General features: G+C 68.1%; 103 protein-coding genes and 3 tRNA genes (2 of these 106 only partly in view). 60 read left to right on the top strand and 46 right to left on the bottom strand.

Features of this window, described 5'->3' with window-relative positions:
* The 4 genes from IFU19_RS02855 to IFU19_RS02840 form a co-directional block, all read right to left on the bottom strand.
* Window positions 1-1,401: the 5' portion of a Na+/H+ antiporter subunit D gene (locus IFU19_RS02855; RefSeq protein ID WP_055832246.1), read on the bottom strand. The gene continues 156 nt to the left of window position 1, outside the view; 1,401 of the gene's 1,557 nt are visible here — the first part of the coding sequence; the start codon lies at window positions 1,399-1,401; its stop codon lies beyond the left edge, outside the window.
* On the bottom strand, window positions 1,398-1,979 hold the full coding sequence (locus IFU19_RS02850) for a Na(+)/H(+) antiporter subunit C (protein ID WP_055935239.1): 582 nt from the start codon (window positions 1,977-1,979) through the stop codon (window positions 1,398-1,400). The genes IFU19_RS02855 and IFU19_RS02850 overlap by 4 nt, the downstream gene beginning before the upstream one ends.
* Window positions 1,976-4,903, bottom strand: a complete 2,928-nt coding sequence (locus tag IFU19_RS02845; RefSeq protein WP_055832257.1) for a Na+/H+ antiporter subunit A — start codon at window positions 4,901-4,903, stop codon at window positions 1,976-1,978. The genes IFU19_RS02850 and IFU19_RS02845 overlap by 4 nt, the downstream gene beginning before the upstream one ends.
* 98 nt (window positions 4,904-5,001) lie before the next feature.
* On the bottom strand, window positions 5,002-6,051 hold the full coding sequence (locus tag IFU19_RS02840; protein ID WP_055935236.1) for a LacI family DNA-binding transcriptional regulator: 1,050 nt from the start codon (window positions 6,049-6,051) through the stop codon (window positions 5,002-5,004).
* Window positions 6,052-6,128: 77 nt separating this feature from the next.
* Here IFU19_RS02840 and IFU19_RS02835 point away from each other — a divergent pair, with 77 nt between their 5' ends.
* The 6 genes from IFU19_RS02835 (at window position 6,129) to IFU19_RS02810 (ending at window position 13,207) form a co-directional block, all read left to right on the top strand.
* Window positions 6,129-7,364: an MFS transporter gene (locus tag IFU19_RS02835; RefSeq protein ID WP_192012871.1), complete on the top strand. Its 1,236-nt coding sequence runs from the start codon at window positions 6,129-6,131 to the stop codon at window positions 7,362-7,364.
* Between the two features lie 161 nt (window positions 7,365-7,525).
* On the top strand, window positions 7,526-8,446 hold the full coding sequence (locus IFU19_RS02830) for a hypothetical protein (protein WP_191916527.1): 921 nt from the start codon (window positions 7,526-7,528) through the stop codon (window positions 8,444-8,446).
* A gap of 9 nt (window positions 8,447-8,455) precedes the next feature.
* The gene (gene nucS, locus IFU19_RS02825; RefSeq protein WP_055832263.1) at window positions 8,456-9,151 is read left to right on the top strand and encodes an endonuclease NucS; all 696 of its coding nucleotides are present in this window, start codon (window positions 8,456-8,458) and stop codon (window positions 9,149-9,151) included.
* Between the two features lie 56 nt (window positions 9,152-9,207).
* Window positions 9,208-9,900, top strand: a complete 693-nt coding sequence (locus IFU19_RS02820) for an HAD hydrolase-like protein (RefSeq protein WP_055832266.1) — start codon at window positions 9,208-9,210, stop codon at window positions 9,898-9,900.
* A complete protein-coding gene (locus tag IFU19_RS02815; RefSeq protein WP_192012870.1) occupies window positions 9,893-11,104 on the top strand; it encodes a hypothetical protein in 1,212 nt (403 codons plus the stop codon). The genes IFU19_RS02820 and IFU19_RS02815 overlap by 8 nt, the downstream gene beginning before the upstream one ends.
* Before the next feature lie 39 nt (window positions 11,105-11,143).
* On the top strand, window positions 11,144-13,207 hold the full coding sequence (locus tag IFU19_RS02810; protein WP_192012869.1) for a bifunctional lysylphosphatidylglycerol flippase/synthetase MprF: 2,064 nt from the start codon (window positions 11,144-11,146) through the stop codon (window positions 13,205-13,207).
* A 72-nt stretch (window positions 13,208-13,279) separates the two neighbouring features.
* On the opposite strand, the gene IFU19_RS02805 is transcribed toward IFU19_RS02810, so the two are convergent.
* Window positions 13,280-13,486 carry a cold-shock protein gene (locus IFU19_RS02805; protein WP_055833134.1) on the bottom strand — a complete coding sequence of 69 codons (207 nt, stop codon included), beginning with the start codon at window positions 13,484-13,486 and terminating at the stop codon, window positions 13,280-13,282.
* 384 nt (window positions 13,487-13,870) lie between these two features.
* On the opposite strand from IFU19_RS02805, the gene IFU19_RS02800 reads away from it, so the two are divergent.
* The 3 genes from IFU19_RS02800 to IFU19_RS02790 are packed head-to-tail and all read left to right on the top strand — an operon-like array spanning window position 13,871 to window position 15,411.
* Window positions 13,871-14,479, top strand: coding sequence for a GntR family transcriptional regulator (locus tag IFU19_RS02800; protein ID WP_249405305.1), 609 nt, complete (start codon window positions 13,871-13,873; stop codon window positions 14,477-14,479).
* Window positions 14,480-14,527: 48 nt separating this feature from the next.
* Window positions 14,528-14,956 carry a GNAT family N-acetyltransferase gene (locus IFU19_RS02795; protein ID WP_192012867.1) on the top strand — a complete coding sequence of 143 codons (429 nt, stop codon included), beginning with the start codon at window positions 14,528-14,530 and terminating at the stop codon, window positions 14,954-14,956.
* 44 nt (window positions 14,957-15,000) lie between these two features.
* Window positions 15,001-15,411 (top strand): hypothetical protein, encoded by a 411-nt coding sequence (locus IFU19_RS02790; RefSeq protein ID WP_192012866.1) that lies wholly within the window; start codon window positions 15,001-15,003, stop codon window positions 15,409-15,411.
* Here IFU19_RS02790 and IFU19_RS02785 read toward each other — a convergent pair.
* The 8 genes from IFU19_RS02785 to IFU19_RS02755 form a co-directional block, all read right to left on the bottom strand.
* Window positions 15,408-15,545: a hypothetical protein gene (locus IFU19_RS02785; RefSeq protein ID WP_181015909.1), complete on the bottom strand. Its 138-nt coding sequence runs from the start codon at window positions 15,543-15,545 to the stop codon at window positions 15,408-15,410. The genes IFU19_RS02790 and IFU19_RS02785 overlap by 4 nt on opposite strands.
* 66 nt (window positions 15,546-15,611) lie before the next feature.
* Complete coding sequence (locus IFU19_RS02780; RefSeq protein WP_192012865.1) at window positions 15,612-16,610, bottom strand: endonuclease/exonuclease/phosphatase family protein; 999 nt, start codon at window positions 16,608-16,610, stop codon at window positions 15,612-15,614.
* Window positions 16,611-16,688: 78 nt separating this feature from the next.
* Window positions 16,689-16,955 (bottom strand): GlsB/YeaQ/YmgE family stress response membrane protein, encoded by a 267-nt coding sequence (locus IFU19_RS02775; protein WP_055832279.1) that lies wholly within the window; start codon window positions 16,953-16,955, stop codon window positions 16,689-16,691.
* A 502-nt stretch (window positions 16,956-17,457) separates the two neighbouring features.
* Window positions 17,458-17,580, bottom strand: a complete 123-nt coding sequence (locus tag IFU19_RS16795; protein ID WP_268772704.1) for a hypothetical protein — start codon at window positions 17,578-17,580, stop codon at window positions 17,458-17,460.
* A gap of 5 nt (window positions 17,581-17,585) precedes the next feature.
* Entirely contained in the window at window positions 17,586-20,108 is a 2,523-nt protein-coding gene (lanKC, locus tag IFU19_RS02770; RefSeq protein ID WP_192012864.1) for a class III lanthionine synthetase LanKC, read from the bottom strand.
* A gap of 202 nt (window positions 20,109-20,310) precedes the next feature.
* Entirely contained in the window at window positions 20,311-21,000 is a 690-nt protein-coding gene (locus IFU19_RS16965) for a response regulator (protein ID WP_192012863.1), read from the bottom strand.
* Window positions 20,993-22,273 (bottom strand): sensor histidine kinase, encoded by a 1,281-nt coding sequence (locus IFU19_RS02760; RefSeq protein WP_156458670.1) that lies wholly within the window; start codon window positions 22,271-22,273, stop codon window positions 20,993-20,995. The genes IFU19_RS16965 and IFU19_RS02760 overlap by 8 nt, the downstream gene beginning before the upstream one ends.
* Window positions 22,274-22,406: 133 nt before the next feature.
* Window positions 22,407-22,490, bottom strand: a tRNA-Leu gene (locus tag IFU19_RS02755).
* 154 nt (window positions 22,491-22,644) lie between these two features.
* Between IFU19_RS02755 and IFU19_RS02750 the strand changes: the two genes are divergently transcribed.
* The 7 genes from IFU19_RS02750 to pknB are packed head-to-tail and all read left to right on the top strand — an operon-like array spanning window position 22,645 to window position 31,588.
* Entirely contained in the window at window positions 22,645-23,382 is a 738-nt protein-coding gene (locus IFU19_RS02750) for an FhaA domain-containing protein (protein WP_055832287.1), read from the top strand.
* Complete coding sequence (locus tag IFU19_RS02745; RefSeq protein ID WP_055935212.1) at window positions 23,379-23,918, top strand: FHA domain-containing protein FhaB/FipA; 540 nt, start codon at window positions 23,379-23,381, stop codon at window positions 23,916-23,918. The genes IFU19_RS02750 and IFU19_RS02745 overlap by 4 nt, the downstream gene beginning before the upstream one ends.
* Before the next feature lie 9 nt (window positions 23,919-23,927).
* Entirely contained in the window at window positions 23,928-25,166 is a 1,239-nt protein-coding gene (locus IFU19_RS02740) for a PP2C family protein-serine/threonine phosphatase (RefSeq protein ID WP_055832291.1), read from the top strand.
* Entirely contained in the window at window positions 25,163-26,563 is a 1,401-nt protein-coding gene (locus IFU19_RS02735; protein WP_192012862.1) for an FtsW/RodA/SpoVE family cell cycle protein, read from the top strand. Before IFU19_RS02740 ends, IFU19_RS02735 begins: the two co-directional genes overlap by 4 nt.
* A 49-nt stretch (window positions 26,564-26,612) precedes the next feature.
* Window positions 26,613-28,067 (top strand): peptidoglycan D,D-transpeptidase FtsI family protein, encoded by a 1,455-nt coding sequence (locus IFU19_RS02730; protein WP_070408901.1) that lies wholly within the window; start codon window positions 26,613-26,615, stop codon window positions 28,065-28,067.
* Window positions 28,064-29,854, top strand: a complete 1,791-nt coding sequence (locus tag IFU19_RS02725; RefSeq protein ID WP_192012861.1) for a serine/threonine protein kinase — start codon at window positions 28,064-28,066, stop codon at window positions 29,852-29,854. The genes IFU19_RS02730 and IFU19_RS02725 overlap by 4 nt, the downstream gene beginning before the upstream one ends.
* A gap of 33 nt (window positions 29,855-29,887) precedes the next feature.
* Complete coding sequence (gene pknB, locus IFU19_RS02720; RefSeq protein WP_055832300.1) at window positions 29,888-31,588, top strand: Stk1 family PASTA domain-containing Ser/Thr kinase; 1,701 nt, start codon at window positions 29,888-29,890, stop codon at window positions 31,586-31,588.
* Here pknB and IFU19_RS02715 read toward each other — a convergent pair.
* The 3 genes from IFU19_RS02715 to IFU19_RS02705 are packed head-to-tail and all read right to left on the bottom strand — an operon-like array spanning window position 31,566 to window position 33,156.
* The gene (locus IFU19_RS02715) at window positions 31,566-32,213 is read right to left on the bottom strand and encodes a glutamine amidotransferase-related protein (protein ID WP_192012860.1); all 648 of its coding nucleotides are present in this window, start codon (window positions 32,211-32,213) and stop codon (window positions 31,566-31,568) included. The two genes, pknB and IFU19_RS02715, sit on opposite strands and share 23 nt — an antisense overlap.
* Window positions 32,210-32,365, bottom strand: coding sequence for a DUF4175 domain-containing protein (locus tag IFU19_RS02710; protein ID WP_162239381.1), 156 nt, complete (start codon window positions 32,363-32,365; stop codon window positions 32,210-32,212). The genes IFU19_RS02715 and IFU19_RS02710 overlap by 4 nt, the downstream gene beginning before the upstream one ends.
* A complete protein-coding gene (locus tag IFU19_RS02705; protein ID WP_055832304.1) occupies window positions 32,365-33,156 on the bottom strand; it encodes a class E sortase in 792 nt (263 codons plus the stop codon). The genes IFU19_RS02710 and IFU19_RS02705 overlap by 1 nt, the downstream gene beginning before the upstream one ends.
* Window positions 33,157-33,209: 53 nt before the next feature.
* On the opposite strand from IFU19_RS02705, the gene IFU19_RS02700 reads away from it, so the two are divergent.
* On the top strand, window positions 33,210-33,449 hold the full coding sequence (locus IFU19_RS02700) for a cell division protein CrgA (protein WP_055832306.1): 240 nt from the start codon (window positions 33,210-33,212) through the stop codon (window positions 33,447-33,449).
* A 63-nt stretch (window positions 33,450-33,512) separates the two neighbouring features.
* Here IFU19_RS02700 and IFU19_RS02695 read toward each other — a convergent pair whose 3' ends face one another.
* Together IFU19_RS02695 and IFU19_RS02690 are read right to left on the bottom strand one after the other, a co-directional pair.
* A complete protein-coding gene (locus IFU19_RS02695) occupies window positions 33,513-34,286 on the bottom strand; it encodes a rhomboid family intramembrane serine protease (RefSeq protein WP_235560498.1) in 774 nt (257 codons plus the stop codon).
* A gap of 171 nt (window positions 34,287-34,457) precedes the next feature.
* Window positions 34,458-35,015 carry a peptidylprolyl isomerase gene (locus IFU19_RS02690; RefSeq protein WP_192012859.1) on the bottom strand — a complete coding sequence of 186 codons (558 nt, stop codon included), beginning with the start codon at window positions 35,013-35,015 and terminating at the stop codon, window positions 34,458-34,460.
* A 101-nt stretch (window positions 35,016-35,116) separates the two neighbouring features.
* Between IFU19_RS02690 and IFU19_RS02685 the strand changes: the two genes are divergently transcribed.
* Together IFU19_RS02685 and IFU19_RS02680 are read left to right on the top strand one after the other, a co-directional pair.
* A complete protein-coding gene (locus IFU19_RS02685) occupies window positions 35,117-35,689 on the top strand; it encodes a hypothetical protein (RefSeq protein WP_055832313.1) in 573 nt (190 codons plus the stop codon).
* A complete protein-coding gene (locus IFU19_RS02680) occupies window positions 35,686-36,159 on the top strand; it encodes a YbaK/EbsC family protein (protein WP_192012858.1) in 474 nt (157 codons plus the stop codon). Before IFU19_RS02685 ends, IFU19_RS02680 begins: the two co-directional genes overlap by 4 nt.
* 6 nt (window positions 36,160-36,165) lie before the next feature.
* Here the strand turns inward: IFU19_RS02680 and IFU19_RS02675 are convergent, their stop codons facing one another.
* From IFU19_RS02675 to dnaA, 10 genes are all read right to left on the bottom strand, one after another.
* Complete coding sequence (locus tag IFU19_RS02675) at window positions 36,166-36,597, bottom strand: NUDIX hydrolase (protein ID WP_192012857.1); 432 nt, start codon at window positions 36,595-36,597, stop codon at window positions 36,166-36,168.
* A gap of 102 nt (window positions 36,598-36,699) precedes the next feature.
* A tRNA-Ala gene (locus IFU19_RS02670) sits at window positions 36,700-36,772 on the bottom strand.
* A gap of 14 nt (window positions 36,773-36,786) precedes the next feature.
* Window positions 36,787-36,860 (bottom strand) — tRNA-Ile (locus IFU19_RS02665).
* Window positions 36,861-36,928: 68 nt separating this feature from the next.
* Window positions 36,929-37,333, bottom strand: coding sequence for a DUF3566 domain-containing protein (locus IFU19_RS02660; protein WP_055832316.1), 405 nt, complete (start codon window positions 37,331-37,333; stop codon window positions 36,929-36,931).
* Window positions 37,330-39,960 (bottom strand): DNA gyrase subunit A, encoded by a 2,631-nt coding sequence (gyrA, locus tag IFU19_RS02655; protein WP_192012856.1) that lies wholly within the window; start codon window positions 39,958-39,960, stop codon window positions 37,330-37,332. Before gyrA ends, IFU19_RS02660 begins: the two co-directional genes overlap by 4 nt.
* A 53-nt stretch (window positions 39,961-40,013) precedes the next feature.
* On the bottom strand, window positions 40,014-42,047 hold the full coding sequence (gyrB, locus tag IFU19_RS02650; RefSeq protein ID WP_055832321.1) for a DNA topoisomerase (ATP-hydrolyzing) subunit B: 2,034 nt from the start codon (window positions 42,045-42,047) through the stop codon (window positions 40,014-40,016).
* Between the two features lie 119 nt (window positions 42,048-42,166).
* On the bottom strand, window positions 42,167-42,655 hold the full coding sequence (locus tag IFU19_RS02645; RefSeq protein WP_055832323.1) for a DUF721 domain-containing protein: 489 nt from the start codon (window positions 42,653-42,655) through the stop codon (window positions 42,167-42,169).
* On the bottom strand, window positions 42,648-43,802 hold the full coding sequence (recF, locus tag IFU19_RS02640) for a DNA replication/repair protein RecF (RefSeq protein ID WP_192012855.1): 1,155 nt from the start codon (window positions 43,800-43,802) through the stop codon (window positions 42,648-42,650). The genes IFU19_RS02645 and recF overlap by 8 nt, the downstream gene beginning before the upstream one ends.
* A 47-nt stretch (window positions 43,803-43,849) precedes the next feature.
* Window positions 43,850-45,001: a DNA polymerase III subunit beta gene (gene dnaN / locus IFU19_RS02635; protein ID WP_055832327.1), complete on the bottom strand. Its 1,152-nt coding sequence runs from the start codon at window positions 44,999-45,001 to the stop codon at window positions 43,850-43,852.
* Window positions 45,002-45,450: 449 nt separating this feature from the next.
* Window positions 45,451-46,755, bottom strand: a complete 1,305-nt coding sequence (gene dnaA, locus IFU19_RS02630; RefSeq protein WP_432734282.1) for a chromosomal replication initiator protein DnaA — start codon at window positions 46,753-46,755, stop codon at window positions 45,451-45,453.
* Between the two features lie 417 nt (window positions 46,756-47,172).
* On the opposite strand from dnaA, the gene rpmH reads away from it, so the two are divergent.
* The 9 genes from rpmH (at window position 47,173) to IFU19_RS02585 (ending at window position 57,341) form a co-directional block, all read left to right on the top strand.
* Window positions 47,173-47,310 (top strand): 50S ribosomal protein L34, encoded by a 138-nt coding sequence (rpmH, locus tag IFU19_RS02625; RefSeq protein WP_013584598.1) that lies wholly within the window; start codon window positions 47,173-47,175, stop codon window positions 47,308-47,310.
* Between the two features lie 8 nt (window positions 47,311-47,318).
* Window positions 47,319-47,657, top strand: coding sequence for a ribonuclease P protein component (gene rnpA, locus IFU19_RS02620; RefSeq protein WP_055935199.1), 339 nt, complete (start codon window positions 47,319-47,321; stop codon window positions 47,655-47,657).
* Window positions 47,654-48,010, top strand: coding sequence for a membrane protein insertion efficiency factor YidD (gene yidD / locus IFU19_RS02615; protein WP_055832332.1), 357 nt, complete (start codon window positions 47,654-47,656; stop codon window positions 48,008-48,010). Before rnpA ends, yidD begins: the two co-directional genes overlap by 4 nt.
* Before the next feature lie 2 nt (window positions 48,011-48,012).
* Complete coding sequence (yidC, locus tag IFU19_RS02610; protein WP_156458668.1) at window positions 48,013-49,086, top strand: membrane protein insertase YidC; 1,074 nt, start codon at window positions 48,013-48,015, stop codon at window positions 49,084-49,086.
* Between the two features lie 17 nt (window positions 49,087-49,103).
* The gene (locus tag IFU19_RS02605; protein WP_055832334.1) at window positions 49,104-49,607 is read left to right on the top strand and encodes a Jag family protein; all 504 of its coding nucleotides are present in this window, start codon (window positions 49,104-49,106) and stop codon (window positions 49,605-49,607) included.
* Window positions 49,608-49,612: 5 nt separating this feature from the next.
* Complete coding sequence (rsmG, locus tag IFU19_RS02600; protein WP_055832337.1) at window positions 49,613-50,242, top strand: 16S rRNA (guanine(527)-N(7))-methyltransferase RsmG; 630 nt, start codon at window positions 49,613-49,615, stop codon at window positions 50,240-50,242.
* A 4,770-nt stretch (window positions 50,243-55,012) separates the two neighbouring features.
* Complete coding sequence (locus tag IFU19_RS02595; protein WP_374754284.1) at window positions 55,013-55,939, top strand: ParA family protein; 927 nt, start codon at window positions 55,013-55,015, stop codon at window positions 55,937-55,939.
* Window positions 55,939-56,910 (top strand): ParB/RepB/Spo0J family partition protein, encoded by a 972-nt coding sequence (locus IFU19_RS02590; RefSeq protein ID WP_070408912.1) that lies wholly within the window; start codon window positions 55,939-55,941, stop codon window positions 56,908-56,910. The genes IFU19_RS02595 and IFU19_RS02590 overlap by 1 nt, the downstream gene beginning before the upstream one ends.
* A gap of 83 nt (window positions 56,911-56,993) precedes the next feature.
* A complete protein-coding gene (locus tag IFU19_RS02585; RefSeq protein ID WP_192012854.1) occupies window positions 56,994-57,341 on the top strand; it encodes a tryptophan synthase subunit alpha in 348 nt (115 codons plus the stop codon).
* Window positions 57,342-57,527: 186 nt separating this feature from the next.
* Here IFU19_RS02585 and trxA read toward each other — a convergent pair whose 3' ends face one another.
* The 4 genes from trxA to IFU19_RS16545 form a co-directional block, all read right to left on the bottom strand.
* The gene (gene trxA / locus IFU19_RS02580) at window positions 57,528-57,851 is read right to left on the bottom strand and encodes a thioredoxin (protein WP_055832344.1); all 324 of its coding nucleotides are present in this window, start codon (window positions 57,849-57,851) and stop codon (window positions 57,528-57,530) included.
* A gap of 62 nt (window positions 57,852-57,913) precedes the next feature.
* Window positions 57,914-58,900, bottom strand: a complete 987-nt coding sequence (gene trxB / locus IFU19_RS02575; protein WP_055832346.1) for a thioredoxin-disulfide reductase — start codon at window positions 58,898-58,900, stop codon at window positions 57,914-57,916.
* A gap of 73 nt (window positions 58,901-58,973) precedes the next feature.
* Window positions 58,974-60,572 (bottom strand): murein biosynthesis integral membrane protein MurJ, encoded by a 1,599-nt coding sequence (gene murJ, locus IFU19_RS02570; protein WP_192012853.1) that lies wholly within the window; start codon window positions 60,570-60,572, stop codon window positions 58,974-58,976.
* Window positions 60,569-62,818: a DUF6049 family protein gene (locus IFU19_RS16545; RefSeq protein WP_192012852.1), complete on the bottom strand. Its 2,250-nt coding sequence runs from the start codon at window positions 62,816-62,818 to the stop codon at window positions 60,569-60,571. Before IFU19_RS16545 ends, murJ begins: the two co-directional genes overlap by 4 nt.
* A 106-nt stretch (window positions 62,819-62,924) precedes the next feature.
* Here IFU19_RS16545 and IFU19_RS02560 point away from each other — a divergent pair, with 106 nt between their 5' ends.
* From IFU19_RS02560 to IFU19_RS02550, 3 genes are all read left to right on the top strand, one after another.
* Window positions 62,925-64,439 (top strand): DUF7059 domain-containing protein, encoded by a 1,515-nt coding sequence (locus IFU19_RS02560; protein WP_192012851.1) that lies wholly within the window; start codon window positions 62,925-62,927, stop codon window positions 64,437-64,439.
* 98 nt (window positions 64,440-64,537) lie between these two features.
* Window positions 64,538-65,965: a CCA tRNA nucleotidyltransferase gene (locus tag IFU19_RS02555; protein WP_192012850.1), complete on the top strand. Its 1,428-nt coding sequence runs from the start codon at window positions 64,538-64,540 to the stop codon at window positions 65,963-65,965.
* 251 nt (window positions 65,966-66,216) lie between these two features.
* Window positions 66,217-66,741, top strand: a complete 525-nt coding sequence (locus IFU19_RS02550) for a hypothetical protein (protein ID WP_192012849.1) — start codon at window positions 66,217-66,219, stop codon at window positions 66,739-66,741.
* Window positions 66,742-66,939: 198 nt separating this feature from the next.
* On the opposite strand, the gene IFU19_RS02545 is transcribed toward IFU19_RS02550, so the two are convergent.
* From IFU19_RS02545 to IFU19_RS02535, 3 genes are read right to left on the bottom strand one after another with little or no spacing between them, the layout of a single operon-like run.
* Entirely contained in the window at window positions 66,940-67,701 is a 762-nt protein-coding gene (locus tag IFU19_RS02545) for a hypothetical protein (RefSeq protein ID WP_192012848.1), read from the bottom strand.
* A complete protein-coding gene (locus IFU19_RS02540) occupies window positions 67,698-68,033 on the bottom strand; it encodes a hypothetical protein (RefSeq protein WP_192012847.1) in 336 nt (111 codons plus the stop codon). The genes IFU19_RS02545 and IFU19_RS02540 overlap by 4 nt, the downstream gene beginning before the upstream one ends.
* Window positions 68,030-68,422: a YbaB/EbfC family nucleoid-associated protein gene (locus IFU19_RS02535; protein WP_191916545.1), complete on the bottom strand. Its 393-nt coding sequence runs from the start codon at window positions 68,420-68,422 to the stop codon at window positions 68,030-68,032. The genes IFU19_RS02540 and IFU19_RS02535 overlap by 4 nt, the downstream gene beginning before the upstream one ends.
* Before the next feature lie 97 nt (window positions 68,423-68,519).
* On the opposite strand from IFU19_RS02535, the gene IFU19_RS02530 reads away from it, so the two are divergent.
* Together IFU19_RS02530 and IFU19_RS02525 are read left to right on the top strand one after the other, a co-directional pair.
* Complete coding sequence (locus IFU19_RS02530; RefSeq protein WP_192012846.1) at window positions 68,520-69,368, top strand: hypothetical protein; 849 nt, start codon at window positions 68,520-68,522, stop codon at window positions 69,366-69,368.
* Between the two features lie 317 nt (window positions 69,369-69,685).
* Window positions 69,686-69,958, top strand: coding sequence for a hypothetical protein (locus IFU19_RS02525; protein ID WP_191916547.1), 273 nt, complete (start codon window positions 69,686-69,688; stop codon window positions 69,956-69,958).
* Between the two features lie 83 nt (window positions 69,959-70,041).
* Here the strand turns inward: IFU19_RS02525 and IFU19_RS02520 are convergent, their stop codons facing one another.
* From IFU19_RS02520 to IFU19_RS02505, 4 genes are read right to left on the bottom strand one after another with little or no spacing between them, the layout of a single operon-like run.
* Window positions 70,042-70,647 carry a response regulator transcription factor gene (locus IFU19_RS02520; RefSeq protein ID WP_082509391.1) on the bottom strand — a complete coding sequence of 202 codons (606 nt, stop codon included), beginning with the start codon at window positions 70,645-70,647 and terminating at the stop codon, window positions 70,042-70,044.
* 7 nt (window positions 70,648-70,654) lie between these two features.
* Window positions 70,655-71,773, bottom strand: a complete 1,119-nt coding sequence (locus IFU19_RS02515; protein WP_244645169.1) for a sensor histidine kinase — start codon at window positions 71,771-71,773, stop codon at window positions 70,655-70,657.
* Between the two features lie 28 nt (window positions 71,774-71,801).
* Complete coding sequence (locus IFU19_RS02510) at window positions 71,802-72,599, bottom strand: ABC transporter permease (RefSeq protein ID WP_192012845.1); 798 nt, start codon at window positions 72,597-72,599, stop codon at window positions 71,802-71,804.
* Window positions 72,596-73,525, bottom strand: coding sequence for an ABC transporter ATP-binding protein (locus tag IFU19_RS02505; protein ID WP_192012844.1), 930 nt, complete (start codon window positions 73,523-73,525; stop codon window positions 72,596-72,598). Before IFU19_RS02505 ends, IFU19_RS02510 begins: the two co-directional genes overlap by 4 nt.
* Before the next feature lie 171 nt (window positions 73,526-73,696).
* Here IFU19_RS02505 and IFU19_RS02500 point away from each other — a divergent pair, with 171 nt between their 5' ends.
* The 7 genes from IFU19_RS02500 (at window position 73,697) to IFU19_RS02470 (ending at window position 79,916) form a co-directional block, all read left to right on the top strand.
* Complete coding sequence (locus tag IFU19_RS02500) at window positions 73,697-74,578, top strand: hypothetical protein (RefSeq protein WP_192012843.1); 882 nt, start codon at window positions 73,697-73,699, stop codon at window positions 74,576-74,578.
* On the top strand, window positions 74,566-74,859 hold the full coding sequence (locus IFU19_RS02495; RefSeq protein WP_192012842.1) for a hypothetical protein: 294 nt from the start codon (window positions 74,566-74,568) through the stop codon (window positions 74,857-74,859). The genes IFU19_RS02500 and IFU19_RS02495 overlap by 13 nt, the downstream gene beginning before the upstream one ends.
* Window positions 74,860-74,999: 140 nt before the next feature.
* Window positions 75,000-75,290, top strand: a complete 291-nt coding sequence (locus IFU19_RS02490) for a hypothetical protein (RefSeq protein ID WP_192012841.1) — start codon at window positions 75,000-75,002, stop codon at window positions 75,288-75,290.
* Window positions 75,287-77,050, top strand: a complete 1,764-nt coding sequence (locus IFU19_RS02485) for an alpha/beta hydrolase (protein ID WP_192012840.1) — start codon at window positions 75,287-75,289, stop codon at window positions 77,048-77,050. The genes IFU19_RS02490 and IFU19_RS02485 overlap by 4 nt, the downstream gene beginning before the upstream one ends.
* An 86-nt stretch (window positions 77,051-77,136) precedes the next feature.
* Window positions 77,137-77,592 carry a hypothetical protein gene (locus IFU19_RS02480; RefSeq protein ID WP_192012839.1) on the top strand — a complete coding sequence of 152 codons (456 nt, stop codon included), beginning with the start codon at window positions 77,137-77,139 and terminating at the stop codon, window positions 77,590-77,592.
* A gap of 79 nt (window positions 77,593-77,671) precedes the next feature.
* Window positions 77,672-78,613: an ATP-grasp domain-containing protein gene (locus IFU19_RS02475; RefSeq protein WP_192012838.1), complete on the top strand. Its 942-nt coding sequence runs from the start codon at window positions 77,672-77,674 to the stop codon at window positions 78,611-78,613.
* Window positions 78,600-79,916, top strand: a complete 1,317-nt coding sequence (locus tag IFU19_RS02470) for an O-acetylhomoserine aminocarboxypropyltransferase/cysteine synthase family protein (RefSeq protein WP_441004764.1) — start codon at window positions 78,600-78,602, stop codon at window positions 79,914-79,916. Before IFU19_RS02475 ends, IFU19_RS02470 begins: the two co-directional genes overlap by 14 nt.
* A 355-nt stretch (window positions 79,917-80,271) precedes the next feature.
* Here IFU19_RS02470 and IFU19_RS02465 read toward each other — a convergent pair whose 3' ends face one another.
* Window positions 80,272-81,333 carry an LLM class flavin-dependent oxidoreductase gene (locus IFU19_RS02465; RefSeq protein WP_199858529.1) on the bottom strand — a complete coding sequence of 354 codons (1,062 nt, stop codon included), beginning with the start codon at window positions 81,331-81,333 and terminating at the stop codon, window positions 80,272-80,274.
* 123 nt (window positions 81,334-81,456) lie between these two features.
* On the opposite strand from IFU19_RS02465, the gene sfnG reads away from it, so the two are divergent.
* Both sfnG and IFU19_RS02455 read left to right on the top strand, forming a co-directional pair.
* Window positions 81,457-82,590: a dimethylsulfone monooxygenase SfnG gene (sfnG, locus tag IFU19_RS02460; protein WP_192012836.1), complete on the top strand. Its 1,134-nt coding sequence runs from the start codon at window positions 81,457-81,459 to the stop codon at window positions 82,588-82,590.
* Between the two features lie 26 nt (window positions 82,591-82,616).
* Window positions 82,617-83,687, top strand: a complete 1,071-nt coding sequence (locus IFU19_RS02455; protein ID WP_192012835.1) for a putative FMN-dependent luciferase-like monooxygenase — start codon at window positions 82,617-82,619, stop codon at window positions 83,685-83,687.
* A gap of 48 nt (window positions 83,688-83,735) precedes the next feature.
* Here the strand turns inward: IFU19_RS02455 and IFU19_RS02450 are convergent, their stop codons facing one another.
* Together IFU19_RS02450 and IFU19_RS02445 are read right to left on the bottom strand one after the other, a co-directional pair.
* On the bottom strand, window positions 83,736-84,854 hold the full coding sequence (locus IFU19_RS02450) for a hypothetical protein (RefSeq protein ID WP_192012834.1): 1,119 nt from the start codon (window positions 84,852-84,854) through the stop codon (window positions 83,736-83,738).
* Window positions 84,855-84,882: 28 nt separating this feature from the next.
* Window positions 84,883-86,046, bottom strand: coding sequence for a hypothetical protein (locus IFU19_RS02445; protein WP_191916686.1), 1,164 nt, complete (start codon window positions 86,044-86,046; stop codon window positions 84,883-84,885).
* Window positions 86,047-86,232: 186 nt separating this feature from the next.
* Here IFU19_RS02445 and rpsF point away from each other — a divergent pair, with 186 nt between their 5' ends.
* From rpsF to dnaB, 11 genes are all read left to right on the top strand, one after another.
* Window positions 86,233-86,625, top strand: a complete 393-nt coding sequence (gene rpsF / locus IFU19_RS02440; protein WP_055832381.1) for a 30S ribosomal protein S6 — start codon at window positions 86,233-86,235, stop codon at window positions 86,623-86,625.
* A 5-nt stretch (window positions 86,626-86,630) separates the two neighbouring features.
* Window positions 86,631-87,158, top strand: coding sequence for a single-stranded DNA-binding protein (locus IFU19_RS02435; RefSeq protein WP_055832383.1), 528 nt, complete (start codon window positions 86,631-86,633; stop codon window positions 87,156-87,158).
* 101 nt (window positions 87,159-87,259) lie between these two features.
* Complete coding sequence (gene rpsR, locus IFU19_RS02430; RefSeq protein WP_055832386.1) at window positions 87,260-87,514, top strand: 30S ribosomal protein S18; 255 nt, start codon at window positions 87,260-87,262, stop codon at window positions 87,512-87,514.
* A gap of 10 nt (window positions 87,515-87,524) precedes the next feature.
* Window positions 87,525-87,977 (top strand): 50S ribosomal protein L9, encoded by a 453-nt coding sequence (gene rplI, locus IFU19_RS02425; protein WP_055832388.1) that lies wholly within the window; start codon window positions 87,525-87,527, stop codon window positions 87,975-87,977.
* 188 nt (window positions 87,978-88,165) lie between these two features.
* Window positions 88,166-89,536 carry an adenosylhomocysteinase gene (locus tag IFU19_RS16540; RefSeq protein ID WP_191916687.1) on the top strand — a complete coding sequence of 457 codons (1,371 nt, stop codon included), beginning with the start codon at window positions 88,166-88,168 and terminating at the stop codon, window positions 89,534-89,536.
* Window positions 89,533-90,828, top strand: coding sequence for an amidohydrolase family protein (locus IFU19_RS02415; protein ID WP_191916688.1), 1,296 nt, complete (start codon window positions 89,533-89,535; stop codon window positions 90,826-90,828). Before IFU19_RS16540 ends, IFU19_RS02415 begins: the two co-directional genes overlap by 4 nt.
* Window positions 90,825-91,253, top strand: coding sequence for a cupin domain-containing protein (locus IFU19_RS02410; protein ID WP_191916689.1), 429 nt, complete (start codon window positions 90,825-90,827; stop codon window positions 91,251-91,253). Before IFU19_RS02415 ends, IFU19_RS02410 begins: the two co-directional genes overlap by 4 nt.
* A gap of 61 nt (window positions 91,254-91,314) precedes the next feature.
* Window positions 91,315-92,181, top strand: coding sequence for an ABC transporter substrate-binding protein (locus tag IFU19_RS02405; RefSeq protein ID WP_235560495.1), 867 nt, complete (start codon window positions 91,315-91,317; stop codon window positions 92,179-92,181).
* A gap of 5 nt (window positions 92,182-92,186) precedes the next feature.
* Entirely contained in the window at window positions 92,187-93,053 is an 867-nt protein-coding gene (locus IFU19_RS02400; protein WP_055832397.1) for an amino acid ABC transporter permease, read from the top strand.
* A complete protein-coding gene (locus IFU19_RS02395; RefSeq protein WP_192012833.1) occupies window positions 93,050-93,793 on the top strand; it encodes an amino acid ABC transporter ATP-binding protein in 744 nt (247 codons plus the stop codon). Before IFU19_RS02400 ends, IFU19_RS02395 begins: the two co-directional genes overlap by 4 nt.
* 586 nt (window positions 93,794-94,379) lie before the next feature.
* The gene (gene dnaB / locus IFU19_RS02390) at window positions 94,380-95,747 is read left to right on the top strand and encodes a replicative DNA helicase (protein ID WP_055832400.1); all 1,368 of its coding nucleotides are present in this window, start codon (window positions 94,380-94,382) and stop codon (window positions 95,745-95,747) included.
* A 121-nt stretch (window positions 95,748-95,868) separates the two neighbouring features.
* Here dnaB and IFU19_RS02385 read toward each other — a convergent pair whose 3' ends face one another.
* Together IFU19_RS02385 and IFU19_RS02380 are read right to left on the bottom strand one after the other, a co-directional pair.
* Complete coding sequence (locus IFU19_RS02385; protein ID WP_192012832.1) at window positions 95,869-96,843, bottom strand: bile acid:sodium symporter; 975 nt, start codon at window positions 96,841-96,843, stop codon at window positions 95,869-95,871.
* Entirely contained in the window at window positions 96,840-97,541 is a 702-nt protein-coding gene (locus tag IFU19_RS02380; RefSeq protein WP_192012831.1) for a MerR family DNA-binding transcriptional regulator, read from the bottom strand. Before IFU19_RS02380 ends, IFU19_RS02385 begins: the two co-directional genes overlap by 4 nt.
* Before the next feature lie 433 nt (window positions 97,542-97,974).
* On the opposite strand from IFU19_RS02380, the gene IFU19_RS02375 reads away from it, so the two are divergent.
* Together IFU19_RS02375 and IFU19_RS02370 are read left to right on the top strand one after the other, a co-directional pair.
* Window positions 97,975-98,565: a Chromate resistance protein ChrB gene (locus IFU19_RS02375; RefSeq protein WP_192012830.1), complete on the top strand. Its 591-nt coding sequence runs from the start codon at window positions 97,975-97,977 to the stop codon at window positions 98,563-98,565.
* Between the two features lie 52 nt (window positions 98,566-98,617).
* Window positions 98,618-98,992 carry a YkvA family protein gene (locus tag IFU19_RS02370; protein ID WP_342343364.1) on the top strand — a complete coding sequence of 125 codons (375 nt, stop codon included), beginning with the start codon at window positions 98,618-98,620 and terminating at the stop codon, window positions 98,990-98,992.
* Window positions 98,993-99,124: 132 nt separating this feature from the next.
* Here the strand turns inward: IFU19_RS02370 and IFU19_RS02365 are convergent, their stop codons facing one another.
* Window positions 99,125-99,262: a hypothetical protein gene (locus IFU19_RS02365; RefSeq protein WP_192012828.1), complete on the bottom strand. Its 138-nt coding sequence runs from the start codon at window positions 99,260-99,262 to the stop codon at window positions 99,125-99,127.
* Between the two features lie 82 nt (window positions 99,263-99,344).
* Here IFU19_RS02365 and IFU19_RS02360 point away from each other — a divergent pair, with 82 nt between their 5' ends.
* The 4 genes from IFU19_RS02360 (at window position 99,345) to IFU19_RS02345 (ending at window position 112,223) form a co-directional block, all read left to right on the top strand.
* A complete protein-coding gene (locus tag IFU19_RS02360; protein WP_192012827.1) occupies window positions 99,345-100,280 on the top strand; it encodes a LysR family transcriptional regulator in 936 nt (311 codons plus the stop codon).
* Between the two features lie 208 nt (window positions 100,281-100,488).
* A complete protein-coding gene (locus IFU19_RS02355) occupies window positions 100,489-106,986 on the top strand; it encodes a DUF3320 domain-containing protein (RefSeq protein ID WP_192012826.1) in 6,498 nt (2,165 codons plus the stop codon).
* 33 nt (window positions 106,987-107,019) lie between these two features.
* Complete coding sequence (locus tag IFU19_RS02350) at window positions 107,020-108,267, top strand: exonuclease domain-containing protein (protein ID WP_192012825.1); 1,248 nt, start codon at window positions 107,020-107,022, stop codon at window positions 108,265-108,267.
* Between the two features lie 62 nt (window positions 108,268-108,329).
* Window positions 108,330-112,223, top strand: a complete 3,894-nt coding sequence (locus IFU19_RS02345; RefSeq protein WP_192012824.1) for a type ISP restriction/modification enzyme — start codon at window positions 108,330-108,332, stop codon at window positions 112,221-112,223.
* A gap of 356 nt (window positions 112,224-112,579) precedes the next feature.
* On the opposite strand, the gene IFU19_RS02340 is transcribed toward IFU19_RS02345, so the two are convergent.
* Window positions 112,580-114,043 (bottom strand): hypothetical protein, encoded by a 1,464-nt coding sequence (locus tag IFU19_RS02340; RefSeq protein WP_192012823.1) that lies wholly within the window; start codon window positions 114,041-114,043, stop codon window positions 112,580-112,582.
* A 749-nt stretch (window positions 114,044-114,792) separates the two neighbouring features.
* On the opposite strand from IFU19_RS02340, the gene IFU19_RS02335 reads away from it, so the two are divergent.
* On the top strand, window positions 114,793-115,343 hold the 5' portion of the coding sequence (locus tag IFU19_RS02335; protein ID WP_192012822.1) for a dihydrofolate reductase family protein. Its footprint extends 13 nt past the window's final position; the window shows 551 of its 564 coding nt (coding positions 1-551); its start codon is at window positions 114,793-114,795; its stop codon lies beyond the right edge, outside the window.

Here is a 115,343-nt window from a genome sequence, read left to right as displayed (position 1 = left end):
CGGGATCGCGCGACGCTCGGTCGAGATCGTCGCGGCGGGGGCGTTGCCGAGGTAGGCGACGCGCTCCATCGTCTCGGGCGAATCCTCGTTCTCGCGCCAGAACGACAGGTTCCACGCGCGCATCAGGGCGTAGAGCGTCAGGATCGATGTCGCGATCCCGCCCACGATCAGCACCATCATCACCGGCGTCCCCACCTGGGCCGCCGCGTCGAAGAGCGCGTACTTGCCGATGAAGCCCGAGAAGGGCGGCAGACCGCCGAGGTTGATGGCCGGGATGAAGTACAGCACCGCCAGAAGGGGCGCGGCCCGCATGAGGCCCTTCACCTTGAGGATCGAGGTGCTGCCCGCGCGGCGCTCGATGAGGCCCACCGCGAGGAACAGCGTGGTCTGCACGATGATGTGGTGGACGATGTAGTAGATCGTCGCCCCCACCGCCAGCGGCGTGTTGATGGCCAGACCGAAGATCATGTAGCCGATGTGGCTCACCAGCGTGAACGACAGGATGCGTTTGAGCTCGGCCTGCGCGACGGCGCCCAGGATGCCGACGATCATCGTCGACAGCGCCACCATCATCAGCAGGAAGTTGAGGTCGTTGTCGACGAACAGCTGGGTCTCGGTGCGGATGATCGCGTAGACGCCCACCTTGGTCAGCAACCCGGCGAACACCGCGGTCACCGGCGCCGGAGCCGTGGGGTACGAGTCGGGCAGCCAGAACGACAGCGGGAACACGGCCGCCTTGATGGCGAACGCGAGAAGCAGCATGAGATGCAGGATCGTCTGGGTGTCCTGCGGCAGCAGTGCCATGCGCTCGCTGATCTGCACCATGTTGACCGTGCCGAGCGCGCCGTAGACCATCGCGATCGCGGCGAGGAACAGGATCGACGACACCAGCGAGACGACGATGTAGACGACCCCCGTGCGGATGCGCGACTCGGTACCGCCGAGGGTGATGAGCACGTACGAGGCGACCAGCAGGATCTCGAAGCCCACGTAGAGGTTGAACAGGTCGCCCGCGATGAAGGCGTTGAAGATGCCCGCGCCGAGGATGAGGTAGGCCGGGTAGAAGATCGAGACCGGGGTGTCCTCGTCGTTGTCGGCGGCTCCCTGACCGATCGAGAACAGCAGCACGGCGAGCAGCACGATGCTGGTGACCACCACCAGGAGCGCGGCGAGCACGTCGACGTACAGCACGATGCCGAACGGGATGTCCCACGCGGCGATGGCCACGGCGAGGGGGCCGTTCGTGTCCACCTCGACGAGCAGCACGGCGCCGAGCACGAGCACGGCCGTGAGAGACGCCACCGACACGACGATCTGCGTCTTCTTGCGACGGCCGAACACGAGGTTGATCGCGGCGCCGATGAGCGGGATGCCGACGAGCAGGGGAACGAGGGCGCTCACGGGCGATCACCATCCTGGGGGTCGCGGGAGTCGGGGGTGGGGGCGTCGTCGTCGTCGCGCTGCACGGCGACGCGGTCGACCGGTGCGTCGTCGACGAGCTGCGACAGGTCGCCCTGGTGCAGCACCCGGATGGGCGAGGCCACGTCGCCCACGAAGTCGGTGGTGACGTCGTCGTCGTCGGAACGCGACTCTTCGTCCATGGCGTCTTCGGGCTCGGTCGCCGTGCGCGTGCGAAGAGCCACATCGTCGGCGTCGTCGATGACCGTGTCGGCCTGACCCAGCTGCCAGGAGCGGTAGATCAACGCGAGCAGGAACGCCGAGATGCCGAACGTGATGACGATGGCCGTCAGGGTCAGCGCCTGCGGCAGCGCGTCGGACATGTCGGCGGGGTCGGTCTGCCCGTCGTAGAACGGCGCCCTACCCGGGGCGCCCATGACGATGAGCAGCAGCAGATTGGCGGCGTTGCCCAGCAGCAGGAAGCCGATGAGCACGCGGGTCAGGCTGCGCTCGAGCATGGCGTATACGCCGCACGCGAAGAGCACGGCCATCACGATGACGAGGACGAGAGAGATGGTCACGGGCCCACCACCTCCGCGTCTTCGGGATGCAGGGACTGCCGGTCGACCTCGGCGCCGAGGCTGCGCAGCACATCGAGCACCAGGCCGATGACGACGAGGTAGACGCCCACGTCGAAGATCGTGCTGGTGACGAACTCCCAGTGACCGATGAGCGGCAGCTCGCCCTCGAACGTGAAGCTCTGCAGAGGCGCGAACCCGAAGGCCATCGGCACCAGCGCGCACAGCACGGCGATCGCCATGCCCGCGCCCAGCAGCCGGCCGGCGTCGGTGGGGGCGGCGGCGCCGAGCTCCCATCGCCCCCCGGCGATGTAGCGCATGACCAGGCCCATGCCGGCGACCAGACCGCCGGCGAAGCCGCCGCCGGGGAGGTTGTGCCCGGCGAACAGCAGGTACAGCGACACGATCATGATCGAGTGGAAGAGCACCCGGATGATGATCTCGAGCAGGATCGACCGGTTCTCGGGCTGCACCTTCGAGCCCGAGATGAGCCAGGCCCGCGGAGCATCGGTCTCGCCCACGCGCTGGGCCCGCACTCCGCTGTCGGTCTCGACGAGCGGGCGACGGCGACCGAGACCCGTGCGACTGCGGGCCGTGCCCGAGCGCCGCGACAGGTTGTCGCTGCGGTCGGTGATGAAGACGAGCGATGCCACGCCCGTGGCCGCGAGCACGAGCACCGAGAGCTCGCCCATGGTGTCCCACCCGCGCAGGTCGACCAGCGCGACGTTGACGACGTTGCGCCCGTGGCCGATCTCGTACGCCAGCGCCGGCCACTCGAGCGAGATGGGGAGGTCTTGCCGCGCGCCGGTCGCGACGACGGCGACCAGGGCCATGGTGAGACCCACCCCGGCGCCGAGCACGGCGCGCGCAAGGGGGGCGACCGATTCGTTCTGCTCGCCCATGCGGGCCGGCAGACGCCGCAGCACGAGCGCGAACACGACCAGGGTCACCGTCTCGATGAGCACCTGCGTGAGGGCGAGGTCGGGGGCGCCGCTGGTGGCGAAGAGTACGACCATGCCGAGGCCGGTGACCGACACGAGCGCGACGCCGGTGTAGCGCTTGCGCGCCCGCACGGCGAGGATGCCCGCGGCGATCATGATGGGCGCCGAGATCAGCTGCGCCGGCGACTGCCACGCGTCGAGCTGCGCGCGCCACTCGCTCGATGCGAGCAACGCGGTGCCCTCGGCCACCACGAGAACGACGAAGATCGTGCCCACGTAGAACGGCAGCGAGCCGCGCTGGAAGCGCGCGGTGACCCACTCCGACGTGTGGTCGATGCCGCGCAGGGTGGCGTTGTAGACGTCGTTCGCCGTGAACGGCAGCACGCGGCGGCGCTTGTGCAGCTGCGTCTTGCGCACGACCCAGAACACCCCGGCGCCGAGCGCGAGCGTGCCCAGCGAGATGAACAGCGCCGGCTCCAGACCGTGCCAGAGCGCGAGGTGGTACGGGTACTCGGGAGCGGGAACGCCGGCCGTCGCCTCGGGCAGCTCGTCGGCGTAGGGCGCGAGCCAGTGGTCGACGATCGGAGCGAGGAAACCGAGCGCGAGCGAGGCCGCCGACAGCAGCACCGGGGCCGAGAGGAAGCCGATGGGCGGGTCGGGCCACTCGGTCTTCTCGACGTCGCGCTTGGTCCAGTACGCACCCCAGAGGAACCGGATGCCGTACGCCGCCGTCAGAGCGGAACCCAGCACGATGCCGATCAGGGCGACGAGACCCCATCCGGCGCCGCCCTCGGCCTCGTGCAGCAGGGCGGTGAGAGCCGTCTCTTTCGCGACGAAGCCCAACGTGGGGATGACGCCGGCCATCGACGCGATCGCGATGAACGAGGCCGTGGCCATGACCGGGGCCTGGCGTCCGACACCCGAGAGCTCGCCGATGTCACGCGTGGAGAGCTGACGGTCGATGACGCCGACCACGAGGAACAGGCACGACTTGAACAGAGCGTGGCTGAGCAGCAGGGCGACGCCCGCGAGGGCGGCATCGCGCGTTCCGTAGCCCAGCATGACGGTGAGGAAGCCGAGCTGGCTGACCGTACCGAAGGCCAGGATGCGCTTCAGGTCGCGTTCGCGCAGCGCCTGGAAACCGCCCAGCAGCATGGTGAAGACACCGAGGGTGATCAGCGTCGGGCGCCAGAACGGGGTGTCGGCGAAGCCGGGGGCGAGCCGCGCGATGAGGTAGATGCCGGCCTTCACCATGGCGGCGGCGTGGAGGTAGGCGCTCACCGGGGTGGGAGCGGCCATGGCGCCGGGGAGCCAGAAGTGGAAGGGGAAGATGGCCGATTTGCTCAGCGCGCCCACGAGCAGCAGCAGCACGGCGATGTCGACGACCGTCCCCACGGGGGGATCGGCGAGGATCGCCGACAGGCTCGAGGTGCCCGCCTGCACCACCAGCAGCACCACGCCGATCAGCATGACCAAACCGCCGAGGGTCGTCACGAGCAGCGCCTGGAGAGCGGCACGGCGACTCGCCGCACGACCGTGGTAGTAGCCGATGAGCAGGTACGACAGCACGCTCGTGGCTTCCCACAGCATGACGAGCACGACGATGTCGTCGGTGAGCACGAGGCCGTACATCGCGCCGGCGAAGGCCAGCAGCACGGCCGAGAACTGCCCGACGCCCTGCGTCTTGCCGCGGAAGTACCAGCGGCAGTAGAGCATGACGAGCGCGCCGACGCCCGTGACGACGAGGGTGAGCAGCCAGCCCAGCACGTCCATGCGCATCGAGAGCGAGACGCCCAGCGCGGGAATCCACTGGTATTCCTCGAACGGAATGTCTCCGCCGAAGACCGACGCGGCCTGCACGATGGCGAAGGCGAAGGCGAGTGCCGGAAGCACCGCCGCGACGTAGAACGCCCGAGCTCCGATGCGTGAGACGAGCCACGGGAGCAGGAGCGGGAGAGCCGCGAAGGCGCCGAGGAATATCAGCATGGTCGGGCCTCCTCGGGTGTCGACGGGCGGAGTGCCCGGGCTCTCGGGGTGTCGTGACTATTCTATGCGGAGCATGAGACTCGTCGCTGCCCGCGACCTCATGTGGTACGCGGCGGCGCGGTCGTCGTGCCCTCGCGGAACGTGCACGACAACCGCAGACCCGAGGGCACGGCATCCTCGAGCATCGCGGCGACGGCCTCGCCGGCCGCGCGGCCCTTGGCGGTGGCCGGCTGCACCAGCGTCGTGAGGACGTGCGGCGCCAGGCCGTCGACGACGACGCCGTCGAACCCCGTCACGCTGACGTCGTCGGGAACCCGGAGGCCCGCCTCTTCGGCGGCGCGGATGACCCCGGCCGCCAGCAGGTCGCTCTGCGCGATCACCGCGGTGGGGCGCTTGGCGGGGTCGGCGAAAAGCGTGCGTCCGGCGATCGCGCCCTCGTCGATCGAGCTGGTGGCCGCGGCCAGCGCGGGCGCGTCGGGGAACACACGACGGGCCCCGGCCAGTCGATCGGCGGTGACGTCGACGCGCACGACCTCGTCGGACGCGATCCAGCCCCGCCGCCGCGACGTGTCGATCGGCAGGGTGACGAGAACGACGTCGCGGTGCCCGAGGCCGGCCAGGTGTTCGGCGGCGGCGGACTGCGCCTCGGTGTTGTCGAGCAGCACGCGCGGGATCCCCTCGCCGGCGTCGCCCTCGACGACGACGACCGGGATGCCGCGTCCGCGGACGATCTCGAGCGAGTCGCGCATGCGGGGGCTGCACCCGATCAGCACGGCGGCGTCGATGGGCGCGGTGTGGAGCGACGGCTCACTCACCGTCTCACCGTCGTCGCGCAGCAGCAGCAACGCCGCACCCAGGCGCGAGACCCCGTCGGCGAGGCCGTCCATCATGTGCGTCGTCACCGGGTCGAGGAAGGCGGTTCCGAGGTGCTGGTCGAAGACGACGCCGACGATGCCCGACCGTCCGCGCCGCAAAGAGGCCGCGCGCGGGTCGGGCCCGGTGTAGCCGAGACTCTGCGCCGCGGCGAGCACGCGTGCCCGGGTGGCCTCCGAGGTGGGGGTCTTGCCACTGAAGACCACCGAGGCGGTCGACGGCGAGACGCCCGCCTCGCGGGCGACGTCGCTGATGGTGGCGCGTCGGGTGCTCACTGGCCGATCGTAACCCGCGACACGCGCGCTTCCGAATCGATTCGATCGACGTCGAATCGATTCGGTACAGTGGCGCCATGCATTCCACGCTGACCCGGTCCCAACTCGTGCGTTGGCACGTCGCGATCTGCGCCATCTTCCTCGCGAGCGGACTCAGCATCTCGACCTGGGCCTCCCGCGTGCCGGCGATCCGCGAGTCGCTCGGCATCGAGAACTCCGGCGTCGGGCTCCTGCTGCTCGGCATGGGCGTGGCATCCATCATCGGACTCTCCATCGCCCCCGCCGTCATGGCCCGCATCGGCGCCCGCACGGGAATGCTCGTCGCGCTGGTGCTCGTGGGCGTGGGCCTGGCCATCATCGGCTTCGGCACCGACTCCCTGCAGCTCTTCGCCGTCGCGCTCGTGGGCCTCGCCCTGTTCGGGTTCGGCAACGGCGCCGTCGACGTGATGATGAACGTCGAGGGCGCCGCCCTCGAAAAGGCCACGGGCCGCACGATCATGCCCCTGCTGCACGCCTTCTTCAGCTTCGGAACGGTGATCGGCGCCGCCCTCGGCTTCGTCGCCGTGCGCTTCGACATCCCGGTCGTCGCGCACTGCGTGGCCATGGGCGTGGTCATCGTCGTGGTGGCGTTCGTCTCGGTCGCCAACGTCCCCCGCGCCGAGGTCGCGATGGACGCCCCCGTCGCCGAGGAGCGCGCTCACTGGCGCGAGCGCCTCGCGGTCTCGCTGCAGGCCTGGCGCGAGCCGCGCACGTACACGCTCGGCGTCATCATGCTGGGCATGGCGTTCGCCGAGGGCAGCGCGAACGACTGGCTCCCCTCGGCCGTCGTCTACGGTCACGGAGCACCCGAAGAGGCCGGCCCCGCCGTGCTCGCGGTCTTCTCGGTCGCGATGACCGTCGGACGCATCGCCGGCGGACCGGTGGTCGATCGTCTCGGTCGCGTGCTGGTGCTGCGGGTGCTGGCGGCCACCGCGGCCGCGGGCCTGCTGCTGTTCATCCTCGCGCCGTTCGGCCCGTGGGTGTTCGTGGGCGCGGCACTGTGGGGTCTCGGTGCCTCCCTCGGCTTCCCGATCGGCATGTCGGCCGCCGCCGACGACCCCGCCAAGGCCGCCTCGCGCGTGGCCGCCGCGGCGACCATCGGGTACGTCGCGTTCCTCTGCGGTCCCCCGATCCTCGGATGGATCGGCGACCACATCGGGCTGCTCAACACGCTGCTCATCGTGGTGGCGCTGATCGTGGCATCCGGTCTCTTCTCGGGGGCGGCCAAGCCCCTCGTCGTCGCGAAGGCCGAAGCAGAAGAAGCGCGCCGCTGACGGGCTCCGGCAGACGTGCTCCACCCCGGGCGGGAGGAATCGGGAGGGACAACGGCGGCGGCGTCGAGACCGATCCGCGCATCCGAATAGTCTGAGCGCCGGAGCGTCGGGCGACCTCGGAACCACCGGGACGCGTTGACGTGGGGAAGGAACGGCAACCGATGGAGTTCTTCTCGTTCGATCTCGGCGGCATCTTCGTCGCCGTGGTTCTGGCGCCCATCGCGTGGTCGATCAAGAACTGGGTGCAACGGGCATCGCAGCAGCGACAGGCCGAATTCGAGCAGTCCCAGCGCGACAGCGAGGCCCGCCGCCTCGAGACGCAGGAACGCCTGACCCTGGCCAATGAGAGACAGCGCGAAGTACTGGAGCTCCAAGAGGCCTTCGATATCCACGAATCCCTCACGACGCGGGAGGTGTTCGAGGCGATGAGCCGCGCTGAGCGAGAACCCGCCTCGCGCGAGTATCTGACGCAACTGCATCGTCGCGCCTCGCATCGATACGAGCAGTTCGACGAGCGCTGGCCGCTCCCGCCCGACGTGCAGGAACTCGTGCGCGCCGCCGTCGCCGACATCGCCCGTCGCATCCCCGCGGAGGCCGCCGAGGCACAAGCGCTCTTCGAGCAGAAAGTCGAGCGCAAGACGCTGGCGGGCGACCGCAGTACGTTCCGCGTCGACGGGCATGTCCTTAGCAAGCACCACACGCTGCATGCCATCGCCGTCCGGTTCGCCCGGGAGCACGGCATCCACACCGTCGACGACTTCACCCGGGAGTGGGGCGCCGTCGTCACCCGCGTGATCGGCACGTCTCTCACGCCCAGCGTGTTCACCGGCCGAAAGCTCCTGACGGATCCGCGCGTCGGCAGCGAGTCCTATCTGCGACGCTACGCACCCCGGGACCGCAAGACATTGGCCGACCTGGGCGGGCTCGAATTGGACGGCACCTCGTACTTGTTGGCGTGGGAGAGCGGTGTGACTCCGGCGCCCGCCGACATCGGCAGGGTTGTGCACCTGCCCTTGATCGAGGAGTTCGCCTCGAACCCGAAATGGCACGTCACCGAGGGTCCGCGCCACGAGCGCGATTAGGCTCGACGGGTGCGTCTCGTCATCGCCCGTTGCTCCGTCGATTACACCGGCCGACTCAACGCGCATCTCCCCCTCGCCACCCGCCTGCTCGTGCACAAGGGCGACGGCAGCCTGCTCGTGCACTCCGACGGCGGCTCGTACAAGCCGCTCAACTGGATGAGCCCGCCGTGCAGTCTCACGCTCGAGCAGCCCGATGAGGCCGACGTCGAAGACGGCGTGATCGAGCGGTGGCGTGTCACCCACGCCAAGACGGGCGATGCGCTGCTGGTGCGCATCCACGAGGTCGTCCACGATTCCTCGCACGAGCTCGGCGTCGACCCCGGCCTCATCAAGGACGGCGTCGAAGCCGACCTGCAACGTCTGCTGGCCGAGCAGGTCTCGGTCGTCGGCGAGGGCCTGCGACTCGTGCGTCGCGAGTACCCCACGGCGATCGGTCCGGTCGACCTGCTGCTGCGCGACGACGCCGGCGGCACCGTCGCGATCGAGGTCAAGCGCCGCGGCGACATCGACGGTGTCGAACAGCTCACGCGCTACCTCGAGCTGCTCAACCGCGACCCCCTGCTCGCTCCGGTCACCGGCATCTTCGCGGCCCAAGAGATCAAGCCCCAGGCCCGCGTGCTCGCCACCGACCGCGGCATCCGCTGCCTCACCCTCGACTACGACGAGATGAAGGGCGTGCAGTCGGGGGCGCCGCGCCTGTTCTGACGCACTCCACGCGTGGGCAGCGAGCCGGGCCGATGCCGCGCCGGTAGCGTGGGAGCATGCCCGTACGCTCCCCCTTCTCGTGTGTCCTGTGGGACGTCGACGGCACTCTCGTCGACGCGTCCGAGGGGATCCTCCGTCGCCTGACGATCACCCTCGAGCATTTCGGACGCACTCCGCCGACGCGGGGAGAACTGTCGCACTGGATCGGGCCGCCCATGTTCGAGTCCTTCCAGGTGAACGTCGGGATGACGCCCGAGCAGGCCACCGAGGCCGTCACGTTCTATCGCGGCCTCAATCGCAGCGAGGGCTACACCGTCAGCGCGCGGCTGTATCCCGGCGTCGGTGAGATCGTGCACGACCTGCACGCCGCCGGTGTGCCGCAGTCGACGGCCAGCTCGAAGCCCGAGGTGCAGGTCGTGGCCCTGATGGACCACTTCGGTCTCGCCCCCGACCTCGAGGCCGTGGTCGGGGCGTCGCTCGACGAACGCACCCTGAGCACGAAGTCCGACATCGTCCGCGAGGCCCTGCGGCGACTGGAGGCGCAGGGTGTCGACGTCTCGCGCCCCGTGCTGATCGGCGATCGTCACCACGACGTCGAGGGCGGTCGGGATGCCGAGGTGCCCGTGATCTTCGTGCGCTGGGGGTTCAGCTGGCCGCACGAGTCCGAGGGCGCGCAGGCCGCCGTCGACGACGTCGACCAGTTGCGGGCCCTGCTGCTCGTCGACGACGCCCCCGCCGACCGTGACTGACGTCGCCTGGGCGATCCCCGCGGCGATCGCGCTCACCGGCGGTCTGCTCGTCGCGGCGATCGTCGTGCTGGTCGTTCGGGTGCGTCACCGCTCGCCACGCGCGCAGGCCGCGGCGGCCGAGGCCGTCACCGCCGCCGAGGCCGCCCTGCTCGACCTCGATGATGCGGTCAACTCCCTCGACATCGCGTTCGAAGCGGCCGACGCCCTGCCCGCGAGCGATGCCCCGGCAGATCTGCGTCGGGCGTACACCGCCGCCCAACGCGCTCGCGACCGCGGGTTCTCCGACGTCTCGTCGCTGCGACGGGGTGCCGTCGTCCCCGCGCGACGACGTGTCGAGGCCGAGCGGCTGCGCGCCGGGCTCGTGTCGCAGCTCGCCCGCGTCGAGGCGACGCGCACGCAGCTCGCCGCCTGGTCGACGGCGCAGCGCACCCCGGCCGCGCTCGTCGCAGCCGCACGTCGGCGCCGCGACGAGGCCGTGACCTCGGCGGGCGATCCGGCCCCGCTGCTCGCGGCACTGGGCGACCGCTTCGACTCCGACGATTGGCGCGACGCCGCCCTCTCGGCGCGGGCCGGCCATGCCGCACTGATCGAGGCCGATACCGAGATCGACCGCGCTGCGGCACGCGACGCCGATGTCGCAACCGTGATGATGCACCTGCACCGCTCGACCGACGCCACCCGCCGGGCCGGACGCCACCTGCGTGCCGTGGAGGATTCCCACCGCATCGCCCTGCAGGCCGCCGACAACGTCACCGCCGAGCTGGCCGCGGCCCGCGCCGAACTGGGCGCGGCGATCGAGCTCGCGACCGCCCGCGCCGACGCGTGCGCGCCCGGCGCGCAGGCGCGTCTGCTCTCCGCGGTCCGCGACCTCGACGACGCGGCCGCCCACGCTCCCCGTCGCCCGCGCACCGCCGTCGAAACCGTGGCGCGGGTGCGCGAGGTGCGCGACGACGCCCTCGGCGAGGCACCGAGCACCCGGCATCGGCTCGAGGTCGCCCGCACGGCCCTGCCCGGCACTCTCGCGTGCGCGCGTGCCGCCCTCGCCGCGGCCGACGCGCGCGAGGGCGTTCTGGCCATCGACGCCCGACTGCGCCTCGAGACCGCGCGTCGCGAGTTGGCAGCGGCCCGGGCGGCCACCGACGCGGTCGTCGCCCTGGCCAACGCGCGCGCCGCCTGGCACGCCGTCTCCTCGGCCGAGCTCTGAGCGAGAGGCCGAGAGCGGCCGTGCCCTATCTTTAGCGGCATGAGGGAGAACACCACGACCCGCCGCGTGAGCGCGGTCGCGCGCCGCATCCCGGCCACGCTCGCACTCGTCGGCATCCTGATCCTCGTCGGCGTCGCGGTGGGTGCACTGTGGCAGCCGTTCACGGCGTCTCCCCTGTTCCCGAGCGTGGCCTACGGCCTCCCGGCGCTCGAGGCGGGCCGCTGGTGGACGCCGCTCACCGGCTCGTTCTTCGTCGGCGCCCCCTGGGTCTACGCGCTCGTCGTTCCGGGTCTGGCCGGCATGGCGCTGCTGGAGTTCCGTCGGGGCAGTCGCGTGGCACTGGCCTACTTCGGAGCCGGGCAGCTCTTCTCCGTTCTCGCCGCGGCCGCGTTCCTGTGGGGCGCCGCCCTGCTCCCGTGGGCGTGGGCCCAGGAGCAGGCGATGGCCCTCGGCGTGGGACCCTCCGGCGGCATCGTCGCCTGCCTCGCGGCCGCCGTCGGGGTCCTGCCCTCACCCTGGCGCCTGCGGGCCGGCACGACGCTGATCGCCGTCCTGTCGGTGACATTCCTGTACTGGGGAACGTTGTCCGACCTGCAGCACGTGTTCGCCGCCACGCTGGTGCTGGGCGTCGACCGCTCCCTGCGCCCGCAACGCGTGAGTGTGCGCGAGCAGCGACTGATCGCGTTCGCTCTGGTGTGCACCCTCGGGGCGATGGAGATCATCGGCTACGTCGCTCCCATGACGGGCCCGTTCGGCTCGTCGGGCCCCGCCGACGGCTCGTGGCTCGACGTCGCCGTCAACACCGTGCTCGTGCTCGTCGTCGCCCTGGCGCTCCACCGCGGTCGGCGCTGGGCGTGGATCGTGCTCCTGACCTACAGCGCCCTGAACCTCGTGCTCGTTCTGCTCACGCTGCTCCTCGCCCTGCTCGTGGGCGTGACCGAGCTCGAAGCCGACCTGGATGCCGACCTCACCAGCATCCTCGCCTCGTCGACGCTGTGGATCCTGGCGGCGGCGTACTTCGTGCTCGTCCGCGCGGCTTTCCGCGCCCGCCCGCGCGCGGCCCTCGGCGACGCGCCCACCCCCGGGGTCGAAGACGTCAAGACCGAACTGCGGGCCTCGGGCGGCGGGACCCTGTCGTGGATGACCACGTGGGAGGGGATGTCGTACGCGCGATTCGGCCGGGGGATCGTCGCGTACCAGCGTCGCTCGGGCGTGGCGCTCGCCCTGGCCGATCCGCTCGGTCCGGTCGAGACGCGGGCCGCCACCGCGCGGGCGTTCATCGAGAGCGCCGAAGCCGCCGGGCTCGCGCCCTGCTTCTTCAGCGCCGACGACGCGACGCGTGCGGCGGTGCCCTCGGACTGGCGCAGCATCGTGGTGGCCGACGACACCGTCGTCGACCTGCCGGGTCTGGCCTTCACCGGCAAGGCCTGGGGCGACGTGCGTACGTCGCTCAACCGCGCACAGCGCGAGGGGATGACGTTCCGTCTCTCGCGCCTCGCCGACGAGACCTGGGGCGTGCGTCAACAGCTGCGCGCCATCTCCGAGAGCTGGGTCGACGAGAAGGACCTGCCCGAGATGGGGTTCACGCTCGGCACCCTGCACGAGGCGGCCGACCCCGAGGTCCGCATCGCCCTCGCCGTCTCGCCGCACGGCGACGTCGACGGCTTCCTGTCGTGGCTGCCGATCTACGGCGATGGGGCGGTGCGCGGGTGGACGCTCGATCTCATGCGCCGACGCGACGGCGGGTTCGGGCCGGTGATGGAGTACCTGATCGGCTCGTCGGCGCAGCAGTTCTCCACGGAGGGGGCGGCCGTGATGTCGCTGTCCGGCGCGCCGCTGGCGCACGAGTACCCCGCCGACGCCGGGGCCATCGTCGACCTGCAGACGCGCATGGCGAGCATGCTGGAGCCCGTGTACGGGTTCGCCTCGCTGCACCGCTTCAAGCAGAAGTTCCACCCGCGGTACGAGACGCTCTCGCTCCTCTACCGCGACGAGGCCGACCTCGCGCGCATCGGTGCCGCTCTGACGCGGGCGTTCCTGCCGCACGCCACGATCCGGCAGTTCGCCTCCGCGGGCGTCGATCTGGTGCGCCACGAACAGTGAAGACCCCGGCCGCGCACGATCGTCGAGGGACGCGAGCGCGGCCGGGGCCGATCCGGGACGTACCCGAGAAGATCAGATGACGCGGATGTCCTCGGCCTGAAGGCCCTTGGGACCCTGGGCGACCTCGAACTCGACGCGCTGGTTCTCTTCGAGCGAGCGGTAGCCGCCCGACTGGATCGCGCTGTAGTGCGCGAAGACGTCCTGACCGCCGTCATCGGGGGCGATGAAGCCAAAGCCCTTTTCCGAGTTGAACCACTTGACCGTGCCCTGCGTGCTCATCGTCATGCCGTTTTCCGCTTGAGCCGGCACCGTGCGCGCCGGACTGTGCCCCCACGGTAACGGGCCGGATCACTCGGCGCACAGGGCTGTGACACAAACGTTGCGTCGATCGCCGGGGTGGTGTCCCTCTGTGGTTCGTCCGCCGGCCCGGCGCGCGCTGGCGGCGCGACGGGCGGTGCGCGGGAGGAATCGCTCCGGAGCCCATACGACGCCCGGGCTGAGCAGTGCTCAAAGCCCGGGCGTCGACGGATCCCCCCGGATATGCCACGCGAGGCGTGACGTGATGACATTACCGGTCGCGCGAGCCTCTGCGCGACAAGAAAACGAAGAATCAGGGAGTTATGGCGATGTTCTGTGATAACCGGGAGTCGTATGATCCGCGTGATGGACACCCGGAGACGCGCTTCTGCGCTCGTCGAGGAGGCGTACTCCGCCCTCGGCGAGGCGATCGTCGACGGGCGCCTGCAGCCCGGTGATCGTTTGCGCGACGTCGAGTTGGCGGAACTCATGGGCATCTCCCGCACCCCCGTGCGCGAGGCCCTGCAGAAACTCGAGCGCATCGGCCTCGTGGACGTCGCCGCCAACCGGTACACCCGCGTCTCGCAGCTGACCGACCGCGCGCGGACCGACATGCGGGAGTACGCCGCGCACACCATCGCGGGGGCGATGCGGGTGGGCCTCCCCCGCCTCACCGCCACCGACATGGACACCGCCGTGCGGCACGTCGACGCCATGCGCGACGCGGAATCGTCGGCGTCGTATGTGAGGGCCGTGCTCGCTCTGTATGCCGTCGTGGTGGCCGGTTCGCGCAATATCGTCTTCGCGAAGGCCCTCGCGCAGACCGAGCTGGTGCTGCGCCGCAATCTCGACGGCTGGACGAGCATCGACGGGGACACCCGCGGCGCCCTGTTCCGACACCTGCGCGGGCAGGTCTCGGCGCGTGACGCGAACGGCGCCACCTGGACGTTCCTCGCCCTGCACGGCTTCGCCTGACGGCGCAAGGCCGGCGGGGCGCAGACAACCCTTCGCTAGCGTGGCGCCATGCCCCACATCGAGCTGCGCGACCTTCGTGACGAGGATCGGGATGCCGCCTTCGCGGCGCTCCGCGACAGTACCTCGACGTGGCCACGGGTGTCGATCGACGACCGCGCCTCGTTCGACCGGTGGGTCGACGGCGAGGGCACGAGCGTGCACGCCATCGTCGAAGACGCCGCGGTCGTGGGCGTCGCCGCCGCACTCGACGTCGACGACGACCGCGAGATCCTGCTCGCGGTGTCGCCGCACACGGGCGACGACGCCGCCACCGAGGCGCTGCGTCTGCTCACCGTGCGCGAACCGGAGCGCCCGCTGTACGCCTGCGTGTCCGCCGACGACGATCCTTCGCACGCCGTTCTCGCCCGCCTCGGTTTCGTCGAGCACGAGCGCGACGGCGCCGACATCGTCTACGTCCTGCCGCCGACCCTGGAGTAGGCCGGGACGTTGACCTCCCGTGGCATCCGTGTTCGGCTGGAGTCATGGTGAGCGAATGGTGGTGGGCCGCCTTCGCGGTCGTCGGAGCCGCGCTGTGGTGGTGGTCGATCCACCTGACCCTGGGTGCGTACCCGCGGGAGCGTGTGTCGTACTGGGCGAACCCGCGAAAGGCGCCCCGTCGAGCCGTCGCGTCGCGCGCCGTGGGAATCGGGCTGACGGTCTTCGGGGTCGGCATGATGCCTCGGCTCGTCGAGACCGAGCCGTGGGCCGCGGCCCTCGTCGCCGGCGGCGCGATCATCGTCCTCATCTGGGTGCCCTACGTGGTCGCCATCGCCGCGCACAATCGCCGGATCACCGCGATCGGCGCACCCGACTCCCCCGCCCCGGAGCGCGCACCCGCCTCCCGCGGCCAGAACCCGCCGTCGCCCGCCGCGGACGTTCGCCGCGCCCCCTAGTTCGGCTCTTCCGACTCCTCGAGCGACTCGTCGACCTCGATCGACGAGTCGTCGGTGGCGCTGGCCTGTTCGGCTCGCTCCGCCTGCTGCTCGGCCCGGGCGTAGGCCTCTTCGACGCGGCGCTTCTCCGACATGAACGTCCCCTCCGTGATCGATCGTCCGACCAACCTAGGGTCGACGATCCCGCGGCGGAAGATCCCTCACCGACGCGACACCGACGCCACGACCGGGCGGTGGTCGCTCCCGGCGTCGTCGAAGCCGGTGACGACCGCGAATCCGCGTGCCTCCCAGTCGCCACCGGTGAGCACGTGGTCGATCGGTGCGGCGAGCGCGGCTGGCAACCGCACGGGCCAGGTGCCCACGGCCGCGGCACCCCGATCGGCGGCGGCGTCGCGGCATCCGCCGATCACCCCTCCGTCGCGACCCAGCCCCGAGAAGTGGTCCAGCGTCGCGTTCAGGTCCCCCGCCACGATGACGTCGGGATCCGCGCATCGCGCGGCGACCCACTGCAGCCCGTCGACCCACTCGGTCATGATCCGCGGCAACGGGGGCAGGGGGTGAGCGGCCACCAGCACGGGGCCGTCGCCATCGCTCGGCCGCCACACGCCGCTCGGTACGCCGGGAGTCGATCCCGCCGACGCGTCGCGCTCGTACGGGCCGAGCGAGGTCGCGATCAGGATCGAGGTCGGCACGGGATCATCGCCCGGCTCCGACACGACGGTGTCGTGCGTCATCTCGATGCCGTCCCGAGCCAGGATGCCGACCACCGCAGCCGCCGCGATCGCATCGGTCTCGGGCAGGCTCACCACGTCGGCCCCCGTCTCGCGCACCAGCCGCGCGATGCTCTCGGGCGACGCGCCGCCGCCGTAGGTGTTCCACGCGACGACGGTCAGATCACCCTCGGCGATCGCACTGCCTCCGCCCCGCGCGAGCAGGACGGTGCCGTGACCGACGGTCGCCGCGGCGAGCGCGATCGCGAGGGCCGCTGCCACGCTCCATCGTCGCCGCAGCACCGCCACCACGGTGGCCACGAGCGCAAGAGCACCGAGAGCGAGGGCCAGGATGCCGCGGAACGGGATCGCATTCGACACGAGGGGGAGCCGGTGCAGGCCGACGGCCTGCGGCCACACGCAGATCACCGCCAGCACCACCCCGATCACCAGCGCGATGACGAAGGGGCTGCGTCGGGTGTTCGGCATCCGGACAGTAAAGCGGATCTAAGCGCACGCAGAAGGGCCCGGGGCGCGGTTCCACCGCCCCGGGCCCTTCGTTTCACCTCAGCGCGCGGAGCGGCGGCTGGTGATGAAGCCGTAGATGAGCAGCACGATGATCGAGCCGCCGATGGCCAGCAGCCAGGTCTGAATCGAGAAGAAGTCCTGCAGGGGCGCGTTGAAGATCAGGCCACCCAGGAAACCGCCGAGCAGTGCGCCCACGACGCCGAGGAGCAGCGTGATGAGCCAGCCGCCGCCCTGCTTGCCGGGGAGGATGAGCTTGGCGATGGCGCCGGCCAGCAGGCCGAGAAGAAGAAATCCGAAGAATCCCATGATGTGTCCCTTTCGCGAGTGTGAACCGAAGACCGCTCTCGCGGGTCCCTCGATTCATCCAGCTTGCTCCCAGGTTCGATTCTTGGGGGGTGGGTTGCGTTCGAGCCGAACATGGTGTTCGGGGTCGATGAAATCGGTCGGACGGGGCGGTCCCGGGGAGCCGTCGTCTTTTCAGACGAGAAAACACGGCGACTTCGTCGAGGCCCCGCGGCACTTATCCGCTTGTTCACGGCGGCCGACGAGGTATGGCGCGAGAAAGCACGCCGTCGGCGCGGAATCTGCGGCGACGGGGGCGATTAGCGTCGGCAGGAGCGAGACGTTCGCGCTCGCGTGGGGCTCGCGCTCCCCGTCTCGCTCTCGGTGTCAGTTCGGGTCTGCACCGATGCTGGGCGGACGCCGCAATTGGGGGCGGCTTCCGCCCAGCCTCCCCACGGGAGCGGACGGCGGTGCGGGCAGGAGCCCCCGCCCCCTGGTCCCACCCGCACCGGTCGAGTGCCACCGCCTAGCGGCAGAGGCCGGTCGACGTGCTGCTGTAGCAGATCGACGTGCTCCAGGAGCTGGCGAAGACCTCGCTGCGCTCGGTCTCACCGCGCTCGAGCGTCTGCAGAGAAAGCAGGTATCCCATTGATGTCACCTCCCCCCGGGGCTCGGCGCCCGGTGTCGGGCGGAGTCGACCGGGGGGAGGTCGAGGAACGGCAGCGCCAACCGCTGACCGTCACGAAGACTCGCGAGCATCCACAGCACGCCGGCCGAGCCGGTGGCCAGGTCGCACGACAGGCGCAGCAGGGCGCGGCCCGGATACCCCACGCCGTGGGGGCGGGGGATCTCGTGCAGACGCAGCAGCCGCCGATGGCGCTGCAGCGCGCGGCTCTTCTCGGGTGTCGGTGTTCGAGCCAGCAGGATCATGAGACCCGCGCGCCCCTGGAACAGGCCCGACTCCAGCACGAACTCGGGCAGACTCGCGCGCTCGAGGGCCGCGAGGGTGGCGGTGAGCGGGTGCGCGGGTGCTCGCTCCACGAGCGCGGCGAGGGCGAGGGCGACGCCGGCCGATCCCGAGCCGAGGTACGGCAGGAGCCGCCATCCCTCGTTCATCTGCAGGGAGCCGTCGCCGGCCTGGGTGCACCGTGCGAGGTCGGCGCGGATCGCCGCATCGGCCAGCTGCAGCAGCGCCGGGTCGCCGTCGCGATCGAAGAGGGCCATCGCCAGCAGGGCGATCCCGCTGGGGCCGCGCAGCAGACCGCCCGCCCCCGTGGCGACCGGGTCGGTCGAACGCTCGCTCCACCCGTTCGCGCGATCGGCGATCTCGTCCAGGATGCCGCGCGCTCGGCCGACCAGCTCGGGGTGCCGGTCTGCCAGCCGGAGCAGTCCGAGCGCGGTTCCCGCCGGTCCCCCGTAGATCCCCGGGGCATCCCACCGCAGCGGAGCGTCGAGGCATCGCTCCACGGCGCGGTCGGCCGCGTCGATCCGCCCGAGTGCCTGCCACGCCGCGGCGGCGCCCGCCAACCCGTCGAACAGTCCTGAGCGGGCGGGGGCCGCCTCGACCGCGCGCTCGCACCACTCCACGAGCGGGGGCGGCACCCGACCCCCGGCCGCGTGCAGCGCGATCAGCGGGCCGAGCGCTCCGTGCGCGAGGGCGTACGGGGGCTCGTCGAACTGCGCCGGGTCGCCCGGCCAGAGACGATCGGTGCGTTCGGGCGTGGCATCCGCGATCAGCTGGCGGGCGACGACTGCGAGGGGATCCGCGAGGTCGTCGGGCTCCGGGGGTGAGACGCGGGCGAACCCGAACGCGCGTTCGTCTTCTTCTCTCAGGTCGAACCTCTCGCTCACCCAGGCGCGCACCTCGGCCTCTTTCCCCGCGTGCAGGTCGAAGATGGGCGTCATCGGCGCGAACAAGAAGAGCTGCACGCGCCGCAGCGCGAAGACGTCCGCCGCCACCCCACCGCGACCGTCGGGCGCGACGAAGCCCGGCGCCCCGATCACCGGGGGCACGTCGTCGGCCGCGGGGCGCGCCATCTCGAAATCGATCAGGGTGACCTCGCCGTCGTCGTCGACGAGGAAGTTGCCCGGATGCACGTCGCCGTGCGCGAGACCCGCCGCGTGCACCGCGGTCAGCGCCCGCTCGATACGGCGCGCGACCTCCAGGGCCCAGGTCCGGTAGGTGTCGACGGCGTCGGCGTCGACCTCGGCCGACACGAGCGGATGCCGGGCCACGACCGCCTGGTGCAGCGGCAGGCCGCGTGCGCGTTCCAGAACGAGGTAGCGATGCTCGAGAACGGTGAACTCGCGCAGCAGGGTCGCGGTGCCGGTTCCCTGGAGTCGCCGCAGCGTTCGGGCTTCGCGATCCGCGCGTTGCACCGCGCTGAGACCGTCGGGGGTCACCCCGGCGTGGGGGCGCGCCTCTTTCACGATCACCTCACGCCCGGCATCGCGCGCGGTGTACACGCCGCCGGCATTCGAGAACTGCACGACCCCGGTGATCTCGGGAAAGCCCGGGGGCGGCTGCCGGTCCCGCAGCTCATCGATCAACTCCCGCAGGAACGGCGGAACGGGTGCCCAGGCCGGCGGGTCGAACCCCGGCCGCCGCACGTCGGCCACGAGGTACCCCGACGGATGCCGGATCGCCGGCACCGCGGTTCCCTCGATGTCCACGAAGATCCGGTGGAAGCCCCCGTACCGCACGAAGACCGGCCCCTCCCGCCATCGCAGGTCCGAGAGCACGTGCGGTCCCGCGAGGCGCGCGGTGCGCCGCCCGAGGTGCGTCAACGTCCGGTGCAGCTGATCGATCGACGTCGGGTAGATCGTGACGAACTTGCCGGAGCCCTCACGACCGGCGTCCTTCGCGTTCGACGACGCCCGCACGCCCTCGGTCGAGAGGTGTTTGAAGGCGATCCCCGCGCGCAGGCAGTGGGCGGCGACCTCGCGCAGCAGGGTGTCGGCGGTGTCCGCCGTGCTGCTGAGGTGGATCTTCCAGCCCTGCTCGGGAAGCACGATCCCGGTCGGCTCGAGGTACGTCCAGATCCCGTCGTCGACGCGGTTCCAGCCCTCGGGCGCGTCGACCACGAAGCGGCGGTCGTCCGCTGCCGGCGGGCGTCGTGAGGGAAGGTCGTAGAAGGTCTGGTCCGCGCGGGCGAACACCGGATAGATCGCGTCCATGCCCCCGCCCACGCCGCCTGAGACGCCGGACTGACGCGGCGCGAAGCCATGGTGTTCTCGCGCGAGCGGGGCGGCTCCTCACCGCGGGGGGGCCGACGGCGGGATCGAGGGTCCTGCACGGGGGCATTCGAGCCGGTCACGCGCGCAATCCCGAGAGGAGAGCGAGGCTGCGGACCCGACCCGGGGCGTCAGATGACGACGATCAGATTCGTCCATCCGGACGAGCGGTGAGCTCGGAGCTCACCCGCACTCCCCACAGGGCGAGTTGCGTGCGATCCGAGACGTCGACCTTGCGCAGCGAGGACTGGATGTGGGTGCGCACGGTGTTCACCGAGACCACCAGCTGCGCCGCCAGCTGCTCGTTCGAGGTGACACCCTCGCTGAGCAGCCGCACCACGCGACTCTCCGACGCGCTGAGCGAGGCGACCTTGGCCCGGTCGTCGGCGCTCAGTCGGCGCTCGGCGATGTCGCGCAGCAGCGGGGCCGTCACGTGCGTCGACACGAGGGCGTCACCTCGGTGCGCGGCGTGGATGGCGTCGATGAGCTGGGCGCTGTCGTGCGTCTTCAGCAGGTAGCCCGCCGCTCCGTTGCGCAGAGCCCGCATCACGAGGCGGTCCTCGCCGTGGCTGGTGAGCACGATCACGCGGGTGGAGCCCCCCGACTCCTCCACGACGGCGCGCGTCGCGTCGATGCCGTTCATCTCGGGCATCTCGAGGTCCATCAGCACGACGTCGGCGTGCGCGGCGAGCGCCCCGGCGAGCGCGTCGCGACCGGTGGCGGCCTCGCCGACGACCGAGATCCCGTCGGCGTGCTCGAGGCGCAAGCGGACGCCGCGTCGGAAGGGGCGGTTGTCGTCGGCGATGAGAACCCGGATGGGTGCACTGTCAATCACGTTCCGCCTCCGTCGTCCTCGGGAAGGGGATCTCCACCCCCAGGTGCCAGCCCCCCTGGTCGTCTGCCGACGCGTCGACGGACCCGTCGACGAGAGTGAGCTTCTGGCGCAGGCTATCCAACCCCCAGCCGAGTCCGAGGTCGTCCTCGTCGGCCCTCACCCGTCTCGCCGGTCCGTTCGCGACCGTCGCGGTCAGCCGGTCGGCGTCGACGTGCACCCCGACGTCGACGGCGGCTCCCGCCGCATGCTTGGCGGCGTTCGAGAGCCCCTCCGAGATGGCTCGGTACGCGGTGGTCGAGACGACCACGGGCGGCGACTGCAGATCCCCGGTCGTCGTCACCCGCACATCCATGCCGCGCTCGCGCCAGAACGCGACGAGCACGGCGAGGCTCCGCAGATCCGGCGTGGGCGTCTGGGCCGAGGAGTCGACGGCACGCAGGTCGCCGAGCGCGCCGTAGAGGCTCGCGGCGGCATAGCGTCCCTCGGCGCGCACCTCTTCGATGAGGTGCAGCGCCTGCTGCGGGTGCTCCGGCGCGAGCTCCACCGACGCGTCGCACAGCGAGACGAGCCCCGCCAGGTGCTGACCGGCGACGTCGTGCAGTTCCTGGGCGATGCGACCGCGCTCGGCGTTGCGCGATGCCTCGACCGCTTCGGCCTGCTGCGCCTTGAAGGCAAGTGCGCGTCGACGGGCGCGCTGCGTGCGCCGCTCGAGCACCGCCCACAGCATCCCCAGGGCCACACCGGCGAAGCACACGGATGCCAGGGCGGTGCCCTCCGTGAGGACGAAGCTGACGACGGCGCCGGCCGGTGCTCCGGCGGCCGCGGCCCAGAGGCCCAGCCCCACCACGGCCACGAGCACGCTCGCCCCCGCCCACGCCGCCGCGACGGGAATCGACCGCGCGCTGCCGACGGCGAACATCGCCACCGCGACGACCAACTGCATCGGAGACGCCCACGTCGGAACCCCCAACCACAGCGCGATCGCGAGGTAGCAGGCCAGAGCCCCCAGCATGGCCGGTACGGGGCGGTGGGCCGCTTGCGTGACGCAGAGCGCCTGGGCGAGGCATCCGAGGGCGGCGAGGCTGATCACGACGGCCGGCGGCAGCTGGTGCCCCCACTCCCCCGCACCCGTCCACAGGGCGACCAGCGGGTCGGCACACACCTGCACGACGGTCGCGAGGAACACCACCGCCGTGAAGACGGGCGAGCGCATCGCCTGGATCACCTGCCCGGTACCCGCGGATTCCTGTACCGTCTGCGTTTCCCCCACCATGACTCCATCGTCATGCCTTGCCCCTGGGTTTCCCGCATTTTCGCGCTGTCGCGTGGCGCCGGCGTCGAACGGGCCGGCCCGCGCACGGAAACGAGAAAGGCCCCGGGATGAACCCGGGGCCTTCTGTGTTGTGTGCGCGAGGGGGGACTTGAACCCCCACGCCCGTGAAGGCACTGGCACCTGAAGCCAGCGCGTCTACCTATTCCGCCACTCGCGCGTGCGCGGCATCGAGGATGCCACGCGACCAACTTCCCGAGAATATCACGGTCGCGCCCGCACGACGAAACGCAGGCCCCGAGAGGCGCGTCCATGACCTGCACAGCAGCCCTGGCTACGATGTGCCTACTGGTCTGCCTGCCTGAAGGAGTCTTGTGGGACTACTCGACAGTTTCGAGAAGGGTCTCGAACGCGCCGTCAACGGTGCGTTCGCGAAGACCTTCCGCAGCGGCATCCAGCCGGTGGAGATCGCATCCGCCCTCCGCAGCGAGCTCGACAAGAAGGCCGTCGTGGTCACCCGCGACCGCATCCTGGCGCCCAACTCGTTCTCGGTGCGCCTCTCTCCCGCCGACGACGAGAAGATGAGCGCGCTCGGGTCGACCCTTGTCACCGAACTCGACACCCTGGTCAAGAAGCACGCGCGCACGCAGGGGTACTCCTTCGCCGGTCCCGTCGCCATCTCGATCGAGCGCGACGGGTCGCTGTCCACCGGCACCCTGCGCGTCGACTCGCAGACCACCGAGGGCCAAGTGGCGTGGCGCGGCGTCGTCGACATCGACGGCAAGCGTCATCCGCTCTCCTCGGCCCGCACGGTCATCGGGCGCGGGAGCGACGCCGACATCACCATCCCCGACGCCGGCACGAGCCGCAAGCACGTCGAGATCCTCTGGGACGGCGAGCGCGCGATGGTCCGTGACCTCGGTTCCACCAACGGCACCACGCTCAACGGCCACAAGGTCACCGAGGCCGCTCTGCCGCCCGATTCGACGATCTCGATCGGTCGGACCAATATCGTGTTCCGAGTGGTGGCGCAGGCGCAGCCGCCGCGGCGCCCCTCGGCGTCCGACGCCACGCGCATCTTCGACGTCCGGGAACGGGGACCCCTTTCATGAGTCAGTTGACTCTTCTCCTGCTGCAGGGCGGGTTCCTCGTCCTGCTGTGGTTCTTCGTCTTCGGGGTGGTCTACTCGCTGCGCGCCGACCTGTTCGGCGTGAAGGTGCGAAAGCTCCCCGAGCCGGTCGCCGCCGCAGCTCCGGCGGCCGCGGCCCCCACCGCCTCGCCCGACGCGGTCACCACTCAGGTCAAGCGCCCCGCGGCCCCGGTCCCCGCACCGGCCGGGGGCCTCGCCACCACCGCGAGCGTCTCGCGCATCGTCATCACGAGCGGTCCGAAGGCCGGCCTCGAGCTGCCCCTCGGCACCGAGCCCCTCACGATCGGCCGCTCGAGCGAGTCGGGCCTCGTCGTGCGCGACGACTACACCTCCAGCCACCACGCGCGTCTCGTGCTGTGGGGGGAGCAGTGGATGCTGCAGGACCTCGACTCCACGAACGGCACCTCCCACGACGGTGTGCGCGTGGCCTCCCCGGTCCAGGTCAAGGTCGGGGCACCGATCAAGGTGGGCGCCACGACCTTCGAGTTGAGGAAGTAACCCTCCTCCATGGTCTTCCAGGGCTCGAGCGTCGCCATCTCCCACACGGGCAAGGTGCGCTCCAACAACCAGGACTCCGGCTACGCCGGGTCCAATCTCTTCGTGGTCGCCGACGGTATGGGCGGCCACGCGGGCGGTGACGTCGCCTCGAGCCTCGCGATCCACCGTCTCACCGACCTCGATCAGCCCTTCACGACGCCGTCCGAGGCCGAGCACGCGATCCGCGACGCTCTGGCCGACACCGCCGCCGAGCTGATCGACACCGTCGCCCGCCGACCCGAGCTGGCCGGCATGGGAACCACCGTCAGCGCGCTCGTGATGGTCGACGCCTACGCCGTCATCGGGCACATCGGCGACTCGCGCATCTACCTCTACCGCGACGACACCCTCACCCAGATCACCGCCGACCACACCTTCGTGCAGCGCCTCGTCGACTCGGGCCGCATCACGCCCGAAGAGGCGCGGTATCACCCGCGCCGGTCGGTGCTCATGCGCGTTCTCGGCGACATGGACCCCGACCCCGAGGTCGACACGTTCATCATGCCGACGCAGGACGGCGACCGGTGGCTGCTGTGCTCCGACGGCCTGTCGGGCGTCGTCGACGACCCGCACACCGCGCGCACCCTCGGCCTGGGCCTGCCGCCGGGGCGCACCGCCGATGCCCTGCTGAAGCAGGCGCTCGACGGCGGAGCACCCGACAACGTCACGGTCGTGCTCGTCGACGTCGGCGGACAGCACCCCGTGTTCATCGGCACTCCCACGATCGTCGGATCCGCCTCGAACCCGAGCGGTGTCGTCGTTCCCGCGGCGCGTCCGGGTCGCTCGGGGTGGCTGCACCCCGCTCGACAGGCGGCCAACGAGCCCACGCACTTCGAACCCGCCGCCGAGTTCCTCGAGGAGCTCATCGAAGAAGACCGTCGCCGCGCCCGCCGTCGTCGACTGGGCTGGCTCGCCGCCCTGCTCATCGTGCTGGCGGGGATCGGCGTCTCGCTGTTCGCGGGGTACAACTGGACGCAGACGCGCTACTACGTCGGCGCCGATGAGAACTCCGTGGTCATCTACCGCGGCATCCAGCAGTCCATCGGCCCGGTCTCGCTGTCGACCGTCTACGAAGACACCAACATCGTGCTGGCCGATCTGTCCGACTTCGACCGGCAGACCGTCGAGGCCACCATCTCGGCACGATCGCTCTCCGATGCCGAGCTGATCGTCGACCGGCTGCGCCCGACCGAGGAGGCCGGCGGATGACCGATCAGAAGCTCACCCGCGGTGAGGCCGTCTCGACCGACACCGCCGTTATGCGCGCGCTGAAGAAGATCCGCGTCCCCGCCACGCAGCGCAACCGCGAGCTGGGCCTGCTGGTCTTCGCCGTCGCCGTCTACGGTTCGGCCGTCGCCCTCGTGCAGCTGGGCGTGAACGGCACCGTCGACCCGGCCTTCCTGCTCCTGGCGGGCGTTCCCGCGTTCCTCGCCCTCGTGATGCACGTCGTCCTGCGCCTGCGTGCCCGCGACGCCGACCCGTTCGTGCTGCCGATCGCGACCGTGCTCACGGGCCTGGGCATCGCGATGATCTACCGCATCGACCTGGCCGACAAGGCGAGCGGATGGGATGCCACGGGCAACCGCCAGATCGCCTGGGCGGTCATCGCGATGGTCATCGCCCTGGCCGTGCTGATCTTCGTGCGCAACTACCGCGTGCTGTTCCGCTACACCTATCTCTTCGGTCTCGTCGGCATCCTGCTGCTGCTGCTGCCGTTCGTGCCGGGCCTGGGCACCGACCAGAACGCCGATGTCTGGGTCTCGCTCGGATTCGTGTCGTTCCAGCCCGGTGAGCTGGCGAAGATCTGCCTCGCGATCTTCTTCGCCGGCTACCTCGTGCGCACCCGCGAGAGCCTCACCTCCACCGGCACGCGCTTCCTGTTCATGACCTGGCCGCGCGCCCGCGAGCTCGGACCCGTGCTCATCATCTGGCTGGTCTCGCTCGGCATCATCGTTCTGCAGCGCGACCTCGGCACGGGGCTGCTGATCTTCGGCATGTTCGTCGCCATGCTCTACGTCGCCACGGGCAAGACGAGCTGGGTGTTCATCGGTCTCGTGCTCGTCGGCGTCGGTGCGTTCCTGGCATCCCGGTTCCTCCCGTACGTGAACGGGCGCTTCGCCAACTGGCTGAACGCGTTCGACCCCGAAGTCGTCAATCGCGACGGCGGCAGCTACCAGCTCGTGCAGGGCATCTTCGGCCTGTCGCACGGAGGACTGTTCGGTACGGGCCTCGGTCAGGGGCGGCCCTACATCACGCCGCTGTCGCAGAGCGACTACATCGTGCCCAGCCTCGGCGAAGAACTGGGTCTCGTCGGCCTGTTCGCGATCCTCGCGCTGTACATGGTGTTCGCCAGCCGCGGCGTGCGCGTGGGGCTCGCCGGTCAGGACGACTTCGGCAAGCTGCTCGCCACGGGCTTCTCGTTCACGATCGCCCTGCAGGTGTTCATCATGGTCGGCGGCGTGACGCGCGTCATCCCGCTCACCGGCCTCACCACCCCGTTCCTCGCGGCGGGTGGCTCCTCGCTCATCGCCAACTGGATCATCGTCGCGTTCCTCCTGCGCATCTCAGATGCCGTCCGCAGCCGCCCGCGAGTGGTGATCGGCTGATGACCCCGATGACCCCGCGCCCCGGCGCCCCGATCTCGAAGGAGGCACCGTGACAAAAGAACTCCGACGCCTCAGCATCGTGATGCTCGCGATGTTCATCGCCCTGTTCGCCTCGACCAGTGTCATCCAGGTCGTGCAGGCGAACGACCTGACCAACACCACCGGCAACACGCGTGCGCTGTACGACTCGTACCAGATCCAGCGCGGATCGATCATCGCCAGCGGCACGGCCATCGCCTCGTCGGTGCCGTCCGACGACGTCTACAGCTGGCAGCGCCAGTACGCGGATGCCGAGATGTGGGCGCCCGTGACCGGCTACATGAACCCCGTGCTCGACGCCAAGACGCAGATCGAATCCGCCGAGAACAGCGTGCTGAGCGGCTCGGACTCGAACCAGTTCTTCTCGCGCATCGACCGCGCGATCACGGGCCAGGCCCCGCGCGGCTCGAACGTGGAGCTCTCTCTCGACGCGAACGTGCAGAGGGCGGCGTGGGACGCCCTCGGCGACCAGCAGGGTGCCGTCGTCGCGATCGAGCCGTCGACGGGCCGCATCCTCGCCATGGTGTCCAAGCCCGGGTACGACACGAACGTCCTCGCCTCGCACGACACGGATGCCGTGAACGCGGCGTACGACCAGCTCGTCGCCGACTCGTCGCGCCCCCTCGACAACCGCGCCATCGGCGGCAACCTCAACCCTCCGGGGTCGACGTTCAAGCTGGTCGTGGCCTCGGCTGCCCTGGCATCCGGCCGCTACACCCCCGACTCCGCGTTCCCCAACCTCGCGGCGTACACGCTGCCGCAGTCGACCAACGTCGTCAGCAACGCGGGTGGCGGAACGTGCGGCGGTGGGGACACCGTCACGATCGCGACCGCCCTGCGCCTGAGCTGCAACATCCCGTTCGCCGAGCTCGCGGTCGACCTGGGTGACGACGCGATCCGCGCCGAGGCCGAGAAGTACGGCTTCAACGCGCAGTTCACGATGCCGCTGGAGTCCACGGCATCCACCTACCCCTCGTCGCCCAACGCCCCGCAGACCGCGCTCAGCGGCTTCGGACAGGGCGACGTGCGCGCAACGCCCCTGCAGATGGCCATGGTCTCGGCGGGTATCGCCAACGGCGGTGTCGTGATGAACCCGCGCATGGTGGACCGGGTCATCGAGCCCAACCTGTCCGTCAAAGACGAGAGCAGCAGCAGCGAGTTCGGTCGTGCCCTCGAGAGCACCATCGCCGCGCAGATGGTCACCATGATGACGGCGAACGTCCAGGACGGCGCCGCATCGAATGCAAGAATAGACGGGGTTCAGGTGGCGGGTAAGACCGGCACCGCGGAGAACGATTCCCGTCCCTACACTCTCTGGTTCACCGGCTTCGCCCCGGCGGACGACCCCCAGGTCGCCGTCGCCGTGGTGGTCGAAAACGGTGGAGGCCAGGGGCAGAGCGGGAGCGGCAACGAGATCGCCGCCCCGATAGCGAAGAAGGTCATGGAGGCGGTGCTGGGTAAATGAGACCGACACAAGGTGTGACCTTCGGCGGGCGGTACGAGCTCGATTCGCGGATCGCGATCGGCGGCATGGGCGAGGTCTGGGAGGCCAACGACCACGTCATCGGGCGAACCGTCGCCATCAAGATCCTCAAAGACGAATACATGGGCGACCCCGGGTTCCTCGAGCGCTTCCGCGCCGAGGCCCGTCACGCGGCCCTCGTCAACCACGAGGGCATCGCGAGCGTCTTCGACTACGGCGAAGAAGACGGCAGCGCCTTCCTCGTGATGGAGCTCGTCCCCGGCGAGGCCCTCTCGACCATCCTCGAGCGCGAGGGGTCCCTGTCGACCGACAAGACGCTCGACATCGTCGCCCAGACGGCCGCGGCCCTGCAGGCGGCGCACGCCGCCGGCCTCGTGCACCGCGACATCAAGCCGGGCAACCTGCTGATCACGCCCGACGGGCGCGTGAAGATCACCGACTTCGGCATCGCGCGCATCGCCGATCAGGTGCCGCTGACCGCGACCGGCCAGGTCATGGGCACGGTGCAGTACCTCTCGCCCGAGCAGGCGTCGGGTCATCCCGCGTCGCCCGCGACCGACACCTACTCGCTCGGCATCGTCGCGTACGAATGCCTGGCCGGTAAGCGCCCCTTCACGGGCGAGTCGCAGGTCGCGATCGCCATGGCGCAGATCAACGAGCAGCCCGCACCCCTGCCGCCCACGGTGGCCGTGCCGGTGCAGAACCTCGTCATGGCGATGATCGCCAAGAAGCCCGATGACCGACCGGCCTCCTCGGCCGCGGTCTCGCGCGCAGCCACCGCCCTCCGTCGCGGCGACCTCGTCGCGGCCGCCGCGGCGGTCCCGGCCATCGCCGCGGGTGCCGCCGTCGCCGACGACGCGACGCAGCTGCTCACGGCGGGGCAGACCTCCGCGGCGACGCGCCTGCTGCCGTCGGCCGGAGCGGGAGCGGCGGCGACGTCGCTCCTCACCGAGGAGCACACCGAAGAAGACGTGCAGCCGCAGAAGAAGGCGCGGAGCCGCTGGACGTGGCCGCTCGTCGCCCTCATCGCCCTGCTCGCGCTGATCCTCGGCGCCACCGTCGTCGGCCTGCTGTCGAACCAAGACGCCCCGGCGCCCGCGCCCACCAGCGCCGCCCCGTCGATATCGACGCCCGCACCGGCACCCTCGACCCCCTCGCCGGCCCCGAGCCCCACCACCACGCGTGTCGAGGTCGCGTCTCTCGGCCTGAACGGCAAGACCTGCGACGACGCGCGCGCCATCCTCGAGTCCAACGGTCTCGTGGCCGACTGCCGCGTCGGCAACGCCGCGACCACCACGGCCGACGTCGGCCTCATCTACGACGTCAACCCGACCGGTCGCGTCGACGAGGGCACGACGATCACCGTCACGACGTACGCCGACGAGACGCCGCTGACCGCGCCCGGTACGCCGACCCTTCCCGGGTCGACGGTGACCGCCGGCGCCGACGTGCAGGTCTCGTGGCAGCAGTACACCTGCCCCTCCGGCACCGGATCGGTCGCGTCGTACAACTTCACCGCCGTCAACGGAACGTTCGACACCAACGGGCAGTCCACGGCGTCGTTCGAGCCCGACGCGCGCACCGCGTCGCTGAAGGTCAGCAACTCCGTGGGTCAGACCCTGCGGGCCACTTACACCGTCAGCTGCTCGGGCACGGATCGTACGGCCGGGCCCTCGGGCGAGGCGTCCGCGAGCATCGCCGGCGGCAACACCCCGAGCCCCACGATCACGGGTAACGGCGGCAACAACGGCAGCAACACCAAGCCCTGACCTCCGTCATCCACCCACGCCAGGAGTTCCTTCGTGACCACTGAGACGCGCGTCCTGTCCGGGCGCTATCGCGTCGACGACCTCATCGGTCGCGGCGGCATGGCCAGCGTCTACCGCGGATACGATCAGACGCTCGGCCGCACGGTGGCGATCAAGATCCTGCGCACCGATCTCGCCGGCGACGCCGCGTTCCGCACGCGGTTCCGTCTCGAGGCCCAGGCCGCGTCGCGCATGGCGCACCCGACGATCGTGCGGGTGTTCGACGCGGGTGAAGACGTCGAGACGGGCCTCGACGGCAATGATCGCCCGGTCCCGTACATCGTGATGGAACTCGTCCAGGGGCGCCTGCTGAAAGACGTGATCGCCGAGGGGCCGGTGCCCACCGACGACGCTCTGCGGTACGTCGACGGCATCCTCGAGGCTCTGGAGTACTCGCACCGGGCCGGCGTCGTGCACCGCGACATCAAGCCCGGCAACGTCATGATCACCGAGGCCGGGCGCGTGAAGGTCATGGACTTCGGCATCGCTCGGGCGGTGTCGGACTCCTCGTCGACCGTCGCCGAGACCACGGCCATCGTGGGGACGGCGGCGTACTTCTCGCCCGAGCAGGCGAAGGGCGAATCCGTCGACGCGCGCGCCGACCTGTATTCGGCCGGAGTCGTCCTGTACGAGCTGCTCGCGGGGCGCACGCCGTTCCGCGGCGACACCCCCGTGGCCGTCGCGTATCAGCACGTGAGCGAGGCACCGCTCCCGCCGAGCGAGATCAACGACACCATCCCGCGGGCATTGGATGCCATCGTGCTCCGCGCCCTGGCGAAGGATCCGTTCCAGCGTCCGCAAGATGCCGCGAGCTTCCGCGAAGCGCTCGACGAGACCGTCGACGGCAAGGCGCCGACAAAGCGCCAGATGTCGGCTCTGTCGAACGAGCTCTACGGTCCCAACCCGCGCCAGGCCGCCGAGACCGCGCGCTCCCTGCGTCAGCTGAGCACCGACACCACCATGCGGCGCACGCAGGCCGGGCCCCCGGTCGCGTGGATCTGGGCCGGCGTGACCGTCCTGGCGGTGCTGCTGGTCGCCGTCCTCATCTGGGTCATGCAGATCCAGCAGACCGACGACGTGCCCACCACCTCGCTCGCCGTCCCCAACGTGGTCGACATGTCGTACGAACGTGCCGTCGAGACGCTCGAGGCCGAACAGATGACCACGAGCCGCGTGAACGAGTCCAGCGAGACGATCGCCGCGGGCAATGTCACGCGCTCGACGCCCGAGGCCGACACCTCGGTCGCCGCGGGGCAGCTCGTGACGCTCTACGTCTCGACGGGCCCCGACACGGCCAAGGTCCCGACCCTCGACGGCATCACTGAAACCGAGGCCCGCACCGCTCTCGAAGCCGCCGGTCTCTCGGTGGGCTCCATCCGTCGTCAGACCGATCCCGCCCTGGCCGGGGGGACCGTCATCTCCTCGAGCCTCGCCTCGGGCTCCGACGTGGCGAAGGGCACGACGGTGAACCTCGTCGTGGCCAGCGGTCAGATCGTGATCGTCGATTACACGGGTTACACGGTCGATGCGGCCAAGCGCGAGCTCGAGTCCGACGCGAAGCAGCTCACCGTTCAGGTGACCGAGGACCCCGGATGCCGTGCCTCGTCGCCGGCGACGGTGAAGACGCAGTCGCTGGCCCCGGGTGAAGTGCCGGTGCACAGCGAAATCACCCTCACGACGTGCTCGGGCTCCTGAGCCGCCGCGGGTGAAGTCGGGCGCCGCGCAGCGCGGCGCCCCGCAGGCCGGCGTTCTCGAGCCAGCGACCCAGCAGGGCGTGGCCGCCTTCGGTGAGCACGCTCTCGGGGTGGAACTGGACGCCTTCGATCGGGGCGGTACGGTGCCGCAGACCCATGATCACCCCGCCGTCCGTGCGCGCGGTGATCTCGAGGTCGCCCGGCACCGACGACGGGTCGACCGCGAGCGAGTGGTACCGCGTCGCGACGAACCCGTCGGCCAGGTCGGCGAACACGCCCTCGTGGTCGTGGTGGATGACACTCGTGATGCCGTGCAGCAGCTCGGGTGCGTGCCCCACCCGTCCGCCGAACGCCGCGGCGATCGCCTGGTGCCCGAGACAGACCCCGAGCAGCGGAACCCCGGTGTCGTACGCGGCGCGGACCACCGCCACCGACTGACCGGCGTCGAGGGGATGACCGGGTCCGGGTGAGACCAGGATCGCGTCGGCACCCGACGTCGTCTCGAGCAGGGCCGGGTCAGCGGCCGACATCATCACGGTGGTGGCGCCGAGGTCGCGGACGTACCCGGCGAGAGTGTGGACGAAGCTGTCGCGGTTGTCGACGACGACGACGCGCCAGTCGGTCACTCGACCGTGACCTCCTGGGGATAGACGATGTCGCTCACCCAGGGGAAGACGTAGAAGAACAGTCCGTACAGCACGGCGGCCGCGAGCACGAGGACGATGAGCAGGCGTACCCACCACGGACCGGGCAGAACGCGCCAGAGGGCTCCGTACATCAGGCGGCTCCGGAGGTCAGTGACACCGGCGGGCCGGCGTCGGTGCGGGGGGTGAACGACTCGAAGACGCCGTAGGCGATGGCGCGCTCCGAGAAACCGTAGCGAGGGCTGCACGTGGTCATGGTGATGACGCGGTCGGTCGCCTCGATCTGCGGCGCCTGGGGGAACGGCAGCAGCACCTCCACACCGTCGGGGCGCACGTACTCGAGGTTACGGAATCGGTAGGTGTACCACCCGCCCTCGGTCTCGACGACCACGGCGTCCCCGACGCGCAGCGACGGAAGGTCCGCGAACGGTGCGCCGTGGCTGCCGCGGTGGCCGGCGATCGCGAAGTTGCCGACCTGACCCGGCATGGAGGTGTCGGGGTAGTGCCCCAGACCGATCGGGTCGAGAGTCACCGACGCGCTCACCCCGCCGGCCAGCTTGAACTGCCAGTCCGCGCCCAGACGCGGTACGCGGAGCACACCGAACACCTCGCCGTCACCGGGCTGATCCAGAACCGGGGGTTCTGCGGTGGCGGGACCCGTCGTTCCCGGCGTCGGGGTGACCGACGGTGCGGGCGCGGCCGGGGCGCTGTTGGCCCATTCGTCGGTGAGGTTGCTGGCCTCGTCTTTGAACTGCGCGCCGATGATGGCGTCGCCGATCCACAGCTGCCAGACCACGAACAGCAGCACGACGACGCCGGCGGTCACCAGGAGGTCGCCGAGCACGCCGACGAAAGACAGACGTCGCCGGTCGCCGCGGCCACCACGTCGGCTGCGGCGGGTCGGTGGTTGCTGCACGGTCTGCACCAGGCGAGTCTAGTTCCGTGGGTCCGTGGTCACCTGGCCGTTAGACTGACCGCATGGCGCGAACTGGTAAAGGCGACGACCCGATCGCCGAACGCAATGATGGCGGATCGGCACCGAACCCCGTGTGGTTCCTGCCCCTCATGGTCGGACTCATGCTCGTCGGCCTCGTGTGGGTGCTGGTGTTCTACCTCAGCAACTCGCAGTTCCCCATCCCGGGCATCGGTCCGTGGAACCTCGTCATCGGCTTCGGCATCGCCTTCGTCGGCTTCCTCATGACGACGCGCTGGCGCTGACTTGCCCGAAAGTTACACCCGTGTAATTCATCCCCAGGTTGTGGATGGATCTGTGGATAACTCTCAGACGTAGGCGATCGCGGGTATGGCCAGCAGGCCGACCAGCACCACGGTGAGCGCCACGAGCAGACCGATCTGCAGACCGCGCTGGCGCGGCGCGCGCGTGCGGGAGTAGATCAATCCCACGGCGGCTCCCGTGGCGAGCCCACCGAGGTGCGCCTGCCACGAGATACCCACCGCGGCGAGTGCCCCGGCGAAGTCACCGCTCCCGATCGACTGCACGCCGGCCGCGACGAACGGCCAGGCGAAGTTGATGGCGATGATGACGCCGATCACCCGGATGTCGGCGCCGATGTGGCGGCCGATCACGAGCAGGGCACCGAAGAGAGCGAAGATCGCGCCCGACGCACCGACCGTCCACACCCCGGGAGCGAGCAGGGCCACCGCGACCGAGCCGCCGAGGGCGCCGACGACGTAGAGCGTCAGGAAGCGCGCGCGACCCAGCAGCGGCTCGAGATTGCGACCGATGAACCACAGCGCGAGCATGTTCAACGCCACGTGGAAGAACCCGCCGTGCACCAGCGCGACGGTGAGCAACCGCCACGGCTGGACGACACCGGCCTGCGGCAGCAGGTACACGCTGTTGAACATCAGCAGGTTGGTGAGCAGGGGACCCACACCGGGGATCAACCCGATGATGTAGACCAGCCCCGTCACGGCGATGATCGCCAGCGTCACGCGAGGGCGGTCCGACGACACGATCGCCATCGGGCGCGAAGCCCAGCGGCGCTGCGCCTTCTTCTGCGCCGGAGTCTGCGAGGCGCGTTGCTGCGCCATGCACTCCGGGCAGATGACTCCGACGGCGGCGGGGGTACGGCAATCCGAGCACACGGTGCGCATGCACCGCTGGCACAGAACGAAGCTCTGCCGGTCAGGGTGCCGGTAACAGAAGTTGTCGCTGTTGCGACGGAACTCGTCGGTCGTAGACACCCCCGCCGCCCGTGGGACTCAGACCGAGACGACGTCGACCGACTGAAGGACGACGTCGACCTTCGGCCGGTCCTGCGCACCGGTGGGCACCGCGGCGATGGCGTCGACGACGGCCTTGGAGGCGTCATCGGCGACCTCGCCGAAGATCGCGTGCTTGCCCTGGAGCCACGGGGTCGGGTCGGTGGTGATGAAGAACTGCGACCCGTTGGTGCCCTCGGCCTTGCCGGTGATGGCGTTGCGACGCAGTCCCGCGTTGGCCATGGCCAGCTTGTAGGGCGCCGTGAAGTCGAGCTCGGGGCTGATCTCGTCGTCGAAGTTGTACCCGGGGCCGCCGATGCCCTGGCCGAGGGGATCGCCGCCCTGGATCATGAAGTTGGGGATGATGCGGTGGAAGATCACGTCGGAGTACAGGGGACCTTCGCCCGGGGCACCCGTAGCCGGGTTGGTCCATTCCTGGGTTCCATCGGAGAGCCCGATGAAGTTGCGGACGGTACGGGGAGCGTGGTCACCGAACAGGTTGACGACGATGTCGCCGTGGTTGGTGTGGAGGGTCGCGACGGCAGTGTGGTTGGCCATGGGTACATTCTCTCAGAGTTATCTGCAAGGGTCGGCGGCGCAGGCGGCCCCTTCTGGCAAGATGAACGCAACGTACATCCCATCGATAGGGAGGATGAGCCGTGGGCCTCAGCCGCAAGAGCAAGAAGGAACTGCGCAAGCTCCAGAAGCACGCCGCCAAGGTGTGGGAGTCGCAGCAGGTGCTGCTGGGCGAGAGCGGGAAGGTCGCTCGTGAAGCCGGCCACCAGCTCGGTCGCTTCAGCCGCGAAGACCTCGTCCCCGCCGTGCAGGACGGGTACAGCAAGTACGCCGCCCCGTACGTCGACAAGAGCGTGAAGTACAGCAACCGTTTCCTCAGCACCAAGGTCGTCCCGGCCGCCGGTGCCGTGGTCGGCGGAGCCATGTCCGTATGGGACGCCGCGGGCGACACCCGTGACCGCCTCGCGAAGGGCCGTGGCTTCGAGCTCGACACTCACAAGTACGCCAAGCGTGCCGAGAAGTACGGCAAGCAGGCCTCGAAGCGTCTCGCCAAGAAGCTGCCGTCGCAGCACGACGGAATCGGTGCCGGCGGTGTCATCGCGATCATCCTCGGTGTCGTCGCCGCGGCCGGCGTGGCTTACGCCGCCTGGCAGACGCTGCGCGCCGATGACGAGCTGTGGGTTGCCGACGACCCGCTGCGTGCACCGGACGCGTGAGCGACCCCACCATCAGAGTCAGAGAGGCCGCGCGTGAGCGCGGCCTCTCTGTCGTCATACGCGAACGCCCCGCGGCCTCAAGCCTCGACGAGGCGGCCGCGCTTCTCGGCATCCCGGCCGCCTCGATCGTGAAGACGCTCGTCGTCAAGCGATCCGACGACACCTACCTGTTCGCGCTGATCCCCGGCGATCGGGCGATCTCGTGGCCGAAGCTCCGCGCGGTCGTGGGCGTCAACAAGCTCCGCCTCCCCGAGCCGGAGTTGGCGCTCGCGGCCACCGGATACGAGCGTGGGACCATCGTTCCGGTCGGCAGCACCACCGACTGGCCCATCTACGCCGACGAACGCGTCGTCGGCGAGCGCATCGCCATGGGCGCCGGAGCCCATGGCTACAGCCTGTTCGTCGACGCCGACGATCTCATCTCGTCGTACGGCGCCGTGGTCGCCGACATCAGCGCCGAACGCGCCTGACCGGGCTCACGGCCGAGCGAGGCCCGCCATCCGGAACGCCACGTCGACCAGCTGCACGCGCCGCAGCTTGCGGGCGGTCGGCAGGGTGAACCACTCCGCCCGGTCGGTGGAGCCGTCGACCTCGTTGCGCAGGTGCCCGCCCACGACGTGCGCGCGGTAGACGATCCGCAGGGCGTGGAGGGGTCCGGTCTTCCCCTCGGCGGCGCGCGACTCGGCCGGGATGACCCGCGAATGGATGCCGAGAAGCTCGTCGATGCCGACCCGGTACCCGGTCTCTTCTCGCACCTCGCGGCGTACGGCGCTCACGGGGTCCTCACCGTCTTCCAGACCGCCGCCCGGCAGCGTCCACGCCGCGCGTCGCCCGTGCACCCAGTGGGCGAGCAGCACGCGGTCTTCGGCGTCGGTGATGACGGCGTACGCGGCGACCCGCATGTCCATGACCGAACTCTAGCGAAGCGGGGGAGGCCGCACGTCTCGGCGCGAGCGGCGCGGCCGGAAACGAGAAGAGCCGGTCCTGATGGACCGGCTCTTGCATCGTTGTGGAGCCTAGGAGATTCGAACTCCTGACATCCTGCTTGCAAAGCAGGCGCTCTACCAGCTGAGCTAAGGCCCCGTGAGGGAGAAGGGTGGGGCTACCAGGACTTGAACCTGGGACCTCTTCATTATCAGTGAAGCGCTCTAACCGCCTGAGCTATAGCCCCGTCTCGGTGACGTGATCACGTCAACCTCGAAGACTTTACCGGATCACCGAGGTTTTTCCGAATCGACGTCAGTTCGACGTGAAGCCGACGAGCAGACCGCCCGTGACCTTGACGGCGAGGTTGTAGATCCCCGCCATGACGGCGCCCAGAACGGTGACCACGACGAGGTTGAGGATCGCCACGATGGCCGCGAAAGCCATGACCTGCGGCAGTCCGACGTACTGCGAGAGCGTCGCCCCGCCATCGGTGAAGCTCGTGAAGAACTCATCGAGCTTCGTGATGAGGCCGGTCGCCGACACCACCAGGTAGATCAAGAAGTACGACACGACCGTGACGATGGCCAGAGCCACCGCTGCCAGGAACGACAGCTTCACGGCCGACCAGAAGTCGATGTACACCAGGCGCAGACGCACCTGCTTGGCAGGGGTCTTGTGAGTCGACTTCTTGGCGAGTTTGTCGGCTACCGTGCTCATGCGTCAGTACTTTCCTCGGGGGTCTCGGGAGCGGAGGCATCGGCCTCGTCCGCAGGGGATGCGGCGGGCTCCGTGGTTGTCTCCGTCGTCTCGGCAAGGTTGCGCTCGGCGTTGCGCGCGATGGCGATGATGCGGTCATCGCCTCCGGCGCGGGCGAAAACGACACCCATCGTGTCGCGTCCCTTGGCGGGCACCTCGGCCACGGCAGAGCGTACCACCTTGCCACTGGCAAGAACCACAAGGACCTCGTCGCCCTCGGACACCATCATTCCGCCCGCGAGGGTGCCGCGATCGTCGGTCAGACGCGCGACCTTGATGCCCAGACCGCCGCGATTCTGCATGCGGTATTCGGTCACGGCGGTGCGCTTGGCGTAGCCGCCCTCGGTGACGACGAAGACGAACTCGTCATCCTGGGCGACCGATGCCGAGAGCAGACTGTCGCCCTCTCGGAACTCCATGCCCTTCACACCCGAGGTCGAACGACCCATCGGGCGCAGGGTGCTGTCGGTGGCCGAGAACCGCAGCGACATGCCGAGGCGGCTGATGAGCAGGATGTCGTCTCCCTCGTCGACCAGCATCGCGCTCACGAGCTCGTCGGCGGCGCCCTGCTCGGCCTCGTCACCCTCTTCGGCGACCTGACCGCGCAGCTTGATCGCGATCACACCGCCCTGACGGTTGGTGTCGTACTCTGCGAGCCGGGTCTTCTTGACCAGACCGCCGCGTGTGGCCAGGACGAGATAGGTCGACACCGAGTAGTCGCGGATGTCGAGGATCTGGGCGATCTCTTCGTCGGGCTGAAGCGCGAGCAGGTTCGCGACGTGCTGGCCCTTCGCATCGCGACCGGCCTCGGGCACCTCGTACGCCTTGGAGCGGTACACACGGCCCTTGTCCGTGAAGAACAGCAGCCAGTGGTGCGTCGTCGTGACGAAGAAGTGCTCGACGACGTCGTCGGCGCGCAGCTGCGCACCCTTCACGCCCTTGCCGCCGCGGTGCTGCGAGCGGTAGTTGTCGCTGCGCGTGCGCTTGATGTAGCCGTCGCGCGTGACGGTGACGACCATCTCCTCCTCGGCGATGAGGTCTTCGATCGACACGTCACCGTCGAACCCGTGCAGGATCTCGGTGCGGCGGTCATCGCCGAAGCGGTCCGTGATCGCGGTGAGCTCGTCGCGGATGATCGTGCGCTGACGCGCGGGCGTGGCGAGGATGTCGTTGTAGTCGGCGATGCGGGCTTCGAGCTCGGTCGCTTCGTCGACGATCTTCTGCCGCTCGAGCGCCGCGAGGCGGCGGAGCTGCATGTCGAGGATCGCCTGCGCCTGCACATCGTCGATGTCGAGGAGCTTCTGCAGGCCCTCGTTGGCATCCTGTGCCGTCGGCGAGCGACGGATGAGCGCGATGACGTCGTCGAGGGCGTCGAGTGCCTTGAGGTAGCCGCGCAGGATGTGCATGCGCTCTTCGGCCTTGCGCAGGCGGTACTGCGTGCGGCGCACGATGACCTCGACCTGGTGGTCGATCCACAGGCTGATGAAGCCGTCGAGCGCGAGCGTGCGCGGCACACCGTCGACGATCGCCAGCATGTTCGCGCCGAAGTTCTCTTGCAGCTGGGTGTGCTTGTAGAGGTTGTTCAGCACGACCTTCGCGACGGCGTCGCGCTTGAGCACGACGACCAGGCGCTGACCGGTACGGCCCGAGCTCTCGTCGCGGATGTCGGCCACGCCAGTGATCTTGCCCTCGCGAGCGAGGTCGCCGATCTTGACCGCGACGTTGTCGGGGTTGACCTGGTACGGCAGCTCGGTGATCACCAGGCACGTACGGCCCTGGATCTCTTCGATGTTGACCACGGCGCGCATCGTGATCGAGCCGCGACCGGTGCGGTAGGCCTCTTTGATGCCGCGCGTACCGAGGATCTGCGCGCGGGTCGGGAAGTCGGGGCCCGGGATGCGCTCCATGAGCGCTTCGAGCAGCTCCTCGCGAGTGGCATCCGGGTTCTCGAGAGCCCACAGCGCGCCGGCCGAGACCTCACGCAGGTTGTGCGGCGGGATGTTCGTCGCCATGCCGACCGCGATGCCGACTGAGCCGTTCACGAGCAGGTTCGGGAACCGCGCCGGCAGGACCGTCGGCTCCTGCGTCTGGCCGTCGTAATTGTCCTGGAAGTCGACGGTCTCTTCTTCGATGTCGCGCACCATCTCGAGCGCGAGGGGTGACATCTTCGTCTCGGTGTACCGGGGCGCGGCCGCTCCCTGGTTTCCAGGCGAACCGAAGTTGCCCTGTCCGAGTGCGAGCGGGTACCGCAGCGACCACGGCTGCACCAGACGCACGAGGGCGTCGTAGATGGGGGCGTCGCCGTGGGGGTGGTAGTGCCCCATGACCTCGCCCACCACGCGGGCGCACTTCGAGAACGACTTGTCGGGGCGGAATCCCCCGTCGTACATGCCGTAGATCACACGGCGGTGCACAGGCTTGAGGCCGTCACGCACATCGGGCAGCGCACGGCCGACGATGACGCTCATCGCATAGTCGAGATAGCTCCGCTGCATCTCGAGCTGCAGGTCGACCTGGTCGATCCTGCCGTGGTCGTGGGCGGGCTCGGCGCGGACGTCGTCGGGCTCGGGAGTGGAGTCGTCAGCCATGTCTTCTCAGTTTCGTAGTGCGTCGTCGTCGATCGTCGTCGTGCCGGACGAGATCAGATGTCGAGGAAGCGGACGTCTTTGGCGTTGCGCTGGATGAAGCTGCGGCGCGATTCGACGTCTTCGCCCATGAGGACCGAGAAGATCTCGTCGGCCGCGGCCGCGTCGTCGATCGTGACCTGCTTCAGCGTGCGCGTCTGCGGGTCCATCGTGGTCTCCCACAGCTCGTGATCGTTCATCTCACCGAGACCCTTGTACCGCTGGATGCCGTTGTCCTTGGGGATGCGGCGACCGGAGGCCTGACCGTCGATCAGCATCGCGTCGCGCTCACGGTCGCTGTACGCGTACTCGTGCGCGTGGTTCGACCACTTCAGGCGGTACAGCGGCGGCTGCGCGAGGTAGACGTAGCCGGCCTCGATGAGCCCACGCATGTAGCGGAAGAGCAGCGTCAGCAGCAGCGTCGTGATGTGCTGACCGTCGACGTCGGCATCGGCCATGAGCACGATCTTGTGGTACCGCGCCTTGGTCATGTCGAAGTCTTCGCCGATGCCCGTGCCGAAGGCCTGGATCATCGCCTGCACTTCTTTGTTGCCCAGCGCGCGGTCCAGGCGGGCGCGCTCGACGTTGAGGATCTTGCCGCGCAGCGCCAGGATCGCCTGTGTGTGGGGGTCGCGACCCTGAACGGCCGACCCACCGGCCGAGTCGCCCTCGACGAGGAAGATCTCGCTGATCGACGGATCCTTCGACGTGCAGTCCTTGAGCTTGTCGGGCATCGCCGCCGACTCGAACACGCTCTTGCGACGCGCGGTCTCGCGCGCCTTTCGCGCGGCGAGGCGGGCGGTGGCCGCGTCGAACGCCTTGCGGATGATGTTCTTGGCCTGGGTGGGGTTGCGGTCGAACCAGTCGCCGAGCTTGTCGCCGACGACCTTCTGCACGAATGCCTTGGCCTCGGTGTTGCCGAGCTTGGTCTTGGTCTGACCCTCGAACTGCGGCTCCGACAGCTTCACCGAGATCACGGCGGTGAGACCCTCGCGGATGTCGTCGCCCGTCAGGTTGTCGTCTTTTTCCTTCAGCAGGTTGTTCGCCCGCGCGTAGCGGTTCACGAGAGTGGTCAGCGCCGCGCGGAAACCCTCCTCGTGCGTTCCGCCCTCGTGCGTGTTGATGGTGTTCGCGTAGGTGAAGACGTTCTCGGTGTACGCCGTCGTCCACTGCATCGCGAGCTCGAGTGCGATGTGGCGGTCGGTGTCTTCGGACTCGACCTCGATGATCACGTCGTTGACGACGTCGGCCTTGCGCACGCGATTGAGGTGCTCGACGTAGTCGACCAGGCCGCGCTCGTACAGGAACGAGTCGTGGCGGCCCTGGGTGACCTCTGCTCCGGGGTCGCCCTCGGTCACGACCGCGTCGGGCCGCTCGTCGCGCAGGCTGATGCGCAGGCCCTTGTTCAGGAACGCCATCTGCTGGAACCGCGTCCGCAGGGTGTCGTAGTCGAAGTCGACGGTGTCGAAGATGGTCGCATCGGGCCAGAACGTGATGGTCGTCCCGGTCTTGTCGCTCTCTTCGCCCTTCGCGAGAGGGGCGAGGGGAGTACCGCCGTCGCGGAACGACTGACGCCACACGTGTCCCTGACGCTGCACCTCGACCTCGAGACGCGTCGACAGCGCGTTCACGACCGACGAGCCCACGCCGTGCAGGCCGCCCGAGACGGCGTAGCCACCGCCACCGAACTTTCCACCGGCGTGCAGCACGGTGAGCACGACCTCGACCGTCGACTTGCCCTCGGTGCGGTGCATGTCGACCGGGATGCCGCGACCGTTGTCGATCACGCGGACGGCTCCGTCGCTCATGATCGTGACGTCGATCGTGTCGCAGTAGCCGGCCAGGGCCTCGTCGACGGAGTTGTCGACGATCTCTTGCACGAGGTGGTGCAGACCCCGCTCACCGGTGGAGCCGATGTACATGCCGGGGCGCTTACGGACGGCCTCGAGACCCTCGAGCACCTGGATGGCGTCTGCCCCGTACTCGTTGGGAACCTTGGTCGATGCGACGGGAGGTTCCTCGGAAACGCTGTCGGGGTTTTCGGACGTCATGGGTACGTGCGCTCCAGATCGGTTCGTCGGAAGCTCCATCCTACCGCGTGGGGCTCGCGAAAATGGCGTGTACGCCCCTACACGGCGATAAATCGGACCGAGGCGGGATCGACCATGGCCTAGCCGTAGGTATCGCGCGGACCGCGGCCTGGAACGGCTCTGGGGCCCCATTTCCAAGAGGGGACGTCCGGCCCTACGAACCGGATGGCTTCGACCCCCGCGTCGGGGAAGCGTCGGATGATCTCCGAGAGGATGTGCGCGCGCATCAACTGGAGCTGCTTCGCCCACGCCGTCGAATCGGCCTGGACCGTGAGCGTGCCGGCATCCAGAGCCACCGGGCGGGTATGCGCCGCCGTCTCGGCACCGGCGACCTCGTCCCACTTGCGCACGAGGTCCTCTCGCGACAGCTGGGGCTCCCAGCCCGCCGATCGAGTGAGGCCCGACAGCACATCGCCGAGTCCCCGGGGATCACGGCCCGGCGTGAACGGTGCGTTCTCGCCGTCGTCCACCCGGCGCCGACGCTTCTTCTTGCGATACGGCGAGGGCTCGAGTCCGCGCAGCCGCAGGTACGTCGCCACCGTCTCGGGCAGCTCGCCCTCGTCACTCATCACCGGGCTCACGGATCTGACCGGCTTCGACCCGCACGACGTGGGCGCGCAGCTCGGGCGGGACGTCTTCTTCGACGGCCGACGTCACGATGACCTGTTCGTAGCCCGCCGCGAACTCGGCCAGGCGGGCGCGGCGCCCGGTGTCAAGCTCGGCGAAGACGTCGTCGAGGATCAACACGGGGTCTCCGAGCCGTGACTCGGCACGCAGGAGCTCGGCCGAGGCGAGTCGGAGCGCCAACGCGATCGACCAGGATTCGCCGTGCGAGGCGTAGCCCTTCACCGGGAGGCCGCGCACCTCGAGTACGAGGTCGTCGCGGTGCGGGCCGACCAGGGTGAGTCCGCGCTCGAGTTCGGCCGAACGGCGTGCGGCCAGCGAGGCTCGGAACTGCTCTGCCAGAGGAAGGGCCGAGCCCGCGGTCTCGATGGCGTCGTCTTCTTCGGGGTCGCCCCCGCCCACCGACAGCGCCCACGTGAGCCGTGGTCGGTGGTCGTCGCCCGCGATGGCCTCGTAGGCGTGCGCCACGGGCTGGGAGAGGGCGGATGCCAGCGCGATGCGCGCTTCGATCACCTCGGTGCCCAGGGTGACGAGCTTGTCGTCCCATACGTCGAGGGTGCTGAGGGCGTCGCCGCGCACCCCGCGGGCGCGCGCCGATTTCAGCAGGGCGCTGCGCTGCCGCAGGACGCGGTCGTAGTCGCCCAACACCGCGGCCATGCGAGGAGTCCGTTGCACGATGAGCTGGTCGGCGAACCGACGCCGAGCGGACGGGTCACCGCGCACGATCTGCAGATCTTCGGGGGCGAACAGCACCACCTGCGCGTACCGGGGCAACTCCGAGGTGCGGACGTTGACGCCGTTGACCCGAGCCTTGTTCGCACCCTGGCGGTTGAGCTGGAGCTCGAGGAGCACCGTGCGCTCACCGTGTGCCAGACGAGCGCGCACGATCGCGGCATCCGTTCCGTCGCGCACCATCGGTGCGTCGTGAGACACGCGGTGCGAGCCGAGCATGGCGAGGTAGGCGACCGCCTCGACCAGGTTCGTCTTGCCCTGCCCGTTGCGACCGATGAAGACGTTCGCGCCCGCGGAGAGCGAGACATCGGCGACCGCGTAATTGCGGAAGTCCTTCAGTCCGAGCTGCTCCACGATCACCGAGTCAGACTACCCGTCGCCTCCGACACGACGACCGGAGCCCGATCTCAGCGCAGGAGCAGGTTCGGCTGGAGAAGGTACTTGAACGAGCCCTCGCCGCCCTTGTCGACCGAGGTCTGCGGGGTGACCAGCACGGGACTGAGCTTGTTCGCGTTGTCGCTCGAGGTGAACGTGATGCGCGTGAACTCGCTGCGAACGGCACCGAGCGACTCGAGCAGGTACTGGGGGTTGAGGCCCAGGGTGACCTCGTCGCCGACGAGGGTGGCGTCGACCGACTCGGTCGCGCGCGCCTGCTCGGTGCCGGAGGCATCCATCGAGACGCCCTCGGGACCGAAGGTGAAGCGCAGCGGAGCGGAGCGGTCGAGGACGAGCGCCACGCGGCGCACCGCCTCGGCGAGCTCGGCGGTGTTGACCACGCTGTGGTGCTCGGTCTGCGCGGGGAACAAGCGGCGCACGGGGGGGAAGTTGCCCTTGATGAGCAGCGAGGTCACCGTCTTGTTGCCGGACGAGAACGCGATGATCTCGCGATCTCCCGAGCCCGAGAAGGCGATCGAGATGTCGCCGGCGTGCGCGAAGGTCTTGCCGACCTCCTGCAGCGTGCGGGCCGGCACCAGGGCCGACGTGGGTTCGTCTGAGGCCGCCGAACCGCCGTCCCAGGGGATCTCGCGCAGGGCCACGCGGTAGCGGTCGGTGGCGACGAGGCTCAGGCGGGTGCCCGTGACCTCGAGCTGCACGCCGGTGAGCACCGGGGTCACGTCGTCGCGCGAGGCGGCGAAGGCGACCTGTGCGATGGCCGTGGCGAACTCGTCGGCCGGGACGAGGCCCGATTCTCCACTCACTTCGGGGATCGCCGGGTACTCCTGCACGGGCATGGAGGCGAGAGTGAATCGTGCGGAGCCGCAGGTGAGCAGGATGCCGCCGTCGTCGTCGACGGTGATCTGGATCGGAGCGTTGGGGAGCCGGCTGGCGATGTCGTTCAGAAGTCGGCCGTGCACCAGGATCGTGCCCGGCTCGTCGACGGTGGCTTCGATGGTGGTGCGCGCGGAGGCTTCGTAGTCGAAGGCGGCGAGGGTCAGACCCTGGTCCCCGGCCTCGATGAGCACACCGGCCAGGATCGGCTGCGGGTTTCGCTGGGGCAGGAGCTTGACCACGAACGAGACGGCTTCGCTGAACACATCACGATTGACGTGGAACTTCACGGATGCTCCCTTGATGGCGGGTACGGCTTACCCATGCTAGCCCCACGCTTCCGGCGAGCCGACGACGGACCTGGCACGGCAAGGTCATCGAATCTCTCTTAACAAAGGGAAAAGGATCTTCATCTTGTTAACCACTGTGGAGACTGTGGATAACTTCCGACATGCGTGTTAACAGCTGGGAACTACACCGTTGTTAACTGTGGACGCGCTGCGGACAGCCTGGGCAGTTAACAGCGACGCGAGGGAGTGCGGTCGAGCCCTCCTCCACAGGCAAGCCCCGTTCGTACACAAGTCATCCGCAGCAAATCAGAGTTATCCACAGGTTTTCCACACTGTGTAGAACTGTGTCGGGAACCACTCGTACGGAGGCGTGTGCGCGATTTTCCGGACCGAAAACGCGCGAAGGGCTCGCCCACGATGGTGGACGAGCCCTGACGGGAGAGGAGCGCTCAGCGCATACGGCCGAGCTGGCTGGTGATCTCCGACACCTGGTTGAAGATGGAGCGGCGCTCCTTCATGAGGTCGCTGATTTTCTTGTAGGCGTACATGACGGTGGTGTGATCGCGGTTTCCGAAGAGCTGCCCGATCTTCGGCAGTGACAGGCTCGTGCGCTCGCGGCACAGGTACATCGCGATCTGTCGAGCCGTGGCGACGGCCTGCGAACGGCTCGAGCCGTAGAGGTCGTCGACCGACAGCTTGAAGTACTGCGCCGTCGCCGTGATGATGTCGGTCGGCGAGATGACGTTGGCATCGTCTTGATCGATGATGTCGCGAAGCACGGTCTGGGCCAGCGACATGTCGAGCGTCGACCTGTTCAAGCTGGCGAAGGCCGAGACGCGGATCAGCGCCCCTTCGAGCTCACGGATGTTCGACGAGACGACGGTGGCGATGTACTCCAACACGTCGTCGGGAATCAGCAGTCGCTCGCTCTGCGCCTTCTTCCGCAGAATCGCGATGCGCGTTTCCAGGTCGGGGGCCTGCACATCGGTGATGAGTCCCCACTCGAAGCGACTGCGCATGCGGTCTTCGAATCCGGTCAACTGCTTCGGCGGCAGGTCGCTGGTGATCACGACCTGCTTGTCGTGGTCGTGGAGCGTGTTGAAGGTGTGGAAGAAGGCTTCCTGCGTCTCGGCACGACCCTGGAGGAACTGGATGTCGTCGATCAGCAGGATGTCGACTTCGCGGTACCGCGCCTGGAACGCCGAGCCGCGGTTGTTCGCGATCGAGTTGATGAAGTCGTTCGTGAACTCCTCACTCGAGACGTACCGCACGCGGATGCCCGCGTACATGCTGGCCGCGTAGTCGCCGATGGCATGGAGGAGGTGCGTCTTGCCGAGGCCGGAGTCGCCGTAGATGAACAGCGGGTTGTACGCCTTGGCCGGTGCTTCGGCGACCGCGACGGCAGCGGCGTGCGCGAAACGGTTCGACTGCCCGATGACGAAATTGTCGAAGGTGTACTTCGGGTTCAGGCGGGTGTCGTTCCGAGACGCCGGCACGATCGGCTCCGGTGCCTGTTCGATGACGGCCGCGTGCACAGAGACGGCGGGGCCGGATGACGACGGCCGGTCATCGTCACGGGACGAGGTGCGGTGGGATTCGACGAGGTCGGGATTGACCACGACGCGGAAGGTGCCCACTTCCGGGTCACTCCCCTGCACCTGAGCGAGCGCTTCGAGGATCGACGCGCGCATGCGTTTGTTGAACTGCGCCGCGGTCAGGTCGTTGGGGACGTCGAGGTAGAGGGTCCCGCCCATCACACCCTGCGGCACCGCCAGATTGAGGAAGCCGTGCAGCTGCGGGGTGACCCGATCGTCGGTGAGAAGATGGTCTAGCACGGCGGACCAGACGGGAACATCCGGTACTTCGTGCAGAGACATATCCCCTCCGGGATCTAGACGCGACGGCGATCGACGAGTCGCGTCGAACCTGTGGATAACTCCGGGGGCCACGCTAGTTCGCGGCTCTCGAGGAGCAAAATCCACTGTAAGTCCCGGCCGCGTGTCTTTGCCACGCTTGTGGACGGAGCCTGGGGATAATGAGCGGTCGGCTTCCCAGTTTGAGTTAACGCCCCGCTCGACGTAGCCTTAGTCGGTTGACTTATGCCTATACGGCAGTCCCGACCCCCGTCCCCGGCAGAAGAGCATCGGGCGACATCACCTCCGGAGTGACCCATGAGCAAGCGCACCTTCCAGCCCAACAACCGCCGCCGCGCCAAGAAGCACGGCTTCCGTGCCCGCATGCGCACCCGCGCCGGCCGCGGCATCCTCGCGGCGCGTCGCGCCAAGGGCCGCACCGAGCTTTCGGCCTGACCCACCAGGTGCTCGCGAAGCCGAACCGACTCACCCGCGGATCGGACTACAAAACCACAGTCCGACGGGGTTCTCGTTGTGCCGGAGCGCACACCGTGACCTACGTCGGATCGTCGGCTGAGAGTGGTTCGCCTCGCTTCGGCTTCATCGTGAGCCGACAGGTCGGCTCCGCCGTCACCCGCAACACCATTCGCCGCCGCCTTAAAGCGGTGTGCGCCGAGGCGCTCCCGTCCATCAACGGGGGCGCCTCTATCGTCATCCGCGCTCTGCCGTCCGCGGCGACCGTGGATTACGCGACACTTCGCGCCGATGTGGTGCGGTGTCTGCAACGCAAGGCCGTCGCATGAGTGCGTCGACACTGCCGACATCGGCCACCGGGGCCGGTCGCCTGGCACCGGACGCCGTCCTGGCATCCCTCCCCCTCCTCCCCCGGAATGCAGGGCTCGCCCTGCTGCACGCGTATCGAGCGACGATCTCGCACGTCTACGGCGACGTGTGCAAGTACTACCCGTCATGCTCCGCCTATTCGGTGGGAGCGGTGCAACAACACGGACTCGTCAAGGGCGTCGCGTTCACCGCGGCCCGTCTCGCACGCTGTCATCCCTGGGCTCAGGGGGGCATCGACGATGTCCGTCCGCACCGCGCCTTCCGCCACGAACTCACTCCGCACGGTTTCGTCGTGCCTTCCCGAAAGGACTGATCGTGCAATTCGATCTCATTGGGACCCTTCTCTGGCCCCTCAAGTGGGCTGTCGAGCTCGTACTCGTCGGTTGGCATTCCCTGTTCACGGCGTTCGGCATGGCTCCCGCCGCCGGCATCACCTGGGTGCTGTCGATCGTCGGACTCGTGCTCATCGTGCGCGCGGCCCTCATCCCGCTCTTCGTCAAGCAGATCAAGAGCCAGCGCAAGATGATGGAGATCGCTCCCGAGCTGCGCAAGGTGCAGGAGAAGTACCGCGGTAAGAAGGACCAGCTCTCTCGCGAGGCCATGAGCCGCGAGACCATGGCGCTGTACAAGAAGCACGGCACGACGCCGGTGTCGAGCTGCCTGCCGCTCCTGGTGCAGATGCCGATCTTCTTCGCGCTCTTCAGCGTTCTGAACGACGTCTCCAAGCACGCCGCGAGCGGCGTCGGCGGTGTCGGACTGCTCACCCCCGAGCTGACGACCGAGTTCTACGACGCGCGCCTGTTCGACGTGGCATCCATGCACGTCAACCTCGTCACCGCATGGGGTCAGGCCGACGGCCAGGTCACCGTCGCCATCCTGCTGACGCTCGTGGTGCTCATGATCGGGTCGCAGTTCTTCACGCAGCTGCAGATCATCTCGAAGAACCTGTCGCCCGAGGCCAAGACCGGTCAGGCGTACCAGATGCAGAAGATCATGCTGTACATCCTGCCGCTGGCCTTCATCTTCTCGGGTGTCTTCTTCCCGCTCGGTGTCGTCATCTACTGGTTCGTCAGCAACCTGTGGACGATGGTCCAGCAGTTCGTGGTCATCCGCGAGATGCCCACACCCGGATCTGACGCGGCCAAGGCTCGTGAGGAGCGTCTCGCGCGCAAGGGGAAGGCCATCGATGCGACCGGAAAGGTCGTTCCGATCGAGAAGTACCAGGCCGAGCAGCAGCGTCTTCTCGAAGAGGCCGAGCGTGTGCGTGCAGCGCAGCCCAAGCGGCAGCAGCCCGTGGGCAAGCAGCGCGCCAAGAAGCAGCAGACCACGAAGAACACCGGTACGGCGAGCGGATCGGCCGGCACGCCCGGCTCGTCCCCCGCGCCCTGACGACCCGAAAGATCACGATGACGACGTCCGATCAGATCGCACCCGAACAGACCGCCGCCACCGAGGAGCAGCTCGAGCAAGAAGGCGACATCGCTGCCGACTACCTCGAGGGACTCCTCGACATCGCCGACATCGAGGGCGACCTCGCCCTCGATGTACGTGGGGGGCGTGCCTACGTGTCGGTCGAGGCCGATGACGCGGAGGCCCTCTCGACGCTCTCGCACCCCGACACCGTTCAGGCCCTGCAGGAGCTGACGCGCTTGGCCGTGCAGAACTCGACGGGGCGATTCTCTCGGCTCATCCTCGACATCGGCGGTTCGCGTGACGCGCGTCAGCGCCAGCTCGAAGCCCTCGTCGACCTGGCGATCGAGCGGATCAACGAGGGTGCCACACAGGCGTCCCTGCCGGCCATGTCGAGCTACGAGCGCAAACTGGTGCACGACATCGCCGCGGACCGCGGTTACACCTCTGAGTCGTTCGGTGAGGGCGCTGACCGCCACACCGTGCTGCGACGCGGCTGATCAGGATGCCGGAACAGCTCGAGCCTGAGCCGGCGGCAGCGGTCGCGCTGTTCGGCGACCGCATCGACCGTGCGCGGCAGTTCGTCGCCGCTCTCGCCGAGCATGGCGAAGAGAGGGGTCTCATCGGCCCCCAGGAAGTTCCGCGGCTGTGGACCCGCCACGTCCTGAACAGCGCGATCACGGCGCCGTACTTCTCCGGGCGATCGGTGGATGTGGGTTCGGGCGCCGGCCTTCCCGGTCTCGTGCTCGCCATCGCTCGTCCCGACGTCGAATGGACGCTCATCGAACCGATGGAGCGCCGTACGGCGTGGTTGACCGAGCAGGTCGCCGAGCTGGAGCTCGACAACGTGACGGTCGAGCGCATGCGCGCCGAAGAGTGGGCCCGCGGGCGCATCTTCGACGTGGTGACCGCCCGAGCCGTCAGTGCGCTTCGCACCCTCCTGCCCTTCACCGCTCCCCTGGTCCGCCCTGGTGGGAGGCTGGTGTTCCTCAAGGGAGCCAGCGTGGGCGCGGAGATCGAATCGGCCGCCAAACAGGTTCGTAAGCTCGGCCTCACAGACGTCTCGGTCGAGGTCGTGGGCGAGGGTGTGCTCGACGAGCCCACGCGCGTCTTCTTGGCCACCGTCTCGCGCTAGCGTTCGTGGAGGCTCTGAGGGGCTGCAGACGCCGCTGAGAGCCCACGCACGAGCGCGCGGGTGTGCGCGGCGGGTGCAGCACGGATGGTGTGCGCCCGTGGCGGGTATGGAGTGAGGAGCGGACACGGCGGTCGTCAGAGACGACGCTGACGCGAGTTTGTGCCCTTTCCCCACGGTGGCGGTGTGGTGGTCTCGGGCAGCGCCAGGGGCTGTCTTCGGTGCGTGCCTACGCACGATGGTCCAGGGCTGCGGCCGGACCGAGACATCTTGCGGGGAGCCAGCGTTCGCACCATCATTCCCCAATCTATTCAGGTGAATATAGTGGTGGGTGTAGGAAGGTGGGCGGCGCGATGGTCCTCTGGGCGACGATGAGGTCGGCAAGGACGGGTGCATCTGACGCATATCGCGCCGGATGACTTCTGTCAGATGGGGTGCGCGTGGAGCGTTCATCTGCTGCCGCCGTGCGCCTCGTGAGAGACGTGTCTTCTTCTGGATGCCAGACAAGGCACCATTGCGTCCGCGTTCGCCGACGTTGTTCACCACGTCACGTCCTCCCTCGCTCGCACGACCGGTTCGCGTGCGCGGAACGTCGTGAGGTGGGAGGACGCGCTCGAGTCCGAGTTAAGGCGAGAGCTCTGCGGACATGGTCGTCCTCTTCGGTGAGCCTGCGACGAGGCCTGTGGGAATCGAGTCTCGTCGACGGTGAGACGGAACGGGGCACCGTATCGATCTGAAGATCCGCGGACTGGGATGGATCTACTGCGCGGGCGTGACAACGAGACCTCACGAAGCGCGTCTGCCGTGTGCGGTGGAGTTCGGAGGCGTCGACCGTTCTTGCTGCTACAGAGTGTGATGGTGGCTCGGGCGAATGCCCTGGTGCATTTCGCGTACGGGTGGGGAACGTGCTGACCAGTTGCGAGAACGTGGGGCCGTTGTCATGACCCGCACGAAGCGGGGTCCGGGTCTGGTCCGGATGTCGCTGCGTACGCCACGGTGTTCGCAGTTTCACGAGCGTAGGCGGATTCGTTCGAGCCTCTCGCTGCCCCAATGATCCTGCACATGTGAACGTGCCCCACGATGGGTGGGATCCCGTGATGCACGGTGACGATCGTGAGGTGGCGGCTCACGGGCTGTGGAGCCAGCTCGACGCGGTCGTCGTGTGTGGGGCCCGGGGAGGTCTGGGCGTGAGCCGCAAGTCGGTGTTCGACGCTCCCCTGACCGGGGTGTGGGCCTGGGCCAGCGTTGTGCACCGTGCACCGGGTTTTGGAGCGGCGCACGGGAACTCGGTTGTGACCATCAGAGTATTTCGGGGCGGCCAGAGTAGAACGATCATCTTGCATGGCATCGAGTACGGGGGCGGACGGTGACGTGATCTGCGCTTGGTTGAAGCCCGTGTGGGGCGCGCGCTTGCAGGGAGAGGCTAAGGGGTCAGCGAGAGGTGACCAGCAGGCGCGGGTATGCGGTGTCACTCTCGTGTTCCACGTGAAGCATCTCGACTCTCTGGCTTGCTGTTGAACCGGCCCGTGTGTGTTTCACGTGAAACATTGAAGTTCGGGTCGAGAAGGTGGCAGGAGAGAGCGTCGGTGTCGGGTTGATCCCGCATGAGCACATCGCCTAGCTCTCGTCTCGCGGGCGCGGAATCGCGGCAGAGAATCAACGGTCGGGACGCTCCCCCGCCCATTGCTGCGCGCCCAGGCGCTCCCCGTTGGACTGGGTTGTAGTTTCGGCCCGACACGCGGATCGGTCGGTATGGGCTGGCCTTTCGGTTGCCTCTGCCCAAGACGTTGGTTCCAGCGGGGCGTCTTGAACCTTCCGAATGGTCGGTCCTGTGCGGGCGGCGCAAGTGTGTGCGGCTTGATCCGCGCGACGCCTTTCACGGGAGGTGGGAGGCTTGCGCAATGAGCGATGGCGGTGCCCTGACTTACCGCGGTCAGAGATGACTCGGTCAGCCGCCGGGAGTCTGGCCTGCTTCGCTACAGCCCTGGTCTCAACCAGTCGTTCTCCCAACAAGCCGTCTCGCCGGAGGGATCGACGTGACGGAGGGTGGGTTGTGATGAGATGCCTCCCGTGGACTGGCGACGTGGTCCGGCGGCTGATTCGGATGAGGACGTGATCTCCTCACGGTCGCGGACTCACTGACCGCGGCCGTCATCGACCGGCACGGTGCCAGCCGAACGGTGCACAATAGGCCGACGCGCGCCCCGCAGAACCACTCGGCGTCTCGTGTGGAGGTCGCCGCTGCGTAGAGAGCTCGGCATGGAGTTGACGGTGCATGGAAGGCGACACCGAAGTAGTCGAATCCGGACGAGTGCCATTCCGGGCAATCGAGGCTCGGCCCGGCTCGAAGGGGCCATCCCCCGGAGCCACCGTGCCGGTCGTGTGTGCCGGCTAATGCGATGTGCTGGGCGGTGCGACGTGCGGGGACGTACGTCGTGCCGCGACGTCTTTCGTGCCGGACCTATGTCGTGCAGGGAGATGCACCGCGCGGCGAAGTGTGTTGTCGCAGCCGCGCCCAGATGCGGTCGGGAGCACTTTCATGCGCACTGGCTGCAGCATCGGTGGCGGGACAGCGCACTGGGAAGGTCGGACGACGCCGTACCCTCCGCTCCGGTGGATGCTCCCCTGCATGGATCGAGAGACGGTCGCGGCGTACTCCGGCTTCTGCGCGGCTCAGAGATCGGCGTCGTCCGACACGCTGAGGCGCCCGCGCTTTGCTGCGCCGCGACTACCCCGCGATGGGCGCAGACAGGAGAGCGCGCGAGTGGCTGTGCGGGTCGCGTCGCTGCGACTCGGCCAGGTCATGCGTGAGGGTGGCGAACCAGTGCCGTAGTTCTTCGGCTCGAGAACGTGAGAGCACCGAAGTGACGTCACTTCGGGAGTATCGGCGCACGAGATCACGGGGCCAGATGCCGGTGAAGGCGTTCACCTTTCCGACACGGATAGATGTTTCTCGAGCCCCCACGAGCACCGCGGGTGTCCAGTGCTGAGCCCCGTCGGATCCGAGGAACTCTTGGCCACTTGGCGAGGCGTCAGGTCCACGTCCACGGGTATAACGCCGAGGTCCGAGGCGTTGAATGACAGTCCATGTTTCACGTGAAACATCGCGTATGTCGCCGGCCGATAGATCCGCCGCATTGCACCAGTACGCGGCGCACAGGGAGCCCCGCCTTCCCGCGCCCGTCTACGACAGGGATCGCGTCGTGAAGCGCGTTGGCCATCGCCATGCTGGAGCGGGTCGGAATTCAGATGCTGTCTGAGCGTCGATCGGGGACCCACCGGGAACGCGGCTTGACCAGTGACCGCCGAGCTCGCGGACGCTGCACGTGTCTGCTGCATCAGAATGCTCTGGGCGAGCTCCGTGCGCGTCGGGGATGACGCGAAGGACGGACCCCACTCCCCCGACGGTGGACGAGCATCCCAGTTCGCTGCCTCCCCAAGTGACCGGCGTCGACTCGCACATAACGGACGGAGATCGTCGTGCAAGCTGTGATCGAGGCCCGACTATGCGCTCGCGTGGGGCGCTGGACTGCTCAGAGAAGGCGCATCAGCGGACCACGATCGACGCCGTTCTGGACACCAGTGCTCCGAACGGAGAGACGAGCCTCATGATGCACCGGCTTCGTTACCCACCGATGCGTGCCGCAGTGGAGTCGACGGGCGCAATCGCCCGTTGTAGGCTCTCGCTCCGGCGGCAGCGGGACGCGATGATTGTCGACTGACTAGAGTGTTCTGAGATCGGGCGATGGTGCCGAATAGAACGGCCTCCTTCCCAGCAGTCGAGGTCCGGATGGGAAGTGAACCGAGCGAATGATGCGCAGGCGCCAGACTGGGCGATGTTTGACGTGAAACACTGAGCGATCGAACGCGCGCAGAGCGGTCTTGACCGGACGCTGCGCCGGGATGAACATCGCCGTTCGGAGCCAGTCGACGGGGAACTGGGTAGCCTCAAGCAAACCCCAAGCGCGCGGGATGCCGCCCTATTGCCGCAATCTCGGGTTTGGATGGACGGGGCGGGATGTTTCACGTGAAACGGTCTCGCATGCGTGCCACCCGTGGTGTCACACCGCTGCCTGCGGTCATCGTTACGACACCGCGCTTCCGGCGGTGCCCCGCACTCCGCTCGGATCTGGCTGGAGGCCCTGTCGAGCCCTTTCAGGACGAGAGCAGACGCCTTGATTCACAGGTTGGTGGCAGCTCACTCATCAGTGGCCAGCGGATGAGAACGAGCCACGCACTCACTTTCAGGCAGCAGCGATGGCTGATGTTTCACGTGAAACACATCGGTCCGCGGTCTCCAATGCCACGCGCATTTTTCGGTCGGGCGCAGCCACGCCGTACAGAACGCAACCCCGCGTGAACCGGTGAGCATGGATTCTGTTGCGAGATGAGAGCTGTCAGAGTCGGCGGATCGCATCACCACGTGCCTGCACTGTTAACCCTCCGCTCCGTGAAGCCAATCGGGCAGGCACCTCGCGTGTCGTGGAAGTCGTCCGCTCAAAGTTGCCCGCAGCGAGCTGTGCGGGCAGCTCACCTCTTCAGCCGAGACGTCGTGCCCCATGATCCCGCCACGCAGGACACCGCAGGAAAGCTCGGGTATCACCCATGGACGGAGCGATGGACGATCAGCGTGATGGCGGGAAGAGGATAGCTGTCCGTAGAGAGAGGTGGACCGGAACAACCCAGTCGAGTGATGGTCGTTGCACAAATGACGGTCCCACCCGGGTATCCGGGGATGGCGCGAGTAGACTGAGCAAGTTCGGCAACGGAGAGGTGTTTCACGTGAAACAGTCCGATGGGGCATCTGCGTCCTCTTCCTTCGAGGACTCCCCCATCGCTCGTGAGATCGCTGATCTTTCCGCGCGACGTCGCGCCCTTGACTCGCGAGAGGTGGAGCTGTCGGGACGCACTCGCGTCTTCACCGTCTCGAACCAGAAGGGCGGCGTAGGGAAGACAACGACCGCGGTAAACGTGGCCGCCGCTCTCGTGTCGATCGGGGCTCGCGTCCTCGTGATCGATCTCGATCCGCAGGGCAATGCGTCGACCGCTTTGGGGGTCGCTCACAACGCTGAGACGCCGAGTGTGTACGACGTTCTCATCGACGATTTCCCGCTCGCCGACATCGTGCAGACGAGCCCGGAGTCACCGAATCTTCTGTGCGCACCGAGCACGATTCACCTCGCCGGCGCTGAGATCGAGCTTGTTTCGCAGGTTGCTCGGGAGCACCGACTGCGCGGAGCTCTCCGCGACTACCTCGCGATCGACGACAACCACCTCGACTTCGTCATCATCGACTGCCCGCCGTCCCTGGGCCTGCTGACCATCAACGCGTTCACCGCCGCCGATGAGGTCATGATCCCCATTCAGTGCGAGTACTACGCGCTCGAGGGCCTGAGTCAGCTTCTGGGCAGCGTGCAGATGATTCAGAAGCACCTCAATCCTTCGCTCCACGTCTCGACGATCCTGTTGACGATGTACGACGGCCGTACGCGTCTCGCTCAGCAGGTCGCCGAAGAAGTGCGTTCGCATTTCACCCACGAGGTCCTCGACACGGTGATTCCCCGATCGGTGCGCGTCTCCGAGGCGCCGAGCTTCGGTCAGACGGTCATCGCGTACGATGGCCAATCAGCGGGGGCCATCGCTTACCGTGAGGCGGCGGTCGAGATCGTCGCGCGCGACACCACGAAGAAGGATTCCTGATGGCGAAGAGAACCGGTCTGGGTCGCGGTATCGGCGCCCTCATTCCCACCGCAGAGCCGTCGGAGTCCCGTCCGGTCGACGTCTTCTTCCCCGGTGCGTCGAGCTCGTCGACGGCGGAGTCCGCGGAGAAGACTGACGCATCTGCCGAGGCAGATGGTCTCGTCACGGTCCCGGGCGCGCGGCTCGTGCACATCGACCCCAAGTTGATCGTTCCCAACCCGCGTCAACCGCGCACGCACTTCGACTCCGACGATCTCGCTGAGCTCGTCCACTCCGTGCGCGAGTTCGGCGTGCTGCAGCCCGTCGTGGTCCGGGACAAGGGCGACGGCACCTATGAGCTCATCATGGGCGAGCGCCGCACCCGCGCGTCTCGCGAGGCAGGCCTCGACACCATCCCCGCGGTGGTCCGTGAGACCGAAGACGAGTACCTGCTGCGTGATGCTCTGCTCGAGAACCTTCACCGTTCCCAACTGAATCCGTTGGAAGAAGCGTCGGCGTACCAGCAGCTGCTCGAGGATTTCGGGATCACGCAGGAGGAACTCGCCACGAGGATCGGCCGGTCGCGCCCGCAGATCAGCAATACGATCCGCCTGTTGAAGCTGCCCGTCCCCGTTCAGCAGCGAGTGGCGGCCGGAGTCCTGAGTGCCGGACACGCCCGCGCCATCCTGTCGCTCGACGACCCGCGTGAGATGCAGAAGCTCGCCGACAAGATCGTGAACGAGGATCTGTCTGTGCGCGCGGCCGAAGCCGCGGCGAAGATGCCCGGGGTGGCGCCGGTGCGGCAGAAACCGCAGGCAGGCTCGCGTCGTGCAGGCCTCGACGAGGTCGCCGAGCGTTTGGGCGATCGGTTCGACACGAAGGTCCGCGTCTCTCTCACCGCGAAAAAAGGCCAGATCAGCATCGATTTCGCCTCAATCCAGGATCTGAACCGGATCCTGGCGACCCTGGGCGAAGACGGGTACACGGGCTGAGACCCACCCCACAGGTGCGCACACTTGTGCACACCCGGGCGCCAGACGATCCCGGTGTCGGTGGCTCGACGTAACCTGGATGGGTGACTTCGAACGACCAAAACCCTCGCCGTCGTGCCAGCCTGGAGCTGCTGCGTGCCGAGGCGTCCGACGAACTCGCGGTGCTGATTCACGAACGCCTGCGGGGCGGCGAAGATCCCTGGGACTTCATGGAAGACCTGCCGAACGTGGATGAACTCGTGGTCCTCACTCTGCGGGCCGAGAACATCACAGAGAACGGCGGCGTTCGCCCCAATCGCGCCCGCAACTACCGTGTGCTCCGTCAGATCGCCCTCGACTATCCGGCTCTGACGCGGGCTGTGTGGCGCATCCTGGGCGAAGAAGAGTCGAACCGGGTGTGGGACGCCAGCGCTCGACTCGACGCCTCCTGACGGCGGGAGACCCCCGCGCCGGCGAAGCCGGCACCGCTTTGCGTCGGGCACCGACCGCGTTCCGTCGAGCGGCGGTCGCGTACCGGCATCCCTCTCTCGACGTGTGGGCACCTCGGCAGGGCTGTCCCTTCCGAAAACGACGAATCCCCGACGCCGTGGCGCCGGGGATTCGATGATCGCGGGGACTCAGCCGAGGAACGGCGCGAGGTCCTGCTCGAGTGCGTACTTGGGCTTCGCGCCGATGATGGTCGTCTTGACCTCACCGCCCTGGAAGACCTTCATCGCGGGGATGGAGGTGATCTGGTACTTCATCGCGAGGTCGGGGTTCTCGTCGACGTTGAGCTTGAGGATCGTGATCTTGCCCGAGTTCTCGTTCTGGATCTCGTCGAGGACGGGGGCGACCATGCGACACGGTCCGCACCACTCGGCCCAGAAGTCCACGAGAACGGGTCCGTCAGCCTGCAGGACGTCCTGCTCGAACGTTGCGGAGGTCGTCGCCTTGGCAGTCATTGCATATCTCCTTAGATGGAAGCTTCAGTGAATGAAAACGCTGGTGAGCGTTCTTTTGTTCCTCAGACGACAGCGGCGTCGGGAAGGCCCTCGATGGGGCTCTCCGCGACCGCGGGCTCGCCGGCCTCGCCGCGGGCGGCGAGGAAGTGTTCCACGTCGAGGGCAGCGACGGTACCGCTGCCGGCGGCCGTGATGGCCTGGCGGTAGGTCGGGTCGATGACGTCGCCGGCGGCGAAGACACCCTCGACCGACGTGCGCGAGGAACGGCCGTCGACCCAGATGGTGCCCTGGTCGGTGAGCTGCAGCTTGTCGTGCACGAGGTGGGTGCGGGGGTCGTTGCCGATGGCGACGAACAGACCGTCGAGGGGGAGCTCGCTCACGGTGTCGTCCACCGTCGAGCGCAGGCGCACACCGTTCACGGCGTCGTCGCCCAGGATCTCGTCGACCGCGGAGTTCCAGATGAACTCGATCTTGGGGTTCGCGAAGGCACGCTCCTGCATGATCTTCGACGCCCGCAGCGAGTCCTTGCGGTGGATGATGTAGACCTTCGACGCGAACTTGGTGAGGAAGTTCGCCTCTTCCATGGCGGAGTCGCCGCCGCCGACGACGGCGATGGTGCGGTCACGGAAGAAGAAGCCGTCGCACGTGGCGCACCACGAGACGCCGCGGCCCGAGAGGCGCTCTTCGCCCTCGAGTCCGAGCTTGCGGTACGCGGAGCCGGTGGCGTAGATGACCGAGATAGCCTCTTCGACCTTGCCGCTGCCGAGCGTGACGGTCTTGACGGGGCCGTCGAGCTGGAGCGACACGACGTCGTCGTACAACACCTGCGCTCCGAAGCGTTCGGCCTGCGCCTGCATCTTGGCCATGAGGTCAGGACCCTGGATGCCGTCGGGGAAGCCGGGGAAGTTCTCGACCTCGGTCGTGTTCATGAGGTCGCCGCCGGCTTCGACGGAACTCGCGACGACGAGGGGCTCGAGGTTGGCTCGGGCGGCGTAGATTGCGGCGGTATAGCCGGCGGGGCCCGATCCGATGATGATGACGTGACGCACGGTAGCGCGTTCCCTTCGTTGATTCCGTCGGATGAAACCCATGGTAGCCCCGGGATATTCCGGGAACCCGGGGCTAGCGGCGGGGGAGGAAGCGTCGGCCCAGGGCGAGCGCCGGCGCGAGCTCGGGGGTGCGGAAGAGCGCCAGGATGCCGAGGTACACCGCGAGCACGACGGAGCCGACGATGGCGGCACCTGCCGCTCCCGCGAGGGCGCTGCTGGTCGTCCACCCGTCCGCGCCGCCGAGCAGCAGCAGCACGCCGTACCCGGCGGCCGCCGCCGGAAGAGCGGCCAACGCGAACCTGCCGAGGGCGAGCAGCCACGATGCCGTTCCGATGCCGGACAGGCGACGGTGCAGCAGCACGGTGGCGACGACGACCTGCACGACGCTGGCGATGGACTGGGTCAGGGCCACACCCGCCGCCAGCTCGCCGCGACCGAGAACGGCACTGGCGAGGACTGCGCCGCCGGCGACGAGGGCGCACTGGAGAAGCGTGAAGAAGAAGGGTGTGCGCGTGTCGTTGTACGCGTAGAAGGTGCGCTGTACGACGAACAGCACGGCGAGGGGCACGAGGCAGACCAGGAAGCACAGCAGCACCGGTGCCGCGGCAACGGCCTGCTCCGCGTTCGTGGTGAAGATGCGGCTGGCGGGAACCGCGGCGACGGCGAGGGCCGCGGCCGACGCGACGATGAAGAAGCCGAGCGTGCGGATGCTGCGCGAGATGTCCGCGCGCACCTGGTCGTGGCGACCCGCGGCCGCGTGCTCGCTGAGCTGGGTGAAGTACGGCGTTCCGATGGACAGCACGATGATCGAATACGGGAGCATGAACAGCAGCCACGCGTTCTGAGAGGCGAAGATGGCGGGGTCGTTCCCCGAGGCGCCCGAGAGCACGTTGGATTGCACGATGCCGGCGAGCTGACCCGCCACGACCATCAGGAAGGTCCAGCCCGCGAGACGCCCGATGTGGCGTAGGCCCACGCCCTTCCACTGGAAGTCGGGCCGCAGCGTGAGCCCCGCCCGCCGCCAGAAGAACAGCAGCACCAGGGTCTGCACGACGATGCCGGCGGTGGCGGTGCCGGCGAGCGTCGCGATCATCGAGGGCGTCCACGCCGCGACGCGATCCTGCGGGCCGCTGAAGATCAGGATGAAGACGCCGAACCCGGCGATCGAGATGACGTTGTTGACGATCGGCGCCCACGTGTACGGCCCGAAGACGCGCCGGGCGTTCAGGATCTCGCCCAGCAGTGCGTACAGACCGTAGAAGAAGACCTGCGGAAGGCACCAGTAGGCGAAGGCGGTCGACAGTGCCAGCTGATCGTCGGTGAACTTGCTCGCGTACACCTGCACCAACAGGGGCGCGGCGACCATGGCGAGCGCGGTGGCCCCCAGCAGGCCCACCGTGCCCAGCGTGAAGAGCTTGGAGACGAATGCCTGGCCGCCGTCGGCGTGCGCTGCCGCCTTGACGATCTGCGGGACGACCACGGCGGTCAGCAGACCCGTCGAGATGATCGCGTAGATGTTGTTGGGCAGCTGGTTCGCGACGGCGAAGGCGTCACCCGCGCCACCGATCGAACCGATGGCCGCGACGAGCACGATGGTGCGCAGCAGACCGGTCAGGCGCGACGCGATGGTCCCCGCTCCGATGAGCACACTCGCCCGTCCGATACTGCTCACGGGCGGTTCTCCTCGGTGAAGTCGGATGACAGCGGCTCGGTGCCGTCGTCGTCGGTGTCGGGGGCACTGTCGTCCGATGCCGGGCTGCGCCCATCGGCATCCGGGCTCTTGCGCACGATGCTGCCGTCGGCCGGGGGCTCGGCATCCGGAGTCTCGTCGCCCTCGGTGCGCGTTCGACGGCGACGGGCGATGGTGCGCACGACGCCGAGACTCAGGAACGCCACGATCAGCAGGATGATGACGATGAGGCCGATGCTCTCCCACTCGGCCCGCACCTCGACGTCGACCACCTGCGGCGAGCCCACGGCTTCTCCGGTGGGGCTGTAGAGCCGCAGGGCGACGCTGACCTCGCCGTTGGCGATGCGTGCCTCGACGGGGACCTCGACGCGCGTGTTGGCCGAGGCCTGAGCGTTGACGGTCGTGCGCGGCTGCACGCGGAGCCGCACGTCGTTGGGGTCCACGGCCATCACGACCGTGACGGGCCAGGGCAGGTCGTTGCGCACCCACGGCCGCAGCGGCGCGCTGGAACTCACGAGTCGGAAATCCGACGACAGGATGCCGACGGAATCGAGCGTCGTACGCGTCGCGGCGCGGTGGTCCGAGACGGCCTTGCGGGCGGCATCCCCCGTCCACGACACGTTCATCACCTGGAGGACTTCGGCGCGCTCGCGTCCGGTGAGCAGCTCGGGCTGGTCGAGGATCGTCGCGAAACGGTCGATGACCTGCTCATCGGCGACCAGATCGGCGACATCGGTGACGCGGGCGGTGTCGACCGTCGCCTCGGCGAGGGTGGTCTCGGATGCCGGGATCGTCGACACCGCGGCGAGCGTGGAGCTGCTGTACCCCGGCGCCGTCGCGACGAGGCCCAGGGTCGCGCGGAGACTCACGCGCGAGCGGTCGGTGCCGCGGTCGAGGATGGCGAGGACGGGCTGATCACCGGTGGTCGCGCGAGCCAGGGCGAGGTAGGCCTGCGCGGCCGCGAGCGCCGACCCCCGTCGGGTCGTGTCGTTCTGTCCGGCGGCGTCGGCGAGAGCACGCGAGACCTCGGCGTCGTAGACGGGGGTGGATACGCCTGCCACGGCGGCGGCGGCCTGACGTGCGCCCCCGACCACGCTGGTCGACGGCACCAGCACGTGGGCGGGCTGATCGGCGGTCCCGAGGGCACCGAGGGCGGTGACGGTGTCGGCGCCGGCGGATTCGGTCGCGGGCCAGAAGACGTTCGGGGTGGCGGAACCGATGTCGAGCAGCGACGTCAGCGACGGGTAGGACGGCTGGCCCGGCGTCGCCGATGTCGACGGATCGGGCGTCGACACCGCCGAGACGGCGGGCGCGGGCTGGGTGAAGTCGGCGGCCGTCATATACGACTGCAGCGACGTCGGTGAGAGGGGGGCGGTGAGGCCGGCCCGCAGCTGCGCGGCGATGTCGGCGTCACCGAACTGCAGTGCGAAGCGGTTGTTGGGCAGCGCCAGCAGACGCTGCAGCCAGGCCACGGCGGTGGGGGGTGCGGCCGAGCCGAGAACCCGGATCGCCGCGGGGATGGCGGGATCGACCGCGAGGGTCGCCCCGGTTCCGTCGACCGCATCGAGTTGGGCCGAGAGAGCGCCGTCGACCGCGGTGAGCTCCGCCAGTTCGCTCGCGCTCAGCAGCCCCCGGGTCATCGGTGCGGCCGTGATGGGAACGACGAGGGCGACGGGTGTCTGGGCGCCCGCGTCATTCGGAACGACGACCACGGTCGGGGTGCGCAGACCCGCGCCGTCGGCCGTCACGCGCACCGGGTAGACGCCCGCCGCGCGTCCGGCCAGCGCGGCGTCGGTCGCCGGCACCGACAGCGCCGTGGTGGTCTGGGCGCCGGAGGCGGTGGCATCCATCGATCCGGTGGCGACCTGCTGCAGGGTGACCCCGGTGGTGTCGCCGCCGAGCCAGCGCTCGAGGGCCGCGTCGTCGCTCAGGGGCGCCGTTCCCAGCTGCAGGCCGACGGGGGTCGCGACGGCCGACCCGGAACCCGCCGCCAGGGTCACGGCGACCGTCAGCGCCTCACCGGGGCGCAGGATGCCGTTGGCGACGGGTGCGGCCGACAGGACGGCCGGCGTCGTCGAGGCCGACGGCGAGGGGCTCGGTGCGGCAGCCGCGGCGGGCATCGCCGGGACCGCGAGTCCGAACGCCAGGGCGCCGGCGGCGAGGGTCGCCAGCAGCCGGCGCGTGAGGGAGCGCCGCGGCACGGGTGAGCCCGGAGGCTGGGAGGTCACGTTCATACGAGCGTCGGTGGAACGAGGGGGCCTCGCACCGCGTTGAGTCTAGGCCCGCGCACCTCGGAGCCCCCCGATAGCCCCGCACAGACGGTTGAATGGACCGGTGCTCCCCGAACCCGACGCCCTGCTGTGCCGCGCCCTCGCCGACGACCTCCGTGCGGCGGGCTTCGCCAGCGCTGCACTGAGAGAGGCGTGGGGGGCCCAGGCCGACGACGCTCTCGCCCGCGGCCTGCGTCGCCCCGCCACGCGCGCGCTGGGTGACCGGGGTGACGCGTTGGCCGTGCTGGGACGCCTCTGGGGTCTGGGACTGCCCGTGGCACGCGGCGACGTCGAGGCGGCGCTGCCCGCGCTGCGCGTCGACGGAGCCGTGACTCTGGGGCTCATCGAGGTGTCGGGCGATGCGGTCACCCCGGCGGTGCTGCTGCGCCCGCAGGGGTTCTCCGACGACCAGGGCGACGTCGAATGGTGGATCGCGAGCGATCTCGACGAGTCGGCGCTCGAGGGCCCGCTCCCCGAGAACCACGTGCTCGGGGTGGGGGGCGCCTCCGAGACCCTCGCGCGGCTGCAGCTCACGCGTCGCGCGCACACCGCCCTCGATCTCGGCACGGGGTGCGGCATCCAGGCCCTGCGGTTGCGCCGTCTGGTCGACCACGTCGTCGCGACCGACATCTCGGAGCGCGCGCTGCGGTTCACCCGGCTGAACGCCCTGCTCAACGACGTCGACGGCATCGAGACGCGGCACGGCTCGCTCTTCGACCCCGTCGCCGGCGAGACGTTCGACCGCGTGGCCTCCAATCCCCCGTTCGTCATCACTCCGCGCGTGGCCGGTGTTCCGGCGTACGAATACCGTGACGGTGGTCTCGAAGGCGACGCGCTCGTCGCGTCGGTCATGGGCGGTGTGGGCGCGCACCTGTCCCCCGGCGGTGTCGCGCAGTCGCTCGGCAACTGGGAGTACCGCGAGGGCGAGTCGGGACTTGATCGGGTGCGCGACTGGATCGGAACGTCGATGGACGCCTGGGTCGTCGAACGGCAGGTGCTCGATCCGCTCGCCTACGCCGAACTGTGGGTGCGCGACGGCGGCACGGTCGCCGGCACCCCCGCGTACGCGCGGCTGATCGACGCCTGGCTTGACGACTTCGCCGAGCGGGGGGTGACCGGCATCGGTTTCGGCTACATGCTCGTGCGCAAGCCTCTCGCCGGAGCCCCCACGCTCGCCCGCTTCGAGCGGGTCGACGGCGGCGGCGAGGCGTGGTTCGGATCGCACCTGGCCGCCTGCCTCGCCGCGCACGATCGCGCGGCGCTGCTCGACGACGAGAGCCTGGCCGACAGCGTGCTGCGCGTCGCCCCCGACGTGACCGAGGCTCGGCACCACCGACCGGGTGAAGAGGACCCCTCGGTCATCGAGCTGCGCCAGGGCGGGGGCTTCGCGCGCACGCTCGAGGTCGACCCCGCGTTGGCGGCGCTCGTGGGCGCGTGCGACGGCGATCTGTCGGTGGGCGTGCTCGTCGACGCGATCGCGCAGCTGCTCGAGGTGGATGCCGAGGCCCTCCGCGCCGACCTGCTCCCGCGTGTGCGTGAGTTGCTGGTGACCGGGTTCGTGGACTTCGCCGACGACTAACGCCCGCCGGTGTCTGCGGACAGGGTGCCGTCGGCCCTCGCGTCTGGCGCGGAGCACGTCTGCGGTGGCTGTCGGCGGCCCCGGATAGGCTCGAAGGCATGCTGAACATGGTCGACGGTCTCGCGCGCCTGGAGGAGCTGGCGGCCCACCCCGTGGTCGCCACTCTCGCCCGCGTCTTCGCCGACGCCGGTCGCGACCTGGCCCTGGTCGGGGGACCCGTCCGCGACGCGTTGCTGGGCCGGATCACCCACGACTTCGACTTCACCACCGACGCGCGTCCCGACGAGATCCTCGCCCTGGTGAAGCCGGTGTCGTCGGTGCAGTGGGACGTCGGTCGGGCCTTCGGCACGATCGGCGCCCGGGTCAGGGGTGAGCAGGTCGAGATCACGACCTACCGGGCCGACAGCTACGACGGCGTCACCCGCAAGCCCACCGTCGAGTTCGGTGACACGCTCGAGGCCGATCTCAACCGCCGCGACTTCACGGTCAACGCCATGGCGCTGCGGGTTCCCGCCCGCACCCTCGTCGACCCGACGGGCGGCGTCGAAGACCTGCTGGCCCAGCGCCTGCGCACCCCCATCGATCCCGCGGTGAGCTTCGGCGACGACCCCCTGCGCATGCTGCGCGGAGCTCGATTCGCGTCGCAGCTCGAGTTCACCCTCGACCCCGACACGCTCGCCGCCATCGTCGAGCTGCGCGCCTCGCTGAAAATCGTCAGCCCCGAGCGCGTGCAGGCCGAGCTCGTACGGCTGCTCCAGACCGACGACCCCGTCCGCGGTATCCGGGTGCTGGTCGAGACCGGCCTGATCGACGAGTTCCTGCCCGAGGTACCGGCGCTGCGCCTCGAGGTCGATGAGCACCACCACCACAAAGACGTCTACGAGCACTCGCTCACCGTGCTACGCCAAGCCATCGCGCTCGAGAAGGAACGGCATCCTGATGCCGCCCCCGACGTGCCGCTGCGTCTCGCGGCGCTGCTGCACGACATCGGCAAGCCCGCGACGCGGCGCCTGGAGCCGGGCGGCGGCGTGACCTTCCACCACCACGACATCAAGGGCGCACGCCTGGCCCGCAAGCGTCTGCAGGCGCTGCGCTTCGACGCGAACACCACGACCGTCGTCTCGCGCCTGGTTGAACTGCACCTGCGGTTCTTCGGCTACGCCGAGGGCGCGTGGACCGACTCCGCGGTCCGACGCTACGTGCGCGACGCCGGTGACGAGCTGGAACGCCTGCACATCCTCACGCGGGCCGACGTGACCACGCGCAACAAGCGCAAGGCTCATCGCCTGGCATCCGCGTACGACGACATCGAGAACCGCATCTCGGCCCTGCGCGAGCAGGAGCAGATCGACGCGATCCGCCCCGAGCTCGACGGCAACCGCATTCAAGAGGTGCTGGGTGTGAAGCCCGGTCGTGAGGTGGGCGAGGCCTACCGGTTCCTGCTCGAGCTGCGCCTCGACGAGGGCGTGCTCGGCGAAGACGAGGCCGAGAAGCGGTTGCGGCAGTGGTGGGCGGCGCGGGACTGAGGCGATTCTGTCGTGTTGCCGATGGGGCGGCGTGGTGTGTCGGGTGGTCGGGTCGCTGGCATCCGGGGCTCGTTTCGTGCACCGGGGCGCCCAATGACCGCCCCGGTGCGCCGATCGCGCCCCGATTCACGTCTGACGCCCCCCGGCTCGTGGTCCCGTATCGAACGGCCCCGGCGGACCGAGCGTTCGGTTCATCCCGCGTTCTCCGCGCAGCGATGCCCGATGTCGGAACTGCTCGTTACTCTGAACATATGGACGAACAAGCGCTCGACATCTTCTCGGCAGCTCGCGCTCGACGCGACGTGGGGCGCATCCGCGAGGCCCTCGCCGAGGTGAAGGCGGGCGACATCGCCCGCGTCCTCGTCCGCTCATCCCGCTACGGGCTCTACGCGCTCGAGGGCACCGTGCGCATCGGCGTCGGGGGGCAGCCCCTCGTCGGCGACGTGATCCTGGCCACCAGCGCCGAGATCCAGCGGATCGACCTCGGCATCGAGGCGCCCGAGCCCGCGCTCGGCGCCGATGTCGTCGATCCCTCGACCCTTCCCCACGGCACGCCCGTGCGCGTGACGTTCCTCACCCCGACTCACCAGACGTTCGCGCTGACCGGGCCGATCACGGCCGGCAACGACCGCTTCCTGCTCGTCGGCAGCTGGATCGTCGCCGACGATCGCGTCATCGCCCCCCGCGTGCAGAGCATCGAGCGCCTCGACAGCGTCGACCTGCACGAGGTCAACGTCCCGCCGCTGCGGTCCGTGCTGGCAGACGCCGACGCGTAGTCCTTCGCGCTGAATGGATGCCGCGACCGCGGGGTCGTGGCATCCATTCAGCGTTCGTACCGAGACGGTCCGCGCCGGATGCGGTCGCCGAAAGGGAGCCAGCGACATGGGTCGACGGTGATGTGGACGCGGCGCACGGACAACGGACGGTGCACGACCCCGGTGCTTGTGAGATGGATTCAGCCGAAGGGGGATCGGTCACGCCGCTGCGGCGCGATCATCGGTGGCGGATGCCGCCCCTTCGACGAACTCCTTGATCGTTTTCGCGAGATCGACATAGGTGCCGGCCGAGGTGACGAGTTCGCGAATGAACGAGGAGAGCAGAGAAGTCCACTTCGCCGACTTCACCGCCAACTGCGCGGCGATCGCCGGTGTTGCCGCGCCGAGAGTGCCGGCGGCCAGAGCGAGACTCTGCACGACGAAGCCGACGAGGTCGGCGATGACGTCGCGAACGACGTCGTGCACCGCCTTCACGATCCCGGCGAGCAGATCGGCCGCGATGCCGAGGCCGGCGCACAGTTCGGCACACCTCTGCAGAGAGGAGGTCAGCGTCGTCAGCAGCGAACGATACGCGTCGGCCGCGGCGCCATCGAAGTCGGCGAGGTCGTCCACGGCGCGCGCGAGCGACCCGGAGGACTCACCCAGACGCCCGGAGACGTTCTGCCACGTTTGAGCGAACCCAGCTACCTCGTGGTGGTCGCCGGTCAGCTGATCCAGCCACTCATTGAGCGGCCACATGTGCTCGAGGAGCCAGCCGACTCCGAGTGAGACCAATGTGGCGATGGGGTTCACGACGGCATCGATGCCTGAGACGACGATCGAACCACCGGCGAGGGAGGCACCGATCCAGTCGCCGCTCGAAATGGACTCGACCAGCGAGTACCCGTCCTCGAATGGGCCCAGCGCGTCCGTGAGGCTGCCTTCCGTGGGCGCGGCGATCAGCGAGTTCGCGTCAGTCACACGTAGACCCCGCCGTCGATCTCGGCGCGAAGGGTTTCGAGTTCTTGTACGAAACGGTTCTCGAGGTTCTCGAAGTCGTCGGCCATCTGCGTGGCTGCGGTCGCGGCCCGTCCGAGCGCTCGCTCGACGGAAGCGACTGCGCCCATCGCGCCCAGCCCCAGCATCGTCGTCGGCACGGCGGCGAAAGCACACATGATCCCGAACGCCTGCCCACCCAGGGCAACATGCGCGGCCGCCGCTGACGCCTCTGCAACGTCGTGCGAGATCGCGGTGATCTTCGTGGCGTGCTGGCGGAGGAAGTCCGGGTCTACCTGGATGCGATCGGCACTCATCCCTCGTCCTCGCGGTTCACGTGCGGACGATAGCGCTCTGCGTTCTGACGGAGGCCGACGACGGTGGGCGCATCCGGCCCGAAGGTTTCGGACGCGAGAGCGACACTGCGTCGTGTCGCCTCTTCATACCCGTCCTCGACCGCATCCAAGAGGAGCGAACGCACCTGTCGTGGATCCAGCACGAGGGCGCGGTGCGTGAACGTGATGTCCACCAGCCTGCCGTTCGCGTCGACGTGGACCGTCAACTCTCCACCCGGAGACGTCTGACCCACGCGAATGGCCTCGATGTCTGACGCCAACTTCTGCATCTGTTCCGCCCGATGCTGACTCATCGCCACCTGTGCGTCGAGCTTTCGCAGCGCATCGTGCATTTCCGCTGATTCCGTCATTCAGCCCTCCTTGAATGTCGTGCTCGTACACCCTAGAGATTCTCCGCGCGTGTTGTCAGCCATTTGTCATCATCGCCGCCGCGGGCAGAATGAGTCCGTGCTCCCACAGATCGACTACACACCGCTGACGCATCCGACCGAACCGCCGGCGCGGACGGATGCCACGGCCTTCGCCGTCTCCCGCTTGGCGGCGACGAACGGGTGGGAATACTTCACACACGCCGTCGCGCAGGAACTGCCCGGCGTGGTGTTCCGCCAACCGAACGGGCAGCCGCGCTTCTCACAGCGGGCCGTGAACATCGTCCGCATCCCGGGCGCCCCGGTGATCGAGATCGGTGACAGCTTTTACACCGAGGTCGCCGTCGGCAATCAGTTCACGCAGCAGTGGGGGTACGTCGCGGTCCATCTGGGCGTTGCATTGCCTTCGGTGACCGTCGAGGCCGCGAGCAATCGGACACACGCCGCCCTTCCCTCGACACCCGAAGGGGCGGTGTCCGATGATCGTCGCGCCGGCGTCGTCGTCGAGGCGGCCCCGGGAACCGAGCCGATCGTGGACGCTCTTCTGACCTCCGAGATCACGGCGGCACTGGCCGACGCACAGTACCCGCTCGACGCGGAACTCACCGGGCCGTGGCTGTTCCTGTATGCGCCACGCTCGCTGTCGACAGACGATCCGGCATCGTGGGAGCACCTCTTGCGTACTGTCGACCTGTTCGTCCAACGGGTGCGAGAGGTCGTGCCCACGAACAGTGCGGTCGTGTCGGCTCCCTCCGGTTCTTCTGCGTCGTCGACTCCCCCGCCGTCGGCGCACACCGTCTCGTCGATCGCGCCGATGCAGCCCCGAGGTTCACGCGTGAACGGGACACGCGTGCGGTGGTACCTCCTTGCGGTGTTCGGCGCCATGGCACTCGCGGGTGGCGCCGCTCTGCTCTTCGGGGGGCGCTGACGGCTGCAGCTCGTGCGCCGTATCGGGTGAGCCGCGGTGCGTTCCGGCGTCCGAGTTCGTCGATGGTGCTGGGTGGGTGCCGCTGTCGCCGTGGAGAGTGCAGAGGGAGCCGACGGGGCTCCGGACCCGTCGTGAAGCGATCGTGCCGGGTCAGCATCCCCGGGAAGGCGGTGCAGGCGAAGAACCTCCGTTGATCGGGCGAAGCCACCGGTGCTTTCCCCCTTCGCGCGGTTGAGGCTCGTTAGCGTGTGGTCGGCCCGGGCGCGACCCCGGCTCGCTCGCGACCCGCGCGAGCGGCGCACGCGGAGGAGCGTCCGATGAATTTCAGTGCCGGGCGTCTGTTCGTCGTCTTGTCGGCCCCTTTCGTCTCGGTGGGCATCGTCGCGGTCGTGCTGATGCTCCTCGCCATTGTGGCGACCGAGGGGGCGACGACCATCGACATCCCCTACCTCGTCACCTACACCGGGACGATGGACGCCGGCGGTGGCGGGAGGGCCCTGTACATCGACGGATCGTGGGCAGTGGCCGCTGCGGTGGCCGGAATCCTGGCGTCACCGATCGTCGCGTTGGCTCTCCTCCTGCCCGATTGACGAGCGCTCGCCTGCCCGGGCTGTGCGCCGGAGGACCCCACGCGACCCGCACTCACCTCGGCGGGAGGGGTTCTTCGCAGCACTCACAACCAGCCCCGGTCGACAGCCACTCGCACGGCGTCCGCCCGATTGCGCCCGCCGGTCTTGCCGATCGCACTGGAGAGATGGTTCTTCACCGTGCCCTCCGACAGGTGCACCATCCGCGCGATGTCGGCGATCGATCCGCCCGACCGCGCTGCGGCGAGCACGTCGGTCTCACGCTCCGTGAGGGGTGAGTCGCCCTGAGCCAGCGACTCGACGGCCAGCGCCGGGTCCACGACTCGCAGCCCCATCGACACGCGCCGCACGGCATCGGCCAGCTCGGCCGCGGGAGTGTCCTTCACGACGAAGCCCGATGCCCCGGCCTGAAGGGCCCGTGCCAGGTAACCCGGCCGGCCGAAGGTCGTGACGATGAGGGCACGGCATCCGGGAACCTCGGAACGCAGGAGCGACGCCGCGGCGATGCCGTCGATACCGGGCATCTCGATGTCGAGCAGCGCCACCGTCGCCTGAGACGCGCGAGCCGCTTCGACGACCTCGTCGCCGCGCCCGACCTGGGCGACGACCTCGATATCGTTCTCGAGCCCGAGCAGGGCGGCGAGGGCACCGCGCACCAGGGCCTGGTCGTCGGCGATGAGAAGCCGGATCACCATCGCGTCACCACGTCACTTTCACTCTGAACCCGCCGAGATCACTGCGACCCACGGTGAGCCGGGCGCCCGCGGTCTCGACGCGTTCGCGCAGGCCCGTGAGCCCTGACCCCGAGGATGCCGTGGTGGACGGTCCGCATCCGTCGTCGTCGACCTCGACACCGCGGGCGCTCAGACGCACGCGGCACGCGTGAGCACCGGCGTGCCGTACGACGTTGGTCACCGACTCGCGCACCACCCATCCGGCGAGCTCCCGGCGATCGGCGGGGACCTGCTCGGTCGACCCGGGCAGGTCGGGCGTCACCCCGGCGCTCTCGAGGGCGGCCCGCGCCGCGGCGAGCTCCCCGCTGATGCTCACACCGCGGAAACCGTGCACCGTCGCGCGCACGTCGGCCAACGCGCCACGCGCCAGCTGCTCGATCTGGGCGATCTCGTCGCGCGCGGCCGGGGATCCGGCATCCATCAGTCGCCCCGCCAGCTCGGCTTTGACCGTGATGACCGTCAGGGAGTGGCCGAGGATGTCGTGCACGTCGCGAGCGACGCGGCCCCGCTCGCGCTCGGCGGCGAGCTCGGCGACCTGGTGCTGCGCAGCCCGAAGACGCGCCAGGGTGGTGATGTTGCCGGTGAGAGTCGCCATCATCACCGACACCGAGAGGATGACGGCGGCGTTCAGGGCGCTGTTGCCGACGTCGGCGTCGTCCCACACCCCCACGGCGAAGGTGAGGCCGGCCAGCACCAGGAGGGCGATCCAGAGCATGCTGCGCCGCATGCGCGAGACGGCGAGGGCCACGCCGACGAACGTCCACAACCAGCGCACGTCGGCGCCGAGCCAGGGAATGAGCGACAGGCTCAGCAGGAAGAGCACCGCCGCCGGAACGAGGCGCACCGCACCGGGCTGCAGCCGCCGCATCACCGGAACCGTGCACAGGAAGGCGCCGCCGAAGACCGCCACGAGAAGCGTCGGCACGATGGTGACGGCCGAAGGCTGCGCCCACAGCGTGTACATCGTCGGCACGATCCAGGCGAGAGACATGCCCGCGCCGATGAACCACCCGCGGTTCGACATGGCGAAGCCGGCACCCGCGGAGGGTGCCGATCCGGCGGCGGGGGCGGCCTGCTCGTTCATCACGTTCACCATAGGACGCCCCCGTCGCTCACCCGCGCCGCGTATCGCGACGGAAGAAGGCGACCGTGCCCGTGACGAACACCGCGAACCAGATGACCGCATTGATCAGGGCGCCGATGTCGAAGGCATCCCCCGTCAGCGGTGACCGCGCCAGCTCACCGATGCCGTACACGGGTGTCAGCTTGCCGATGACCTGCAGGAAGTCCGGCATGTTCGACAGCGGGAAGAACAGGCCGCCCAGGAACGACAGCAGAACGACGACCAGGCTCGTGATCTGCGCGACGTTCTCACCGGGCACCATGTAGCCGACCATGAGCCCGAGCGTCGTGAAGACCGCACCGGCGAGCAGCCACGCGGCCAGGCCCGACACGATCCACTGGGATGCCGACAACTCGACGCCCGAGAACATGGCCACGATGTAGGTCGCGACGATGGCGACGAGACCGAACATCATGCCCGCGATCGTCTTCACCGAGATATTGACGACAGGGTTCAGCGGCGTGAGGCGCAGCTGCCGCGTCCACCCCTGCGCGCGCTCGGCGGCGACCGACGCCCCGGTCTGGGTCGCCGACATCATCGCTCCGTACATCGCCATCGACACCATGATGTACGCGGCCACCGACACTCCCCCGGATGCCACCGGCGTCGCCGTCAGCGGTTCGTCGAGCAGCTGATACCCGACGATGAAGAACATCAGCACGGGGAACGCCACGGTGAAGAACAGCCCGCGCGGGTTGCGGATCTTGCGCATCAGCTCGAGGCGCAGATAGGTGAGAGTGAAGCCGCCGAGGGCGGGCACCGGTCGATCGAGGGTGATGGCGGTCATCGGACTGCTCCGTTCAGGGCGGGTTCCGCGGCGTCGGCGGTGAGGGCGAGGAAGACGCTCTCGAGGTTCTGCGCGGTGATCTCGAGATTCCGCGCGGGGGTGGCGGTCAGCAGGTGCCGAGCGAGCTCGTCGGAATCACGCGTGCGGATCGTGACGCACTCGCCGGCGGCCTCGACCGAATCGACGCCCGGAATCGACGCGAGCGCCGTGAGGTCGGCATCCGGGAGCGTCATCTGGACGACCCGACCCGAGACGAGGTTCTTGATCTCGGCGGTGCTCCCGTCGGCGACGATCCGGCCGCGGCTCATCAGAACGATGCGATCGGCGTATTCGTCGGCCTCGTCGAGGTAGTGCGTGGCGAACATGACGGTGCGTCCGCGGGTGGCATCCGCCCGGATCGCGCTCCAAAAGGAACGGCGCGCCTCGACGTCCATGCCGGTGGTCGGTTCGTCGAGGATCAACAGCGCGGGGTCGCTCACGAGGGCCATCGCGAAACGGAGCCGCTGCTGCTCGCCCCCGGAGCACAGGCCCACGCGACGGTTCGCCAGACCCTGGATGCCGGCCCGCTCGAGGGCTTCGTCGACGGGACGCTTCTCGGCGAACAGGCTGGCCGTGAGGGCCACCGTCTCGCGGACGGTGATGTCCTTGAGGAGGCCACCGGTCTGCAGCACGGCCGAGACGAGGCCGCGGGCGACGGCGCCGCGGGGAGTGTGTCCGAACACCTGGATGGAGCCGGCGTCGGGGTTCGTGAGGCCGAGGATCATGTCGATCGTCGTGGTCTTACCCGCGCCGTTCGGGCCGAGGAAGGCCACGACCTCGCCCGGACGGACGGTGAGGTCCACGCCGCGAACGGCGTGGACGGAGCCGAAGCTCTTGACGACGCCCCGCGCGTCGATCGCGACGGGGGTGGGGGTGGAGGAGGTCATGTGTTCATGCTCGCTGCGCACGATGGTCGGCACGGGGGGCGTGGGTCACGTCGTGGGGGTGACGTTCGTCATGGGTCGGGGTGGAGGGGTGAAGTTCGAGCTGGTTTGGATGTATACATGCACATCTGAGTTAGCGTTCCCGTGTTCGACTCACGACATTTGGAGGACCACATGGACGTTCGCGACCGACGGTCGGGTCGTTTCCTGCTCGCGACGGTGGCGATGGCCGCCACGGTCGTTGCGGGGACCGTTGTTCAGCCCCACGACGCAGCGCGCGCCGCAGATCCGCTCAGCGCAGAGACGGTCACGACGCAGGAAGTCGTCGACGCCCTCGACAGTGTGCCGGGAGGGCTGGTGCACGACGCTGTCACCGCGCCTTCCCCGGTCGCCGGAGGACCCGATGGTCCGTCATCCGCGCCGCTTGCCCTTGACATCCCGACCGATGCGTCCCGGGGAGTCGGCATGACCGCGGGCGACTTCAGCCTCGTCATCGGACTCCCCTACGCAGACGAGGCGAGCACGACGGCGCACACCACTGAGGGGGCTGTCGTGTACCCCTCCGAGGGTGACAGCGCCAACGCTGTCGTTCCCGTTCGGGGTGGAGTGCAGCTGCTCTCGGTGATCGAGAACCGGGACGCCCCGGAGACGTACTCCTACCCCCTCGCTCTGCCCGCGGGGCATTCCCTCGAGGCGGTTCCCGACGGCGGCGCCCAGGTGGTCGACGCGCAGGGGACCGTCAAGGTGACCTTCGAGCCCGCCTGGGCGAAGGATGCCGCCGGGGTGAGCGTTCCCACGCATTACACCGTTGAGAAGAACACTCTGACTCAGGTCGTGGAGCACCGCGAGGCCACCGGAGTCGCCTATCCGATCGTCGCCGATCCTCTTCCCGTCATCCTGATCGTCGTGACGGCCGCCGCGGCGATCGTCGTCACCGCGCTCGCTCTGGGAGTCGCCACCTGGATCGTCGTGAGCTGGTGGAACCTCTGCCGCTCGCGGGGTCAATACCCTCAGCTGTCGACACGTGACGGCTTCACGGCGCGATGCGTGCGCTGAGTCGAGCGCTGGGTGCCGACCGACTGTTCGTGATGGCCTGCTCGTTCTCCATCGCGGTCGGTGTCACCATCATCGGGGCCCTCGTGCTGACGACCTGCGCGCTCATTCAGACCACCACCATTCGGATCCCATTCGTCGCGGTGTTCCACGGATTCCTCGGCGAGGGGGGAACCAACGCCGTCACGGTGAATGGGTCGTGGGGTGGAGTGTTCGGAGTGGTGCTCCTCCTCGCGGCACCGCTCTGTGCGGTGGCCATCACTTACCGCGGTGGCGATCACTGATCCGTCTTCGGAATCGCCCAGGGACACCGCCCGTCCCGATTCGGCGCTCCCGCGACGAGCGCGGGCAAATCTTTCCCCGTCAGGGGTGGATCTGTGGATAACTCGCGGGGCGACTGCTCAGACCTCAGTACCGTGCGGGGATGCAGAAATTCACGGTCGAGCCAGAGGCACTGCGCCGTGCGGCGTACGCGGTCGACGCCGCGGGCGACCACGCAGGGGCGCAGACGTCGTTGAGGCCGACGCGCAACCTGGGGCACGCGCGGCTGAGTGCGGCGGCCGAGGAGTTACTGCAGAGTCTGACGGGCGGTTGGACGGAGGCCACGGCGCAGATCGACGCCGTGGCGGCGAGTCTGCGCGCCACCGCGCAGATCTACGAGCGAGCCGATGCCGAGGGCGAACGAGACGCTCGCACCATCGGCGCGCAGCGATGAGTGCCCTGGGCGCGACGACGCTGGCCTCTGAGCTGGTTCCCGGCTCCGTCGAGGCGGCCTACGAACTCGCGCGTCTCTGCGGGCAGCGATCTTCGGTCGCCGATGAGATCTCTCACTCCCTTCGGCGACAGCACGAGATCGACGGATGGACGGGGAGCGCCTCCGACGCGTACGGCGCGCGGGTCGACCTCATCGCGCGCCGATGGGAGGTGATCGCTGAGGCGCTGGAGGCCCTGGTCGAACCGATGCAGACCTATGGCCGCGCACTGTCGCGCGCCCAGGGGCTGGCTCAGGATGCCATCGAGGCATGGGCCTACGCCTCATCGCTGCCGACCGACGGTGGCGAGCTACCCGCATTCCGTTCCTTCGCGAGCGGATGGCCGCTGGCCATTTCGGACGGACGCCATCAAGGCGCAGCGCCGAGTTCCCGCGCTGAGGCCTTGCGCCGGGCCGAAGCGATGCTCGCCGACGCGTGCGCCGACGTGCTCGCCGCGGGTGACATCGCCGCGGCCGCGGTGCGTGCATTGATCGAGCCGCTCCGCGCGCGAGGCGAGGTCTGGGTCTCGATCGGTGAGGGCCTCGGGCGCACCGCGGTGCCGTCGGCGCACGTGCTGTCGGTCATGTCCGCGCTCGATCCGTCTGCCCTGACCGCTCTGCTGCGGGCACGGCCCGACCTGGTGGTGAGGCTCGCACAGGCCGACCCTGCTGCCATCGCGCCGTGGTGGCGCGATCTCGACCCCGACGTGCGCGAGGTGCTCATCACCGAAGCACCCGGGGTGATCGGGAACCTGGGCGGCGTCGCGTACGCGTCTCGCGACCGCGCGAATCGCATCGTGCTCGCGCAAGCGCTCCAGGATGCCAGGAAAAGCCCCTGGGATCAGTCCGATCAGGTCGCTGCGCTGGAGGCACTGGAGAGAGCTGCCACGGGCAATACCCTCGCCTCGCTCGTGCTCGATCGGCCCCCGTTGGCGCAGGTGGCGGTGGGCGATCTGGATCGGGCTCGTCATATTTCGGTGATCGTGCCGGGGATGGGGACGACGGTCGGTGGTGACATTGAGGCGTACGCGAAAGTCGCTGATGCCCTCGCCGGGCAGCAATCTCGCGTATCCGGCGTCGATCGCGATGATCTTGGCGTGGTTGCCTGGATCGGATATCACCCACCCATGCCGGATAGCCACGCGCTGGAGGTGGCCTCCGATGACCTAGCCGGAGTCGGAGCCCGCAGTCTCGCGTACGACCTGGAATCACTGCGAGTTGCAGCTGGCGACGGTTCTCAGGTGGAGCTCTCCGTCGTTGCGCATTCCTACGGAACGGACGTCGCCACCCTTGCGCTGCGGCAAGCGGAGGCGGATCACCTCGTGATGCTCGGCTCTGCTGGAATTTCTGGCGATATCGGCGATGCCTCGACACTGAATGTCCCCGAAGGACAGGTTTTCTCGTCGCAATCGAGGCGTGACGAGTGGGCCCCGATCGGCCAGGTCTTATCTGGACGCACAGACCCGACGAGCGGCGAATTCGGAGCCTCGGTGTTCTCGTCGGAGTCCGCGGTCGTCGAGGGGAAGGAGCTTTACGCGGTGTCCAAGCATGGGCCGTTCGGGACGGAGACCGAAGCGGACGCCAGCTACTTCACGCCGAACACCACCTCCATGTACAACACGGCGCTCGCAACGATGGGCAACGACGGGCGTCTCGTCCTGGGTGGCACCGCCGAGGATCGCGCGGTGAGAGATGGAAAGAAATGGGGTGAGGACGAACTGTGAGACGACGGTTGAAGGTCTCGATCGTTCTCCTGGCGTGCATCGCACTTACGGGCTGCTCGCCCACGAACCAATCTGAGGAAGAAGCCATGACCGTCGACAATGTTTCATCTCGCGGGAACGACTTGTACGCGGCTGTGCGAGCTGTCGTGGGTGAGGGCGCGTGGTCGACAGATGAGAAATGGCTATCGTGCGGGGTTACTGATGGACAGGCGCGGGTGCAATTGCGTCTCGACTCGAGGCTTGCGGCGGACATTCCCGGACGACCTCAAGATCTGATCGAGCTTGTGCGCGAGCGCTGGTTGGCCTTGGGCGTCGATGCCGCCCCCGCAGTCAACAGCGATCTCGATCCCGTCCGATACATACTTTCCGACCCGCCCTTCTTGCAGGGCGTGAAACAGGACGGTTCCACTTCGAGTCTCTGGCTCGGAACAGGGATCGCCAACTTTGGCTATGTCAGCCCCTGCATCCCCGGTGACGTGTTTCTGCTGAACGGCGTGACACGTTCCTCTTTTTCCCACACGTCGTCGGGTACGACGCACTGAGAGGACCGAACGAACTTCAGGGTGTCCTCCGGTGACGCTCCGCACCCGCGATGTCCGAGCCTCGGGTTAGCCTGACCACATGTCGGGCAAGGTCTACGTCATCCATGAGAACCCCCAGTGGCTCCCGCCGTTCGAGGCGGCATTCACTGCCGAGGGGGTGCCGTTCGAGGAGTGGCTGCTCACCGATGGGTCGATCGACCTGTCGGTCGAACCGCCCGAGGGCATTTTCTGGTCGCGTCTCAGTGCGTCGGCGCATACGCGTGATCACGCGTACAGCAAGGAATTCGGCCGTGCCGTGCTGCGCTGGCTGGCGTCGTGGGGGCGCACCGTCATCAACGGCGCCGACGTGCTGGAGCTCGAGGTCAGCAAGGTCGCCCAGCATGCGGCCCTGCGTCACGCAGGTATCGACGTGCCGCGCACCGTCGCGGTGTTCGGCGTCGACGATCTCGCCGCGAAGGCCGAGCAGTTCGGGGCGCCGTTCATCAGCAAGCACAACCAGGGCGGAAAGGGCCTCGGCGTACGCCGCTGGGACTCCGTGTCCGAGTTCTCGGAGTGGGTCTCCTCTCCCGACTTCGAGCCGTCGCCCGACGGCATCACGCTGCTGCAAGAACTCCTGGTCGCGAAGGCGCCGTTCATCACCCGCGCCGAGTTCGTGGCGGGTGAGTTCGTCTACGCCGTTCGGGTCGACACGAGCGCGGGCAGCTTCGAGCTCTGCCCGGCCGAGGCCTGCGCGGTGCCCGGCGCCGACGGTGTCGAGCCCGAGCCCCTCTTCCGCCTCCGCGATGACGTCGATCAGGCACTGATCGACCGTTACCTGGCCTTCCTCGCCGCCGAGGGAGTCGGCATCGCGGGAATTGAGTTCATCGAGACCCGTGACGGACGCAGCGTCACCTACGACGTGAACACCAACACGAACTACAACCCCGACGTCGAGGCGACCGCGCCGCGTTCCGGCCCGCGTGCCATCGCGCGCTGGCTGGGCTCGCTGCTCCCCCAAGAGGCCGTGGGTGCCCGTGGCTGAGGCTGCCCCGCCGCACACCGAGTGGCACGGCTTCGGGTTCGCGACGCGTCAGGTGCACGCCGGCGAGGTCGAAGACCTCACGCACGGCTCACGCATCACCCCGGTGCACCTGTCGGCGGCGTACCGTTTCGCCTCGTTCCAAGAGGCCACCGATCGATTCGGCGGCGCCGACCTGGGGCACCTGTACTCGCGAAACCTGAACCCGACGAACCAGGTCGCCGAAGCACGACTGGCGTCGCTCGAAGGCGGTGCCGGCACGATCGTCGTCGGCTCCGGCCAGGCCGCCATCACCATGGCCCTGCTGGGTCTCGCCGGCAGCGGTGAGCACCTCGTGTCGACCGCGAGCATCTACAGCGGAACCCGGGTGCTGTTCGACCGCACCTTCGCGCGCATGGGTGTCAGCGTCGACTACGTCTGGGACCCCAGCGACGAGCGCGAGTGGGACTCCCTCATTCGGCCCGAGACCAAGGCGATCTTCACCGAGACGTTGCCGAATCCGAAGAACGACGTCGTCGACATCGACGCCGTCGCCCGAGTGGCGCGCAGGCACGGCATCCCCCTCGTCGTGGACAACACGATCGCGACCCCCTTCCTGATCCGTCCCATCGAGCACGGAGCCGACATCGTCGTGCACTCCGCGACGAAGTTCCTCTCGGGTCACGGCGCCAATCTCGCGGGCGCCGTCGTCGACGGCGGAACGTTCGACTGGGCGGCATCCGATCGCCCGTATCCCGGCCTCACCGAGACGCCGATCGCAGAACACGCCTCGTTCGTCGACGCGTTCGGCCCTCGCGCGTTCGAGTTCTTCCTGCGGTTCGGCATCGCCAACGACACCGGTCCCGCCCTGTCGCCGCTCAACGGCTTCCTTCTGCAGCAGGGCATGGAGACGTTGTCGGTGCGCATGCGTCAACACCTCTCCAGCGCACACACGATCGCGACGTGGCTCGAGCAACACGACGGCGTCGAGAGCGTCGACTACGCCGGACTCCCGTCGCACCCGCAGCACGCGCTCGCCGTCCGCGACTACGGTGGCCTCTCGGGGTCGGTCTTCTCGTTCACCGTGGCTGGCGGTCGCGACGGCGCCGAGCGATTCTTCGACGCGCTGCGCCTGTTCAGCCGCATGACGAACATCGGCGACACCCGCTCGATGGCGCTGCACCCCGCGACCACGACCCACCTCGGCTTCACGCAAGAGACGCGCGACCGCCTCGGCATCGGCGACGGTCTCGTGCGTCTGTCGATCGGCCTCGAGGATGCCGAAGACCTCATCGCCGACCTGGATCAGGCGCTTCGCGCGGTCTGACGCCGGCTGCGCCGCCTGGCGGGCCGATCCGTCGGCCTCCGGCTTCGTCGAACTCAGCCGCCTGCCGCCGACGCCGCACTCCCCCGCCCCCCGTTGAGTGTCCAAGACACGCCGCATCCGCGCCTGTCTGAGCGGCGTGTTCTGGACACTCAACGCTGGGGACGCCCGTAGCGCGAACGGCGTGGAGACGCGCAGACCGCATTCTCCCCCCCCGTTGAGTGTCCAAGACACGCCGCAGCCCACCCCGACTGAGCGGCGTGTTCTGGACACTCAACACTGGGGAAGCGCACGTAGAGCGCGCGGCGCGTTCGGAACCCTCGCCAGGGGAGACGCGCTCAGCGCGGCGGCGGCGCGATCAGGCGTCGCGGAGCGCCTCGAGACGCCGCACGCGCGGGATGACGTCGGCGGCGAAACGTTGCAGTTCGGGCAGGTGCGGCGAGAACTGCAGCAGCAGGGTCGAGACGCCGACGTTCGCGAACTCGACGATCCGGTCGGCGACCTGATCGGGCGTGCCGATGAGGTTGGGCCGCAGGCCGCGGTTCGACACCGAATACTCCTTCAGGTCGACCGGGGTATCGAGCTTCGACTTGCTCACGAAGTCCTGGTACGAGCCGTAGGCCGCTCCCCCGCGCACGTCGGTGATGCGATCGATCTCGGCCTGGGCCTCGTCGTCGGTGTCGCGGACGACCGCGTACGCGGCCATGCCGAACGCCTCGAACGGCGAGGCGCCGGCCTCGGAGCGCCGACGGCGCATGTCGGCCACCTTCGTCGACAGCTCCTCGAGCGTGCCGCCGTGCGTCAGGTACGCGTCGGCGAAGCGCGTGATCGCGGTGCGACCGGCCTCGCTCTCGCCCCCGGCGTACAGGCGCGGAAGCACCTGCGGCTTCGGTTCGGTGTACGTGCCCTCGGTGCGGTAGTACTCGCCCGCGTACGCGAACGGGGTCTGCGTCCACAGGCCCCGCAGCACCTCGACCCACTCGATCGTGCGGGCGTAACGGTCGTCATGCGCGCTGAACAGGCCGTCGTACTGCTTGGCCTCTTCGGCCCACCAGGCCGACACGACGTTCAGCGTGAAACGCCCCCCGCTGATCTCGTCGATGGTCGCCGCCTGCTTCGCGGTGTGGAACGGGTTGTGAAACCCCGGGCGCACCGCTGTCATGAGCTCGAGACGAGACGTCACCGCCGCCAGACCGGCGGTCACCGCCCACGCGTCGAGCGACGGGGCCTCGACGCCCTTGATGTCGTTCAGGTTGAGCTCGGGAATGAGCGTCAGGTCGAAGCCGCCCTCTTCGGCGACGCGGGCGATCTCGGCGATGTGGGCGAACGACACGGGCGTCTGCTCGTCGTCGACGTTGCGCAACCACCCGCCGAAGATCGGGGTCCAGTAGCCGAATCGCACGCGCTGGGGGCAGGTCATTGGTCCATCCTCACCCGTTCCCAGACGCCCGGGGTCACGGGGCGAAACGGGCCGTCACATGACGTTGACCCGAAGCCGACCCGGTGCGACGGTGGCCGTGTTCCGATCCGCGAGGAGGATTCCATGACCGACATCTCCCCCACCCACGAGCCCCTGAAGTTCGCCTACTGGGTTCCCAACGTCAGTGGCGGACTGGTCATCAGCTCGATCGAGCAGCGCACCGACTGGAGTTACGACTACAACGTGAAGCTGGCGCAGACGGCCGAGCGCGTCGGCTTCGAGTACGCGCTGAGCCAGGTGCGGTACGCCTCCAGCTACGGCGCTGCCCAGCAGCACGAGTCCACCTCGATCAGCCTGGCGCTGCTGCTGAACACCGAGCGACTCAAGGTCATCTCGGCGATCCACCCGGGGATCTGGCATCCGGCGGTTCTCGCGAAGTTCATCAACACCGCCGACCAGTTCTCGCACGGGCGGGCCGCGGTGAACGTGGTCAGCGGATGGTTCAAAGACGAGTACACCGACCTGGGTCTGGAATGGCTGGAACACGATGAGCGGTACGAGCGGGCGGCCGAATTCATCCAGGTGCTGCGGGGCCTCTGGACACAGGAGAAGTTCTCGTTCCACGGCAAGTACTACGACATCACCGACTTCACGCTGCGTCCGTTCCCGTACGAGGTGCCGGGGCGCCCCCACCCCGAGATCTTCCAGGGCGGGAACAGCACCGCCGCGCGATTCAATGGCGGCGCCTTCTCGGACTGGTACTTCTCGAACGGCAAGGACTTCGACGGCTTCACCGAGCAGTACGACGACGTCACGCGCGTCGCCGCCGAGCACGGGCGCCGCACGCGCTTCGGCCTGAACGGCTTCGTCATCCAGCGCGACGGCCGTGCCGCGGCCGAGGCGCAGCTGCGCGACATCATCGAGCACGCCGACGACAGCGCGGTGCAGGGATTCCGTCGGAGCGTGCAAGAAGCCGGCGCCGCCACGAAAGACGGCAAGGGCATGTGGGCCGACTCGTCGCTCGACGACCTCGTGCAGTACAACGACGGTTTCCGCACGAAATTGTTCGGCGACGCGCAGCAGATCGCGGAACGGATCGTCGAATACAAGAAGCGCGGTGTCGATCTGTTCCTGCTGGGCTTCCTGCATTTCCAGGAGGAGCTCGAGCACTTCGGTGAGACGGTGATCCCGATCGTGCGCGAACTCGAGGCCGATCTCGCGCGCACCGGGGACGCGATCGCGGTACCGGCCCGCTGACCGGAGGCCCCGCTTAGGCTCGAAGAATGGCGCGAATCAGCGGGGTGCCCGAGAGCACGCGGGTCGGCGCGCGGCTGGGGTTCTTCACCCGACTTCTGGATGCCGGAACCGACGGCCAGCGGTATCGCGCGGCGCTCGAACAGGTGCGTGCGGCCGAAAGGCTCGGCTTCGCGTCGTTGTGGGTCGCCCAGCATCACTTCGACCGTGACGAGGGGGGACTGCCGTCGCCCTTCCCGTTCCTGGCGGCGGCCGCCGTGCAGACCGACCACATCGCCCTGGGAACCGGCATCGTGACGCTGCCCATCGACGACCCGGTGCGCGTGGCCGAAGATGCCGCGTTCGTCGACGCCCTGAGCGCAGGGCGCGTGCAGCTCGGCATCGGTACCGGTGGCACCCCCTCATCGTTCGCCGCGTTCCGCCGCTCGTCCGACGACCGGCGTGAGATCCAGGCCGAGCACGTCTCGGTACTCCGCGACGCCTTCGCCGGGCACGGGATCCGCGACACGGAGCTGCGGCTCAACCCCCCAGCTCCCCACCTGGGCTCACGCCTCTGGCAGGCGACCTTCTCGGTCGACGGCGGGCGTCGCGCCGGTCGGGACGGCGACGGTCTTCTGCTCTCGCGCACGCAGCCGCGACAACCCGGGCAGGCGCTGCACGATGTCCAGCTGCCGATCGTCGAGGCCTACCTCGCGGCGTTGCCGACGGGGGTCGAGCCCCGCATCCTCGCCTCGCGCACAGCGGTGGTGGTCGACTCTGCCGACCTCGACGAGACGTGGCGCGGAGCTGAGCGCGGCATCCGGCGCCTCACCCGCACCTTCCTTCGACGCGACGACTCGGGCGATCTGCGAGATCTCGCGCGTGCTTCCGACACCCACCTCGGCACCGTCGACGAGGTCGTGGCCTCACTGACCGCCGACCTCACCCTGGCCCGCGCGACAGATGTGGCGTTCCAGGTGCATTCCGTCGACCCCGCGCACGAGGTGACGCTGCGCTCGCTGGAGTTGCTGGCCGAGGAGGTGGCCCCCCGTATCGGCTTGCGCACGGGGGCCGAGGCCGCCGGTGAGCTTCTGAATGTCGGGGCCGACGTCGACGTATGACGCCAGAGGCATACATTCCTCGGTCGGAATGTGATCACCCCGACCCCGTCAACGCAGGAAGTCGGAGACGAGGGTGAACACCCACCAGCCGCCGATGGCGACCGCGACGACGACGGTGACCCACGAGAAGCGGCGTTTCAACCGTCGACCAGGCACGGCGACGCCCCGGGGTGGGGGAGTGAGCAGCGGAGCGGCCGGATACGACACTCCGGCGTCGACCGAAACCGTGGGCACCCCCGACGAGGCTGCGGCCGACAGCCGCTCATCGCGCCAGCGCGCCCACTGCGCGAGTTTGTCGTCGATCGCGTCGACGGTCACGAACAACCACTCCCAGACGGCGGGGTCGAGCGTCGACAGCTCGCGCCGCGAGTAGAGGAACAGCCAGTCATCGACGATCTCGACGTCGAGGGCGGCGGCGCTGTCGATGAAGCGCGCCATCACGTCGGGCGTGAAGAGATACAGTGCATCGCGCTCGTACCCCTCCGGGCAGTACAGCGCGAAGTGCCTGTCGAAATCGCCCTCGAGACTGAGCCGCTGGCGTGGGCCGAACGAGACGGGCAGGTTGGTTCCCCCGAAGAGGCCGTTGTTGCCCACGGCATCCAGGACGATGTGCGGCAGCGGGGTGTCGAGGCGGAGGGCGACGTACCCCCACCGATGCGTCTGCTTGTTCTTGCCCGACCCGGTCTCGTACGAGAAGTTGCCGATCTCCACGGCCCGCGGACGTTCTCCGCGCACGAGATCGCTGGTCTCGCGAGCGCGACCGAGGCCGAAGATCATGCCGGGAAGTTCGGGGTTCGCGAACCCCGGATGCCAGGTCATCCCGTTGGCGCGCGCGAAGTGGTCCAGGCGGTATCGGCGCACGGCCGCTCCCCCGAGGCCGCGGATGATCGCCACACCCGTGAAGACGGAGACGGCCAGGAAGAAGGCCAGGACCAGCAGGGAGATCGGGCCGGAGCCGTCGCGTGCGAAGAACGACGCGACGATCGCGCCGAAGACCGGCACAGCCACGAGCAGGAACGCGGCGCCCACGATCACCAGCACGACGATCGACACGAGTCGACCGCTCAGTCGGCCCTCGCGTCGAAGCTGCGCGCTGAACGCGCGCGCCGTCGCGCGGTCGACGGGCTCGGTGAGCGGCGCGGGGTCGAACGGTGCGTTGCGGGTCATCGTGATCGCCTCCCTTCGTCGACGGTATTCACAGCGACAGCACGAGCAGGAGAGGCACGAGCAGCATCACCAGGCCCAGGGCGAGTGCCCCGCCCACGATCACCAGCACGACGACCCACGGATTGCTGCGACGAAGTCGCCTGCCCGCCGGTGCCACGCCCCGCGGGTGCGGCTGGAGCAGGCCGGCAGGCACGACGGGTGCGCCCCCGGATGCCGCTCCCCCGGCGTGGGCGACGGGGACCGGAGTCGGCGCGGGCACGGCGGTCACGCGGTCGTCACGCCACCGCTCCCACTGCTCGAGCTTGTCGAGCAGCGCGGAGATCACCGAGAACTCCCACGCCCAGCGCCCAGGATCGACGCTCGACAACTCCTCGCGGGAGTAGAGGAACAACCAGTCGTCGACGATCTCGACGTCGAGCACCGCGGCGTTGTCGATGAACCGGGCCATGACGTCGGGGGTGAAGAGGTACAGCGCGTCGCGTTCGTAACCCTCGGGGCAGAACAGGCGGAAATGGCGGTCGAAGTCTCCCTCGAGGCTGAGCCGTTGGCCTCGCACCCACGACGCCGGAAGGTTCGACCCGAACGCGCCGTCGTTCGCCGTGGCATCGAGGACGATGTGGGGGAGCGGCGTGCCGAGGCGGATGGCGATGTAGCCCCACCGCACGGTGGTGCTGCTCTTGCCGTTGCTCACGACGTACGAGTGGTTGCCGATCTCGACGAAGCGCGGCTGCCGGCCCCGCACCACATCGGCCGCCGTGCGAGCGCTGCCGAGCGAGAAGATCACCCCGGGAAGCGGGGGCGCCGGCACCGCGGGGATGTACTCCATGCCCACGTCGCGGGCGAACCCGGCGATCCGCCACCGGCGGTCTTCCTGCGCCCGCACGCCGCGCTGAGCGACGAGGATGCCGGCGATCAGGGCGCCGAGTCCCAGCAGCACGGGCACGACGAAGAGGAACCCGACGACGATCGCGCCCTCGTGCAGCACCGAGGCGAAGACCGCGACCAAGAACGCGAAGAACACGCCCATTCCGGCGATCATCGCGAACGCGATCGTGTACGCGACCACCGCGACGGCACCGTTGCCCGACGGCAGGCGCCCCTCGGCGCGCAGCCGTGCGGTGAAGGCGCGCGCGCCCGCGCGATCCTCGGGTATCAGGAGTGCCCTCGCGTCGAACGGTCGTATCCCTGTCATGCGGCCCCCCGCCGTCGGTGTGCTCCACGCTACCGATCGCCGATTCCCCGGGGGAGCCGGCATCCGTTAGACTACGAAGGTTGTCCGGTCACGCCCATGCGCGTATAAGGCCGCGGCAACGTGCACCACACCCTCCTGCTGCCGGGAAATGCCCGTCAGCCGTTCTAGTCCGAAGGAGGTGGGTTAGTGACGCACCAGTACGAACTCATGGTCATCTTCGATCCCGAGGTCGACGAGCGCCAGGTCGCTCCGAAGCTCGACGGATTCCTCAAGGTCATCACGGCCGATGGGGGAACCATCGACAAGATCGACATCTGGGGCCGCCGTCGTCTCGCCTACGAGATCCGCAAGAAGAACGAGGGCATCTACGCCGTCGTCAACTTCGTCGCGACCAGCGCTGCCACGAACGAGCTCGACCGTCAGCTGAAGCTGAACGAGCAGATCATGCGCACCAAGGTCCTGCGGGCTGAAGAGGCCATCGCTCAGGTTGCCGCCGAAGCCAAGCGCTCCGAGGAGAAGGCTGCTCGCAAGGCCGCCGCTCCCCGCAAGGTCGAGTCCGCCGAGAAGGCTGCGAAGTAACGACGATGGCCGGCGAAACCGTCATCACCGTTGTGGGCAACCTCACGGCCGACCCCGAACTGCGTTACACGCAGAACGGTCTTCCGGTCGCGAACTTCACCATCGCGTCGACTCCCCGCACGTTCGACCGTCAGGCGAACGAGTGGAAAGACGGCGAGGCGCTGTTCCTGCGTGCCTCGGTGTGGCGCGAATTCGCCGAGCACGTCGCCGGTTCGCTGACGAAGGGTTCCCGTGTCATCGCGACCGGTCGCCTCAAGCAGCGTTCATACCAGGACCGCGAGGGCAACAACCGCACCTCCATCGAACTCGAAGTCGATGAGATCGGACCCTCGCTCCGCTACGCGACCGCTCAGGTCACCCGTGCCGCGTCCAGCGGTGGTGGCGGCGGTGGCGGTGGCGGACAGCGCCCGCAGGTGCAGCAGTCGGCTGATGAGCCGTGGTCGACCCCCGGGTCGAACAACGGCGGCAACAGCGGCGGCGGCGCCGACGCGTGGAGCACTCCCGGTTCCTACGGAGACGACACACCGTTCTGATCTTCGCCGCGCTCTCGAGCGTGACGATCCCTGAAATTCCGGATGCCATTCGCCGGTCCGCGTGACCGAGCAGGCATCCGAACCACACGAAAGAAGGAAGCATGGCTGGAAAGGCCACTGGCGACCGCCGCAAGCCGCGGAAGGGCGCGAAGAACGCAGCCCCCGCGAAGGCGATTCGCGTCGGCGTCATCGATTACAAGGACGTCCCCACCCTCCGCAAGTTCATCTCGGAGCGCGGGAAGATCCGTGCCCGTCGTATCACCGGTGTCTCCGTGCAGGAGCAGCGCCTGATCGCCCGCGCCATCAAGAACGCGCGCGAGATGGCTCTTCTGCCCTACGCCGGCGCCGGCCGCTAAGGAGCACCCGATGGCAAAGCTGATTCTCACGAATGAGGTCACCGGGCTCGGTAGCGCCGGTGACGTTGTCGAGGTCAAGAACGGGTACGCCCGTAACTACCTCATCCCCCAGGGTTTCGCCGTCGCGTGGTCGCGCGGTGGCGAGAAGCAGGTCTCGTCGATCCGTGCCGCTCGCGAGAGCCGCGCGATCCACGATCACGAAGACGCTGTGGCCCTGAAGAACACGCTCGAGTCGAACACCGTCAAGCTGGCCGTCAAGGCCGGTAACGAGGGTCGCCTCTTCGGTTCGGTCAAGACGGGCGACGTCGCCGACGCCGTCAAGGCCGCCGGTCTCGGCGAGCTCGACAAGCGCAAGATCCAGATCACCTCGGCGATCAAGTCGGTCGGCGAGCACGAGGCGACCGTTCGCCTGCGTGACGATGTCACCGCCGTGATCACCCTCCAGGTGGTTGCCGCGAAGTAATTCGCGACGCACGAATCGGCCCCGCTCCTGCTTCGGCAGGGCGGGGCCTTTTCGTGTCCTGCGGCGGGCCCGTCATACTCGACGGCGGGCTCGAACGGCTCGTCCACCGGGACGGCTCCCGGGCCGCGCCAGGGGAGGACCCCGTGACCGTCGAGGGGACCGGTGCCGCCGAGCCTAGGCTGAGAGCCGTGACCGACCCCCGCGCACCCGAGCGCATCGTCCGCCGCTTCGCGCGCGCCTCGAACCTCATGATCGCCGGCCGCCCCTTCGCGGTGCGCGGCGAGGGCTCCGCCGACCTGCACGCTCTGCTCGCCCGGCTGGGTGGCATCCCGAGCCCGTCGCCGGCGCCCGGTCGCGTCGAGTTCGATCTGGATGCCGACACCACCACGCTCGACGGAGTGCCCCTTCCCGAGCGCGGCGACGCCGCCGGCCGCATCGCCTTCGCGCGCACCCACATGCCCGTCGCCGCCGCTCTCGCGGAGCGCCTCGACCTGACCGGCCTGCGGGTGGGCGTGGCGATGGTGCTCGAGCCCAAGACCGCCGTGCTGTCGCTGCTGCTGCGCGAGCGGGGCGCCGAGGTGTCGGTCTACGCGCATCCCGACGAGACCGATGTCGCGGTCGCCGACGAGCTGCGCGCGCGGGGCTTCGCCGTGACCGCCGATCCCGCCCTGGCCGGAGCCGAGGAACGCGCCGCCGCCCTCGGCTTTCTGCGTGCGGGTCTCGACGTGCTGCTCGACGACGGTGCGCACCTGGTGCGCCTGGCCCACGAGGACGATCCCGCGCTCGTCGACGGCTGGATCGGTGCGTGCGAAGAGACGACGAGCGGGCTGACGCCGCTGCGTCGGATGCACGATGCCGGCCTGCTGCGCTGCGCCGTGATGGCCGTCAACGACGCCCGCACCAAGACGATGTTCGACAACCGCTACGGCACCGGGCAATCGTGCGTGTTCGCGATCGCCGATCTTCTGGAGGAGCGGGGGATCGCGCTGACCGACCAGCCCGCGCTGGTGCTCGGCTACGGTCCGGTGGGTCGGGGCGTCGCGGCGCACCTGCGTGCCCTCGGTGCCGAGGTGCGGATCGCCGAGACCGATCCCGTCCGGGCCCTCGAGGCGCGGCACGACGGCTTCGCCACGAGGGCGGCGCGCGAGCTGGCGTCCGGAGCCCTGGTGGTGTCGGCGACCGGTGTTCCGGCGACCGTGACCCCCGAGATCGCCGCGGGGGCGCGGATCATCGCCGTCGCCGGGGGAGTGCCGGGCGAGGTGTCCGACGCGGGAGCCGCCCTGCTGCTCGGCGGCGGGGGAGCGGTGAACATCACGGCGGCCGAGGGTAACCCCATCGAGATCATGGACCTGTCCTTCGCCGTGCAGCTCGCCGCCCTCGGTGAACTGCTGTCGCGTCGCCCCGCCCCCGGGGCGCACGCGCTCGACGCCGGCGTCGACGACCTCGTGGCGCGCACGGCGCTGGTCGTGCGCGGGGTCGACCTCGACGCCCCTCGCGCCCTCGATGCCGACTGCCTCGACGACTGGCGTTCCCCGCGCTACCGGGGCGGTGCCGCATGAACGTCGTGCTGTATTCGGCATCCCTCGTTCTGCCCATCACGGCCCCGCCGATTCCGGGCGGGGCGATCGCGGTGGCGGGTGGGCGCATCCGGCACGTGGGAGACCGCGAATGGGTGCGGCACGAGCTGCGCGCGCGAGGGGTGGCCTTCGACGAGGTGCACTGGCCGGGGGTGCTCACCCCGGGCCTGGTGAACGCCCACTCGCACCTGCAGTACACGGGCATGGCCGAGGTCGGGCGCGGCTCCTACGCGGGCTTCGACGACTGGGACGAGGCGTTCACGCCCGTCTACCGCGAGGGTCACGACTGGGCGGCGGATGCCAGAACCGGCGCGCTCGCCATGATCGCCGCGGGGACCACGGCGGTGGCCGACATCGTCACCGACGTCGAGGCGGCCTCGGCGCTGCACGACGCGCGGCTGCACGGCATCACCTACTGGGAGGTGATGAGCTGGACCAACGCGGCGTGGGCCCAACGCGGCCGCGCGGAGGTGGAGGCACGGCTCGATGCGCTGCCCGGCCCTCCCGGTACGGGGCTGTCGCCGCACGCGCCGTACTCGCTCGACGTGGAGCCGCTGCTCGAGATCCCCGACATCGTGCGCGAGCGGGGGAGTCGGCTGCACCTGCACCTGGGCGAGGCGGCGTTCGAGCGCGAGCACGGCGAGGCCGTGCCGTGGCAGGTGCATCGGCCGTCGAGCTTCCGGGCGCTGCGCGACGAGGGCTTCGGCACCGGGGCGACGGAGTTCGTCGACGAGCTGGGCGTTCTGGGGCCGGACTGCCACATCGCGCACGGGGTCTACATGACCGCCCGCGACCGGGCGATCCTGCGCGCCCGCGGCACGACGGTGGCGCTCTGCCCGCGCTCCAACGCCGTCATCGGGCTCGACGAGCCGCCCGTGGCCGCCTACCTCGTCGAGGGCAATGCGCTGGCCGTGGGCACCGACTCCCTGGCATCCAGTCCCTCTCTCGACCTGCTCGCCGACGTCTCGGCCCTGCATCGCCTCGCGCGCACCCAGGGGTACGTCAACCGCGATCTGTCGGAGCTACTGCTGCGCGCGGCCACGCTGGGTGGGGCGCACGCGATGGGCCTCGACACCGGACCCGCCCGCACGGGGTACCTCGCCGTGGGCGCCGTCGCCGACCTGGCGTTCTTCGACGTCGCGGTGTCGGACGTCGATGACACCATCGAGCATCTCGCGGTGGACGGCGCGGGTTCCGCGGCCGCCACCTTCATCGACGGCGAGGCCCGGTGGGTCTCGGCCGGCTTCACCCGAGAGACCGGAGTCCTCACATGACCGATCGCCCCGCCACCGCCGTCCTGCTCGATCTCGAGCCCCACGCCGAGGGTGGCTGGTTCCGCCGCATGTGGACCGGCGGCTATGCGGTCGAGACGCCGGCGGGCGAGCGGCCCGCGGCCACCTGCATCCACTACCTGCTCACCCCCGGCGAAGAGAGCGCGTGGCACGTCGTGGCGAGTGACGAGGTGTGGCTCTGGCACGGCCCCGGAACGCTCGAGCTGTCACTGGGCGGCGACGGCGCCGAACCGGGGGAGGCGCGCACCGTGACGCTCGGTCCCGACCTCGCCGCGGGCCACGTGCTGCAGCACACCGTGCCCGCCGGGGTATGGCAGTCCGCTCGGCTGGCGGGGGAGTCCGAGGTCGTCGTCAGCTGCCTCGTGTCGCCAGGTTTCAGCTTCGAGGATTGGCGCCTCGCCCCGTGATTTAGGCTGTGCACATCACAGCACTCCGGGGATGACCCCGATACGTCCACGAGGAGACATCGTGACCACTTTCGCACGCCTGCGCCGCGCCGCCGCCCTGACCGCCGTGGCCACCGCCACGGTCGTCTCGCTCACCGCCTGCGCCTTCGCCCCCACGGGCTCCGACGCCGGCGCCGCCCCCGCTTCCGAGGGGGCGCTGCAGACCGTCACCGCCGGCAAGCTCACCATCGCCACGGGCGAGCCGGCGTTCTCGCCGTGGGTCGAGAACGACGACCCCGCGTCGTGCGAGGGCTTCGAGGCCGCCGTCTCGTGCGCCGTCGCCGAGAAGCTCGGCTTCGCGACGAGCGACGTGGTGTGGGTGCGCTCCAACTTCGACAGCGCCATCGCTCCCGGCCCGAAGGACTGGGACATGAACGTGCAGCAGTTCTCGATCACCGACGAGCGCAAAGAGGCCGTCGACTTCTCATCGCCGTACTACACGACCACGCAGGCCGTCGTGACGACCGGTGCCTCGCCCGTGGCCGGTGCGACGAGCGTCGCCGAGCTGAAGAGCGTTCCCGTGGGCGTCATGAGCGCCACGACGAGCTACCAGGTGGCCGCCGACCAGCTCGGCACCACGAACCTCAGCGTCTTCAACTCGAACGACGACGCCGTCGCCGCCCTGCAGTCGGGCCAGGTCGACGCGATCGTCGTCGACCTGCCGACCGCGTTCTACCTCGCCGGTGCCGTGCTCGACGACGGCAAGGTCGTCGGCCAGCTGCCCGACTCGTCGGCCGGCGGAGACGAGCTCGCCTACGTGCTGCCCAAGGACTCGGCGCTGACCACCCCGGTCACCGAGGCGGTCGACGCCCTGCGCGCCGACGGCACGCTCGACGAGCTGCAGCAGAAGTGGCTCGGTGGCACGGCCGCCGCGCCCGTGCTCAAGTAACCACGGTGGCCACCCCCGCACCCGGCGGCGTGTGGAGCCCGAGCGAGCTCGAACTCGCCCGGCGATCCACACGGCGTCAGCAGTCGACCAGGTCGGTGCTGATCGCGCTGATCAGCTCGGTCGTGTTCGTGGTCGTCGTCGGCTGGGCGATCCTGTCGAGCCCCGGCTGGGAAGACGTGCGGCGGAGCTTCTTCAACGTCGACGTCGCGCTGGCGAGCTTCCCGTCGGTGCTCGCGGGTCTGTGGGTCAACATCCAGGTGCTGATCGTCGCGGCCATCTCGGTCGCGATCCTCGGCACCACCCTGGCCGTGCTGCGCTCGCTGCGGGGCCCGGTGTTCTTCCCGCTCCGCGCCCTCGCCACGGTGTACACCGATCTGTTCCGCGGCATTCCGCTGCTGATCGTGCTGTACCTGGTCGGCTTCGGCCTGCCCGCCCTCGGCGTCTTCGGCCGAGTGCCGGTGGTGCTGTGGGGCACGGTGGCCATCGTGCTGACGTACTCGGCCTACATCGCCGAGGTGCTCCGCGCCGGTATGGAGGCCGTGCACCCCTCGCAGCGCGTCGCCGCCCGCTCGCTGGGCCTGACCCACGGACAGACCCTGCGCATCGTCGTCATCCCCCAGGGCGTGCGCAAGGTCGTCCCCGCCCTGATGAACGACTTCGTGTCGATGCAGAAGGACGTGGGTCTCATCTCGGTTCTGGGAGCGGTGGATGCCGTGCGCGCGGCGCAGATCGCCGCGGCACAGTCGTACAACTTCACGCCCTACATCGTGGCGGCCCTGCTGTTCGTGGCCATGGCCCTGCCGATGATCCGCCTCACCGACTACGTCTCGGCGCGACTGGCCCGCCGCGAGCAGATGGGTGGCGTCGTATGAGCGTTCTCGACGTCAAGAACGTGCGCAAGGCCTTCGGTGAGCACGTCGTGCTCGACGGCATCGACCTGTCGATCGACCAGCACGAGGTCGTCGTGCTCATCGGCGCCTCGGGGTCGGGCAAGTCGACGCTGCTGCGCACCATCAACCTCATCGAGCGCGTCGACGACGGCCAGATCCTGCTGAACGGCGACGATCTGACCGATCCGACCGTCGATCAAGATGCCGCTCGGGCCCGCATCGGTGTGGTCTTCCAGCACTTCAACCTCTTCCCGCACCTGCGGGTCATCGACAACGTCACCCTCGCGGCGCGCAAGGTGCACCGCGCGAGCAAGAGCGAGGCGTACGCGCGCGGGACCGAGCTGCTCGAGCAGTTGGGCTTGGGGGCGAAGGCCCGGGAATTCCCCGACCGCCTCTCGGGCGGTCAGCAGCAGCGCGTGGCCATCGTGCGCGCGGTCATGACCGACCCCGAGCTGCTGCTGCTCGACGAGATCACCTCGGCGCTCGACCCGCAGCTCGTCGGTGAGGTGCTCGACCTGGTGCGCGTGCTGCGCGATCGCGGGTCGACCATGCTCATGGCGACGCACGAGATGTCGTTCGCCCGCGAGGTGGCCGACCGCATCGTGTTCATGAAGGGCGGACGGATCGTCGAGCAGGGCACTCCGGCTCAGATCCTCGACACTCCGCAGCACCCCGACACCATCGCGTTCCTCGAGCGCGAACGTCGCGGCGGGGCGCTCTGACGACGATCGTCTCGACCCCGTGCTCGTGGTCGTCGGGGCGGTCGGCGTGCCCGCAGCGGGGCTCCTGTGACGGTTGAGGCGCGGGTTAACACCGGTTGACCTCGGGGTGTCCGAACGACACGCCGAGGGTGGGGAAAAACTTGACACGGACCCCGCCCGTCAGTACGAGTCGGTGAAGTTATCCCCCGAGTTGTACACATGTGCGTCCCTAGCGGACAACCTTCAACGCAAACTTCACATCGAATTTCCTCAGGAAACCTGTGGAGAAGTAAATCCCTGATCAGGGAGCACTTAAGGGCCTGAAATCCGATCCATCCACCGGGTTATCCACAGTAGTTGTGCACAGACGTGACGGCGTTTCCCGCATCTTCTCCACAGAGTTATCCACAGGCACATTTGCGTGGGAGAAGAGGTGCTCTTAACGTGGGGGCAGCCCATCGGGCATCCCCTCACCACCCGCTCGTGTCGATGTCGGACGTCCGTGATCTGATGCTTCCGAGGTCGCCGCGATGTCCCGTCCCCGCAGCCGCACACGCGCGCGGGGGAGCGCCGAGACGGAGGGCGCCCGAGATCAGAAGGAGAGCCCGTGTCGATCGCTGACATCGCCGAAGAGCGTCTCGGAAAAGCCCCGCGTCCCGAGCGCACTCCGCCGCACGACACCCTCGCCGAGCAGAGCGCACTGGGCGGCATGCTGCTGTCGAAAGACGCCGTGGCCGACGTCATCGAGAGCCTGCGCGGCCCCGACTTCTACGTGCCGAAGCACGAGCTGATCTTCGAGGCCATCCTCACCCTGTACTCGCACGGCGAGCCCACCGACGTCGTGGCCGTCACCGACGAGTTGATCAAGACCGGTGAGCTGCAGCGAGCCGGGGGAGCGGACTACCTCCACACCCTCACCTCGATCGTGCCCACCGCGGCGAACGCGGGCTACTACGCCTCGATCGTCGCCGAGCGCGCGCTGCTGCGCCGCCTGGTCGAGGCCGGCACGCGCATCGTGCAGATGGGCTACGCGGGCGAGGGTGATCCGGTCGATCTCGTCAACAGCGCCCAGGCCGAGATCTACAACGTCTCGGGCGATGACAGCGCCGACGACTACATCCCCCTGACGATGGCGGTGGATGCCGCGGTCGAAGAGATCGAGGCCGCCCGCGGTCGCGACGGGTCGATGACCGGCATCCCCACCGGCTTCGCCGGTCTCGACCAACTGACCAACGGTCTGCACCCGGGCCAGATGATCGTGCTCGCCGCGCGCCCCGCCATGGGTAAGTCGACGCTCGCGCTCGACTTCGCCCGCGCGGCCGCGATCAAGTCGAACGCGCCGTGCATCTTCTTCTCGCTCGAAATGGGTCGCTCCGAGATCGCCATGCGCCTTCTCAGCGCCGAGGGTTCGATCCCGCTGCAGAGCATGCGCAAGGGAACGCTCGACTCGCGCGACTGGACCACCGTCGCCTCCACGCGTGGTCGCATCAACGACGCGCCCCTCTACATCGACGACAGCCCCAACATGACGCTCGTCGAGATCCGCGCGAAGTGCCGTCGCCTCAAGCAGCGTGAGGGCTTGAAGATGGTGGTCATCGACTACCTGCAGCTGCTCACGAGCGGTAAGCGCGTGGAGTCGCGTCAGCAGGAGGTCAGCGAGTTCTCGCGTGCCCTGAAGCTGATGGCGAAGGAGCTGCAGGTTCCCGTCATCGCCCTGTCGCAGCTGAACCGTGGCGCTGAGCAGCGTGCCGACAAGAAGCCGGCTCTGAGCGACCTGCGTGAGTCGGGCTCGATCGAGCAGGATGCCGACATGGTGGTGCTGCTGCACCGTGAGGCCGCGTACGAGAAGGACTCGCCGCGCGCGGGCGAGGCGGATCTGATCGTGGCGAAGCACCGTAACGGGCCGACCGACACGATCACGGTGGCGTTCCAGGGGCATTATTCGCGGTTCGCGGATATGGCGCCGGGGATGTAGCCACGTCTTGTTGAAAATTCCCGCTGAAGATGTTCAAGTTCTCACTGGACTTGTCCCTAAATGTCCCATTGGACATGTGTGTCAACCGGCTCGACTCGTGCCGGCAGCGCTTCGGCGGGGGTTATGCGCGGCTGAGTGGGATCAGGCGTGGGATGACCCTCACGTAGATGGTCATTCCGATCAGCTCTACGAGGGTTTGAGTTACGACGACGGCAGGCACGAGAGCTAATTCCGCCGGCAGCGCGAGAGCCAGCGGGAGCACCACCAGCGAGTTGCGGGTTGCGCCGGAGAACGTGACGGCGCGGGCATCCCGCACTCCCAGGCGGACGACCCGGCTGACCCCTGCACCGACGAATGCCATCACGATCAGGAACGCCGCGTAGATCGGAATGACCCCGCCGATTCCCGCAAGGTTGGCCAGAACGATGCCGGCTTGGGAAGCGACGACGACGAACAGGGTGATCATCATCAACGACACCATCACCCCAACCGCAGCGCGCTCAACCCCGGCAGCCCATCGTGCGCGGCTCGACGCCCATTGGGTGATCGCTGCCAGCAGCAGCGGAAGGAGGATGAGGAACACGAAGGCCTCAACAAACGGGGCGATCTGAATCCCCTCGAGCACGCCGGGACCAGCCAGCACGGTGAGGTAGAGCGGGAGCAGCAGTAGCTGGACGATCATCAGCAGCGGCGCAGCCGCGATGAGCTTCTCGTGGGAGCCGCCAGCGATACCCGCGAACACGATCACGTAGTCGATACACGGGGTCAGCAGCACCAACAGCACCCCGATCAGCAACGCCGCGTCGGCGGCGACGAACCGGGACAGGGCGAACACGATCACCGGGACGATGACGAAGTTCACCACCAGCAGCGTGATCAAGAATCTCGCGTCACGGAACGCGTCGGCCAGGCGGGTGAACGGCACCCCGAGGAACGTCGCATAGAGGAGCACCCCGATGGCGGGGTTGATGGCCGCCTCGAGGACATGCGCCGCCGGGATCAGCCCGCCGATCAGCAGGCCTACGGCGATCGCCGCCAGATAGAGGACGATCTGGTGACGTTCCGCCCACTCCTGCGCCCTGACACTCGTGCTCACGCGGGAACCAAGGTGAGCCCGGTCAGTTCTCCGAGCAGCGGGAGCGCGTCGTCGGGGCTTCGGATGGTGAGCGTGAATACGTCACCGTGGAGGGTGATCTCGAAACCGAAGAACGGGCAGCAGGCCTGCTCGGCAGCGGCAAGTTCGGCGGCCGTGGCGAGCTTTTCGATGGGCAGTACGCACCGCACCCCGCTGGCCGTGCGCTCCACCGGGGCCGCGCTCAAAAGGTCGCGCCACGCGGCGATCTGCTCGGCCTGACCATCACCCAGACTGCACGCCACCGGTGGTGCTGACTTGGTCAGCAAGAATGCGCAGGACGGGTCACAACGCTGCTCCCGATCAGGAAGCTCATCCAGGTGAGCCCTGGCGGCCCACAGCGCATCTCGCAATTCGGTCAGCGCGCCGATGGTCTCCTCGACCCGCGCGACATGCTCATCCAGGCGGGGACGCAGCTGCGCCTTCACTGACGAGCATGCATCTGACTCCCACGACTGCAGCAACTCTCCGATCTCCACCAGAGGCAGATCGAGCCGGCGGGCAGCGTCGATGAACCGTAAGCGATCCAGCACGGCCTCTGGATAGGCCCGATACCCGTTGGGCTCCCGGCCGGTCGGGACCAAGCCAATCTGGTCGTAATACCGCAACGTCGACGCGGAAACCCCACTTCGCTGCGACACTTCCGCGATCCTCAAAGCCATGCCCCGACCATAAACCTTCGACCCAACTCGAAGGTCAAGGCATCACGGGCGCTCAAGACGACCGAAATCGGCCGGGACGCCGTTTAGGACATGTCTCATCGGAATCCGGGCGACGCTCCTGGGACATCTACCCCCGGGAAACGGGCCGACTGGGACATCTATCGCCGGAATTTACACTTGTAACTTCGCGAACGGTCACTCCGTCAATCCGCGCGGACCGGGTTGGGTCTAGGTACTCGGCGTCTGAGGCGATCAGTGGTCCGGGCCGAGCCACTCTCGACCGTACGGAGCAGATCGCACTTCTTCGTGCGTGGCTCATCCGATACTGGACGCGATTGGCTGCTCAGCGTCAAAGCTCGACGCACACTTCTGCCGCTCGGCGTTCTCGCGTTCCGCGGATCGACGCGCAACGCGACGTTAGAGAAAGGCCGTCATGCTGCGGCGTAACGAGTGTTACATTCTCTTTGTGACTAACACTTCTTGGTTATTGATCGCTCCCCGGGTACCCGCTCAGCCCTCTCGCGACCGCGTCGCGGTGTGGCGGGAGCTTCGCAGGCTCGGTGCCGTGCCGGCGGCCGCGGGCTTGTGGGCTGTCCCCGATCTCCCCGCATTCTCTGAGGGCATCTCGGCCGTGCGCGAGCTGGCCGAGCGTGGCGAGGGGAGTCTGTCGGTGTTCCGTGCGCATGGGCAGGAGGAATCGGATGCTGCCGTGCTGCGTGACGCATTCGCGGCCGCTCGGATCGATGAGTGGAACGAGTTCGTCGCGGACTGCGGAAAGTTCGACGCGGAGATCGATCGCGAGTTCGCAAAGGAGAAGTTCACCTTCGGCGAGCTCGAAGAGGAGGAGCAGAGCCTCGACCGGCTGCGCCGCTGGCACCGCGATCTCCTGCGCCGCGATGCGTTCGGGCTGCCCGAGGCGCAGTCTGCGACCGAGCGGCTCGACGCGAGCGTGGAAAAGCTCGCAACCTACTCCGAGCGTGTCTATGAGGTGAATCTGCCAGCCGACTCGTCCCTGACCGACTGAGCCGCCGGCGATGGATGGGTGGTGGGCGCCGGCCCTGGCGATCGTGGGAGGCGTGTTCCTGCTCTGGGGCGCGCTGGTCGCCGTCCTGTGGGCTCAGCAACGCCGGATGGGACGATCAACCGACTGGCGGCAGGCAATGCGGCTGGTCCCCGACGTCATCCGCCTCCTCCACTCGCTCGTGCGCGACCCCACCATCCCTCGCGTCGTCCGTTGGGCCCTGCTCGGCCTGCTCGGCTATCTGCTCCTGCCCATCGACCTGATCCCCGACGTGATACCTGTCCTCGGGATCGCAGATGACGTGATCATCGCTGCTCTCGTACTCCGGTTCGCTATCCACCGCGCCGGAATCCCGGTGATCAGCCAACACTGGTCAGGAGCGGCCGATGGACTGCAGAGCATCATCGCTCTGACGAGAGCCCGGCCCTAGGGTGGATTCGCCCATTCGCGACGAGGGTCGTGGGAATCTCAGCATCGTCAGCGAGACATTTACCCCTGCAAGAAGCGGGGGGAGCCCCGCAGCAGAGCGTGCCAGGGTGCTCCGGGAGAAGGAGTGCAGGCTTCAGGTGGGGTTGCGCGTGTCGTAATCGACGCGCTCGGGGCGCTGACCGTACCCGTCACGCCGGACCGCGTTGGTCGTGGCGGCAACGACCCCCGCGGTGATGAGGGCGAGCGCACAGAGCAAGATCGTGGTGTCCATAGTGTCCTCCTCGTCCAGCGTGGAGGGCGTTCTACCTCAGGTCTAGTTAGTGTTCGTGTGCTTAATATGAAACTCTTGCTTAATGATTGATCCGGTCAGCGTCCGAGCTCTGATCGCGATCGCGGACCATGGTTCCGTCGCCGAGGCTGCGAGGGTGCTCGGCTACACACCGCCGAACATCTCTCAACACATCCGCAAGCTCGAGGCGCACTTCGAGACGCCGCTCTTGGAACGTGTGGGCCGCGGCGTCGTTCTCACGTCTGCCGCACTGACGCTCGTGGGTCGTGGGCGCCCGCTCGTGGACGGGCTCGAACAGCTACGGCGAGCGCCTCTACAGGACGACGAGGTGAAGGGGGTGGTCCGTGTTGGCGCGTTCCCGACCGCTGTACGCGGCCTCCTCATCCCGACAATCGCCGCAGCGGCGGGGAGGTTTCCCGGATTGGTGGTCGAGCCGTATGAAATGGAGGCAGACAACGCCCTCCAGCAACTGGCGCGCGGCACGATCGATGCAGTGGTCCACAAGAGTTGGGGGGCGAACGCCCCAGATGAGTACGAACCCCGTAGCCTGCACCGCACAGAACTCGGCATCGATACCCTCGACGCCCTTGTACCGGCGACGCACGCTCTCGCGGACCGAGAGCACCTCTTCCTCCGCGAGCTGGCTCCCGACCGTTGGGCAATCAGTCCCCGTCACGACCCGTACGGCCGGTGGATCGCGTCCCACGACCCGGCCCTTCTCACACCGCTGAGTCATGCGTTCGAAGCAGCCGAGTTCCAGACACTCACTCGATACGTCGAGGCCGGTCTCGCCGTCACCGTTATGCCGCGGCTCGGGCGGGGGGCGCTCCCGGCGTCGGTGCGGGCGGTTCCCCTCGCCGACCCTGACGCGCACCGCAAGATCCACCTCTACGTGCGACCCATCACGGCGCGCTCTCAGTCGATCGACGCCCTGACTCAAATGCTGACCGAAGCTCTTCAGAACGAGGAGCAGCGGGGGCTCGCACCGGTCGATCAGTAGCGACGACCTGTACTAGCGGGCCCGCGCCGTAGTCCACGAGCTGCTGGTGCAGGGCGGGAGTTCACGCAAGCCGCGGCAATGCTGGCGTTCCATCCAGCCGCCAGACGATGCGCACAAGACAGAGGAGCTTGCCTTCTGAAACTGCCGCGCACGATCCTCTAGGCTCCGATACCACGGCCAAGTCGTAACGGTCGTCGGGGGGAATGTCATGGCTATCGATACACGTCAGATCATCGGTGGGTCCGTCGACGACCTGGCAGAAGGCCTCCGCCCGTTCATCGAGCGGGTGTTCGCGGAGCGTCTCCCCGATGGGCCGTCGTGGGTGCAGATCGTCGCTCACAAAGACGAGCTCGCGGGCAGACCGACCTCACACCATCATGCGAATGACGTCGGACTGATGTTGCGAGTGATGACCGAGAAATTGGGGAACCTCGGCTACCCCTTCGACGGTCATATTTCGCGACAAGCGACGAACTGGGCGAGTGAGATGCGCGAGGTGCGCAACAAGCATGCACACCAGGTCGAGTTCAGTCTCGCCGAGACCTATCGAGCGCTCGATTCGGCCGAGCTGCTCCTTCGCGAAGTCGGCGCGGCCGACGAAGCGCAGCGGATCGCGGCGCGTAAGCCGGCGGTGCTGTCGGCACTGGGCGGCGGGGCCACCGGCCGCTCGCTCCCCTCACCGCCGAGCGCGCCGCTTTCGCCACCCCCGGTCGCTCGGCCCGCCGCGCCATCTGCTGTGCCGCTTCCCGCGCCGCCGGCCACCACCCCACCATCCACCCAGTCGGAAGCTACAGAAGTATCGCCGCTCACCCGCCGTCAGCTGCGTGAGCAGCCCAAGACGGACGTGTCCGCGACCCCACCTGCTCCGGCGCCGAGCGCGCGTCTTTCGCTCGACGCGGTCACCGAGCTCAGCTACGCCATGGCGCACGCGCGCATCGTGCCGCTGCAGGAGATTCGGGTCTCGTACGCCGGGCCCGAGCTTCGCGGAGCATCTCTCGAGATCGAGGCCGCCACGGCCAGTGGTTCTCTGGGGGCGCCCAAAGTCGTGATTCTCGACCTCGCACCCGGTCTGAAGACACTCGCTGGGCTCGACCTGCTGTCCCTCGATCCAGCTCCGATGCTCCAGGTCGACACGGAGCAGCCCGGCTCCATCACTCTGACTCTGCGCGGACCGGACGGAGCGTTGATCGCCGATCATCGGCATCCGGTCCACGTGCTCGCCGCGAACCAGTGGATCGCCCGGGAGCTCCACCTCGGCCTCGAGCTCCTCGCATCCTTCGCTCAGCCGCAGGCGAGCGCGTTGACGCCCATCCTGCAGCGTGCGTCGGACCTGCTGAGGCAGTCGAGCGGCCGCACAGAGCTCGACGGATACCAGAGCGACAACCCGGCGAGGGTGGATGCAATGGTCGCGGCCATCTGGGATGCCGTGCGCGAACTAGACCTCCGCTACGCGGAGCCTCCGGCGAGGTGGGGCCTGCGCGGGCAGAAGGTCCGCACGCCGCAGGAGGTGCTCGAGGGGCGGCTCGGAACGTGTCTCGACACGACGCTGACGCTCGCCGCGTTGCTCGAGCAGGTCGGGATCAACTCGACGCTGTGGGTGGTGGACGGCCACATCTTCCTCGGGTACTGGCGTGAGGATGGCAGCCTCGGTCTGCCCGCGACCACCGACATCGAAGAGGCGGTCAACCTCGCGAAGCTGGGCCGGATCTCGTTGCTCGAGACGACGCAGGTGACCGGCGGTGCAGCATCCGCCACATTCGACCTCGCCCGCGCCACGCCCCAGACGTACCTCGAAGCGCGCCGCGACGAGATCCTCGGCATCACTGACGTGCGCGCAGCCCGTGAGAACGGAATACTTCCGCTCCCCAGCCGCACGGTGGGTCCCGACGGTGAGGTGACCGTCGTCGAGTATCGACCGCTGGACCGCGTCCTGGCGCCGTTCGTCGCCGACCAGCGCGATGCGCAGGGCCGCGCACTGGCTCCGCCGCGGGTGGCGCAGTGGAAGAATTCTCTGCTCGATCTGAGTCTCCGCAATCGCCTCATCAACTTCACGAGTCGCGCCGGGTACCAACTCGCGGTGCCGGGCGCGGCGCTCGGCCGGCTCGAGGACATGATCAACGGAGGAGCAGGCGTCACTCTTCTCGCGTCCGACGACGTTCCCGAGATCGCTCGAGAGCGTGGCATCCGCTTCGGTCGCGACCGCGATTCGGTCGATCGAGAAGCGCTCCTGGCCGACAAGAGGCAGGCGCACCTGACTGACGTCACACAAGCGGCCTACACGACGAGGCTGCGCGCTCTGGCCGCGAAAGCGAAGACCGTCACCGAAGAGACCGGGGCGAACAACCTGTACCTCGCGTTCGGCACCCTGCGATGGGAGTTCAACGACAGGCAGCTCCAATCGCCGCTCGTTCTCGTCCCGGTGACATTGGAAAGCGTGTCGCGTGGCCAGTCCTTCCGACTCGTCCTGGACGAGGCAGGTGCTTCCACGCCGAACTACTGCCTCCTCGAGAAGCTGAAGGTGAGCTTCGGTATCGAGGTGCCCGGGCTCGCGAATCCGGCGACGGATGCCGCGGGTATCGACCTCGGCGCCGCGTTCGATGCGGTGCGCCAGGCGATGGTAGACGCCAAGCGGCCCTTCGTCGTCGAGGACACCGTTCACCTCGGCATCCTGCAGTTCGCGAAGTTCCGGCTGTGGAAGGACCTCGACGACAACTGGGAGGAGCTCGCGACGAACTCGCTCGTCACCCACCTCATCAGTTCGCCGAATGAGGCGTACATCGACGCTGTACCGGCGCCGGTCGACGTCGATCTCGATGCGCTCTCGGCGCAAGTTCCCGTCTCAGCGGACTCTTCGCAACTCGAGGCCGTCGTCGAGGCCGTCGAGGGCCGCACGTTCGTGCTCGAAGGCCCCCCGGGCACCGGCAAATCGCAGACCATCACGAACCTGCTGGCTCGTTCGTTGGCCTCCGGGAAGCGCGTGCTCTTCGTGGCAGAGAAGCGCGCGGCGCTGGAGGTCGTGAAAGATCGATTGGATGCCGTCGGACTCGGCTCCTTCTCACTCGATCTGCATGACAAGGGTGCGCGGCCGAATGCCGTGCGCGAGCAGCTCCGGGCCGCGCTCGACGCCACTGCCCGGCCCGATCGAGCGGCGTTGTCAGCGCAGCGCGAGGCGGCGGAGTCCAGTCGTGGCGCGCTGTCGCGCTATGCGCAGCGGGTACACGAACCGAACGCGGCAGGTCTGTCCCTGTACTCGGCTCGATCGCAGTTGCTGGCATCGGCTGCGGACATCCCGCCGTTGGATGTGCCCACTTCCCTGGTCGCGTCGGGCGATCACATCGACCAGCTGCGCGCGACTCTGCGGGAGCTGCCGGCGGTCAGTGATCTCGCCCGCCCGGCGGCTACGCATCCTTGGGGCTTCGTCGACGATCCCGATATCGACGCGGCCTCTCTGCACAACGCGGCCCGCACTTTCGACGACGCGCTCGCAACTGTCGGTCCGAGTGACCTGCTGTCGCGCGTGCAGGGACCGCAGCAGATGGAAGCGTGGGCGGGTGTCGCTCGCGCGCCGCGTCATGCTCTCCACGCGCTCGACCGTGTCCAGCCCGAGTCGGTTGATGACCTCGTCCGGCGGCTTGCAGCGGTGGCCGCGCAGCCGCCCGCATGGCTCACCCAGGTCGATCCGCGGGTGCTCTCGCGCAACGTTCGCGACATTCACGCAGCCTCCCTGGCCGCGGATGCGTCCTCGTTCTTCGGGCGCAAGAAGCGTCGGCGTGCGGTGCTGGCCCAATTCGCGACCGACCTGCGCGTCGAGCAGACAGCGATCGACCTGCGCGGTCTGTCGATACTGACCGGCGCCATGGCCGAGACGGCCGCACAGGTCGATGAGTTGCGTGGTGAGCTGCAGCGACAGCCCGTCGTGGTGGCGCCCGTGGACGTCAATCCCTATATGCCTGGCGCGGCGGAGCAGGTGGGAGCGGCCCTCACGTGGGTGGGGTGGCTCTCGAGGACCCTCTGTTCCGATGTCTCGCCAGCCGGAGATCTCCGCTCGGACCTGCGTCGTGTCTACGAGACGACGGCCCCCGATGCGGCGTCGGCCGAGCGGTACGCGGCGCTCGCCGCGGCGTGGCGGGCAGTGGCCGCTGCGAGCATCGCTGATCCCGGTGGTGCGTCATCTGACCACCTCGCCGCCTGGGCGGGCGAGGAAAAAATGGCGTCGAGCTGGGAACGGACTCGGACGGCGCGGAACCTGGCGACGACCGAACCGGTCACGCTCGGCCGCTGGATCGACCTGCTCCGGCACGTGGAACCTCTGCGGCGCCATGGGATGAACACGGCGCGGGAGGCGATCCTGGCCGGGCGCGTCCGTGCCGACGACGCGGCGCTCGCCTTCGACAAGGGGGTCGCATCGGCGTCCCTCGGTGAACGCGAAGACGCCACCGCGCTCAGCGACTTCGATCCCGCCGCGCACAACCGGACGATCGGGCGGTTCGCGGCGAGTTCGGCCGCCATCCGCGGCGAGCTTCCGCGGGCCCTGCCCGCTGACATCCTGTCTCAGCGGCGATTCGACCCGAGCTTCGACGGCGGCGACATGGGCGCGCTCAAACGTCAGCTCTCGCGGCAGCGCGGTGGGGACAGCGTGCGGACGCTCATGGACAAGTACGGCGATCTGATCACCCAGATCACGCCGTGCATGCTCATGAGCCCGGAATCAGTCGCCCGGTTCTTCCCCGCCCGCGCCGGGATGTTCGACATCGTGGTGTTCGACGAGGCTTCGCAGATCCGTGTCGCGGATGCCGTGGGGGCGATGGGACGAGCGCGTTCGGTCGTGGTGGTCGGAGACTCCAAGCAGATGCCTCCGTCGACCTTCGCCGAGGTGACGGCCGACGGCGATGAGGCTGAGGCGGATGCAGGCGTTGTCGCAGATGAGGAATCCATCCTCACGGAGTGCACACAAGCGCGAGTTCCGAGCAAATGGCTGTCGTGGCACTACCGCAGTCAGGATGAGGCGCTCATCGCCTTCAGCAACCATCAGTACTACGAGAGCCGCCTGTCGTCGTTTCCGGCGCCGCTGCGTGACGCCACCCCATCCGCACCTGACGCGCTCGCCGCGAAGAAGCCCGACTATGGGCTTTCGCTCGTGCGCGTCGACGGTCGGTTCGAGCGTTCGGGTGGGCGCGGAGTCCTTCGGACGAACCGCGTCGAAGCGCAGACGATCGTCGACGAGGTGATCCGTCGGTTCGCTGCCGCCGGCGAGGCCGCGCCGTCGATCGGCATCATCACGTTCAACGTTCAGCAGCGCGAACTGATCGACAACATGCTCCGCGACGCTTCAGATGAACGCATCGGTCGCGCGCTCGATGAGCGCGATGGATTGTTCGTCAAGAACCTCGAAAGCGTGCAGGGCGACGAGCGCGACACGATTCTGTTCTCGGTCGCCTTCAGTAAGAACGACCGCGGAATGCTTCCACTGAACTTCGGGCCGCTGTCCCGCGCAGGGGGAGAACGCCGGTTGAACGTGGCGGTCACTCGCGCGCGACGACAGGTTGTGCTGTACGCGAGCTTCGATCCCGCTGAGCTGCGTGCCGAACAGACCTCGGCCCGTGGACTCAAAGACCTGAAGTCCTATCTCGAACTCGCCGCGCGCGGAGTCGCGCCGACCGATGACTCCACGTCCCGTGTGCCCGTGATCGATCGCCACCGTGACGAGATCGCCGCGGTACTGACCGAGCGCGGACTCGTCGTGAAGACGGATGTCGGACTCTCGGACTTCCGTATCGATCTCACGCTCGCATCCGCGTCCGATCCCGCCCAGCCACTCATCGCCGTCCTACTCGACGGAGAGGGCTGGCGCGCGCGCCGAACGGTAGCTGATCGCGATGGCCTGCCTGTCGATGTGCTCGGCGGGTTGATGCGCTGGCCGGGGATCGAGAGGGTGTGGCTGCCGGAATGGCTCGATGATCCGGACGCCACCGCCGACCGACTCGTCGCGGCGGTGGAAGCCGCTCGGGCCGGGGGTCGGTCTGTTGCAGACACGACGGTGGAGGAGGTCGAGAACCTCGATGCGCTTGCGGCAGAGGAGCCGGTTGAGCCCCTGCGTGGAGGGATGCCAGTCGAGCAGGAGGAGGAAGCCACCGGCGCGACGCATCCGCACGTCCGCCCATTCATGCCCTGGCCGACCACCCCGTCTGGGGGAGTGGATGTGCTCGACGCGCTTCCGAGTCGATCTGCTGCTGAGCGGGTTCGCTCTGTTCTTGTTGAGGCCATCGCCGCGGAGGGGCCAATATCGCGAGCACGCCTGGTGAGACTGGTGGCGGAATCGTTCGGACTGTCTCGTGTGTCGGGGACCCGGGCAACGGCCATCCTCGGTCTGATCCCGGATGCTCACACCCGCCAGGGCGACGAGCAGTTCGTCTGGCCGGCGGGCGTGGACGTCGCCACCTGGCGAGATGTTCATACGAGTACTCCGGGGGAGAGTCGACCGCTCGAGTCCGTGGCTCTGGAAGAGATCGCGAACGCGATGGCCGTCGTCGCTCAGCTCGGCGGTGGGGTGCGCGAGGACGAGATCAAGCGGGAAGCTCTGCGGCTGTTCGGTGGGAAACGGATGACGACCCAGATCTCCGAGCGACTTGCCGAGGCTCTGACGATGGCGGTGGCCACCCGACGGGTCGAGCTCGCGCCGTCGGGGGCCTATCTCGCGCGATTCTGAGTGGCGAGGAGCGAGGTTCGGACGACGGATAGAGTGACCTCGATCACCGGGGGGCACAGTATGGGGCGAGGGTTCGCTGTCATCGATCTCGAAACGACAGGTCTGTTTCCGCAGAAACACGACCGCATCGTCGAGGTGGCGATCGTGCATGTGTCGCCGACAGGCGTCGTCGAGGGAGTCTGGGAAACGCTCGTCAATCCGATGCGCGACATGGGTGCGCAGCGCATCCACGGCATCAGTGCCGCTGCGGCCGCGCGAGCTCCGGAGTTCGGTGCACTCGCTCCGTCCATCGCCTCGCTCCTGCGTGGGCGGGTGCCTGTCGCACACAACGCCAGCTTCGACGCCCGGTTCTTGGCCCACTCCATGGAGCAAGCCGGTCTGGTGTGTCCCGGTGACGAGTACTGGATGTGCACGATGCAGCTCGCGGGCACGTTCTTGCCGGGAAATCGGAGTCTCGCCGACTGCAGCGCTGCGATCGGTTATGCGATAGAGAACGCTCATCGCGCCTCGGCGGATGCCCTCGCTGCGTCGGCGCTCCTTCGCGCCTACATCGGTGCGGGCCACGATTCCGCGTGGTGGGATGGTTGGCTCGCGACCCCGGGTGAGTGGCCGGATGAGTCGTGCGATACGACGGCCTGGCTGGCGCGCACGGACTCCGACACGGCGCCGCGGTCTGTTCTCGAGCGGCTGCACGTGGACGTAGCGACCGATGGCGCCGTCGACGACGGCGCATTGAATCTCGATTACCTCGCTCTGCTCGATCGCGTCCTCCTCGATCGGTACATGTCCGCGACGGAGACCGATGACCTCATTCGATTCGCCGCGGAGCTCAATCTTCCGAACACGGCAGTGCGCCGCATCCACCGCGCCTACTTCGACGGGTTGGTTTCAGCTGCCTGGGCCGACGGCCAGCTCACGGCTGACGAGTGGGCCGATATTCAGAAAATCGGTGGCCTGCTCGAGATCGACGCGAAGACGATCACCGGCGCCGCTTCGAAACCGGATGCCGCGGCGCCTACTCTCACCACCGGCTTTCGCCTCTCGCCGGGTGACACCGTCGTCATCACCGGCGACACGCGCCGAGATCGAGCGGCATGGTTTCAGATACTCACCCAGCGCGGTCTGATCCCGAAGGACAGCATGGTGAAGAAGGCGAAGGTGCTCGTTGCCGCCGACCCCGATTCGATGTCTGGGAAGGCGAGACAGGCGCGCGCGTGGGGGGTTCCGATCATCACGGAGGAGGGCCTTGAGAGGTTGATGGGACTGGTCGCTGCCGAGTAGCGGTGCCGTGGCACCTCAGATCGATGCGGGCCACGTCGGCCGCCCGACCTAACATTGCCCGTATGAGCGTGATCGAACCCGTACGAATCTTCCTCTCCTATAAGAAGGATGATGAGCCGGGCGACCGTCGCGGCCGGCGATTCATCGACGAGCTTGTCGCTCTAGTCAAGGCGCGGGCGTCTATAGCTGCGATGGAAATAGTTCTGTGGTACGACCGTGATCTCGCGACAGGCCAGGAATGGGAAGAGGAGATACGTAAGGAGCTGGCTCGGGCAGACGTGTTCGTGCTCGCCTACTCCGCTCGATTCTTCGATGCCGCGGGCTTCATCGCCAAGCACGAATTGCCGACGATCACGGCACGCATCGCAAAGACCCCGATCGTCCCAGTAGTACGGAACGGGGTCCAGCTGCCGGATGGAATACCGCCCGCCTTTGCCGCTCTGCGTCGAGTGCAGGCGGCGGCTGAAGGTCAGGCGATTGACGAACTCGATCCGGACAGTCGGGCAGCCGCGCTTGATGCTCTGGCGGATGACGTCTTGGCGGCCGCCGCCCGTGCGGTTGCTGGGCGGTTGAGCTCTTCGATCCGGCCCGTGGTCGAGCGTCTCATCGACGATGTTGCGAAGATTTACGCCGATCAGGCGGCCCGTATTGGGACAAACCCTGAGGACCAACTGAAGGTGCCTGTCGTGACTGCTTTCAACAATCTTGCCGGGATCGTCACGGGGCGGAAGCTGACCGTCAACACTGAAGATGGTCGCCCATCGGACGAAGTTACTGGAGTGCGTCTTGACATCGCCGTCATTGACAAATCCGGATATCGCGTCGGGCACACCGAGTTGAAAGCACCGACGAAAGGGGCGAATCCTGCTAGCGCCACTGGCATGAGCGGCTGGACCGCACATGACCGTGCCCAGTGGCAGAGCCTCAAGGGGCTTCCTAATCTCATCTACTCCAATGGGTACGACTGGACCCTCTTTCGAGGCGGCGTAAAGGTCGCGGACGTTCGCTTGGGGGACTTCGCAGGTCATACGCTCCCCGACGTAGAGCTCCGTAGGTTTGGCGAACTGATCACTCAGTTTCTCCAATGGAGCCCTCAACCCCCCAGAACCGCGCGCGCGCTGGCTAAGCGCTTGGCCCCCCTTGCTCGCCTGCTTCGTGATGCTGTGCGTGGCGAACTGGAACTGTCGAAGGCGCGCCCGTTAGACAAGCTTTCGCGGATGCACCGCACGTGGCAAGAGGTGCTAATGCCAGATGCGACGTTGGACGAATTTGCAGATAGCGTCGCGCAGACCTTCACCTACGGCCTGCTGCTCGCACGGGTCGAGGACCAGATCTCGCTGCCGCTGGATCCTGATGACGTTGCGCAGGCGCTGCGGTCTCACGGACACCGGCTGCTGGGGTCTGTCCTCGATCTGTTCGCGGACAAAGCAGTGCGATCACGTCTCGAGGAGCCTATCGGGCTCATCGAGTCTGCCGTCGCAGCCGTCGATCCGAGCAAACTTTCGGGACGCAAAAACACTTGGCTCTACTTCTACGAGGACTTTCTGGCCGAGTATGATCCGAAGTTGCGGAAGGATGCCGGCGTCTATTACACCCCCGTGGAGGTAGTCCAGGCGCAAGTGCGCATGATCGATTCGGTGTTGATCTCGCGCTTAGGGAAGGCGAAGGGGCTTGCGTCCCCCGACGTCGCAGTGCTTGATCCGGCCGTCGGAACCGGAACCTACCTTCTAGCTGTGGCTGAGCGAGCCCTGAGCCACGCGGAAAGCGCGGGCCTACCTCTTCATGATGTTCGACGCCAGCTCAGGCGGCGACTGCACGGTTTTGAAATTCTCATAGGGGCCTATTCGGTTGCTCATTTAAGGCTCTCCCAGTTGCTACAAGTGCCGACGGACGCCGAGATGGATTCGGGCGTGCATATCTACCTATCGGATACGCTGAGTGCTCCGATGGCCGAACACGGGTCGATGAGCGCACCACCGCTGTTTGTTAGCGAGGTCTTCGACAATATCGTCGAAGAGCGCAGACGTGCGTCGGTAGTGAAAAGCGGTCAGACTCCCGTCCAAGTTGTCATCGGAAATCCGCCGTACGACCGTTCGAAAAGAAGTTCCGACGCTAGCAACGTTGTCCTTCACGGAGTGCCAGGCTCCGTTGAGCAACCACCTTTGATCGATGTTTTTCGTGACCCGGTCATACAGGCAGGTAAAGGGCAAGCGATAAAGCACAACCTGGATGATCCATACGTGCACTTCCTGCGATGGTCGATATGGAAAGCGGCAGAACAGACGCCGGGCATACCCGGAATCGTTTCACTGATCACAAATTCTTCGTACCTGCGCAGCTCCCCATTCCTCGGAGTGCGCGAGCACATGCGTCGTATGTTCGACGAGATCTGGATCCTGGATCTCGGTGGCGACAACCGCGGGGCTCGCCCCGAGCCGAATGTGTTCAACATTCAGACCCCAGTGTGCATAGTCGTCGCTCTGCAACGCCCGACCCAAGACGATGGGAAGAAACTGACACCCGCAGCTCGGCAGAAGAAGCCCGCGCGCGTTTGGTACCGGCGGGTCGGAGGTACACGAGACGAGAAGCTGGAAGAGCTCACAAGGGTCGTTCAACTGGATCCAACTGACGCATCCTGGCAGGAAGTCGTCCACTCATCGCGTGAATGGGGGGCACGGTTCGTGCCAGACGGCGTCACCGACTTCTGGCGCTGGCCCGAGCTCACCGACCTATTCCCCTGGCAGCATTCAGGGGCTCAGTACACCCGAAGCTGGCCAATTGCGCCGGACCCGGCAATGCTCGAGCATCGCTGGGCGGAGCTTTACGCTTCGGGCTCGGCAGACTCGGAGATGTTCAAGGAGAGCCGAGGAAAACGCGCCCGGCCGGGTGTCGTTGCCGGAGTGACTTCGCGTCCAAGAACTGGGCAGGATCTGATGACGGGCCAGCCGCTACCTGCGCTGGACGCTCATGGCGCGAAGGATACGCAGGTCGCCGCAACTCGTTACGGTTTCCGTAGCTTCGATCGAATGTGGTGCTTGGCGGACACTCGACTCGGAGACTTCCTACGTGCGCCCCTCTGGGCGACGTACAGTGGTGAGCAGGTCTATTTCGCGACTATGACGCAGTCGCCTCTGGGGCGCGGGCCTGCGGTGACGGTCAGCGCGAACGTCCCAGACCTACACTTCTTCTCGGGACGCGGGACAAAAGACGTGATCCCTATGTGGCGAGATGTATCGGCCGCCAACGCCAACATCAATCACAGCCTGTTGACGTCACTTGGTGAGACGTATGGCGAATCCGTTGACGCGTCCGACGTGTTCGCTTACGTGTTTGCACTGCTCGGCACCTCTGCCTACACGGAACGATTTGCGGATGATCTCGCCGAGTCCGCGCCGCGCGTTCCGCTCACGACTTCGCGGGACCTCTTTCACGAAGCCGCTGATCTCGGGAAGAAGTTGATCAGGTGGGGGACCTATGGAGAGCGATTCGGAGAGCTGAACGCATATGGTCAGCGGGTCGCAACCGCGGCGTCCGGCAGCGCGATCCTGAGTGTGCCTACTTCTGACGGGCCGTATCCGACAAAGTTTCGTTACGACGCCGACGCGCGAGAGCTATTCGTGGGGTCCGGGGTGTTCGCTAATGTGCGGCCGGACGTATGGGGATTTGAGGTCTCCAAGCTGCGAGTAGTTCCGTCATGGCTTGGGTATCGAATGCGGGATCGCAAAGGCAAGAAGACGTCGCCCCTAGATAGCGTTTCTCCAGCAGAGTGGCGCTTCGACACCGAGCTCCTCGAACTGCTCCACGTTGTGGAAGCGTTTGTTGACGCCACCAAAGAAGGCTCCGATCTTCTCGATCGCATCATGGCCCACTCGCTCGTGTCTTCAGAGAAGCTTCCATCTCCGACGAGACCCGAGCGGCTCGCGCCGGTCGGGGGGGCACTTGTCGACGTCTTATAGCGTATGGACGCTCGCTGAAGCTCATGAATTCCTGCGGGATGCGACGGCGTACACCGCACACCGCCGGGTTAGAGCGCGAAAGCTGACCAGAGACTCGTCATGGCAGACGACGAATGGATCCGTGCTTAAGGCCCGCGCCGGGGACTGGGAGCTTGGCGCTGGCGAGAGAAGATGGACGGTGGCGGCGGAGATTTTTGAGAGGACCTACGTCGCGGTGTCACAAGGCCTCTATGAGAAGACCGTCAGTGTGGTTGCGCGTCAGATGCAAATCGATGCGGACATCGTGACTTTGGAGGGAACGGCGCACGCTGACCCTGGCGACTGGCTTGTACGGAACCCGGACGGTGACGTTTGGCCTATCTCGAACGGTGATTTTCAGCAGCGATACTCTCCTGAATGACGTAGCCAAACATGGCTGCGAGCGCCGGGTATACCTTTCGAGGCAGATCTAATAGATACTCTCGCGCCGATGGAGTCAACTGATTCCACGGAACGGCGTCCGCACTCACCGTCCCGTCAGTGCGTCGCCAGGCTGGCCAAGATTTGCCCGCCTCGTCCTGCCAGCGTCGATGAGTCAACCAGTCGTCATGCTCCGCTTGGGCGATTGCAATTTCCTGTTCTTCGGAGAGCACCACAGCCGTGCCCGTCCGAGAAAGCTCGAGCCCGAACTTGTCAAGCGTCTGCAACATAGCTTGTGCTGCCAGGATGGACGATTGTTCTTCGCGGCCATTGACGGTCGTGCCCCAAGGTGGCATCCGACGATGAAGCGCGCTGTGCGCCTGATGAAACGCGCGGCCGAGTTGCCGAGACACGCCGTCCGCCACTATCTGAAAGCCGACGCCAGCCTCGAGAGGGTCAACAACGAAGAGCGAGCGGCCGAGGCGCTGTTGCAGCCAAGGTATCGACTCCAATAGTGCGCGGTCGGCCACCGCGACGACAGGGTCGTTCGACGTCATAAGCAGATTGATCGCATCGGATCCAACGGCCACTGTCAGGCTGAAGGGCCCTCTGTTCACCAATTCAAACTTCGGCGGAGAGCCGAGAATTGCCTGCGCCCTGGCAGCGTTGGCCAACCATTTTTCAGTAACGCGGTCCGCTGACCAGATGCGGACTCGAAGCGTCGACTGCTGAGTCATTGCGACCTGGAGGACCGCCTCAACGACGCTTTGGCCAATGTTGTCGCGGGGCGAGAAATTCTCTAAGGGTGGCAGTGAGCCTCTCAAGATCGGAGGGCGCAATGCAGCGGTCATCTCTTCCGATCGAATGAGGACGCTTGGGCGGACGCGTTCAGATAGATGGATCGTCAATAGCTGTTGCGCGATCAGGGCATTCTCCCCTTCATCGCCTCCTGCCACGATGATGTGTCCTGCGCCCTGTAGCGCCCTGACCACAGGCCGCCTACGGGCCAGGTCCGGCCACGAAGGCAACGGCAAGTCTCCGTCCTCGGCAATGTGAAGCACTCTCGAACCCGTTCGACGGGCGGATGTCACGATCACTTTCGCTTCTGTCGACTGGCCGATTACCACGACATCTGAGCGTTGACGAAGCGCTCTGGTCCGCCTCAGGCGGTCTCGAGTCAAATCCGCAACGGCGGTAAGCGCGGTTGTGAAGGTGATCCCGAGAGCAGCGATGAGTCCGACGACCATCGCCAAAGACGGACTTGCTGGTTGCCCTGGGGCGGGGTTATAGCTCCCGACAAATGCCCCGAGGCTCAGGTAAAAGACGTGCAAAGGATGGAACCCGGCCGCCTCGCTGCTACCAACCACGACATTCCAAGTCAGAATGAAGACAGCAATCCCGATCAACCACCAACGCTTCACACCGCGAGCGTATCGTCCGCGTCCGCGATACGTCGCGATGCGAACGAGTGGTCCCGCGGCGTGTCGGACGACCGCGCAATCGGAAAAACTGAGCGGCCCGAATCAATCGGGAAGGATTGTTGCGTGATGGCGTATTGAAGTGCAATGCGCCTGATAGTGGAAGCGTCAAAGCACGCAAGCGCCACCGGTGAGCACCGCCGTTCGAGGACTGTTCGCGACACCTGCCTGCATCCGCAAAAAACCTGAACAACGGAGTAAAACCTTCGCATATGGTGCCCTGCGAGGTGGTGTCGAAGGATGGAAGCGGGGCGTTGGATCCGGTATGTTTCGGCAGGCGATCTCATACGCGCTTGAGGGTACCTGCGACCTACAACTGGCGTCGAAGCGGTCGTGGCGTACAGTTCGACGTCCGGTCGCACCTTCTTCCGATTCAGTGTCGAAAGCGGAACTATCACCACGGACGAACTGAATGCCGGCGGGCTTCGTGTCTCCTGCATCCGGGCCTCGCCGCCGAGTTCGAAGCGCTGCAGGACCGGCCGTGCGACCGCATCGTGCTCACTGACAGATCGCTGGATGCGATCAACGAACTCTCGAGCGAAGGCGGCAGGCCACGATCGCCGGGTGTCGGCTCACAGCCCTCGGCCCGGTGCTCGGCGTCGTGGACCAGGGGCCGGCGCCGGGACGCACAGTGGCACGATGAGCCCACCGCACGTCACATGAGGCGGCCCTCCAGCCAGAGAAACGCCACCATGACCCAACCCCTCCTCTACGGCATCAACACCACCCTCGACGGCTGCGTCCACCACGAAGCCGGTCTTCCACCCGACGCCCAGTCGATGGCGTTCTGGACCGATGAACTCCGCCGCTCCGACTCCCTGCTCTACGGCCGCGTCACTTACGAGATGATGCAGGTCGCGTGGCGCCGGCCCGCGTCGGGGGAGTGGCCCGAGTGGATGGATGCCGACGACGTGCCCTTCGCCGCGGTCATCGACGCGATGCCCAAGCACGTGGCATCCACGACTCTCGACGCCGTCGACTGGAACGCCGAACTGCTCGGCGCCGACCTCGCCGACGCCGTTCGCCGTCTCAAGGAGCGGCCCGGCCGGGGCATCTCGCTCGGCGGCGTGCAACTCCCGGCCGCGCTCGCCACGGCGGGGCTGATCGACGAGTACACCTTCGTCGTACACCCGGTGGTCGGCGGGCGCGGGCCACGCCTGCTCGAGGGCATCCGGGATCAGTTGCGGCTTGAGCTCGTCGCGCGACGGGAGTTCCGCTCGGGTGCCAGCGTTCAGCGTTATCG

It is taken from the genome of Microbacterium sp. CFBP 8794 (genome assembly GCF_014841235.1).
In the GTDB taxonomy this organism is placed as follows: Bacteria; Actinomycetota; Actinomycetes; order Actinomycetales; family Microbacteriaceae; genus Microbacterium.
Note: the sequence above shows the minus strand (reverse complement) of the source record. Positions and strands in the feature narration are given on the sequence as shown.

Coding starts and splice junctions, on each gene's coding strand:
- IFU19_RS02395 (WP_192012833.1), top strand. CDS start 93,050: ATGAGCGTTCTCGACGTCAAGAACGTGCGCAAGGCCTTCGGTGAGCAC.
- IFU19_RS02415 (WP_191916688.1), top strand. CDS start 89,533: ATGAACGTCGTGCTGTATTCGGCATCCCTCGTTCTGCCCATCACGGCC.
- IFU19_RS02505 (WP_192012844.1), bottom strand. CDS start 73,525: ATGACCTCCTCCACCCCCACCCCCGTCGCGATCGACGCGCGGGGCGTC.
- IFU19_RS02590 (WP_070408912.1), top strand. CDS start 55,939: ATGGCGAAGAGAACCGGTCTGGGTCGCGGTATCGGCGCCCTCATTCCC.
- IFU19_RS02435 (WP_055832383.1), top strand. CDS start 86,631: ATGGCCGGCGAAACCGTCATCACCGTTGTGGGCAACCTCACGGCCGAC.
- IFU19_RS02480 (WP_192012839.1), top strand. CDS start 77,137: ATGACCGTCGACAATGTTTCATCTCGCGGGAACGACTTGTACGCGGCT.
- IFU19_RS02800 (WP_249405305.1), top strand. CDS start 13,871: ATGGACACCCGGAGACGCGCTTCTGCGCTCGTCGAGGAGGCGTACTCC.
- IFU19_RS02810 (WP_192012869.1), top strand. CDS start 11,144: ATGAGGGAGAACACCACGACCCGCCGCGTGAGCGCGGTCGCGCGCCGC.
- IFU19_RS02550 (WP_192012849.1), top strand. CDS start 66,217: ATGGACGAACAAGCGCTCGACATCTTCTCGGCAGCTCGCGCTCGACGC.
- IFU19_RS02490 (WP_192012841.1), top strand. CDS start 75,000: ATGCAGAAATTCACGGTCGAGCCAGAGGCACTGCGCCGTGCGGCGTAC.
- IFU19_RS02375 (WP_192012830.1), top strand. CDS start 97,975: ATGCTGCGGCGTAACGAGTGTTACATTCTCTTTGTGACTAACACTTCT.
- IFU19_RS02525 (WP_191916547.1), top strand. CDS start 69,686: ATGAATTTCAGTGCCGGGCGTCTGTTCGTCGTCTTGTCGGCCCCTTTC.
- IFU19_RS02820 (WP_055832266.1), top strand. CDS start 9,208: ATGCCCGTACGCTCCCCCTTCTCGTGTGTCCTGTGGGACGTCGACGGC.
- IFU19_RS02410 (WP_191916689.1), top strand. CDS start 90,825: ATGACCGATCGCCCCGCCACCGCCGTCCTGCTCGATCTCGAGCCCCAC.
- IFU19_RS02775 (WP_055832279.1), bottom strand. CDS start 16,955: ATGGGATTCTTCGGATTTCTTCTTCTCGGCCTGCTGGCCGGCGCCATC.
- IFU19_RS02740 (WP_055832291.1), top strand. CDS start 23,928: ATGGTCTTCCAGGGCTCGAGCGTCGCCATCTCCCACACGGGCAAGGTG.
- IFU19_RS02465 (WP_199858529.1), bottom strand. CDS start 81,333: ATGACCTGCCCCCAGCGCGTGCGATTCGGCTACTGGACCCCGATCTTC.
- IFU19_RS02555 (WP_192012850.1), top strand. CDS start 64,538: ATGCTGAACATGGTCGACGGTCTCGCGCGCCTGGAGGAGCTGGCGGCC.
- IFU19_RS02475 (WP_192012838.1), top strand. CDS start 77,672: ATGTCGGGCAAGGTCTACGTCATCCATGAGAACCCCCAGTGGCTCCCG.
- IFU19_RS02710 (WP_162239381.1), bottom strand. CDS start 32,365: ATGTACGGAGCCCTCTGGCGCGTTCTGCCCGGTCCGTGGTGGGTACGC.
- trxA (WP_055832344.1), bottom strand. CDS start 57,851: ATGACTGCCAAGGCGACGACCTCCGCAACGTTCGAGCAGGACGTCCTG.
- IFU19_RS02605 (WP_055832334.1), top strand. CDS start 49,104: ATGACGACGTCCGATCAGATCGCACCCGAACAGACCGCCGCCACCGAG.
- sfnG (WP_192012836.1), top strand. CDS start 81,457: ATGACCGACATCTCCCCCACCCACGAGCCCCTGAAGTTCGCCTACTGG.
- IFU19_RS02515 (WP_244645169.1), bottom strand. CDS start 71,773: ATGAACGAGCAGGCCGCCCCCGCCGCCGGATCGGCACCCTCCGCGGGT.
- rpsR (WP_055832386.1), top strand. CDS start 87,260: ATGGCTGGAAAGGCCACTGGCGACCGCCGCAAGCCGCGGAAGGGCGCG.
- IFU19_RS02760 (WP_156458670.1), bottom strand. CDS start 22,273: ATGGTGGGGGAAACGCAGACGGTACAGGAATCCGCGGGTACCGGGCAG.
- IFU19_RS02500 (WP_192012843.1), top strand. CDS start 73,697: ATGGACGTTCGCGACCGACGGTCGGGTCGTTTCCTGCTCGCGACGGTG.
- IFU19_RS02535 (WP_191916545.1), bottom strand. CDS start 68,422: ATGACGGAATCAGCGGAAATGCACGATGCGCTGCGAAAGCTCGACGCA.
- IFU19_RS02445 (WP_191916686.1), bottom strand. CDS start 86,046: ATGACAGGGATACGACCGTTCGACGCGAGGGCACTCCTGATACCCGAG.
- IFU19_RS02845 (WP_055832257.1), bottom strand. CDS start 4,903: ATGCTGATATTCCTCGGCGCCTTCGCGGCTCTCCCGCTCCTGCTCCCG.
- IFU19_RS02645 (WP_055832323.1), bottom strand. CDS start 42,655: ATGAGTGACGAGGGCGAGCTGCCCGAGACGGTGGCGACGTACCTGCGG.
- IFU19_RS02745 (WP_055935212.1), top strand. CDS start 23,379: ATGAGTCAGTTGACTCTTCTCCTGCTGCAGGGCGGGTTCCTCGTCCTG.
- IFU19_RS02790 (WP_192012866.1), top strand. CDS start 15,001: ATGGTGAGCGAATGGTGGTGGGCCGCCTTCGCGGTCGTCGGAGCCGCG.
- IFU19_RS02835 (WP_192012871.1), top strand. CDS start 6,129: ATGCATTCCACGCTGACCCGGTCCCAACTCGTGCGTTGGCACGTCGCG.
- IFU19_RS02510 (WP_192012845.1), bottom strand. CDS start 72,599: ATGACCGCCATCACCCTCGATCGACCGGTGCCCGCCCTCGGCGGCTTC.
- IFU19_RS02450 (WP_192012834.1), bottom strand. CDS start 84,854: ATGACCCGCAACGCACCGTTCGACCCCGCGCCGCTCACCGAGCCCGTC.
- rpmH (WP_013584598.1), top strand. CDS start 47,173: ATGAGCAAGCGCACCTTCCAGCCCAACAACCGCCGCCGCGCCAAGAAG.
- dnaA (WP_432734282.1), bottom strand. CDS start 46,755: ATGGGCGGGACCCTCTACCTCGACGTCCCCAACGACCTGACCGCGGCG.
- IFU19_RS02690 (WP_192012859.1), bottom strand. CDS start 35,015: ATGGCCAACCACACTGCCGTCGCGACCCTCCACACCAACCACGGCGAC.
- rplI (WP_055832388.1), top strand. CDS start 87,525: ATGGCAAAGCTGATTCTCACGAATGAGGTCACCGGGCTCGGTAGCGCC.
- yidD (WP_055832332.1), top strand. CDS start 47,654: ATGAGTGCGTCGACACTGCCGACATCGGCCACCGGGGCCGGTCGCCTG.
- IFU19_RS02495 (WP_192012842.1), top strand. CDS start 74,566: ATGCGTGCGCTGAGTCGAGCGCTGGGTGCCGACCGACTGTTCGTGATG.
- gyrA (WP_192012856.1), bottom strand. CDS start 39,960: ATGGCTGACGACTCCACTCCCGAGCCCGACGACGTCCGCGCCGAGCCC.
- IFU19_RS02735 (WP_192012862.1), top strand. CDS start 25,163: ATGACCGATCAGAAGCTCACCCGCGGTGAGGCCGTCTCGACCGACACC.
- lanKC (WP_192012864.1), bottom strand. CDS start 20,108: ATGGACGCGATCTATCCGGTGTTCGCCCGCGCGGACCAGACCTTCTAC.
- gyrB (WP_055832321.1), bottom strand. CDS start 42,047: ATGACGTCCGAAAACCCCGACAGCGTTTCCGAGGAACCTCCCGTCGCA.
- IFU19_RS02805 (WP_055833134.1), bottom strand. CDS start 13,486: ATGAGCACGCAGGGCACGGTCAAGTGGTTCAACTCGGAAAAGGGCTTT.
- IFU19_RS02675 (WP_192012857.1), bottom strand. CDS start 36,597: ATGGACATGCGGGTCGCCGCGTACGCCGTCATCACCGACGCCGAAGAC.
- IFU19_RS02485 (WP_192012840.1), top strand. CDS start 75,287: ATGAGTGCCCTGGGCGCGACGACGCTGGCCTCTGAGCTGGTTCCCGGC.
- IFU19_RS02785 (WP_181015909.1), bottom strand. CDS start 15,545: ATGTCGGAGAAGCGCCGCGTCGAAGAGGCCTACGCCCGGGCCGAGCAG.
- rsmG (WP_055832337.1), top strand. CDS start 49,613: ATGCCGGAACAGCTCGAGCCTGAGCCGGCGGCAGCGGTCGCGCTGTTC.
- IFU19_RS02360 (WP_192012827.1), top strand. CDS start 99,345: ATGATTGATCCGGTCAGCGTCCGAGCTCTGATCGCGATCGCGGACCAT.
- IFU19_RS02700 (WP_055832306.1), top strand. CDS start 33,210: ATGGCGCGAACTGGTAAAGGCGACGACCCGATCGCCGAACGCAATGAT.
- IFU19_RS02780 (WP_192012865.1), bottom strand. CDS start 16,610: ATGCCGAACACCCGACGCAGCCCCTTCGTCATCGCGCTGGTGATCGGG.
- IFU19_RS02695 (WP_235560498.1), bottom strand. CDS start 34,286: ATGGCGCAGCAACGCGCCTCGCAGACTCCGGCGCAGAAGAAGGCGCAG.
- IFU19_RS02455 (WP_192012835.1), top strand. CDS start 82,617: ATGGCGCGAATCAGCGGGGTGCCCGAGAGCACGCGGGTCGGCGCGCGG.
- IFU19_RS02345 (WP_192012824.1), top strand. CDS start 108,330: ATGAGCGTGATCGAACCCGTACGAATCTTCCTCTCCTATAAGAAGGAT.
- IFU19_RS02355 (WP_192012826.1), top strand. CDS start 100,489: ATGGCTATCGATACACGTCAGATCATCGGTGGGTCCGTCGACGACCTG.
- IFU19_RS02795 (WP_192012867.1), top strand. CDS start 14,528: ATGCCCCACATCGAGCTGCGCGACCTTCGTGACGAGGATCGGGATGCC.
- IFU19_RS02540 (WP_192012847.1), bottom strand. CDS start 68,033: ATGAGTGCCGATCGCATCCAGGTAGACCCGGACTTCCTCCGCCAGCAC.
- IFU19_RS02660 (WP_055832316.1), bottom strand. CDS start 37,333: ATGAGCACGGTAGCCGACAAACTCGCCAAGAAGTCGACTCACAAGACC.
- IFU19_RS02380 (WP_192012831.1), bottom strand. CDS start 97,541: ATGGCTTTGAGGATCGCGGAAGTGTCGCAGCGAAGTGGGGTTTCCGCG.
- IFU19_RS02830 (WP_191916527.1), top strand. CDS start 7,526: ATGGAGTTCTTCTCGTTCGATCTCGGCGGCATCTTCGTCGCCGTGGTT.
- IFU19_RS02365 (WP_192012828.1), bottom strand. CDS start 99,262: ATGGACACCACGATCTTGCTCTGTGCGCTCGCCCTCATCACCGCGGGG.
- IFU19_RS02725 (WP_192012861.1), top strand. CDS start 28,064: ATGAGACCGACACAAGGTGTGACCTTCGGCGGGCGGTACGAGCTCGAT.
- IFU19_RS16795 (WP_268772704.1), bottom strand. CDS start 17,580: ATGGGATACCTGCTTTCTCTGCAGACGCTCGAGCGCGGTGAGACCGAG.